The organism is Amycolatopsis jejuensis (assembly GCF_000717335.1).
In the GTDB taxonomy this organism is placed as follows: Bacteria; Actinomycetota; Actinomycetes; order Mycobacteriales; family Pseudonocardiaceae; genus Amycolatopsis; species Amycolatopsis jejuensis.
Genome location: NZ_JNYZ01000017.1, coordinates 57,672 through 164,413, shown reverse-complemented (window position 1 = coordinate 164,413; position 106,742 = coordinate 57,672). Strand labels below are relative to the sequence as shown.

Annotated in this window: 104 protein-coding genes, 1 tRNA gene and 1 pseudogene; 47 read left to right on the top strand and 59 right to left on the bottom strand. The window is 68.4% G+C overall.

All coding sequences use genetic code 11. From position 1 onward, the window contains the following. Window positions 1–584 precede the first annotated feature (584 nt). The 4 genes from OO71_RS24255 to OO71_RS24240 all read right to left on the bottom strand — a co-directional run bounded on the left by OO71_RS24255 (window position 585) and on the right by OO71_RS24240 (window position 4,244). Window positions 585–1,307 (bottom strand): G1 family glutamic endopeptidase, encoded by a 723-nt coding sequence (locus tag OO71_RS24255; RefSeq protein ID WP_033292161.1) that lies wholly within the window; start codon window positions 1,305–1,307, stop codon window positions 585–587. 202 nt (window positions 1,308–1,509) lie between these two features. Further along, entirely contained in the window at window positions 1,510–2,565 is a 1,056-nt protein-coding gene (locus OO71_RS24250; protein WP_033292160.1) for an ABC transporter substrate-binding protein, read from the bottom strand. A gap of 1 nt (window position 2,566) precedes the next feature. After that, entirely contained in the window at window positions 2,567–3,451 is an 885-nt protein-coding gene (locus OO71_RS24245; protein ID WP_033292159.1) for an ABC transporter permease, read from the bottom strand. Continuing rightward, on the bottom strand, window positions 3,441–4,244 hold the full coding sequence (locus OO71_RS24240) for an ABC transporter ATP-binding protein (RefSeq protein ID WP_033292158.1): 804 nt from the start codon (window positions 4,242–4,244) through the stop codon (window positions 3,441–3,443). The genes OO71_RS24245 and OO71_RS24240 overlap by 11 nt, the downstream gene beginning before the upstream one ends. A 190-nt stretch (window positions 4,245–4,434) precedes the next feature. Between OO71_RS24240 and OO71_RS24235 the strand changes: the two genes are divergently transcribed. Together OO71_RS24235 and OO71_RS24230 are read left to right on the top strand one after the other, a co-directional pair. After that, the gene (locus OO71_RS24235; protein ID WP_033292189.1) at window positions 4,435–6,027 is read left to right on the top strand and encodes a sensor histidine kinase; all 1,593 of its coding nucleotides are present in this window, start codon (window positions 4,435–4,437) and stop codon (window positions 6,025–6,027) included. After that, window positions 6,024–6,680: a response regulator gene (locus OO71_RS24230; RefSeq protein WP_033292157.1), complete on the top strand. Its 657-nt coding sequence runs from the start codon at window positions 6,024–6,026 to the stop codon at window positions 6,678–6,680. The genes OO71_RS24235 and OO71_RS24230 overlap by 4 nt, the downstream gene beginning before the upstream one ends. A 1-nt stretch (window position 6,681) precedes the next feature. On the opposite strand, the gene OO71_RS24225 is transcribed toward OO71_RS24230, so the two are convergent. Together OO71_RS24225 and OO71_RS24220 are read right to left on the bottom strand one after the other, a co-directional pair. Beyond that, window positions 6,682–7,329, bottom strand: coding sequence for a hypothetical protein (locus OO71_RS24225; protein ID WP_033292156.1), 648 nt, complete (start codon window positions 7,327–7,329; stop codon window positions 6,682–6,684). A 122-nt stretch (window positions 7,330–7,451) separates the two neighbouring features. After that, window positions 7,452–8,282 carry an SDR family NAD(P)-dependent oxidoreductase gene (locus OO71_RS24220; protein WP_033292155.1) on the bottom strand — a complete coding sequence of 277 codons (831 nt, stop codon included), beginning with the start codon at window positions 8,280–8,282 and terminating at the stop codon, window positions 7,452–7,454. 67 nt (window positions 8,283–8,349) lie between these two features. Between OO71_RS24220 and OO71_RS24215 the strand changes: the two genes are divergently transcribed. Beyond that, complete coding sequence (locus OO71_RS24215) at window positions 8,350–9,099, top strand: trypsin-like serine peptidase (protein WP_033292154.1); 750 nt, start codon at window positions 8,350–8,352, stop codon at window positions 9,097–9,099. A gap of 12 nt (window positions 9,100–9,111) precedes the next feature. Further along, window positions 9,112–9,330: an RNA-binding S4 domain-containing protein gene (locus OO71_RS49140; RefSeq protein WP_084145239.1), complete on the top strand. Its 219-nt coding sequence runs from the start codon at window positions 9,112–9,114 to the stop codon at window positions 9,328–9,330. Between the two features lie 189 nt (window positions 9,331–9,519). Here OO71_RS49140 and OO71_RS24210 read toward each other — a convergent pair whose 3' ends face one another. Then, entirely contained in the window at window positions 9,520–10,461 is a 942-nt protein-coding gene (locus tag OO71_RS24210; RefSeq protein ID WP_033292153.1) for an Ldh family oxidoreductase, read from the bottom strand. A gap of 92 nt (window positions 10,462–10,553) precedes the next feature. On the opposite strand from OO71_RS24210, the gene OO71_RS24205 reads away from it, so the two are divergent. Further along, the gene (locus tag OO71_RS24205; RefSeq protein ID WP_033292152.1) at window positions 10,554–10,835 is read left to right on the top strand and encodes a DUF2277 domain-containing protein; all 282 of its coding nucleotides are present in this window, start codon (window positions 10,554–10,556) and stop codon (window positions 10,833–10,835) included. 7 nt (window positions 10,836–10,842) lie between these two features. On the opposite strand, the gene OO71_RS24200 is transcribed toward OO71_RS24205, so the two are convergent. From OO71_RS24200 to OO71_RS47650, 3 genes are all read right to left on the bottom strand, one after another. Continuing rightward, window positions 10,843–11,028 carry a KTSC domain-containing protein gene (locus OO71_RS24200; RefSeq protein WP_211260592.1) on the bottom strand — a complete coding sequence of 62 codons (186 nt, stop codon included), beginning with the start codon at window positions 11,026–11,028 and terminating at the stop codon, window positions 10,843–10,845. Between the two features lie 102 nt (window positions 11,029–11,130). Then, window positions 11,131–11,215 (bottom strand) — tRNA-Ser (locus OO71_RS24195). Beyond that, window positions 11,179–11,709, bottom strand: a complete 531-nt coding sequence (locus tag OO71_RS47650) for a MarR family winged helix-turn-helix transcriptional regulator (RefSeq protein ID WP_051792037.1) — start codon at window positions 11,707–11,709, stop codon at window positions 11,179–11,181. The genes OO71_RS24195 and OO71_RS47650 overlap by 37 nt, the downstream gene beginning before the upstream one ends. 521 nt (window positions 11,710–12,230) lie before the next feature. Between OO71_RS47650 and ypfJ the strand changes: the two genes are divergently transcribed. Both ypfJ and OO71_RS24180 read left to right on the top strand, forming a co-directional pair. Beyond that, window positions 12,231–13,157, top strand: a complete 927-nt coding sequence (gene ypfJ, locus OO71_RS24185; RefSeq protein WP_033292149.1) for a KPN_02809 family neutral zinc metallopeptidase — start codon at window positions 12,231–12,233, stop codon at window positions 13,155–13,157. Between the two features lie 24 nt (window positions 13,158–13,181). Beyond that, complete coding sequence (locus OO71_RS24180; protein ID WP_033292148.1) at window positions 13,182–14,159, top strand: NAD(P)H-quinone oxidoreductase; 978 nt, start codon at window positions 13,182–13,184, stop codon at window positions 14,157–14,159. 76 nt (window positions 14,160–14,235) lie between these two features. Here OO71_RS24180 and OO71_RS24175 read toward each other — a convergent pair whose 3' ends face one another. Next, window positions 14,236–15,435 (bottom strand): cysteine desulfurase-like protein, encoded by a 1,200-nt coding sequence (locus tag OO71_RS24175; RefSeq protein ID WP_033292147.1) that lies wholly within the window; start codon window positions 15,433–15,435, stop codon window positions 14,236–14,238. Window positions 15,436–15,547: 112 nt separating this feature from the next. Here OO71_RS24175 and OO71_RS24170 point away from each other — a divergent pair, with 112 nt between their 5' ends. Next, window positions 15,548–16,117, top strand: a complete 570-nt coding sequence (locus OO71_RS24170; protein ID WP_033292146.1) for a bacterial proteasome activator family protein — start codon at window positions 15,548–15,550, stop codon at window positions 16,115–16,117. Window positions 16,118–16,138: 21 nt separating this feature from the next. Here OO71_RS24170 and OO71_RS24165 read toward each other — a convergent pair whose 3' ends face one another. Further along, window positions 16,139–17,284 (bottom strand): epoxide hydrolase family protein, encoded by a 1,146-nt coding sequence (locus OO71_RS24165; protein ID WP_033292145.1) that lies wholly within the window; start codon window positions 17,282–17,284, stop codon window positions 16,139–16,141. Between the two features lie 370 nt (window positions 17,285–17,654). Between OO71_RS24165 and OO71_RS24160 the strand changes: the two genes are divergently transcribed. Next, window positions 17,655–19,346, top strand: coding sequence for a WXG100 family type VII secretion target (locus tag OO71_RS24160; RefSeq protein WP_033292144.1), 1,692 nt, complete (start codon window positions 17,655–17,657; stop codon window positions 19,344–19,346). Between the two features lie 9 nt (window positions 19,347–19,355). Next, window positions 19,356–19,985: an EndoU domain-containing protein gene (locus OO71_RS24155; RefSeq protein ID WP_033292143.1), complete on the top strand. Its 630-nt coding sequence runs from the start codon at window positions 19,356–19,358 to the stop codon at window positions 19,983–19,985. A 180-nt stretch (window positions 19,986–20,165) separates the two neighbouring features. Here OO71_RS24155 and OO71_RS24150 read toward each other — a convergent pair whose 3' ends face one another. Next, window positions 20,166–21,416 (bottom strand): polysaccharide pyruvyl transferase family protein, encoded by a 1,251-nt coding sequence (locus tag OO71_RS24150; protein WP_051792033.1) that lies wholly within the window; start codon window positions 21,414–21,416, stop codon window positions 20,166–20,168. Between the two features lie 103 nt (window positions 21,417–21,519). On the opposite strand from OO71_RS24150, the gene wzm reads away from it, so the two are divergent. Genes wzm through glfT1 form a run of 3 tightly spaced genes read left to right on the top strand, consistent with a single transcriptional unit; the run spans window position 21,520 to window position 24,203 of the window. Beyond that, window positions 21,520–22,473, top strand: coding sequence for a galactan export ABC transporter permease subunit Wzm/RfbD (wzm, locus tag OO71_RS24145; RefSeq protein ID WP_033292142.1), 954 nt, complete (start codon window positions 21,520–21,522; stop codon window positions 22,471–22,473). Window positions 22,474–22,476: 3 nt separating this feature from the next. Further along, entirely contained in the window at window positions 22,477–23,295 is an 819-nt protein-coding gene (gene wzt, locus OO71_RS24140) for a galactan export ABC transporter ATP-binding subunit Wzt/RfbE (RefSeq protein ID WP_033292141.1), read from the top strand. After that, on the top strand, window positions 23,295–24,203 hold the full coding sequence (gene glfT1 / locus OO71_RS24135; protein WP_033292140.1) for a galactofuranosyltransferase GlfT1: 909 nt from the start codon (window positions 23,295–23,297) through the stop codon (window positions 24,201–24,203). The genes wzt and glfT1 overlap by 1 nt, the downstream gene beginning before the upstream one ends. A 55-nt stretch (window positions 24,204–24,258) precedes the next feature. Here glfT1 and OO71_RS24130 read toward each other — a convergent pair whose 3' ends face one another. Genes OO71_RS24130 through OO71_RS24120 form a run of 3 tightly spaced genes read right to left on the bottom strand, consistent with a single transcriptional unit; the run spans window position 24,259 to window position 26,599 of the window. Then, window positions 24,259–25,383, bottom strand: a complete 1,125-nt coding sequence (locus tag OO71_RS24130; RefSeq protein WP_033292139.1) for a hypothetical protein — start codon at window positions 25,381–25,383, stop codon at window positions 24,259–24,261. Beyond that, entirely contained in the window at window positions 25,380–25,799 is a 420-nt protein-coding gene (locus OO71_RS24125) for a hypothetical protein (RefSeq protein WP_033292138.1), read from the bottom strand. Before OO71_RS24125 ends, OO71_RS24130 begins: the two co-directional genes overlap by 4 nt. Before the next feature lie 32 nt (window positions 25,800–25,831). Further along, on the bottom strand, window positions 25,832–26,599 hold the full coding sequence (locus OO71_RS24120) for an ESX secretion-associated protein EspG (protein WP_033292137.1): 768 nt from the start codon (window positions 26,597–26,599) through the stop codon (window positions 25,832–25,834). 123 nt (window positions 26,600–26,722) lie between these two features. On the opposite strand from OO71_RS24120, the gene OO71_RS24115 reads away from it, so the two are divergent. Next, window positions 26,723–26,965, top strand: coding sequence for a hypothetical protein (locus OO71_RS24115; protein WP_033292136.1), 243 nt, complete (start codon window positions 26,723–26,725; stop codon window positions 26,963–26,965). Between the two features lie 106 nt (window positions 26,966–27,071). Here the strand turns inward: OO71_RS24115 and OO71_RS24110 are convergent, their stop codons facing one another. Both OO71_RS24110 and OO71_RS24105 read right to left on the bottom strand, forming a co-directional pair. Then, window positions 27,072–28,982, bottom strand: a complete 1,911-nt coding sequence (locus tag OO71_RS24110) for a glycosyltransferase (RefSeq protein WP_033292135.1) — start codon at window positions 28,980–28,982, stop codon at window positions 27,072–27,074. 5 nt (window positions 28,983–28,987) lie between these two features. Further along, complete coding sequence (locus OO71_RS24105; RefSeq protein ID WP_033292134.1) at window positions 28,988–29,446, bottom strand: GtrA family protein; 459 nt, start codon at window positions 29,444–29,446, stop codon at window positions 28,988–28,990. Window positions 29,447–29,644: 198 nt separating this feature from the next. Here OO71_RS24105 and dprE1 point away from each other — a divergent pair, with 198 nt between their 5' ends. From dprE1 to OO71_RS24090, 3 genes are all read left to right on the top strand, one after another. Further along, entirely contained in the window at window positions 29,645–31,018 is a 1,374-nt protein-coding gene (dprE1, locus tag OO71_RS24100; protein WP_033292133.1) for a decaprenylphosphoryl-beta-D-ribose oxidase, read from the top strand. Continuing rightward, on the top strand, window positions 31,015–31,770 hold the full coding sequence (gene dprE2 / locus OO71_RS24095; RefSeq protein ID WP_033292132.1) for a decaprenylphospho-beta-D-erythro-pentofuranosid-2-ulose 2-reductase: 756 nt from the start codon (window positions 31,015–31,017) through the stop codon (window positions 31,768–31,770). Before dprE1 ends, dprE2 begins: the two co-directional genes overlap by 4 nt. A 79-nt stretch (window positions 31,771–31,849) precedes the next feature. Then, window positions 31,850–32,485 carry a VC0807 family protein gene (locus OO71_RS24090; protein ID WP_033292131.1) on the top strand — a complete coding sequence of 212 codons (636 nt, stop codon included), beginning with the start codon at window positions 31,850–31,852 and terminating at the stop codon, window positions 32,483–32,485. Here the strand turns inward: OO71_RS24090 and OO71_RS24085 are convergent. After that, window positions 32,460–32,708, bottom strand: a complete 249-nt coding sequence (locus tag OO71_RS24085; RefSeq protein ID WP_033292130.1) for a helix-turn-helix domain-containing protein — start codon at window positions 32,706–32,708, stop codon at window positions 32,460–32,462. The genes OO71_RS24090 and OO71_RS24085 overlap by 26 nt on opposite strands. Window positions 32,709–32,830: 122 nt before the next feature. On the opposite strand from OO71_RS24085, the gene OO71_RS24080 reads away from it, so the two are divergent. From OO71_RS24080 to OO71_RS24065, 4 genes are read left to right on the top strand one after another with little or no spacing between them, the layout of a single operon-like run. Beyond that, window positions 32,831–33,289 (top strand): hypothetical protein, encoded by a 459-nt coding sequence (locus OO71_RS24080; RefSeq protein WP_245633763.1) that lies wholly within the window; start codon window positions 32,831–32,833, stop codon window positions 33,287–33,289. Next, entirely contained in the window at window positions 33,286–33,900 is a 615-nt protein-coding gene (locus OO71_RS24075) for a DUF3558 domain-containing protein (RefSeq protein WP_051792031.1), read from the top strand. Before OO71_RS24080 ends, OO71_RS24075 begins: the two co-directional genes overlap by 4 nt. Then, entirely contained in the window at window positions 33,897–35,138 is a 1,242-nt protein-coding gene (locus tag OO71_RS24070; RefSeq protein WP_033292128.1) for a WXG100 family type VII secretion target, read from the top strand. Before OO71_RS24075 ends, OO71_RS24070 begins: the two co-directional genes overlap by 4 nt. Beyond that, window positions 35,135–35,836: an ESX secretion-associated protein EspG gene (locus OO71_RS24065; protein ID WP_033292127.1), complete on the top strand. Its 702-nt coding sequence runs from the start codon at window positions 35,135–35,137 to the stop codon at window positions 35,834–35,836. Before OO71_RS24070 ends, OO71_RS24065 begins: the two co-directional genes overlap by 4 nt. On the opposite strand, the gene OO71_RS24060 is transcribed toward OO71_RS24065, so the two are convergent. Next, window positions 35,811–36,212 carry a MerR family transcriptional regulator gene (locus tag OO71_RS24060; protein ID WP_051792028.1) on the bottom strand — a complete coding sequence of 134 codons (402 nt, stop codon included), beginning with the start codon at window positions 36,210–36,212 and terminating at the stop codon, window positions 35,811–35,813. The two genes, OO71_RS24065 and OO71_RS24060, sit on opposite strands and share 26 nt — an antisense overlap. A gap of 105 nt (window positions 36,213–36,317) precedes the next feature. On the opposite strand from OO71_RS24060, the gene OO71_RS24055 reads away from it, so the two are divergent. Beyond that, on the top strand, window positions 36,318–37,010 hold the full coding sequence (locus OO71_RS24055; protein WP_033292126.1) for an SDR family oxidoreductase: 693 nt from the start codon (window positions 36,318–36,320) through the stop codon (window positions 37,008–37,010). Window positions 37,011–37,036: 26 nt separating this feature from the next. Here OO71_RS24055 and OO71_RS51700 read toward each other — a convergent pair whose 3' ends face one another. After that, window positions 37,037–37,399, bottom strand: a complete 363-nt coding sequence (locus OO71_RS51700) for a hypothetical protein (protein WP_063740104.1) — start codon at window positions 37,397–37,399, stop codon at window positions 37,037–37,039. 60 nt (window positions 37,400–37,459) lie between these two features. On the opposite strand from OO71_RS51700, the gene OO71_RS51695 reads away from it, so the two are divergent. Beyond that, window positions 37,460–37,663, top strand: coding sequence for a hypothetical protein (locus tag OO71_RS51695; protein ID WP_063740103.1), 204 nt, complete (start codon window positions 37,460–37,462; stop codon window positions 37,661–37,663). Between the two features lie 352 nt (window positions 37,664–38,015). Here OO71_RS51695 and OO71_RS24045 read toward each other — a convergent pair whose 3' ends face one another. The 3 genes from OO71_RS24045 to glf are packed head-to-tail and all read right to left on the bottom strand — an operon-like array spanning window position 38,016 to window position 40,808. Then, a complete protein-coding gene (locus OO71_RS24045; RefSeq protein ID WP_033292125.1) occupies window positions 38,016–39,074 on the bottom strand; it encodes a decaprenyl-phosphate phosphoribosyltransferase in 1,059 nt (352 codons plus the stop codon). Beyond that, window positions 39,071–39,589 (bottom strand): phosphatase PAP2 family protein, encoded by a 519-nt coding sequence (locus OO71_RS24040; RefSeq protein WP_033292124.1) that lies wholly within the window; start codon window positions 39,587–39,589, stop codon window positions 39,071–39,073. Before OO71_RS24040 ends, OO71_RS24045 begins: the two co-directional genes overlap by 4 nt. Further along, window positions 39,582–40,808 carry a UDP-galactopyranose mutase gene (gene glf / locus OO71_RS24035; RefSeq protein WP_033292123.1) on the bottom strand — a complete coding sequence of 409 codons (1,227 nt, stop codon included), beginning with the start codon at window positions 40,806–40,808 and terminating at the stop codon, window positions 39,582–39,584. The genes OO71_RS24040 and glf overlap by 8 nt, the downstream gene beginning before the upstream one ends. Window positions 40,809–40,898: 90 nt before the next feature. On the opposite strand from glf, the gene OO71_RS24030 reads away from it, so the two are divergent. After that, window positions 40,899–42,911: a DUF6541 family protein gene (locus tag OO71_RS24030; protein WP_033292122.1), complete on the top strand. Its 2,013-nt coding sequence runs from the start codon at window positions 40,899–40,901 to the stop codon at window positions 42,909–42,911. A gap of 191 nt (window positions 42,912–43,102) precedes the next feature. On the opposite strand, the gene OO71_RS24025 is transcribed toward OO71_RS24030, so the two are convergent. After that, window positions 43,103–43,999 carry an LLM class flavin-dependent oxidoreductase gene (locus tag OO71_RS24025; protein ID WP_033292184.1) on the bottom strand — a complete coding sequence of 299 codons (897 nt, stop codon included), beginning with the start codon at window positions 43,997–43,999 and terminating at the stop codon, window positions 43,103–43,105. 57 nt (window positions 44,000–44,056) lie between these two features. Between OO71_RS24025 and OO71_RS24020 the strand changes: the two genes are divergently transcribed. Beyond that, the gene (locus OO71_RS24020; protein WP_211260591.1) at window positions 44,057–44,881 is read left to right on the top strand and encodes an HAD family hydrolase; all 825 of its coding nucleotides are present in this window, start codon (window positions 44,057–44,059) and stop codon (window positions 44,879–44,881) included. Window positions 44,882–45,007: 126 nt separating this feature from the next. Here the strand turns inward: OO71_RS24020 and OO71_RS24015 are convergent, their stop codons facing one another. After that, entirely contained in the window at window positions 45,008–45,733 is a 726-nt protein-coding gene (locus tag OO71_RS24015) for a lysophospholipid acyltransferase family protein (RefSeq protein ID WP_033292182.1), read from the bottom strand. Window positions 45,734–46,279: 546 nt separating this feature from the next. Beyond that, window positions 46,280–47,809 carry a hypothetical protein gene (locus OO71_RS24010; protein WP_033292121.1) on the bottom strand — a complete coding sequence of 510 codons (1,530 nt, stop codon included), beginning with the start codon at window positions 47,807–47,809 and terminating at the stop codon, window positions 46,280–46,282. A 196-nt stretch (window positions 47,810–48,005) separates the two neighbouring features. On the opposite strand from OO71_RS24010, the gene OO71_RS24005 reads away from it, so the two are divergent. Next, window positions 48,006–49,925, top strand: a complete 1,920-nt coding sequence (locus OO71_RS24005) for a DUF6541 family protein (RefSeq protein ID WP_033292120.1) — start codon at window positions 48,006–48,008, stop codon at window positions 49,923–49,925. A gap of 95 nt (window positions 49,926–50,020) precedes the next feature. Here OO71_RS24005 and OO71_RS24000 read toward each other — a convergent pair whose 3' ends face one another. The 3 genes and pseudogenes from OO71_RS24000 to OO71_RS53380 form a co-directional block, all read right to left on the bottom strand. Then, complete coding sequence (locus OO71_RS24000) at window positions 50,021–50,482, bottom strand: hypothetical protein (protein ID WP_033292119.1); 462 nt, start codon at window positions 50,480–50,482, stop codon at window positions 50,021–50,023. A 64-nt stretch (window positions 50,483–50,546) separates the two neighbouring features. Then, entirely contained in the window at window positions 50,547–54,200 is a 3,654-nt protein-coding gene (locus OO71_RS23995) for a nucleic acid/nucleotide deaminase domain-containing protein (protein WP_245633762.1), read from the bottom strand. A gap of 63 nt (window positions 54,201–54,263) precedes the next feature. Continuing rightward, a pseudogene (locus tag OO71_RS53380) lies at window positions 54,264–54,422 on the bottom strand (hypothetical protein); the annotation flags it as partial. A gap of 281 nt (window positions 54,423–54,703) precedes the next feature. Here OO71_RS53380 and OO71_RS23990 point away from each other — a divergent pair. After that, window positions 54,704–55,231: a hypothetical protein gene (locus OO71_RS23990; RefSeq protein WP_051792024.1), complete on the top strand. Its 528-nt coding sequence runs from the start codon at window positions 54,704–54,706 to the stop codon at window positions 55,229–55,231. Window positions 55,232–55,248: 17 nt separating this feature from the next. Beyond that, window positions 55,249–56,742, top strand: coding sequence for a tachylectin-related carbohydrate-binding protein (locus OO71_RS23985; protein WP_051792022.1), 1,494 nt, complete (start codon window positions 55,249–55,251; stop codon window positions 56,740–56,742). A gap of 56 nt (window positions 56,743–56,798) precedes the next feature. Here the strand turns inward: OO71_RS23985 and OO71_RS23980 are convergent, their stop codons facing one another. Genes OO71_RS23980 through OO71_RS23950 form a run of 7 tightly spaced genes read right to left on the bottom strand, consistent with a single transcriptional unit; the run spans window position 56,799 to window position 63,268 of the window. Beyond that, window positions 56,799–57,803, bottom strand: coding sequence for a lysylphosphatidylglycerol synthase transmembrane domain-containing protein (locus tag OO71_RS23980; protein WP_033292117.1), 1,005 nt, complete (start codon window positions 57,801–57,803; stop codon window positions 56,799–56,801). 14 nt (window positions 57,804–57,817) lie between these two features. Further along, window positions 57,818–59,062: an acyl-CoA reductase gene (locus OO71_RS23975; RefSeq protein ID WP_033292116.1), complete on the bottom strand. Its 1,245-nt coding sequence runs from the start codon at window positions 59,060–59,062 to the stop codon at window positions 57,818–57,820. After that, complete coding sequence (locus OO71_RS23970; RefSeq protein WP_033292115.1) at window positions 59,059–60,111, bottom strand: LuxE/PaaK family acyltransferase; 1,053 nt, start codon at window positions 60,109–60,111, stop codon at window positions 59,059–59,061. Before OO71_RS23970 ends, OO71_RS23975 begins: the two co-directional genes overlap by 4 nt. Further along, window positions 60,108–61,514 (bottom strand): AMP-binding protein, encoded by a 1,407-nt coding sequence (locus OO71_RS23965; protein WP_033292114.1) that lies wholly within the window; start codon window positions 61,512–61,514, stop codon window positions 60,108–60,110. The genes OO71_RS23970 and OO71_RS23965 overlap by 4 nt, the downstream gene beginning before the upstream one ends. A 28-nt stretch (window positions 61,515–61,542) precedes the next feature. Beyond that, the gene (locus OO71_RS23960; RefSeq protein WP_033292113.1) at window positions 61,543–62,274 is read right to left on the bottom strand and encodes an SDR family NAD(P)-dependent oxidoreductase; all 732 of its coding nucleotides are present in this window, start codon (window positions 62,272–62,274) and stop codon (window positions 61,543–61,545) included. Beyond that, complete coding sequence (locus tag OO71_RS23955) at window positions 62,267–62,512, bottom strand: acyl carrier protein (protein WP_033292112.1); 246 nt, start codon at window positions 62,510–62,512, stop codon at window positions 62,267–62,269. The genes OO71_RS23960 and OO71_RS23955 overlap by 8 nt, the downstream gene beginning before the upstream one ends. Window positions 62,513–62,524: 12 nt before the next feature. Next, complete coding sequence (locus OO71_RS23950; RefSeq protein WP_033292111.1) at window positions 62,525–63,268, bottom strand: acyl-ACP--UDP-N-acetylglucosamine O-acyltransferase family protein; 744 nt, start codon at window positions 63,266–63,268, stop codon at window positions 62,525–62,527. A gap of 191 nt (window positions 63,269–63,459) precedes the next feature. On the opposite strand from OO71_RS23950, the gene OO71_RS23945 reads away from it, so the two are divergent. Next, the gene (locus tag OO71_RS23945) at window positions 63,460–64,566 is read left to right on the top strand and encodes a DegT/DnrJ/EryC1/StrS family aminotransferase (protein WP_033292110.1); all 1,107 of its coding nucleotides are present in this window, start codon (window positions 63,460–63,462) and stop codon (window positions 64,564–64,566) included. Then, the gene (locus OO71_RS23940; protein WP_033292109.1) at window positions 64,563–65,513 is read left to right on the top strand and encodes a Gfo/Idh/MocA family protein; all 951 of its coding nucleotides are present in this window, start codon (window positions 64,563–64,565) and stop codon (window positions 65,511–65,513) included. The genes OO71_RS23945 and OO71_RS23940 overlap by 4 nt, the downstream gene beginning before the upstream one ends. 2 nt (window positions 65,514–65,515) lie before the next feature. Here OO71_RS23940 and OO71_RS23935 read toward each other — a convergent pair whose 3' ends face one another. The 7 genes from OO71_RS23935 to OO71_RS23905 all read right to left on the bottom strand — a co-directional run bounded on the left by OO71_RS23935 (window position 65,516) and on the right by OO71_RS23905 (window position 71,434). Next, window positions 65,516–66,256 carry a hypothetical protein gene (locus tag OO71_RS23935; protein ID WP_033292108.1) on the bottom strand — a complete coding sequence of 247 codons (741 nt, stop codon included), beginning with the start codon at window positions 66,254–66,256 and terminating at the stop codon, window positions 65,516–65,518. 4 nt (window positions 66,257–66,260) lie between these two features. Further along, window positions 66,261–66,752: a SigE family RNA polymerase sigma factor gene (locus OO71_RS23930; protein ID WP_033292179.1), complete on the bottom strand. Its 492-nt coding sequence runs from the start codon at window positions 66,750–66,752 to the stop codon at window positions 66,261–66,263. A gap of 49 nt (window positions 66,753–66,801) precedes the next feature. Next, window positions 66,802–67,374 carry a Uma2 family endonuclease gene (locus OO71_RS23925; RefSeq protein ID WP_033292107.1) on the bottom strand — a complete coding sequence of 191 codons (573 nt, stop codon included), beginning with the start codon at window positions 67,372–67,374 and terminating at the stop codon, window positions 66,802–66,804. A gap of 83 nt (window positions 67,375–67,457) precedes the next feature. After that, on the bottom strand, window positions 67,458–68,075 hold the full coding sequence (locus OO71_RS23920; protein ID WP_033292106.1) for an acyltransferase: 618 nt from the start codon (window positions 68,073–68,075) through the stop codon (window positions 67,458–67,460). Beyond that, window positions 68,062–69,258, bottom strand: coding sequence for a glycosyltransferase family 4 protein (locus OO71_RS23915; protein WP_033292105.1), 1,197 nt, complete (start codon window positions 69,256–69,258; stop codon window positions 68,062–68,064). The genes OO71_RS23920 and OO71_RS23915 overlap by 14 nt, the downstream gene beginning before the upstream one ends. A 58-nt stretch (window positions 69,259–69,316) precedes the next feature. Continuing rightward, the gene (locus OO71_RS23910) at window positions 69,317–70,246 is read right to left on the bottom strand and encodes an NAD-dependent epimerase/dehydratase family protein (RefSeq protein WP_033292104.1); all 930 of its coding nucleotides are present in this window, start codon (window positions 70,244–70,246) and stop codon (window positions 69,317–69,319) included. Window positions 70,247–70,270: 24 nt separating this feature from the next. Next, a complete protein-coding gene (locus tag OO71_RS23905; protein WP_245633761.1) occupies window positions 70,271–71,434 on the bottom strand; it encodes a DegT/DnrJ/EryC1/StrS family aminotransferase in 1,164 nt (387 codons plus the stop codon). A gap of 99 nt (window positions 71,435–71,533) precedes the next feature. On the opposite strand from OO71_RS23905, the gene OO71_RS23900 reads away from it, so the two are divergent. After that, entirely contained in the window at window positions 71,534–74,599 is a 3,066-nt protein-coding gene (locus OO71_RS23900; protein WP_033292102.1) for an AfsR/SARP family transcriptional regulator, read from the top strand. 61 nt (window positions 74,600–74,660) lie between these two features. Further along, complete coding sequence (gene lhgO / locus OO71_RS23895; protein ID WP_033292101.1) at window positions 74,661–75,845, top strand: L-2-hydroxyglutarate oxidase; 1,185 nt, start codon at window positions 74,661–74,663, stop codon at window positions 75,843–75,845. On the opposite strand, the gene OO71_RS23890 is transcribed toward lhgO, so the two are convergent. The 3 genes from OO71_RS23890 to serS all read right to left on the bottom strand — a co-directional run bounded on the left by OO71_RS23890 (window position 75,842) and on the right by serS (window position 78,614). Beyond that, window positions 75,842–76,837: a DUF3558 family protein gene (locus OO71_RS23890; RefSeq protein ID WP_033292100.1), complete on the bottom strand. Its 996-nt coding sequence runs from the start codon at window positions 76,835–76,837 to the stop codon at window positions 75,842–75,844. The two genes, lhgO and OO71_RS23890, sit on opposite strands and share 4 nt — an antisense overlap. 45 nt (window positions 76,838–76,882) lie before the next feature. Further along, a complete protein-coding gene (locus OO71_RS23885; RefSeq protein ID WP_033292099.1) occupies window positions 76,883–77,278 on the bottom strand; it encodes a hypothetical protein in 396 nt (131 codons plus the stop codon). Between the two features lie 67 nt (window positions 77,279–77,345). After that, entirely contained in the window at window positions 77,346–78,614 is a 1,269-nt protein-coding gene (gene serS, locus OO71_RS23880; protein WP_084145231.1) for a serine--tRNA ligase, read from the bottom strand. Between the two features lie 152 nt (window positions 78,615–78,766). On the opposite strand from serS, the gene OO71_RS23875 reads away from it, so the two are divergent. Further along, a complete protein-coding gene (locus tag OO71_RS23875; RefSeq protein ID WP_033292098.1) occupies window positions 78,767–80,047 on the top strand; it encodes an aspartate aminotransferase family protein in 1,281 nt (426 codons plus the stop codon). A 70-nt stretch (window positions 80,048–80,117) separates the two neighbouring features. Here the strand turns inward: OO71_RS23875 and OO71_RS23870 are convergent, their stop codons facing one another. From OO71_RS23870 to OO71_RS23855, 4 genes are read right to left on the bottom strand one after another with little or no spacing between them, the layout of a single operon-like run. Then, window positions 80,118–81,032, bottom strand: a complete 915-nt coding sequence (locus tag OO71_RS23870; RefSeq protein WP_033292097.1) for a haloalkane dehalogenase — start codon at window positions 81,030–81,032, stop codon at window positions 80,118–80,120. Window positions 81,033–81,068: 36 nt separating this feature from the next. Continuing rightward, window positions 81,069–81,524, bottom strand: a complete 456-nt coding sequence (locus tag OO71_RS23865) for a DUF350 domain-containing protein (protein WP_033292096.1) — start codon at window positions 81,522–81,524, stop codon at window positions 81,069–81,071. 46 nt (window positions 81,525–81,570) lie between these two features. After that, on the bottom strand, window positions 81,571–82,737 hold the full coding sequence (locus OO71_RS23860; RefSeq protein WP_033292095.1) for a glutathionylspermidine synthase family protein: 1,167 nt from the start codon (window positions 82,735–82,737) through the stop codon (window positions 81,571–81,573). Then, entirely contained in the window at window positions 82,738–83,358 is a 621-nt protein-coding gene (locus OO71_RS23855; protein WP_245633760.1) for a hypothetical protein, read from the bottom strand. A 95-nt stretch (window positions 83,359–83,453) separates the two neighbouring features. Between OO71_RS23855 and OO71_RS23850 the strand changes: the two genes are divergently transcribed. From OO71_RS23850 to OO71_RS23835, 4 genes are all read left to right on the top strand, one after another. Then, a complete protein-coding gene (locus tag OO71_RS23850) occupies window positions 83,454–84,407 on the top strand; it encodes a septum formation family protein (protein ID WP_033292094.1) in 954 nt (317 codons plus the stop codon). Between the two features lie 2 nt (window positions 84,408–84,409). Beyond that, window positions 84,410–84,760, top strand: a complete 351-nt coding sequence (locus tag OO71_RS23845) for a metallopeptidase family protein (RefSeq protein ID WP_033292093.1) — start codon at window positions 84,410–84,412, stop codon at window positions 84,758–84,760. 166 nt (window positions 84,761–84,926) lie between these two features. After that, window positions 84,927–86,168, top strand: coding sequence for an MFS transporter (locus OO71_RS23840; RefSeq protein WP_033292092.1), 1,242 nt, complete (start codon window positions 84,927–84,929; stop codon window positions 86,166–86,168). Window positions 86,169–86,225: 57 nt separating this feature from the next. Then, on the top strand, window positions 86,226–86,678 hold the full coding sequence (locus OO71_RS23835; RefSeq protein WP_033292091.1) for a hypothetical protein: 453 nt from the start codon (window positions 86,226–86,228) through the stop codon (window positions 86,676–86,678). A 3-nt stretch (window positions 86,679–86,681) separates the two neighbouring features. Here OO71_RS23835 and OO71_RS23830 read toward each other — a convergent pair whose 3' ends face one another. Together OO71_RS23830 and OO71_RS23825 are read right to left on the bottom strand one after the other, a co-directional pair. After that, window positions 86,682–87,314, bottom strand: coding sequence for a DUF4232 domain-containing protein (locus tag OO71_RS23830; protein WP_051792018.1), 633 nt, complete (start codon window positions 87,312–87,314; stop codon window positions 86,682–86,684). A gap of 146 nt (window positions 87,315–87,460) precedes the next feature. Next, window positions 87,461–87,916, bottom strand: coding sequence for a MarR family winged helix-turn-helix transcriptional regulator (locus OO71_RS23825; protein WP_033292090.1), 456 nt, complete (start codon window positions 87,914–87,916; stop codon window positions 87,461–87,463). Window positions 87,917–88,027: 111 nt separating this feature from the next. Here OO71_RS23825 and OO71_RS23820 point away from each other — a divergent pair, with 111 nt between their 5' ends. Next, complete coding sequence (locus OO71_RS23820; protein ID WP_033292089.1) at window positions 88,028–89,254, top strand: amidohydrolase family protein; 1,227 nt, start codon at window positions 88,028–88,030, stop codon at window positions 89,252–89,254. Between the two features lie 3 nt (window positions 89,255–89,257). Here the strand turns inward: OO71_RS23820 and OO71_RS23815 are convergent, their stop codons facing one another. Together OO71_RS23815 and pheA are read right to left on the bottom strand one after the other, a co-directional pair. Further along, entirely contained in the window at window positions 89,258–89,875 is a 618-nt protein-coding gene (locus OO71_RS23815) for a histidine phosphatase family protein (RefSeq protein ID WP_033292088.1), read from the bottom strand. Next, on the bottom strand, window positions 89,872–90,777 hold the full coding sequence (gene pheA / locus OO71_RS23810; protein WP_033292087.1) for a prephenate dehydratase: 906 nt from the start codon (window positions 90,775–90,777) through the stop codon (window positions 89,872–89,874). Before pheA ends, OO71_RS23815 begins: the two co-directional genes overlap by 4 nt. 87 nt (window positions 90,778–90,864) lie before the next feature. On the opposite strand from pheA, the gene OO71_RS23805 reads away from it, so the two are divergent. The 4 genes from OO71_RS23805 to OO71_RS23795 all read left to right on the top strand — a co-directional run bounded on the left by OO71_RS23805 (window position 90,865) and on the right by OO71_RS23795 (window position 94,489). After that, a complete protein-coding gene (locus OO71_RS23805) occupies window positions 90,865–91,488 on the top strand; it encodes a macro domain-containing protein (protein ID WP_033292086.1) in 624 nt (207 codons plus the stop codon). A gap of 122 nt (window positions 91,489–91,610) precedes the next feature. Further along, complete coding sequence (coaA, locus tag OO71_RS23800; RefSeq protein ID WP_033292085.1) at window positions 91,611–92,546, top strand: type I pantothenate kinase; 936 nt, start codon at window positions 91,611–91,613, stop codon at window positions 92,544–92,546. A gap of 162 nt (window positions 92,547–92,708) precedes the next feature. Beyond that, complete coding sequence (locus tag OO71_RS51315) at window positions 92,709–92,870, top strand: hypothetical protein (RefSeq protein ID WP_169776562.1); 162 nt, start codon at window positions 92,709–92,711, stop codon at window positions 92,868–92,870. A 56-nt stretch (window positions 92,871–92,926) separates the two neighbouring features. Beyond that, window positions 92,927–94,489: a hypothetical protein gene (locus OO71_RS23795; protein WP_033292175.1), complete on the top strand. Its 1,563-nt coding sequence runs from the start codon at window positions 92,927–92,929 to the stop codon at window positions 94,487–94,489. Here OO71_RS23795 and OO71_RS23790 read toward each other — a convergent pair. After that, window positions 94,486–95,739, bottom strand: a complete 1,254-nt coding sequence (locus tag OO71_RS23790; protein WP_245633759.1) for a hypothetical protein — start codon at window positions 95,737–95,739, stop codon at window positions 94,486–94,488. The genes OO71_RS23795 and OO71_RS23790 overlap by 4 nt on opposite strands. A 93-nt stretch (window positions 95,740–95,832) precedes the next feature. Between OO71_RS23790 and OO71_RS23785 the strand changes: the two genes are divergently transcribed. Further along, window positions 95,833–96,162 carry a nucleotide pyrophosphohydrolase gene (locus OO71_RS23785; protein ID WP_033292084.1) on the top strand — a complete coding sequence of 110 codons (330 nt, stop codon included), beginning with the start codon at window positions 95,833–95,835 and terminating at the stop codon, window positions 96,160–96,162. Here the strand turns inward: OO71_RS23785 and OO71_RS23780 are convergent. Further along, a complete protein-coding gene (locus OO71_RS23780; protein ID WP_156096508.1) occupies window positions 96,148–97,578 on the bottom strand; it encodes a 3'-5' exonuclease in 1,431 nt (476 codons plus the stop codon). The genes OO71_RS23785 and OO71_RS23780 overlap by 15 nt on opposite strands. Window positions 97,579–97,760: 182 nt before the next feature. Between OO71_RS23780 and OO71_RS23775 the strand changes: the two genes are divergently transcribed. The 4 genes from OO71_RS23775 (at window position 97,761) to OO71_RS47645 (ending at window position 102,648) form a co-directional block, all read left to right on the top strand. Next, a complete protein-coding gene (locus OO71_RS23775; protein WP_033292083.1) occupies window positions 97,761–98,555 on the top strand; it encodes a thermonuclease family protein in 795 nt (264 codons plus the stop codon). A 116-nt stretch (window positions 98,556–98,671) separates the two neighbouring features. Next, complete coding sequence (locus OO71_RS23770; protein ID WP_033292172.1) at window positions 98,672–100,150, top strand: APC family permease; 1,479 nt, start codon at window positions 98,672–98,674, stop codon at window positions 100,148–100,150. Between the two features lie 9 nt (window positions 100,151–100,159). Beyond that, window positions 100,160–100,786, top strand: coding sequence for a response regulator (locus OO71_RS23765; RefSeq protein ID WP_033292082.1), 627 nt, complete (start codon window positions 100,160–100,162; stop codon window positions 100,784–100,786). An 83-nt stretch (window positions 100,787–100,869) separates the two neighbouring features. Next, a complete protein-coding gene (locus OO71_RS47645; RefSeq protein ID WP_156096507.1) occupies window positions 100,870–102,648 on the top strand; it encodes a hypothetical protein in 1,779 nt (592 codons plus the stop codon). A 170-nt stretch (window positions 102,649–102,818) separates the two neighbouring features. Here OO71_RS47645 and OO71_RS23755 read toward each other — a convergent pair whose 3' ends face one another. Both OO71_RS23755 and OO71_RS23750 read right to left on the bottom strand, forming a co-directional pair. Continuing rightward, complete coding sequence (locus tag OO71_RS23755) at window positions 102,819–104,972, bottom strand: hypothetical protein (protein ID WP_033292081.1); 2,154 nt, start codon at window positions 104,970–104,972, stop codon at window positions 102,819–102,821. Window positions 104,973–105,328: 356 nt separating this feature from the next. Then, on the bottom strand, window positions 105,329–106,477 hold the full coding sequence (locus tag OO71_RS23750; protein ID WP_425388700.1) for a GAF domain-containing sensor histidine kinase: 1,149 nt from the start codon (window positions 106,475–106,477) through the stop codon (window positions 105,329–105,331). Window positions 106,478–106,742: the final 265 nt, after the last annotated feature.

Sequence of the window (106,742 nt, the reverse complement as noted above, 5' to 3'; positions counted from 1 at the left end):
TGGCGCAACCGGCACTGCCACCCGAAGCGCCACTTCGCAGCCGGCTCGAAGATCCGCCGCCCAGATTACCTACCCAACGTTGCGTGACGCGGCACTAGCACTGATGGTGTTCGCCTGGGCGGTCAACGGCCTGCAGGGCTGAATTCCGCTGGCTCGCCGCGCTCCACCGGTATACCTCCGCGCATTGGAGCTCCCCGAACCGCCTTACAACGCCGTAATCTTCACATCCCGGCGCACCGAAGCCCGCCACCAAGACCGTGCCGAGTGAACACCGAATTCGACATGCACATTTCGCGCGTCGAACGCGCCTACCGCTTCGCCCGTCCGTGAAGGGAACCATCACAGCCCTTCACAGCCCTTCACACCGACCCCACCACCCACTCACCGCAGCCCGCGCACCCCACGAGACCCAGCAGCCCAGACCCGGCCCTGCACCCCGATACGAAGCCAAAACACGGTCTGGGGGGCTTGTCAAGGCATCTTTCCCGCCTTGACAAGCCCCCCAGACCGTAGTCACAATCACGGCTTCGGGGTGCCCCACGCAACAATTCCCTAAAGCGGAACCTCCACGAACCTCGAACAGCTCAATGCCGGGCCATAGTAAAACTCTGCCCATCCGACCCAATCGGCCCCGGGCTAAACGTCGCACTACCATTATCGTCAGCATCGAGCCCCTGCGGACCGGTGTCGGCAAGATTCCGACCATCAAACGTCACCCCATCGAACGAAACCCCGCCATTGATCGACGGGTACGAATCGGTCGGCGACTCGATGATCGCCTCCGCCGACGAGTGCTGCGCATTCAACGACTGCGTCGTCGTTTTCGTCCAACCCTGGGTCGTGTCGGTGAGGTCGAGCCGGTAACTGGACCCGCTGCGGGTCACCGTCGCCGTAAGGTGGTCACCGGCCTGCACCGGCGCTTCCGACGACGAGTAATACACCGGCGCGGCCGGGTACATTTCGTACCACGCCTGGTATTCCGGGCTTCCGCTGGAGCAGTCCGTCGCGACGCCGGTTTGCTCCACTGTGGACGAACCGTCGCCGTCGATGCCCACCCAGGGCGCGAAGAGGTCGTTGCTCGAATTGCACGTCACCGACGGCTCGGTCCAGCTTGCGGTCGCGGTGGTGAAACTGCCGAAACTGACATAACCGCCCCAGTTTCCGCCGGAATAGTGCTGGCCGTGGAAGTGCCTGCCGAACGAAACCGGACCGGCACCCGCACCGGCGGCGAGCGCCGCTGCCGTGAGCACGCCGACCGCAGAGACCGCCACCAGCCGCAACGGGCGCAAGGAAAGTCGTGAATACATGGGCATCCAATCTGGTCACGGGACTCGGAGTGCCTGCGGTACCAGTGTTGGATTCGGCTGCCCAGGTGGGTAGCTACTTTCGAAGGGTCTTCACATTCGGGCAATTGTTCACGTAATGTCCCGAATTTCCGGTGTGCACACGGAAGTCCGTGCACGGCCCGATGGGGAAGGCAACGGGCCATGCACGGACCTCGCGAGTGGACTACTGCGCTGAGGGCGGGCGCGCAGCGTCCACGAACCGGGTGGTGTAGGTCTGGCTCAAATCGATCTTGTCCTTCTTCGGTTTCACATTGCTGGACGAAGCACCCAGCACGTTCAGCACGTTCTGCGCTCCGGCCGCGTCCATTCGCCCGTCCTCGGTGAACATCGGCAGGCTGTCCTTGAGCGATTTCACGTACAGCGCCTTGTCGCCACCGGCAAACGACGGCGGCATCACATCGGCTACCTGTTCCGCGGTGTGCGAAGAAAGCCAGCGCAGCGAACTCACATACGCGTTCGCCAGTTTCTGCACGATGTCCGGATATCGTTTCACGATCTCACAACCCATGTACAGCGAGCTCGCCGGGTAAAGCCCACCCAGCGCGGCGCGGGTTCCCTCCGGCGTGCGCATGTCGTACAGCACCTTGGCCTGTCCGGTATTGGTGAGCTGCGCAATCGTCGGATCGGTCGTCATCCCGGCGTCGATCGAACCCTGTTGCATTGCCGAGATGAACGTCTGCCCGGCGCCGACCTTCACAGGCGTGTAATCCTTGCTGCCGACACCACCGCGGCTCGCGAGTGCCTTGGTGAGAAAGTCGGTGGACGAGCCCAGCGACGTCACCCCGAGGTTTTTCCCGCGGAAATCCGCGCCGGACCTGATCTGCCCGGCTTTCGAGGTGGCCACCATTTCCGCTTCGCCGGGCACATTCGCGAACTGCACCACGCTGGTGATGCATTGGTCCTTTGCCTGCAAATCGATGGCGTGGTCGTAGAACCCGATCACGCCCTGCACTTCCCCGGCCAGCAGCGACGTTTCCGCATTCGCCCCCGAGGGCTGGTCGAACAGTTCGACGTCGAGTCCCTGCTTCTGGTACTCGCCGAGCTGCTGCGCGAGCTGGCCGGGCAGATAGATCACTTTGGACAGTCCGCCCACCATGATCTTCACGTGCGGCCGCCCGCTGCTGCCGAGGTCGATCTGCCGGGAGTCGCGGCATGCGGTCACCCCGGCCACCGTCACCAGCGCGGCCGCCGCGACCGCGACTGTCCTTTTCAGCCGCATGTCAGATCCCCTGGCTCGCCTGGGCCGACGCCTGCGGACGCCAGCGCAGCAGCCGTCGTTCCGCCGTGCTGATCAGCCATTCGGCGAACAACGCCACGACCATGATGATGATCATTCCGGCGTACACCCCGGCGGTGTCGAAAGTGCCCTGGGAATTCGCAATCAGGAAGCCCATTCCTGCCTTGGCCCCGGTGTATTCCCCGACCACGGCGCCGATCAACGCGAATCCGAAAGCGACGTGCAGTGAGGAGAGAATCCACGACGTCGCGCTCGGCAGCACGATCGACTGCAGCACCTGCCACCGCGTCGCGCCGAGAATGCGGGCATTGTCGATCAAGTTGCGATCCACTTCGCGCGCGCCGGTGAAAGCGTTGAAGAACACCGCGAAAAACACCAGCACGAACACCGTCGCGACCTTCGACGACAACCCGAGACCGAACCAGATCACGAACAACGCGGCGAGCACGATTCGCGGCATTGCGTTGGCTGCCTTGATGAACGGGGCCATCACTTCGGCGAGGTACGCACTACGGCCGAGCACCACGCCGAAGATCACCCCGGCGACCGCACCGAGCACGAAACCGAGGAAGGCTTCCTCGATCGTCACCAGGATCTGATACCAGATGGACCCGAAATCGGTCCCGGCGGTGAACCATTCCACCAGCCGCTGCCAGATTTTCGACGGCATCGAATAGAAGAACGGGTCGATCCAGAACCGGCCGGCCAGCTCCCACAGCCCCAGCCACACCACGAGAATTCCCAGCCGCAGCAACCAGACGTTGCGTTTGCGGGCCGAACTGCGCTTCTTCTGCCGGGCGATGATGCTCGCCTCGTCCTCGATACCCGGATTCGAATTGGACGGCGGGACGATCAGATCAAGCGACACTGGTCGCTCCCTTCCGGCGAGCCTTGTCGACCTCGCCGCGCAGCGATTCCCAGATGTCGGAGTAGAGCTTCCGGAATTCTTCGGTGAGCCGCAGGTCCTCGACCTTGCGCGGACGGGAAAGTGGAATTTCGAAGACGTCCTTGACCGTCGCCGGGCTCGTGGTGAGCACGACCACCTTGTCCGCCAACGCAATTGCCTCGTCGAGATCGTGCGTCACGAAGATCACCGCGGCGCCGGAGCCGGACCACAGCCGCAGCAGCTCGTCCTGCATCAACGCGCGCGTTTGCACGTCCAGCGCGGAGAACGGTTCGTCCATCAGCAGGATTTTCGGGCTGGTGACCAGCGTTTGCGCCAATGCGACGCGCTTGCGCATGCCGCCGGAAAGCTGGTGCGGGTAGTACTTCTCGAATCCGGCGAGCCCGACGCGGCCGATCCAGTCCGCCGCCTTCTTCCGGGCGTCCTCTTTGGACTCCCCACGAAACCTCGGCCCGGACGCGACATTGTCCAGCACCGAACGCCACGGCATCACCGCGTCGGTCTGGAACATGTAGCCGACGCCGTCCGGAATGGACTTCACCTCGTTCCCGTGCACGAGCACGCGCCCGGCCGAGGCGGGCTGCAACCCGGAGACGAGCGAAAGGGTGGTCGACTTGCCGCAGCCGGTCGGGCCGACGACGGCGACGAACTCCCCCGGTTCGACGGTCATGGTCAGGTCGCGGACGGCGGTGTGGACGGAACCGGAACCGGTGGGGAACCTTTTGGTGGCTCCGATCAGTTCGATCAGTGGGGCCATCGAGGTGACTCCTTCGTCACGGGGAGGTGGGGACGCGCTGCCAGGGAGGTTAAGAGCGCGTCAGGCGAGGGAGAAGCTTGTCGACGTTCTGCGTGCGCTCTGCGCGTTCTCCACGTTTTGCTCATTTAGCGCGCTGCCCTGAGCTGGGGGTATGTTCCCTGGCATGCCGAAGTGGGCGCTCTTTCCGCGGATGCGGTTCACCCGTCAGGTGCTGCTGTTGCAGATCGGCGTGGTGGTCCTCGTCGTGGGCCTCGGCGTCGCGCTGGTCAGCTCGCTCCTGCGCACCACGCTGTCCGAACAGTACGGCGAGCGGGCGCTGGCGATCGCGAGATCGGTGGCCGCCGACCCGGTGGTGGTCGCGGGCGCGGCCGCGCGGCAGCAGGGCGGACCGCTCGAGGAACGCGTGCAGGCGGTCACCCGGAGCACGTCGGCGTTGTTCGTGGTGATCACCGACGACCACGAGATCCGGCTTGCGCATCCGACGCCGAGCCAAATCGGCAAACGAGTGAGCACGTCGGCGCAGGAAGCGCTGGCGGGCAACGACGTCGTGAGCGCCGTACAGCACGGCACGCTGGGGTTGTCGGTGCGCAGCAAAACACCGATCCGGCAAGGAGATCGGGTGGTCGGCGAGGTCAGCGTGGGCTTCGACATCGACGAGCTCACCGGCGATTTCAACCGCTGGCTCGCGCTCACGCTGGTCTTCGGCGGCGGCGCGCTGCTGCTCGGCGCGGGCGCGTCCGCGCTGCTCAACCGCAGGTTGCGGCGGGTCACGCACGGCCTTGAACCACACGAGCTGACCGAGCTGCTGTACGAACGCGAGGCGGTGCTGCACGGGATCGGCGAGGGCGTGCTGGCGGTGGACGCGCAGCAACGCGTGACCGTCCGCAACGACGAAGCCGAACGGTTGCTTGGTACGCCGCTGCCGGTCGGTGCGCCATTGCCGGAGCTGGACCTGTCGCCGCGAGTCCACAAGGCAGTCGCCGAGGGGTTGCCGGTGGACAATCTCCTTGCGGTGGCAGGAAATCGAGTGCTGGTGATCAACTCCCGAGCGGTGAAGCGAGACGAACGCTCGCTGGGTACCGTACTGACCTTCCGCGACCGCACCGACCTCGACAGCCTCACCCGCGAACTCGACGGCATTCGCTCCCTGTCCGACGGGTTACGCGCGCAGCGGCACGAATTCGCGAACCGGCTGCACACGCTGTCCGGGCTGCTCCAGCTCGGGCACCACGCCGAAGCCGAGGAGTACCTGCAGACGCTCACCGACACCACCGCGTCCCGCGCCGAACCGCTCGGCGACCAGGTCGCGGATCCGTACCTGCAGGCACTGCTAGTTGCGAAAACCGAGCAGGCGCACGAAAAAGGCATGGAGTTGCGGCTTGCCGACGATTCGTGGGTACCGGCCACCCTCACCGACCCGATCGCGGCCGGCACGGTGATCGGCAACCTGGTGGACAACGCCCTCCACGCGGCGAGAATGGGCGCGCGGCGGCCGGCGTGGGTCGAGGTCGGGCTGCTGGCCGACGGGTCCGCGTTACACGTGTCCGTTGTGGATAGTGGGTCCGGTATCCCTTCTTCGCTGCAGAAAACACTGTTCGACGAAGGAGTGTCCACAAAGCTCAGTCCGGGACACGGCCTCGGACTGGCACTGGCCCGGCAAGCCGCCCGGGCCCACGACGGCGACGTATGGCTCGCCGACCCCGGCGGGACCACCACCGGAGCGCTGTTCGTCGCCAAACTGCCCGGCCTGCTGGCCGACCGACCCGAGGAGGCCGACGCGTGATCCGCACGCTGATCGTGGACGACGATTTCCGCGTCGCCGGGGTACACGCGGGATTCGTGGCGGAAGTCCCTGGCTTCACCGTCGCCGGGGTCGCGCACACCGCCGCCGAGGCGCGCGCTCGCGTGCGGGAACTGGCGCCGGACCTGGTGCTCCTCGACGTCTATCTCCCCGACGAGCCCGGCCTGTCCGTATTGCCGGACTTGAAGACGGACACGATCGTGCTGTCCGCCGCGACCGACGGCGGGTCGATCTCCGCGGCCATCCGCGCGGGGGCGCTGAACTACCTGATCAAGCCGTTCACCACGCGGCAGCTGGCCGAGCGGCTCACGGCGTACGCGCGCTACCGCGGCATGGTGACGACGGAACGCCCGCTGACCCAGGACGACGTGGACCGCGCCTTCCGCACGCTGCACGACCAGGACCGAGCCGCGACGCCCAAGGGCCAGTCGAGCGCGACGGCCCGGCTGGTGTCGGAACGTTTGCGCAGTTCACCGACGCCGTTGTCGGCCGCCGAAGTGGCCCGCGAGCTCGGCATGGCGCGCGCGACGGCCCAGCGTTACCTGACCGCGCTGGCGGAATCGGGTGCGGTGGAGATGCGGCTGCGGTACGGCGCGACCGGACGCCCGGAGCACGAGTACGGGTGGATCGGATGAATCAGCGACCGCCGGACATGCGCCGGGCCGCGTCGAACCACGGTTTCCAGTCCAGATAGTCGTCGACACTGCTCTTTTGCTTGTTCCCTGGGGAATCCGGGCCGAGATCCGCACGCGGATCGGCCGTCTTCGACGGCGCTGGAGCGGAGGTTTCACGCGGGGTGGTGGGACGGACCGGGTTGCTGCGCCGCGTCGGAGTTTCGTGGGCAGGCACCGGGACGTACACGGTGACCGGCGCCGCGGTCTCGGTGACCGGCGGCGGGGCGGGCGCGGGAGCCTGCTGCACGGTGACCGGCACGCGCTGGTCGGTCTGCGCGGCGGCGTCGTCGGTGGGGTGGCCCAGGAATCCGCCGGTGAAGAGCCCACCGGCAAGCCAGCCGAGGCCGACCAGGATCACGGCCGCGCTGCCGCCGACCCACGCGCGGGCCCGGCGCCGGACGGCCACCGCGCGCGGCCGTTCCTTGGCGGGCGCGCACCCGGCGACGATCGGGATCGGCTGGGTGGATTCGCAGCTCGTCTCCCGGACCGCGAGATCCTCGGGGCTGCGCCGCCCGCGCGGCAGGCTCGCGGCGATGATGCCCGTGCGGTCGACCAGCTCGCCCGCAGCACGATCGGACGCGGTCGGCCGGCGCTCGGCAAGGCGCAGCATCAGTGGCTACCTCCGGGGTGCGGACACACGGGTGGACTGGGTGCATTCTGCTGCATTTTCGGCCTGATCAGGAGAAATGCAACTCCATCGGGTGATCATGGCTTTCAGCTGTAACTGCCGGGTTATCGGCCCATCCGTTTGCGCCCTCGCCGGGCCAATGCGGCAAGTGGCCGCTGGTAGGCGGAACCGAGAACGCGCGGTATCGCGTCGATCACGTACGCATCGGGTCCGATGAGGATCCGCGCGGACCGCCGCTGCACGCCGCGCAGGATCGTCTCGGCTGCTTTCTTCGGTGTGGTGAGGGCGATTTTGTCGAATCCGGCCGCCGCGGCCGCTTGATCACCGCCGCTGCCGCCGCGCGCGTTCCGGGCGATGTTCGTCTTGATTCCACCCGGATGGACGCAGCTGACCCCCACCGGATACCGCGCGGCCAGCATTTCTCCGCGCAACGACTCGGTGAATCCGCGAACGGCGAACTTCGCCGCGTTGTACGCGCTCTGCGTGGGCACTCCGACGAATCCGAACACACTCGACATATTCACGAGGTATCCGTCCCCGGAAGCGATGAGGTGCGGCAGGAATGCCTTTGTCCCGTTCACGACGCCGCCGAGGTTGATGCCGAGGAGCCAGTCGAAGTCGTCGAACGTCATGTCCTCGACGGTCGCGCCGAGCGCCACCCCGGCATTGTTGACGACGAGGTTCACCCGGCCGTGCTCGCTCGCCACCTCGTCGGCATGCGCGAGCACCGCGGCCCGGTCCGCCACGTCGAGCGCGTGCCCCCGCACCTCGGCGCCGCGCTCGCGGACCTCGCGCACGGTGCCGTCGAGCCCCTCGGCGTCGACGTCGGAAATTTCGAGCCGGGCCCCGTACAGCGCCAGCTCGAGGGCGAGCGCCCGGCCGATGCCCGAACCGGCTCCGGTGATCACCGCGACCTTGCCGCCGAAGTCTTTCATCAGTTCCCCACCTCGTTCTCACCGCCGGTTCGGATACTAGTGACGGAGAATGTCTACGGGAGGTGGCATGCGACGCACGGTGATCGGGCTGTTCGCGCTGTTGAGTGCGAGCGGGACCATCGTGGCGTGCACGGTTGACGGGGCACAGCAGACGGTCAGCGCATTGGCCACGGGGGTGCCCCCGCAACCGGCCATCGGCGCACTGTTCGTCGACGGCACGCACTACTGCACGGCCAGCGTCGTGCACAGTCCGCAAGGAAACGAGCTGGTCACCGCCGCCCACTGCATCCACGACGGCCAGGGCGGCGGATACGTCACCGGCGTCACGTTCGCCCCGGGCTTCCACGACGGCGTTGCGCCATTCGGGTATTGGGAGGTCGCCGACCAGCTGGTCGCGCAGGCTTGGATCGACACGTCCGACCCGAACCTCGACGTCGGCTTCGCCACCGCACGGCAAACCGGTTCCCCGGTCCCCCTCGAATCGGTGACCGGCGCAAACCAGCTGGCCACGAACGGCCCGTTCGCCCGCCCGGTGACGGTGACGGGGTACCCGGACGGCATCGACGAGGTGGCCACCTGCGACGCCGAAACCCAGCAGGAAGACCCCCACCAGGTCCGCATCGACTGCCCCGGCTTCGCCACCGGCACGAGCGGCAGCCCACTGGTCGCAGACCCGGCGCCGGACACCAAGCTCGGCACGGTAGTAGGCGTGATCGGCGGATACGAAGCAGGCGGCTACACGGACGACGTCTCATACTCGAGCTACTTCGACGACGAGGTCCGCACTCTCTACCAGCAAGCCACCGCAACCCCGTGACATCATCGACGCATGAACGTGCGCGACGTCCCCATCACCGGCGAGCCCATCAGACTGGGCCAGTTCCTGAAACTGGCCGGATTGGCCGACAATGGCGCACACGCAAAAGACCTCATCGACGCCGAAGAAGTAAAAGTAAACGGCGAAACAGAAACCCGCAGAGGCCGCCAACTAAAAACCGGCGACATCATCTCACTCGGCCACGAACAAGCCCGAGTAGCCACCAACTAACCAAGCCGCACCTGCGCACCCACGAGACCCAGCAGCCCAGCCCCCACCCTGCACCCCGATACGAAGCCCAAAACACGGTCTGAGGGGCTTGTCAAGGCATCTTTCCCGCCTTGACAAGCCCCTCAGACCGTAGTCACAATTCCGGCTTCGGGGTGCCCCCACGCAACAATTCTTTAAACAGAAACACAATCACCCAACAGTAGTCAACGGCGGCCTCCCCACCGAAGCCGCCAACAAATCCAGCCCCCGACGCACCGAAGCCGACAACGGCACCCCCAACGCCCGGCACTGCTCCAAATACTGCGCCTCCCGCCACCCCGGATACCGCACCGGCGACCCCCCTTCCCACCCCAGCATGCTCCCGAACACCGCACTGGCCGCCCGATAGAACCCATCCGCACTCCGCAGAGTCGTCGGCGCAATAGCCAGCACCAGCAACCCGGTGTCATGCTCATGATCGGCCACCCCGGACAACACCCCGGCCAGCACATCCACCATCAACGCGAACCCGGCAAACTGCGGATCCCGCGCCGTATCGGCCAGATCGACGTCGAGCACGAACTCCGGATACGCCCCCGCAGGCGCCGCCATCCCCAGCGGATGAACCGGCTGGTCACCGAACCCCCCGGCAGCCATCACGATCCCGATCATCCCGTGCGGCAACGCCCGCGCCGCATGATGACCGACGCGCCCGAACGGCCCGACCCCGCGCAACGACACGAGCCCGACCCCGAACCGCCCGGCCCGCTGTACCGCACGGTCCATCGCATCACCGACCGCCCACAACCCGGACGCCCGCCGATAATCGATCAACGCCGCCGCACCACGGTCCGCAATCAGCAACGGCTGCGCACCCGGGCTGACGAACCCGCCTTCCACCGCAGGGAGATGAACGCGCGTCAGCTCCGCGACACCGGTATCGGGAGCCCCGGTGAGATCGCCGTGGCACAACGCTTCCGCGGCCATCGGCGCGCGGTCTTCCGGAAAACCGTGCGCCATCAGGACGACGGAGACGAGCGTGACCAGTTCGTCGGCGGGGACGCGCTGCCAGGCCTGCTCGGGAATCGGGGTGTCGGCGGGAACTTCGGGGGCGGGACGGGCAGGGCGGAGGGAGCGCGGTCTGAGGGACACTTCATCGAGATTGCCGCGCGCGCTCCGGCGGCGTCAACGAGGATGGCCCGAGAGTGTGATGAGGGCTTCCGCAGACACGTACCCTGAAGCGCATGTGCCGAAACATCACCACGCTCCGCGGCCTGCAGCCCGCGGCCACCACGGAAGAGATCGAAGCCGCGGCACGCCAGTACGTGCGCAAGGTGACCGGCGTGCAGTCCATTTCCGACGCCACGCGCGATCCGTTCGAGGCGGCCGTCGCCGAGATCGCGACGATCACCGCGCGGCTGCTGGACGAACTGCCGCAACGCCGTCAGCCGCCCACCACCGTGCCGCCGCTGCGCCGCCCCGAGGTCCGCGCGCGGATGGCCCTGCGCGAGCTGAAGAAGCCCTGACCCGCAATCACTCCACGGCCTGCGCCGGAAACCGCGGCTTGATCTCCTGGTTGAGGTACCGCCCGGGACTGTCCGAGGCCATCAGCTCGCGGTACACCCGCGCGGGCACGAGGTGGTAGCGATACACGGTGCCGTTGCGGAACCCGACTTCCAGCACGGAACTGGCGGCGTCGTACCCGACGTCGCTGATCACGGAGGACTCCACGGAAACCCGGCGCACAGCACCGGTGAGCCGACCTGCGCAAGGCGGCCCCGGCCTCCCGCGCGGACGCGGAACCCGGGGCCGGACGCCCAGCGGAAGCGGAGGGATTTGAACCCCCGGTAGGTTTCCCTACGGACGCTTTCAAGGCGTCTGCATTCGGCCGCTCTGCCACGCTTCCATCCCCGTCAGCGTATCGCGCCGTCCTTCCACGTCGTCCAGGTGTTCGAGGACGCGCATGAACGCGGTGCTGACCGTCGTCTGTTCCTCCGGGGTCAGCAGGTCGATCAGGTGCTCCCGGGCGCCGCGGACGTGTGTTGGCGCCGCGGCGGCCAGCACCTGGTACCCCGCGTCGGTGAGGGCCGTGATCACGCCGCGCTTGTCGTCGGGGTCCGGGCGGCGTTCGACCAGGCCCGCTGTCTCCAGCTTGCCGATCTGGTGCGACAACCTGCTCTTCGTGGAGCCGAGCAGGCCCGCCAGCTCCGACATCCTGGTGCGCCGGTCCGGCGCTGCGTCCAGGGCCACCAGCACCTCGTAGTCGGCGAGCGAAACGCCATGCCCCTCGGTCAGCTCGCGGTGCAGCCGTTGCCGCAGCCGTAGCGACGCCACGATGTACGCCCGCCAGGCGTGCTGTTCGGCCGCGTTCAGCCAACGCACGCCCAGGTCGTCGGTCATGTACGCAGCGTAGAAGGCTCCCATCCGGCCCGGCGTTTCGGCCCGGCGTGAAAATTCCGCGGCGAAACTTCGCCCGAAGGAGGGTCACGAAAAGGTTGAGAGTCGACGCGTCGAGGCGCATGCTCGATGGGAAGCGGAGGATTGCCGGGACACCGAGCGCGCCGCGGGGCACGCTGGCCCGGTTTTCCCACGCGGGAAGGCCAGGTGGTGGCATGGCAGGTGATCCCGCGGTTGACCGCCCGCTGCGTCCCCGCGGCCGGCACGGCCCCGTTCCGGTTCGGTCGCGATTGTGAACAGCACGAGCGGGCAAGCACCGGTGCGCTCGGCATCGGCCTCGCGCACCCGGCGTCGTTCTGGCGCTGCTTCTCTTCGCGGCCTCGGCACCGCGAAGGCACCGCCGGACGCCGGCCCGGCCGGTGGCCAACCGCCGTAATCGAAACCTCGGTAGTTACCTGGGTGCGGTCCCCAGCGCAGGGGCCGCACCCAGGCCCGTCTCCGGGTCGGCAGCTACGCTTTCGGCCGTGCGATTCGACGATGACGCGGGACTGGACGCCTCCGAGGTCCAGGACATGCGAGGCAGCGGCGGCGGCGGTGGCGGGATCGGCGGCCGCGTGGCACTGGGCGGCGGCGGGCTCGGCGTGGTCGGCCTGCTCATCTACTTCCTCATGTCCCAGTTCGGCGGCACCGGGCCGAGCCCCGCGGCAGGCGGCATCGGCCTCGGCGACGTCAGCTCCGGGCAGCAGCTCGACGCCACCACGCTCGCGCAGAAGTGCCGTACCGGCGCCGACGCGAACCGGGACCACGACTGCGCGGTAGTCGCCGTCGTCAACTCCATCCAGGACTACTGGACCCAGGAGTTCTCGCGTTCCGGCCAGACCTACCGCAAGGCGACCACGCGCTTCTTCTCCGGCGGTGTGCGCACCGGCTGCGGCAGCGCGACGTCCGACACCGGGCCGTTCTACTGCCCCGCCGACTCGCACGTGTACATCGACCTGACGTTCTTCAACGAGCTCAAGACCCGTTTCGGCGCACAGGGCGGGCTGTTCACCGAGGCGTACGTGCTGGCCCACGAGTACGGCCACCACGTGCAGAACCTCACCGGTACGTCCAAGCGCGGCACCGGCAGCGGTCCCACGTCCGGTTCGGTCCGGCTCGAACTGCAGGCCGACTGCTACGCCGGGGTCTGGGCCAACCATGCCACCACCACGCCGACCGAATCCGGGAAACCGCTGGTCCAAGACGTCACGAAGGACGACATCGCCCGCGCGCTCGACACCGCGGCCCGCATCGGCGACGACTACATCCAGTCGAAGCTCGGCGGCGGCGACGTCGACGAGTCGAAGTTCTCGCACGGCACGTCGAAGCAGCGCGAGAAGTGGTTCACCACCGGGTTCCAGACCGGCCAGCCCGCACGCTGCAACACCTTCAGCACCAACGACCTGGGTTGAGCCGGGCGGGCTACAGTCGGGCCCATGCACGCGATCACGATCCGCGAACCCGGTGCCCCCGAAGTGCTCGAGTGGACCGAAGTCCCCGACCCCGAGCCCGGCCCCGGCGAGGTGCTGGTGGATGTCGTGGCCAGTGCGGTCAACCGCGCCGACCTGCTGCAGCGGCAGGGGAACTACCCGCCGCCGCCAGGGGCGAGCGACATTCTCGGCCTCGAATGCTCCGGCGTGATCGCCGAGCTCAGCGAGGGCGTCGAGGGCTGGCAGGTCGGTGACGAGGTCTGCGCGCTGCTCGCCGGCGGCGGGTACGCCGAGCGGGTGGCGATCCCGGCCGGGCAGCTGCTGCCGGTACCCGCGGAGGTCGAGACGGTCGCCGCGGCCGCGCTGCCCGAGGTCGCCTGCACGGTGTGGGCGAACGTCGTGATGCACGCCGGGCTCGCCGAGGGCCAGGTCCTGCTGGTACACGGCGGCGCTGGCGGCATCGGCACGCACGCGATCCAGGTCGGCAAGGCATTGGGCGCGACGGTCGTGGTCACCGCGGGTTCGCCCGAGCGGCTCGACAGCTGCCGCCAGCTGGGCGCCGACCTCGCGATCAACTACCGCGAGGACGACTTCGCCGAGGTACTGCGTGCCGAAACCGGAGGCGCCGACGTCATCCTCGACAACATGGGCGCGAAGTACCTCGACCGCAACATCGACGCGCTCGCGACCGACGGCAGGCTCGTCATCATCGGCATGCAGGGCGGGATCAAGGGCGAGCTGAACCTCGGCAAGCTGATGGGCAAACGCGCGAGCGTGTACGCGGCCGGGCTGCGGGGGCGGCCGCTGGACCAGAAGGCGGAAATCGTCGCCGACGTGCGCAACCGGCTGTGGCCGCTGGTCGAGCAGGGTTCGGTGCTGCCGGTGGTCGGGCAGGTCGTGCCGATGGCCGAAGCCGCTTCGGCGCACCGGATGCTGGAAGAGGGCTCGGTGTTCGGGAAAGTCCTGCTGGCCGCGAAGTCCTGAAGTCCTGAAGTCCGTGAAGGGAACCATGAGGGAATCAGATTCCGTGATGGTTCCCTTCACGGAACGTCAGCGCAGTTCAGCGTAGTTCTTCGAGGACCCGCACCAGCTGGTTGATCTCGAAAACGTTGGAGTAGTGCGCCAACCCGATCCGCACCGCGCCACCCACCTCGCCGACGCCCAGCGACGCAAAGACACCGCTGCTGCCGTCGTCGGCGAAGGCGCACAAGCCTTGCGACGCAAGGTATTCGGCGATTTCGGACGATTTCTCCCCGGCGACCGTGAACGCCAGCGCCGGGATCCGCCGCATCGCATCGCCGAGCACCATCACGTGCCGCAGCGAGCGCAGTTCCGTGGAGAGCTGCGCGAGCAGGCCCGCGTGGTACGACTTGGCCGAGCCGAGCGACGTCACCAGGCGTTCACGGCGGGAGCCGGACGCGGCGTCGTCCAGACCGGCGAGGTAGTCGATGGATGCGACGAGACCGGCCAGCAGCGGGTACGCGTGCGGGCCCAGTTCGAGCCGCGCCGGGCCGCGCGCGGCCGGGTCGAGCGACACCGACGAGACCCGCTCCAGCAGCTCCGGGTCGCGGAAAACCAGCGCGCCGACCGCCGGGCCACCCCACGCCGGGGCCGACACCACCAGCACGTCGGCGCCGAGTTCCTGCAGATCAAGGGGCACGAACGGGGCGGCGTACGTCGCGTCGACCACCACCAGCGCACCGACGCGCTTGGCGAACTCGATCACCGTCGGCACGTCCGGCCGGGTCCCGACCGACCCCGACGCCAGCGTCACCGACACCGCCTTCGTGCGCGCCGACACGAGGTTCTCGTACTGCCAAGCGGGCAGCTCGCACGTCTCGATGTCGATCTCGCTCCAGCGCACCACGGCGCCGACGCGTTTCGCCGCCCGCCGCCACGGCGCGATGTTCGCTTCCTCGTCGAGCCGGGAGACCACGACCTCGTCGCCGATCGTCCAGCGCTCGGCCAGCGCGTCGACCAGGCGGCGCAGCAGGACCGGCGCACTCGGCCCGAGCACGACAGCGCCCGGTTCGGCCCCGGTCAGATCGGCCACGGCCCGCCGCGCCGCGGTGACGATGCTCTCCGCCCGCTGCGACGCCGGGAAGGCTCCGCCCGGCCCGGACACCGGCGCCCGCATGGCCGTCGACACGGCCGAAGCGACCTGTTCGGGGACCAACATTCCGGCGGCGCCGTCGAAGTGAATCCAGCCATCCCCCAGCGCGGGGAACAGCCCACGGATACGAGCGACGTCGAACGCCATGGGGGACACCGTACGGACGTGCGGTTTCGCGGTTGCCGCGGGGTTGGGCAGAACGCACCCCGGGTACCCGGTTGCGGCTACCCTCGGACCCGCAACACAGTCAGCAACGGGGATGGAGCACATGAGCGAGCCGAACTTCCGGGGATCGGGTGAACCGGGCGGCGATTCCGTGCCGCACGTGGTCGTGGTCGGGCCGGACGGCGTCCCGGTCGGCACCGCACCGATGTCACCCGACGGCGACGACCACGAATCGGTCGGCGACCTGGTCGAAGAACCGGCCAAGGTGATGCGCATCGGGACGATGATCAAGCAGCTGCTGGAGGAGGTCCGCGCCGCGCCGCTCGATGACGCGAGCCGCAACCGGGTACGCGAGATCCACCAGACGTCCGTGCGCGAGCTGGAGCAAGCGCTTGCGCCCGAGCTGCGCGAGGAGCTCGAGCGCCTGGTACGGCCGTTCACCGACGAGCAGACGCCGTCGGACGCCGAGCTGCGGATTGCGCAGGCCCAGCTGGTCGGCTGGCTGGAAGGGCTGTTCCACGGCATCCAAACGGCGCTCTTCGCACAGCAGATGGCCGCGCGTGTCCAACTGGAGCAGATGCGCCGCGGGCTGCCCGCCGGGTCGTCCGGCCGTCCCGGCGAGGGTCCTGCGCCGGGGATCAGCGGGACCGGCCAGTACCTGTGACCCCTTCGTGAGTGTCGGTTCCTAAGCGGAGCCGACACTCACGAAGAAGGCCCGCAGGTCGCCGATCAGCAGATCGGGCTCCTCCAGCGCCGGGAAATGGCCGCCCCGCGGGAATTCCGTCCAGCGGACGATCCGGTCGGTCCGCTCGGCGAGGTGCCGCAGCGGCAGCCCCATGTCGCCGGGAAACACCGCAACCCCGGTCGGCACCGTCGAAACCGGCGGCGGCGCACCCCACTGCCCGTCCTGGTCGGCGTAGATCCGCGCGGACGAGGCAGCGGTGCGGGTGAACCAGTAGATCGAGACGTCGGCGAGCAGGTCGTCGCGGTCGATCAGGTCATGGTCGGTGTTCGAGAACGCCCGGAACTTCTCGGCAATCCAGGCCAGCTGGCCGGCCGGGGAGTCGGTCAGCCCGTACGCAAGCGTTTGCGGCTTGGTGGACTGGATCATCGCGTACCCGAGCCCGCTGCGTTCGAGGGCCCGCGATTTGGCCAGTGACCGCTCCCCCTTGCCCGGCTCGGCACCCGCGAGGTCCGCCTCGGTACGCGCCACCGCGGACGGCAGCATCGTCAGGTGCACCCCGATCATTCGCTCGGGAAACTGGATACCGAGCTCGCGGGAGATGAGCGCGCCCCAGTCGCCGCCGTGCGCCCCGAACTTCTCGTACCCGAGCCGGGTCATCAGCTCGGCCCACGCCCGCGCCGTCCGCGCCTGCCCCCAGCCGCGCTCCCGGGCCGGCCCGGAGAAGGCGAACCCGGGCACCGAAGGGACGACGACGTGGAAAGCGGTGGCCGGGTCCCCGCCGTACGCCCGAGGGTCCGCCAGCGGTCCGATGAGGTCGAGGAACTCGACGATCGAACCGGGCCAGCCATGCGTGAGCAGGAGCGGAATTGCGGTCGGCTCGGGTGAGCGGAGGTGCAGGAAGTGCACGGTGGCGTTGTCGATGGTGGTACGGAATTGGGGAAAGCCGTTGATGCGTTCTTCCTGCGCCCGCCAGTCGAATCCGCGGCGCCAGTAGTCGGCGAGATCCCGGACTTCTTCGACCGGAATGCCGAGGTCCCATTGCGGGTCGGCGAACGGGTCGGGCCAGCGGGTGGCGGCGAGGCGGCGGTGGAGGTCGTCGAGGTCGGACTGCGGGATGTCGATCCGGAACGGGGTCAAGTCGGTCATGGGAGGACGCTAGAAGCGATTGCGGACAGTTCCGGTCCTTGACTCAGAACTCGGCTGGTACCACCACGCACCCAGCCGATCCCGTAATGGTCCACGAAGACTGCGTCGAAACCGGAAGCCAAGTCAGGTAAGGAAGAACCTGGCAAGCGCGGCACGGACAACTCGTCGAACCGGGCCGCGAGCCACGGCGGAGAGCACTTCCAAATCCTCCGCGGGATCGATGCGGTGCGCGGTTTCTTCGCCTCCTGATCTCTGCCCTTTCGACACGTCGTCCGGGATCTTCCGGGTCGACCTTCCGTTCGCGCTCCCGGTCCTCGCATCGCGACCGGGCAGCGGCATTTACCGTGGCCGCAGCGAGAGGGGGAGTGTGATGAGCAACCCATTGGTGTCCGCCCCGGTCAGCAGTACGACAGCCATTTCCGGAATCCCGCTGCTGGAAGACGCGAAGGCGGTCAAGACCAGTATCGAGAGCGGCGACTGGTCCTCGGCCGTGCTCGGCGCCGCCGGAACCGCGCTGGACGCGCTCGGCACGATCGCCGACCCGTTCGGTGCAATCCTCTCGGCAGGCGTCGGCTGGCTGATGGAGCACGTCGGGCCGCTCAAGGATGCACTCGACACACTCGCCGGCAACCCGGACCAAATCACCTCGTATTCGACGACCTGGCAGAACGTCGCAAAGGAACTCAAGTCGATCGGCGAAGACGTCGGCCAGCAGGTGCAGGCCGACCTTCAGGGCTGGTCGGGCGAGGCGGCGGACGCGTACCGGCAGCGTGCTTCCGACCTGGCCGCACTGATGTCCGCGTCCAGCGAGATGAGCGACGGCGCGGCAAAGGGAGTGCAGACCGCAGGCGAGGTCGTCGCCGCCGTGCGGTCCCTGGTCCGCGACACGATCGCCCAGGTGGTCGGCCACCTGATCTCGTGGGCACTGCAGGTGCTGCTGACTCTCGGCATCGGACTGGCCTGGGTCGTGCCGCAGGTTGTCAGCCTCGTCGCGAAGACCGCGGCCAAGATCACCGGCCTGGTCCAGCGGCTGGTCAAGGCGCTGAAGGCGCTCGGCCAGCTGCTGGGGAAGGCACGCAGTGTGTTCGAGCGGGCCGGTGACGCGATGAAGGGCGTCAAGACGGGCAAAACCGGCAAGCCCGGTTCAGTGCCGCCGCTGGACAAGACACCGAAGCTGCCCACCGACCGCCCCCGCTCGGGCCCGGGTGGCGGCTCCGGACACCACCCCTCCGGGCACGGCAGTGGATCCACCGGTCCCAGCGGTTCGCACGGATCGACCGGCCCCAGCCGGGCACTTGGCCCCGACAAGTACGACGGTGACCACAACCTCACGTCGCCGGGTGCGCCGACCCAGCACCCACACGGCGGCGGTTCGATCCCCCAGCACACCCACGACCACGTCAACCAAGGCAACCTCAAGCCGCCGAGACCGCATGCGAACCCGAAGAAGTCGAAGCCCGCGTCGTTCACCGGTGGGCACGTGCTCAGCAACCAACTCCCGCCCGGCACGAAGCCGAGCGCCACCCTCGGCAGCGGAATCCACGGCGGAACGCCCGTGCCCGGGCCGGCCAAACCGAACGGCGTCTACAACATCCAGGGGCCTTACACCCAGAACTCGGCAGGCAACCTGGTCCCCAAGCTGACCGCGTCGGGCAAGCCCGGGCAGAGCACGATGTTCCCGCCCAACACGAATTCGGGCCTGACCGGGAACGTGGCCAACCAGGCGTGGAACGGCGGCAAGCCACACGGCGGCTTCGCTCCGGCAGGACACCAGACCACTTCGCAGGGACATCCCAGCAGCTACACCTGGAACGGCCACGGCCAGATCCCCTACACCCCGATCTGGGATCCGGCAAACCCCGGCAAACACGGCGCCGCCCCGCCCAAACACGACAATCCGCACGCCGGCCAGATCATCAACGTGACCGGGTACGCCAACCCGCACTACCCGGCGGGCAAGCCGGTACCACCTCCCAACGCGGCACCCGGACACCCCGATCCCTCGAAGCCCGCCCCGCCACCGCTGGACGTCAACCCCTCCACCTACTTCCCAAGTCACTGACGGCACCCGATGACTTCGCTGTTCGAAGCCGGCGACGCACTGTCCCTGTCGTTCGACGAACACCGCAGGCTGCGGGTCAAGGCCCCGCAGGAGTCCTTCGCGCTCGCCGCGTGGCTCTATGCCGACGCACAGCCGAATCTCGCCGCGCTCGATCGGCTGGGGCAGCTGCTCGAGCAGTGCCGCCACGAACAGGCGACGCTGGTCGGCAACAGCTGCCTGATCGACTTCGTCAACAACGTGGTGGTGCTGGAAAGCCGGTACGAGCTCTGGCCCCGGACGGTGTTGCCGCAGACGGATTTCTGGACGCTGCTCAACGGTTTTCGCGGCTACCTGGCCGGCACCGCGGATCAGCCGCGGCTCGCCCGGCCCGCGGACTACCCGATCGCGCTGCGGCAGGTCGTCCGCCACGTCCCGGAGAACAGCTCCAAGCAGTACCTGGTGGACCAGACCTACTTCCCGCCCTCTTGGTCACCTGAGGAAGTTGCGGCCGCCGGAGACGGCGCGTGGACCTCACCGCAGGTGGTCCGGGACGAGCAGACCGGGGTGTGGTCGGGAATGTGGGGCGCGCTGGAGATCGCGGGCTGCTACGACGCGGACACCGGGGAAGTGCTGACCTACTTCCCGGTCCTCTCGCCCTGACCGGGGCAGCGCAGGAGTCCGCGACCGCTCGATCAAGTCCCGGGTGAGAGCCGTCCCCCTCGCGGCGTCCACCCGAGCACCTGCGTGATCTGCCCCAGAGCCAACCCGCCCGCCGGGCGCCTCACGCATCCGCTCCTCGATGCGGAATTCGAATCGAGTTGTCGACTGTGGGCATACCGTTCAGCCCCAGATCCGCCGGGTCCACCGGCGCCGCGGGATCGACGGCTCCACGTCCATCGGCTCCGGCTGCGGCTCCTCCACGACCGGACGGATCACCGGTGCGTAAACCTGCTCGGCGAGCTGCCGCTTGCTTTCCCGGAAGCGGGTCAGCGACTCGCCGGCGTAACCGCCTGCGGTCGGGCGGACCGGGATCTGGGAAAGATCCTCGAGCAGGGTCCAGTTGGATCCCAGCCCGACGAGAGCGCGGTGTTTCGTGGCGTAGTAATCGGGGTGGATGCTCACCGCGACGCCGGACGCTCCGGCCGCGGCAGCCAGCATGTGGACGTGGAACCGGGTGGAAATCCAGGTCTGGTGCGCGGCAGCAGGAAGGCCGTGGGTCCAGATGTGTGAAAACGGATAAAACCGCGCGCCGGGCAGTTCCCGCTCGATCAACGCGAACACCTCGCGGTCGACCCGGGGTACGCCTTCCACTACCCCGATCTTCGCCGGGTCCACTTTCCACGCCCGCAGCATCGACAGCACGGTGCCGGCCAGCTTGCCGATGCCGACCTCGACCAGGTCGGACTGCAGGCAGAGCATCACCTCGGGCAAGTCCTCCGGCTGGTCGTACCGGCCGGGCCCGATGGTGAGAAACGCGTCGTCGAGACCGGCCGACCGGCCGAGCAGCTCGGCCGACGCGTCGTCCCTGAGCTCGACGACCTCGAACCGGTCGGCCAGCGCCTCCAGAAGCGGTACCGAATCCTCGCAAACCGGAAGAAAACCCTGTCCGGTCATGGCCGCGCGCCCACCGGAACGTTCCGCCGCCGCGGCCGCGCCCGCGAGCAAACCGATCTGCTTCGGCCACAGTTTGTTGATGTACCCGCCACCGACGACGTGCACCACATCGGCCTTCGCCAGCAGTTCGACGCCGTGGTGCAGCCGGGGCATGATGCCGGGGTGGTGTACGGCTTCCCGCACCCAAGCGGCGCTGCGCCACGGGTCTTCCTCCGGCGCTTCCCAGCAAAGCCGCCACAGGGTGTCGGTGAACTTCGCCCGCGGGTGGATGCCGTCGAGGAGCACGCTTGCGGGCCCTGGCGAATGAGTGTCCACCCACACATCGGCGTCCGGTGCGGTCTCCGCGAGGTACTCCAGCCAGCCTGCCGTGATGAGCTCATCACCGTAATTGGGGTGACCCACCGGCGCTACGAGGTAGTACAGCGCACGCGATGAAACAGACTTCGACGCCGAAGTTCTGATTTCGGGGACCGACATTGCCACATCTTAACGTCGCACACACAGCGTCACTGAGCGTGGGCGGCCACCGGGCCGACGGGTCGGCCCTCACCCCGGGCACGCCATCGGTACCCTCGTCCACGTGCATGCCACCAGCACGGTTCACGTAGCCGAACCCGAGATCTCCACGCCGGTGCCACCGTCGTCGGACAGCAAGACCTTCTCGCGCGCGATAGCCGACATCAAGGACGGTTTTGCGAATCGCGAGCTGTGGACGCATCTCGGCTGGCAGGACATCAAGCAGCGGTACCGCCGGTCGGTCATCGGGCCGTTCTGGATCACCATCAGCCAGGGCGTCATCGCGCTCGGGCTCGGTCTGCTGTACTCGCAGCTCTTCCGCACGCCGATCGACGTCTTCCTGCCGTATCTCTCCACCGGGTTCATCATCTGGGGCTTCATCCAGGGGTGCCTCACCGAAGGCATGGAGACGTTCATCGCGAACGAGGGGATGATCAAGCAGCTCCCCGCGCCGCTCAGCGTGTACGTGCTCCGCACCATCTGGCGGCAGACGCTCCTGCTGGCGCACAACCTGATCGTCTACGTCGTGCTACTGGTCATTTTCTTCTCGGCGCTGGATGCCCCGTATTCACTGGGATCCCAGGACGGCGTGTGCGTTCCCGGCAAGTACTGCCATCCGGGACTGAGCTGGAACATCCTCCTCGCCATCCCCGGCTTCGTGCTGCTCGCGCTCACCGCCGGGTGGGCGGCGCTGCTGCTCGGCATCATCTCGACCCGCTTCCGCGACATCCCGCAGGTCATCAACTCCCTGATCCAGCTGATGTTCTACGCAACGCCGATCGTGTGGCCGGTCGACCAGCTGCTGTCCGGCGGGCCGCGGGACGGTGCGTCGTGGGCGCTGCCGTTCATCAAGGCCAACCCGCTGTATCACTACATGCAGGTGGTGCGGTCGCCGCTCATCGGGCAGGCGGTGAGCTGGACCAGCTGGGTCGTGGTCGGCGCCATCACCGTGGTCGGGTGGGCGCTCGCCCTCATCGCCATGCGCAATTACCGGTCCCGCGTCTCGTATTGGGTGTGACAGATGGTCAGCATTGACGTCCACAACGCGTACGTGGACTTCCCGATTTTCGACGCGAAGACGCGGTCGATGAAAAAGCGCGTGCTCGGCAAGGTCGGCGGCAAGATCGGCACCGAGCAGAAGGTGCCGATCATCGAGGCGCTGCACGACGTGTCGATCAAACTGCGCGAGGGCGACCGGGTCGGCCTGGTCGGCCACAACGGTGCCGGGAAGTCCACGCTGCTGCGGCTTTTGGCCGGAATTTACGAGCCGACCCGCGGATCGTCGCGGATCACCGGCCGGATTGCGCCGGTTTTCGACCTCGGCGTCGGCATGGACCCGGAAATTTCGGGCGAGGAGAACATTCTCATCCGCGGGTTGTTCCTCGGCATGAGCGCCAAGGAAATGCAGAAGCGGGTCGACGACATCGCGGAGTTCACCGAACTCGGCGACTACCTGCAAATGCCGCTGCGCACGTATTCCACGGGTATGCGGGTGCGGCTCGCACTGGGCGTGGTGACCTCGATCGACCCGGAGATCCTCATTCTCGACGAGGGCATCGGCGCGGTCGACGCGGCATTCCTGAACAAGGCCCGTGACCGGCTCAAGGATCTGGTGAAACGGTCCGGCATCCTGGTGTTCGCGAACCACTCCGACGAATTCCTCATGGAACTGTGCGACACCGCGATCTGGATGGACGAGGGACACGTCAAACAGCAGGGTTCGCTGCGTGACGTGCTCACCGCGTACAAGGGCCGCGATCCGTTCGAAAACATGAGCAAGGAAGGTCTCGAACGCCTCGGCATCGAGCCCGCGACAGTCCTGCAGAACGGCGGCGAATGATGAGCGGCGAGACGCGAGAGCTGCCCGCGGGCGCCGTCGTCGGCGTGGTGGTCACGCGGCACCGGCGCGACCTGCTCGCGGACTCGCTGAAGATCATCGCCTCGCAGACGCGCCCGGTGGACCACCTGGTGGTGGTGGACAACGGCCCGGACAAGCCGGCGCGCGAGGTCGTGGAGGCGTACCCGCTGCCGTACACGTACCTGCCGTCACACCGCAACCTCGGCGGCGCGGGCGGGTTCGCACTCGGCATGCTGCACGCGCTCGCCTTGGGTGCGGAATGGGTCTGGCTCGCCGACGACGACGGCCGCCCGGCAGACGAGCACGTCCTCGAGATTCTGTTGGAGGAAGCCGAAAAACGCGGCCTTGCCGAGGTGTCGCCGGTGGTGGCGAACATCGATTCCCCGGCACAGCTGGCTTTCCCGCTGCGCCGCGGCCTCACGTGGAAGCGCTCGTCGGCAGAACTGGGTACGGACTTCCTGCCGGGGATTGCGTCCCTGATGAACGGCGCGTTGTTCCGAGCGTCCACTTTGGACGTAACCGGAGTACCGGACCTCCGCCTGTTCTTCCGCGGCGACGAGGTGGAACTGCACCGCAGGTTGGTCCGGTCCGGCCTGCCATTCGGCACGTCGCTGCGGACGACGTACCTGCACCCCGACGGCTCGGACGAGTTCAAACCCATGCTGGGCGGCAAGTTCCACGCACAGGACCCGGAGAACGAGGTCAAACGGTATTACACGTACCGCAATCGCGGGTATTTGCTGTCACAGCCGGGAATGCGCAAGATCGGGGCACTGGAGGTGCTGCGGTTCGGGCTGTATTTCGTGGGAGTGAAACGGGACCCGAAGGCCTTTGTGCAGTGGCTGAAACTGGTACGGCAGGGACGGGCGGAGAAGTTTTACCGGTACTGAGCCGGTTCCGTTGTGGACGGTGGACGGTCTTGCCCACCGTCCACAACGGACGCTGCTACTCCCCGATCACCGGTGGTGCGGCGCGGTGGCCGGTGCCGAATACTTCGTCCTCTTCGGACTCCAGCTCCATCAGGAACGCCGGCTGGTCGCCCTCGTCGTCGTAGGGGCGGGCGCCGAAGCCCATGCCTGGGCGGGCCGGGGCGCCGCCCATGCCGCCTGCGGCTGCTTCGGCTGCGCCGGGGGCCGCGCCTTGGCCGGGGCCGAAGCCACCGCCGCCGCGGCCTACCTTGGTTTCGTGTTCCTCGTCGGCGCCGAAGCCGCCGCCCATGCCCATTCCGCCCATTGGCATGGCGCCCATGCCCATTCCGGCCGACGCGCCTGCGCCGCCAGGGGCCTGGTGTCCGGCCTGCGGGACGTAACCGGCCGCGGTGGTCGCGCTGTCCGGGAGTTGCTGGTGTACTGCGCCGCTGAAGTTGCTCGGGGCGCCCACCGACGGCGCGGAAACCTGAGCAGCTGGGTCGCCACCGGCTGCCGCGCCGCCGCCACCGCCCGAAGCCGCACCGGCTGAACCACCGGGAGTGTCACCCGACGGCAACGCCACGGAAGCCCCACCACCCGACGCGACGCCGAACTTCGGCGGGTGCGCGAATTCCGGCTGTTTCGAAGCCGCCGAATACAGCGAAGCGTCGTATTTCGACATCGTCTCCGCAGCCTGCTCGTGCGCGCCACGGCTGTCCTGCTGTTTCTTCAACGTCGAATCGATCGCATCCGCCATTTCCAACGGGCTCGCGTGCGACCATTTGTCGAATTCCTCGGACCAGTCGAACGGGACCGCGTCCGGCATCGAATTCTTCGCGACGTGCGCCGCGGTTCCCTGCTCCTCCACGGTCTGCGCGGCCAGCCGGGCGTTCTGCGCATTCGCTTCGGCCCATTCACCCAGGCTCACGAAATACGCCTGCGCGCCCGTCGCCGCCTCGCCCGTCCACGCGCCCGCGGCCTTTTTCACGGCCTCACCCAGCTGCGTCGCGAATTCCTCGAACGCTTTCTGCAATTCGGTGTACGCCTGGGAGACCGCGGAAACCTGCTGCACGTCGAGATTGGTGTCGAGATAGTTCTTGAGCTGCTGGTGGTCGTGCCCGAGGTAGTCGGCGTCCGACGGCGCGAGCTGCGGCGTGCTCATTCGGTGTCCTTCACGGTGCGGTGAGAATCGATGGCCTGGTTCTCGTTCTCCGTGTACACGCCACCCGCGCGGGCGAGTGCCTCGTCGGCCTCCTGCAGGATCCGGCCGAACTGGTCGAGCACGTCGGTGGCGGAGCCGGGCGCGTCGGCGCCGGTCTTGCGGTCGTGTTCGGCCACGGTGTGCCCGTACGGGTGGCTGCCGAGCTGCGGCGCGGACGCGAGCACCTGCGTCTGCGGCTTCAGCCGCTCGAGGCGGGTGACCATGTCGGTGAGCGCTTTGCGCAGGTCACCGATCGCGTCGCCGTCGATGGTGAAGCCACCGGACTTCGCGGCGCCGGCCAGCTTGTGCGTTTCGGCCGCGGCCTCGGCGATGCCCTTGGCGTTCAGCCCGCCGGCCGCCAGCGGATCAGTGCTCATGGGCCGCAGTCTATCGACGACGGCCGCTCCGGTCAGGCGTTTGCCGAATACCCTTCGAGCTGGGTGAACAGCTGCTGGGCCAGCCGGGCATTGTCGGCCGGGGCGTAGGTGAGCCAGCGGTTGCCGTCGCCGGAATCGCGGGTGCTGAGCAGGTAGCGGCCGACCTCGGTGTCGAACCACGCGAGCGACGGCAGCGCGGCCTCGCGACCGGACCCGTCGCGCACGTACGGCGTGAACTCCCCGACCGCCATCCGAGGCTTCTCGAAGATCCGCTGTACCGCCCTGAGCTGGGGATTGTGCGTACGCGGACCGCTGACCCCGGCGAACGGGTCATACGCGTCGCCACGAACCGCCCGCTTCGCCGGCCGCGCGACGGTGACCGACTGGCCAGGCGCGGCGGGCGTGAGCGGCAGCAGGTCGACGATCGCCGGGACGATGCCGGTCGGCCGGACCTCCTCGAACGAGAACATGCCGTCGACGTGCCGGACGAGCACCGCGTACTGGCCGTTGGACGCCACGCGCGCGAACAGCGGCGCATCCCCCACCCGGGCGGCAGCGGACACGGCGAGAAACGGCCGCGCGAACGTGGCGAGCGCCAGCTGGACGTCGTCGTCGAGGGTGCCGCGCCGCAGCAGGCCACGCCCGTCGAGGTCACGCAGCACGGCATCGCGCACGGCCCGGCGCTCGTCGCCGGTGATGCCCACGTGCGGCACGACGAACGGAACCGGCGCCGGACCCAGTCCGAGCTCGGCCAGCAGGAGATCCACCGCCGCAGGCGACAGCGTGAACGAATACGGCACGACCCACCCCTAAATCCGGTCTCCCCGGCAGAACCGTAGACCACTCCACGCCACCATGGGCAACCGCTCCGCTGTGAGCGGAACCGCTTGCCGCCGGTGATCGTGAGCTGCTGCGATGGAGCGATGGCAGACCCGAAACCAGCGCTGGTCCTGCACCTCGCGGCAGGCGGAGAGCCCCTGATCTTCCCGCTCACCGCCGCGGAGTCCGCACCGGTCCAGGAAAAGCTCCCAGACCTCCTGAAACACGGCGGCGTCCACTCGGTGCACACCCGCGACGACAACCTCGTGTCGGTGAACTTCGCCCACGTGGCAGCCGCCTACGTGGACGACCTGAGCAGAAAGGGAAAGTTCGGCCTCTCCGTCTAGCTGGGCAGACAGGCTGAGAAGGCCGTGAAGGGAACCTTCACGGAATCAGATTCCCTGATGGTTCCCTTCACGGACTTGAACGGACCGGGACCGGACCCGGACGGCGTCAGAGCTCGTACAATCGCTTCCAGTTGTCCCGCGAAGTGAGTTCCGGCATGGCGCGCTTGTACTGCTCCTGCACGCCCGCCCCTTCCTTACGCAGCCGGTTGATCACCTTCGCGCCGCGCTTGGCCAGGTCGAACATCTTCACCTTGTCGTACGTCCGGACCCGCACGCCTTCCTGCGAAGCGTCCGTCACCACGGCGGTCTCGAACAACGCGATGTGCCACCAGTGCGCCTCGTCGATGGGCACCGCGCCAAGACCGAACCGGCTACGGCCGAGCACCCGGTCCAGCACCCGCTTGATCAGCACCAGCCGCTGCATGCTCGGCCGCGGTGCGCTGTTGATGATGCCGATGTCGTTGGACGCGATCCCCGGCACGTCGGTGGCCCGGTGCCGCTTGGTCTCCGGGTACTGGTCGCGGATGCGGCGGATCTCCTTCATCGCCGCGACGCCGCCGTCACGCAGGACCTCCGGGCCCTCCAGGAAGTCCTCGACGGCCTTGATCAGCGTCGCCGACAGGCCGTACTGCATGCCGAGCAGGTACCGCACCAGCTGGGCCAGCAGCACCCGCGACAGCAGATTCAGGTTGAACGGCGAGTGCAGGGCCGCGGTGATGATCGAGTTGCGCAGGTTGAAGTACCGGTGCCACTCGTCCCAGTCCTTCCAGTGGAAGTCCGCGTGCCACACGCCGGCACCCGGCAGGGTCACCGTGGGGAAGCCGTACTCGCGGGCCCGGTAGGAGTACTCCGCGTCGTCCCACTGGAAGAAGAACGGCAGCGGGTACCCGATGGCCTTGACGACCTCGTACGGGATCAGGCACGACCACCAGCCGTTGTACCCGGCGTCGAGGCGGCGTTCCTGGCGGTTGGGGGCCCCGGTCTCCTCGTCGACGCCCAGCAGGTCCGCCGTGGACAGCGAGTGCTGCACCGGCTGGCCCGGCTCCAGCGTGTTGAGCCGCGCGTACTCGGCCCCGACGTGCAGCTGGTTCGGGTGCAGCAGGTTGAGCATCTGGCCGCCGACGATGACCGGGTCGGCCGAGCGGTTGGAGAACGCCGTCATGCGCACGACGAGGTCCGGCTCGAGCAGCACGTCGTCGTCCATGAAGAGCACGTTCGCGTGTTCGGTGGCGGTGTGCCCGGCCACCTCGTACAGGCCGCGGGTGAAGCCGCCCGCGCCGCCGAGGTTCGGCTGCTTGATGTAGTGCAGCTTGTCGCCGAGGTCCTTCGCGACCTGCTCGAAGCCTTCGCGCGACTCGACGAGGTCGGTGCCCTGGTCGGCGACGTAAATGGCGTCCAGCGTGTCGAGCGAGGACACGTCCGCGGCGAGCGCCTGGAGGTTCTTCAGGCAGTCGTCGGCGCGGTTCATGGTGCAGATGGTGACCGCGGTGGGACGGATCTTCTCCGGCGCGTCGACAGTCCAGCGGACCTGCTCGACCCGCAGCGACTGGCCACCCTCGGTCTCCAGGTCGAGCCACAGCGCGCCGCCGTCGTAGAACTTGTCCAGCACCCCGGTGAGCACGACCTTGCGGCCCTTGGCGCCCGCGACGGCCTCGGCGTCGACCACCCGCGCGTCGCCGAGCACGTCGGACGCGCCCATCGACAGCAGCCCGTCCCCGCTCACGACCGCCTCGACCTGCACCTGCGCCGCCGTGGTCCAGCGCTGCCAGTAGCTCGCCGGGAACCGGCCGAAGTAGGTGTTGCCGGTGACCTTGGCGGACGGCTCGAGCGAGACGCTGCCCCGTTCGCGCAGCGCATTGCCCTGCACGATCTCGGCGTAGAGGTCCTTGCTGACGATCGGCGCCGGCCCGGCGTACAGCCCGCGCTGGGCCGTGAGCCTGCCTTCCGGGGCGTGTTCGGCGAACCGGGTCTCGCCTGCGGGGGCCGCCTCCGCGACCGGGGCTGCTTTACCGGGCATCGAACTCAGTTCTCCTTTACCGGCCGTACTCGGAAGACGACCCACTTGAGCATCACGAAATTGATCATGGTCGAGGTCGCCTGGGACACGACCCAGGCGAGAGTGGCCTGCCACCCCGACTCCGGCAGCACGTGCAGCATGAGCTGGTTCACGCCGACGGCCACGAAGAACGTGACGCCGTACAGCAGAACGAAGCTGCCGACCTGGGCGTTCCCGTCCCGTCTCCCGGCGGCGAAGGTGAATCGCCGGTTCAGGAAGAACGCCGTGGTCGTACCCACGATGAAGCTGATCGCACGCGCGAAGTCCACCCACGGGACGTCGTCCATGCCGACCGCTCGCAACAGCGTGTACGTGCCGAGGTCGAGCAGCGCGCAGAAGCCGCCGATCACCCCGAACCGGACCAGCTGACCCAGCAGCCCGGGGCCGGCCTGTGCCATGTCACTCTGCGGTTCTGTCGCCACCACTGGAATACCTTCTCGGCCTATTGCGTCAGTGTCCGTAATACCCACTTCGACGCTCGGACGCTTGTGCCTTGATGCGCAAAGTGTAGAAGCGGTGACTTCAGGGGCACGTTCCGGGCGGTACTCGGCGTGGCTACTCCGGCCCTTGACCCCACCACCACCCTCATCGGAGGCGCTTCACGCCGCTGTTTTAATGGGCGGGTGACCCATACTCCCGAGACACAGCGCCGCACGCTCACCGGATGGGGCCGCACCGCCGGGACCGTCGCCGACGTCCTGAGCACGCGCGACGTCGAGGCCATCGCCCGCGCCGTCGCGTCCGCCGGACCGCGCGGGGTCATCGCTCGCGGGCTCGGCCGGTCCTACGGTGACCCGGCGCAGAACGCGGGCGGCCTTGTCGTCGACGTCACGGTGCTCGACCGCATCCACTCGATCGACCCGGACTCGGCACTGGTCGACCTCGACGCCGGCGTCAGCCTGGACAAGCTGATGCGCGAGGCGCTGCCGTACGGCCTGTGGGTGCCGGTGCTGCCGGGCACCCGGCAGGTCACGATCGGCGGCGCGATCGCCAACGACATCCACGGCAAGAACCACCATTCGGCGGGCAGCTTCGGCAACCATGTGGTGTCGATGGATCTGCTCACCGCCGACGGAAACGTGCGCACGCTCACGCCGGACGGCCCGGAATCGGAGCTGTTCTGGGCGACGGTGGCGGGAATCGGACTCACCGGCATCGTCCTGCGGGCCACGATCCGGATGAAGAAGACGGAAACGGCGTATTTTTACGTGGACGCCGACCGCACGTCGAGCCTCGACGAGACGCTCGGGCTCTTCACCGATGGTTCAGACCTCACGTACGACTACTCGATGTCGGTGCCGGACCTGATCTCGTCCGACAGCAGGCTCGGCCGCGCCACCTTCTCCCGCGGCTCGCTCGCGAAGGTCGACCAGCTGCCGCCGAAACTGCGCAGCGACCCGCTGAAGTTCGACGCGCCGCAGCTGCTCACACTGCCGGACGTGTTCCCGAACGGCCTCGGCAACAAGTTCACCTTCGGGCTGATCAGCGAGCTGTGGCAGAAGACCGTGCCCAAGAAGGGCGCCCGCGGCAAGATCCAGAACCTCACGCAGTTCTACCACCCGCTGGACATGCTGAGCGAGTGGAACCGCGCGTACGGCAGCAAGGGTTTCCTGCAGTACCAGTTCTCGGTGCCGTTCGGCGCGGAGGACCAGCTCAAGGGCATCTGCCGGGCGATCGCGCGGTCCGGGCACTACTCGTTCCTGAACGTGTTCAAGCGGATGGGCGAGGCGAACGCGGCACCGATGTCGTGGCCGTCGCCCGGCTGGATGCTCAGCGTGGACTTCCCGGTAAAGCACGGGCTCAGCCGGCTCTGCCTCGACCTGGACGAGATGGTGCTGGCCGCGGGCGGCAGGCTGTACACCGCGAAGGACTCGCGGACGTCGGCCGAGACGTTCGCGAAGATGTACCCGCGGCTGGAGGAATGGCGCAAAGTCCGCGCTTCCGTTGACCCCGAAGGCGTTTTCGCCTCTGACATGAGCCGGAGGCTCGCACTGTGATCGACGCGGTCGGTAACCCCCAGTCCCTGCTGCTGCTCGGCGGCACGTCCGACATCGCACTGGCGATCGCGGAGAAGTACCTCGCGGAGAAGCCGCTGCGGGTCGTACTGGCCGCGCGTCCGTCGCCGCGGCTGGACGCCGCAGCGCAGCGGTTGAAGGACCTCGGCGCCGAAGTGTCCACTGTGGACTTCGACGCGAAGGATCCCGCGTCCCACCCGAAGGTGCTGGACCAGGCCTTCGCGAGCGGGGACATCGACGTCGCGGTGGTCGCCTTCGGCCTGCTCGGCGACGCCGAAGAGCTGTGGCAGGACCACGCGAAGGCGGTCGAACTGGCGACGGTGAACTACACGGCCGCGGTGTCGGTCGGGGTGGCGCTGTCGGAGAAGCTGAAGGCGCAGGGCCACGGCACGATCATCGCGCTGTCGTCGGTTGCGGGTGAGCGCGTGCGGCGGTCGAACTTCGTGTACGGCTCGAGCAAGGCCGGTTTCGACGGCTTCTACCTGTGCCTCGGCGAAGCGCTCGCGTCGCACGGGGTGAAGGTGTCCGTGGTCCGGCCGGGGCACGTGAAGACGAAGATGACCGCCGGGATGAAGGACGCTCCGCTCGCGCAGACCGCGGAGCAGGTCGCCGACATCGCCGTCGACGCCGCACGCCGGGGCAAGGACCTGGTATGGGCGCCCTCGACGTTCCGCTACGTGATGTCCGCTTTGCGGCACGTGCCGCGGCCGGTGTTCCGGAAGCTGCCGATCTGACGCATCCACTGATCGGTGGATACGAGCCTGACCGGCTCGACGATGCCCCCGGGTACCCGGAAATCCGAGACTCGGGGGTATGGGGAACGAATTCCGCGCCTCACTGACGGCGCTGGTGGTCGACCTGGTCGCGCCGGTCGGGGGTTACTACCTGCTGCGCGCCTGCGGGGTCCCGCCGGTATGGGCGCTGCTGCTGAGCGGCCTGCCACCTGTGCTGCGGGTGCTGTACACGGCTCGGCGCCGCGTTGACGCCATGGGCCTGTTCGTCCTGGCGTTTCTCGCGCTCGGCCTGGTGACCACCCTCATGACCGGCGACGCCCGGCTGATGCTGGTGCGCACCGCGTGGTTCAGCATCTTGGCCGGAGGATGGCTTTTGGCGGGCTTGTTCGTCGGCCGGCGCCCGTTGACCTACACCGCCGCGCGCGCCCTCCTCCCCGGCCGCGGCTCACGGCTGGACGCAGCCTGGGCGGAGCGCCCTTCCTTCCGCCGGGTGTGGCGGACGCTGGCCGGGGTGTGGGGCGTCGGCAGTTTGGTCCACAGTGGGCTGAGCATCGCAATGGCGTACACCCTGCCGGTCGACGAGGTACCCGCACTGGACACGGGGTTGTCGATCGGGTTTTTCGTGGTGCTGCAGGTGATCACCCAGGTGCTGCTACTCCGCGAAGGCACGCTGCGGCAGGTGCTGGGTGCTACTCGCCGTCCTTCGGGGACCTGAGCCCGTCGACGAGCCGAGCCGGGTTGACGCCGAGGCCGTCGGCGAACTTGAGCAGGTTGTGCAGGTTGAAGTTCCGCAGCCCACGCTCGACCTGGCTCACGAACGTCCAGTGGACGCCAGCCAGCTCGGCCAGCTTCTCCTGACTGAGCCCCGCCTCGTGCCGGCATTCACGCACCCGCTCGCCGACAATGCGTGCCGCGGTGGAAATCGGAGGTTTGGCCATCGTGGTCTAAGCACACCTGACTACGGCGGCGGAAACCAGAGCAGAAATGATTAGAGCAATTGTATCTATAGCATTCATATCTAGGTCCCGGCCGCTTTTCGGAATCACCCCACGAAGAGTGAATGATCGGCTACGGTGCTAGCTGTATCCATTTGCAGACGCCAGGGGCCGAGGGGGCGAATGTGTGGGAGGACGTCGCATTCACCGTCTACGGAGGAAGGGATCGCCCGGGGGCGGCGGAGGGCTTCGTCCTTGAGCCGGAAGAGGCAAAACGGCTGCTCAACAAGCTGGAAGCGGTGCACGATCAGCTCACGAACATGCGCCGGATTTCGAACAACCTGTGCGGAATGAAGGCACCGTCGCAAGATCCCGCCACGCTCGCGATGCATACGGCACTGATAGGTGACGGCCGAGGAACGCCCGGGGCGTTCTCCCGCGGAAATGACCACGTCAGCTTCCAGCTCGACTACGTCAGCGAATTCATCCTCCGGATCAGGAGGGCGCTCGGCATGACAGAATCGAGTGATCAACACCAAGCCGGTCTCATCGACAACGTCGGCGCTCGAGGAAAAACGGGATGAAACTCCGCGCACCATTCGCTGTACTCGCTTCGGCGATGCTCGTTGCTGCGTGTTCGAGCACAACCGCAGGCAGCCCGACACCGGCTCCTGCCACCAGTTCACTGCCGGGCAATGAGACCCCGCCGTACGCGGGTGCCCCCAAGGTCGCGCATCCACTGCCCGATTCCGCGCTTTCCGGCAGCCCGTGCGAGGCACTGAGCCCTCAGCAGGTCACTGCCGACGCCGGTCCAGGCATCACCGGCAAGCAGGAGGACGGCGCACTCGGCCCGCGGTGCAGCTGGACCAACCACTCTGGTGGGTCGCTGCTGGTCATCTTCTTCACGACCCGGCAGAAGGAGGGGCTGAGCATCATCTACAAGCAGGTCAAACCGCAGATGAAGCGCTTCGACGAGCTCCCCCCGATCCAAGGCTTCCCCGCGGTTTCCTACGACGACCACCCTGGGCCGGTCAATCCGTCCTGCACTGTCGCGATCGGGCTCTCGGACACCCTCGAGTTCGAGGTCGGACTCGAACTCGGCACCTCGAACCGCGGCCAAACCGACGCCTGTCAGATCGCCGCCACCGTTGCCGATCATGCCGTCACCACGTTGAGGCAGAAGGTGGGCCAGTGAGTGATCACCTCGGGGAAATCGCGCGGCAGTACTTCGAGAAGTACCGGCAGTCGATGGTCCCGATCGACCAGATCGTGAGCCAGCTGCGCGCCGGTGATCCGGCCGGCTGGCATCAAGGGGTCGGCGATGCGCGGCAGATGGCGACCCAGCAGGAAGCCGTCAGCCAGGACCTCACGCAGATCATCGGCGACCTCGAATCCGTCTGGAGTGGCGGTGCTGCGGACAAGGCTTCCGGGCGGCTGCAGCAGGTCCGCGCGTCGATGATCGATGCGCACCAAGCCTTTCTCGACAACAGCGGCACCCACACCACCGGCGTCGCGATGTTCGAGAACCTTCGCAACCAGCTCAGCCCGATGCCCGCCAAACCGGACCTCGCGCCGGGCAGCCGGACCAACTGGTACGAGTACGACCACCTGTGGCAGCTCGTCGAGTACAGCGACGCGGCGAACAAGAATCTCCAGCTGTACCAGGATTTCTCCACGCAAACCCAGGCCAATTCCGGACGGCTGAAGTACGACTACGGTGCGATCGGCGCGTACGACGGCGGCGACGTCACCATCGATCGCCAGCCGGAGGCCTCGCGGATTTCGGGCGGGGAACCCGTTGCGGGGCATTCTGCTGGCGTGGGGCCAGGACATTCGCCGGGGACTGTCCAGCCGGGACCCGGTGGAGCCGGGTATTCGAGCGGGACCATCGGGCCGGGACCGACTGGTACAGACCATACTTCCGCGGCCGGGTACCCGGGCAGCACCTCGAACCGAGCGCCGGGTAGCGGTGGATTCCCTGGTGTCACGGGGAATTCCGGTGGCCAGGGTCCTGGCGCCAGCGGTTACCTGCCGGGTGCCGGGTTCAGTGGTGATGACGGGGGCGCCGCAACTTCCGGCCCAGGCAACGCGAATCGCGGCTCAGGCAACGCAACGCGAGTCCCAGGCAGCGCGAATCGAGTTCCAGGCAGCGCGAATCGCGGCCCGGGCAACGTGACCCGAGGTCCCGGCGGCGAAACCGGTACCCGCACCGGAGGACCCGAGCGCGGCGGACGGGTGACCGCAGGCACCCGGACCGCAGGCGAACGTGGTCTCCCCGGCGTTGGCACAGCGGGCGGACGCGGCGGCAAAAAGGAGGAAGACGAGGAGCACGAGCGCAAGTACGTGCTCGACGTCGACCTCTTCGCCGACGACGAACCGGCCGTCGACCCCGAGACCGGGCTGCGTCCGGCGCCGCCGACGCTCGGGGCATGACGGTCACCCTGCCCACCGCGGCGTTCCGGACTGCCTGGGAGATGCTTGACCTCGGCGAACCGCATCCGATCGTCGGGGCGCCGCACGTCTGGGCCGACGTCGAGGCCCGGCGCGAGCTGCACGTCGCGACCATGGACCTGCTCACCGACCTCGGCCTCGCGCACAACCGGCTGCCGTCGCCGCGGTGGCGCGCCACTCTGCAGGTCATCGGGCAGGCCGAACGCGAGTACTACGCGTGGTCCGGGCTGCGCGAAGGGACCCGTCGCGCAGCCTTGGTCGCCCAGCGCGAACAGGACGCCGTCCTGGTCCGGGTCCTCGATGACGGCACGACGGAAATCCGGCCGGTACCACCGGCTCGGCTGGCCACCACGCTTTTCGACACACTGCCGGACGCCCCGGCGGCAGCGATCAAGGCAGTGTCCGTGCCACCGCCGTCCGACGACGCACCGGACCCGTTCGCCGAAGAAGGCCAGGAACAGTTGACCGCGGTGCTGAGCCGTCCGCAGGAAGCCGTACACCAGCTGTACGTCGCGCGGCGGGAAGGCGGGCGCCGTACGAGCGGCGGGCCGATCACGGCCGTCGACCTCGATCTCGGCCGGGTGCTGACTTACGTGACCGTCGACGGCAGCGTCGAACTCGTCCCCGGCAGCCCGCGTGCGGTGGTGAAAATTCTCAACGACACTTGGGCTGCGCTGTGACCTCCGGGTCGGCGAGCACGACCGGACAGTGCGGATTCGGCGTCTCGGCGAGTTCGATCATTGCCTCGAGCCGCTCGCGAGTGCGTTCGAGACCGGTGATGTAGTCGTCGAGACGGGCTTTCTCGGACCGCAGCCGGGCGCGTGACTCCGGCGTGCTGACGCCCGTGTGCAGGCTCGGCATCAGGTCACGGATGGTCGCGCTGGACAGGCCCGCCGCGTAGAACTGCTGGATCAGCGACACCCACGAGACCGCGCCGGCGGAGTACCGCCGTTGCCCGCCGGACGTGCGCGTGGCCTCGATCAGCCCCTGCTGCTCGTAGTAGCGCAGCGAGCGCACGCTGACGCCGGCGCGCTCCGCCACCTCACCGATCCGCATGGCCCCTCCCGACGTGATCCGCCCCACAAACACGAGAACCTGACATCCACGTCAGGGTCGAGGATAGCAGTGTTCCCGTAAGACGGTTTTTCAAGGAGACTCACCATGCAGATCGCAGGTTCGACCGCCCTGGTGACCGGCGCCGGGCGCGGGCTCGGCCGGTACTTCGTCGAGGCGCTGCTCGCCCGCGGCGCCGCGAAGGTCTACGCCACCGCGCGCCGCCCGGTCGAGATCGAGGGTGCGACGCCGCTGATCCTGGACGTCACCGATCCCGCGTCGATCACCGCCGCCGCGGCCGCCGCGCCCGACGTCAACCTGATCATCAACAACGCCGGCCTCACGTCGTTCACCAACCTGGTCACCAGCGACCTGGACGTGGTCCGGCGCGAAATGGAGACCAACTTCTTCGGCCCGCTGCAGATGATCCGGGCATTCGCGCCGGGGCTGGCGGATGGCGCGGTGCTGAACGTGCTGTCGACGCTGTCATGGGTGACTTTCCAGGGATCGGCCGGATACGCGGCGTCGAAAGCGGCACTGTGGAGCATGACCAACTCGGTGCGCCTCGAACTGCTGGGGCAACGCACGCTGGTCAGCGGCCTGGTGATGGCCAGCACGGACACCGACATGATGGCAAGCTTCGACATCCCGAAAAACGACCCGGTCGAGGTCATCCGCACTGCACTGGACGGCTTGGAGCGAGCGGAAATCGAGATACTGGCCGACGCGGACAGCGTCACGGCGAAGGCCGCATTGGCCCAGCATCCGACGGCGCAGTACCCGGCGTTGTCGGCCGGGTGAGACAGGGTTCCGGTCGCGCGACTCGGTCAGTTGCCGGAACCGGAGTCGGTGCCGTACGCGGAACCGTTGCCGGAACCGGAGTCGGTGCCGTACGCGGTCCCGGAACCGGAGTCGGTGCCGTTTGCGGTCCCGGAACCGTTGCCGCCGCCGGGACGCTGGCCGTCGGGACCGCGGAAGCGCGGGCCGGGACCTCCGTCGCGGAAGTGGTGGTCACCGCCACCCCGGAACTGGCTGGTGCCCGGGTGGTGGGAGTGGTTCGTGGCCGCCATGACCCCACCGACCACCCCACCACCGACGACGAGCCCCAGCACTCCCACGGCGACCAGCTGAGTCGCCCGATGCCCGACGAACCGCCGGAAACCTCCCTGCGGCCGCGGCGGCAACGCCATTCCCCACTGACCTGGCTGCCCCGGCTGAGCCGGTTGGCCCGGTTGCCCTGGCTGAGCTGATTGGGCGAATTGCCCCGGTTGACCTGCTCCGGCTTGGTCCGGCTGACCGGCTTGTCCTGGCTGAGCGGCTCCGGCTTGGCCCGGTTGACCGGCTTGCCCCGGTTGACCGGCTTGGCCCGGCTGACCTGCTCCGGCTTGACCGGGCTGACCGGCCTGCCCGCCCGCCTGGCCCTGGTCGGCGCCGTGCCCTGGCTGACCGGGTAGCCCTGATTGCCCCGGCTGGGCCCCCGCCCCCGCCGCACCGGAGGAACCGGCGGATTCACTCGAATGAACCGCCTCCGCCTGCTCAGCCGACGCAGATTCACCCGGCTGAGCACCCGCCCCCGCGGAACCCTGCCCCGCTCCGGCAACCCCGGCACCCCCGGCGCCAGGCTGCTCGGCCGCACCCTCAGGTCGGCCCAAATTCGCGGTCGGCTCGTCACCCGGCGAGTCGCGGCGCTCGTTGTCGTTCATCTCGGTCCTCCGGCTATCGGCAGCGGGCGTGCTGCCCACCCCCGAGGGTGACCGCCGAAACTGTGGAGAACCTGATACCCAGCTGTCTAAATCCGGGCGTCGTTCACAGGTAGAACGACAGGAACAGGGTCACGACCCAGGTCGCGCCGAGGACCTGCAGCACGCGGTCCCGCAGTGCGATCTCGTCCGGGGCGCCTGCGTTGCCGCCGTCGACGTCGACCGCGTAGCGGAGCACTGCGATCACGAACGGGACCATCGACACGACGGCCCACACCGAGTTGTGCTCCACCTGCCGGATCTCGAACGCCCACAGGCAGTACGACATGATCAGGATCGCCGCCGACGTCGCCCACACGAAGCGCAGGTAGCTCGCCGAGTACTTCTTCAGCGACGAGCGGATCTTCGCCCCGGTGCGCTCGAACAGCATGATCTCCGCGTACCGCTTGCCCGCCACCATGAACAGCGAGCCGAACGCCGTGACCAGCAGGAACCACTGTGACATCGCGATCCCGGCGGCAACACCGCCGGCCACCGACCGCATCAGGAAGCCCGAGCCGACGATCGCCAGGTCCACCACCGGCTGGTGCTTCAGCCCGAAGCAGTAGCCGAGCTGCACCGCCTCGTACACCGCCAGTACGACGGCCAGCCGCCAGTCCGTGGTGAACGACACCGCGAGCCCGGCAAGGAAGAACACCACCGCCGCGCCGTACGCCACCGGGACCGGCACGATCCCCGCCGCGATCGGACGGTTGCGTTTCGTCGGGTGGGCCCGGTCGGCCTCGACGTCCACCGCGTCGTTGATCAAATACACCGACGAGGCGGTGAGCGAGAACGCCACGAACGCGATGAGCGCGTCGATGACCAGCTCGGTCCGGTTCGTCGCCTTCGAGAACGCGAAGAACGGCGCGGCGAACACCAGTACGTTCTTCACCCACTGCTTCGGCCGCGCCGTCTTGATCACGCCGAGCAGCAGCCCGACCGGGCTCGGCTTGGCGGCACCAGCAGCAGCGGCCGGAGCAGCCGGGGCCGCCTCGGCAGCCGAAGCCGCCGGAGCCTCGTCCACCACAGCCGTGTCCTCCGAAGCCGCACCGGCGTCAGTAGCCGCGGCAGCTTCGTCCGTCCCGGCTGCGTTCTCGGTTCGCTCGTCGGTCGTTTCGCTCATCGCTTCTTGGTCAGCTTCCGTCTGATCAGACCGCCGAGGACGCCTCCCAGGGCGGCTCCGGCCAGGACGTCTGTCGGATAGTGAACGCCGAGCAGCAGCCGCGAGGCGAGCATCGGCGGTACCAGGGCGGGGACCAGGTTACGCCCGGTCAGTCCGGAGTAGATCACCGCCGCCGCGGTTGTCGACGTCGCGTGCGACGACGGGAAGCTCAACCGGCTCGGGGTGCCGACCAGAACTTCCACGCTCGGGTGGTCCGGACGACGCCGGCGCACCACGCGTTTCACGGCAATCGACGCGGCGTGCGCGCCCACCACTCCGGCCGACGCGACCAGCCAGTCCTTGCGCCGCTCGCGGTCCACCGCCGCCCCGAGCAAGCCCAGCGCGAACCATCCCGCGCTGTGCTCGCCGAACAGCGACATCCCGCGCGCGACCTGCACCGTGCCGGGCTTCTTCAGCACCTTCTGGGTACGCGAAAGCACCGCTACTTCACCACGGGGCGTGTCCTTCTCAAGCATCGATCGACCCGTCCAGCGGCGCACCGTCGGTGAGATGCGGGGCGATCTTGTTGTCGAACACCGAGAGCGCCGACCCGATCGCCATGTGCATGTCGAGGTACTTGTACGTGCCGAGCCGTCCGCCGAACAGCACGTTCCGCTCGCGTGCCTCGATCTTCGCCAGCTCGCGGTACTGCTCGAGCTTCTCGCGGTTCTCCGGCGTGTTGATCGGGTAGTACGGCTCGTCGTCCTCCTTCGCGAAACGGGAGAACTCGCGGAAGATGACCGTTTTGTCCTTCGGATAGTAATCCCGCTCGGGGTGGAAGTGCCGGAATTCGATGATCCGGGTGTACGGGACTTCCTGGTCGTTGTAGTTGACGACCGAGGTGCCCTGGAAATCACCGGTCTCCGCGACCTCGGACTCGAAATCGACCGTACGCCAGGTGAACCGGCCCGCCGAGTAGTCGAAGTAGCGGTCGAGCGGCCCGGTGTACACGGTCGGGGTGCCCGCCGGAATCTGCTCGCGCACGTCGAAGTAGTCGACGTTCAGCCGGATCTCGATGTTCTCGTGCGCCGCCATTTTCTCGAGCCACGCGGTGTACCCGTCGACCGGGAGACCCTCGTAGGTGTCGTTGAAGTAGCGGTTGTCGAACGTGTAGCGCACCGGCAGCCGCGTGATGATGTTGGCGCCGAGCTCCTTGGGGTCGTTCTCCCACTGCTTGGCGGTGTACCCGCGGATGAATGCCTCGTACAGCGGGCGGCCGATGAGCGAGATGGCCTTCTCTTCGAGGTTCTGCGCGTCCTCGGTGCGGAACTCCGCCGACTGCTTCGCGATGAGCTCGCGGGCCTCGTCCGGCGTGTGCGACTTGCCGAAGAACTGGTTGATCAGGCCGAGGTTCATCGGGAACGAGTAGACCTGGTCCTTGGCCTTGGCGAAGACCCGGTGCTGGTAGTTCGTGAAGGAGGTGAAGCGGTTGACGTAGTCCCACACCCGCTTGTTCGACGTGTGGAACAGGTGCGCACCGTATTTGTGCACCTCGATGCCGGTTTCCGGGTCCGGCTCGGAGTAGGCGTTGCCCCCGAGGTGACTGCGGCGTTCGAGCACCAGCACCTTCTTGCCGAGCTCGGCCGCGGCCCGCTCGGCGACGGTCAGGCCGAAGAAACCGGACCCGACGACGACGAGGTCGTAACGCCCGAAGTCGCCTTCAGTAATCTCTGAGGGGTTCGTGTGCTCGCTCACGGGCGCCCAGGGTACGCAGTCCTGCGACTGAGGCCCGAACCGACCTCGGCATCCCGCCGGGCTTTACCCGCACTACACACGTGAAGAAGCATGCCTGCACCGGACACCTTCTGGAACTACCTCGGCGCGGTCGCCACCTACCTGGCCGTGCTGGCGGTACCGGGCGGCCTCATCGGCCGGGCCGCCGGAGTGCGCGGATGGGCCCTCGCGGGCCTCGCGCCGCTGCTCAGCTATGCCGTCACCGGCTTGGCCGGGCCATGGCTGTCAACCATCGGACTGCCGTACAACGTCCTCACTGCCGCTGTCTGCACCCTGGCGCTGGCTGCTGCCGCGTACGGCGTCCGACGGCTCTTCATCGCACGCGGCTGGCTCAGGCCGGGCGCGGAGGAGCCACCGGTCGTCTGGACCACGCGCGCGCAGTGGGCGGTCGCTGCCTGCGTCGTAGTGGCGACAGTGCTGTCGATGGCCGTAGTGCTTTCCGCGCGCGGCGGAACGACAGCGGTGTTCCAGCGTTGGGACACCGTCTTCCACGCGAACGGCATCCGCTACATCGCCGACACCGGCGACGGCTCCCTCACCGGCATGGGCACCATCAACTGGTACCCCAACGGCTCCTTCTACCCCAACGGCTACCACCTGGTCGGCGCGCTGGTGTACGAGATCTCCGGGACGAGCGTCCCGGTCACGCTCAACGCCGTCACGATGCCGGTCGCGGGGATCTTCGCGCTGTCGATGGTCGCGCTGGTCCGCCAGCTCGGCGGCCGCGCGGTGTACGCGGGCTGCACGGCTCTCATCGCCGCTGCAGCCACCACGGGCGCGTACGAGTCGGTGTCGAGCGGGCTGCTGCCGTACGCGCTGGGCATCGTCCTTACGCCGCTCACGGTGGTCGCGCTGCAACGCTTCCTCGTACGTCCGGGCGTCGACACCGGGCTGATCTTCGCGCTCGCAGCGGACGGTCTGCTCACCGCGCACTCGAGCGCACTGTTCGGCGGCATCCTCTTCGCGGCGCCGCTGATCCTGCAGCGCTGGTACCGGTCGGTACGGCGGCTTCCGGTCGACGGTGTGCCCGAAGGACGCAACGCAGCGCGCGTGATCGGCAGCGACATCCTGTACACGCTGCCGGTCATGGCCCTCGCCGGTCTGCTGGCGGCGCCGCAGATCCTGGGCGCGATCAGCTTCACGTCCGGCGCGTACCCGTACCAGGCTTGGAATTCCGACCTGCCGGTCGAGGAGTCGGTGCGGCTGCTGATCTTCTTCCAGCAGGTGCTGGCCACGCCGCAGCTCTGGCTCACCGCGCTGCTCATCGTCGGCGTACTGGCCTTCCGCACGCTCGGCCGGATGCGCTGGCTGGTGCTGTCCGCGATCGGGCTGTCCGGGTTCTTCGTGCTGGTGACGTCGTACGGCTATGTGCCAGCGGTGATCTCCCTGTCGCGGCCCTGGTGGAACGACCGCTACCGGCTGATGGCGCTCGCCGCGATCCCGCTGTGCCTGCTCGCCGGGCACGGCATGGCGGAGCTGCAGCGGTGGATCGCGCACCTGGCCCGGAGCGGCTCGTGGGCCCGCTCGCGACCGCAGGTGCTGACGCGGCTCGGTGCCGGCGCGGCGGTGATCGTGGTCGTCACGATGGCAGTGCTGACCGGCGGGTTCTACCGCACGGCGAACGCCACCGCGGTGTCGTTCCTGTACTACAACGGCCCGGAGGGCGAGGTCACGCCGCCGGTGAGCGCGGACGAGATCGAGGCCATGAACTACCTCGGCAAGATGGGCATTCCGGCGCAGGAGAAGGTGCTGAACGACCGGCTGGACGGCACCGCGTGGATGTACGCGCTGAGCGGCGTGCACCCGGTGGCGGGCCACTACGACGGCGGCGGGCCCATCTCGCCGGACGCGGAGTACCTGGCGCTGCACTTCCGCGACTACGCCGTTGACCCGGAGGTACGCGCCGCGGTCGCCCGGCTGGACGTACGGCACGTGCTGGTGGGCAGCGGCTCGATCCGCCGGGACGCCGACATCGCCCCCGGCCTGCGGCACCTCGACGGACTGGCGTTCCTGCGGCTGGTCTACCGCAACCCGGGTGCCCAGATCTACGCGATCGTGCGCTGAGACGGATCCTCGTGACCGCGGCCGCCCCCGCCGCGGTCACGAGGACCTCCCCGTCCCCGGCACCCCGGAGGGTGCCCACTGCTCGAGAAGACGACCTCCCCGCCGGGCCGTTCCCCCTCTTCTCACCTGCCCAGACGCCTGGTCCCCCGGTCTGGTTTCCCGGCGGGTTCGAGGCCACCCGAATGGAGTAGTTATTCGGCCTGTTCGGCCTTGAGACCCGGCAAAACCTCGTCGACGACCTTCTCCAGCACCGACTCGTGCCCCTCGTACGGCCCGCTCGAACGCGGCCAGTGGGTGATGACGTCGGTGAATCCGAGCTCACGTGCCCGATCGGTGGCTTCGCGGAACGCGGCGACGCTGCTGAGCGAGAACACCGGGGCGGCGTCGAGGCTGAGGTAGCGCTGGATGCTCGCCGGTTCCCGCCCCGCCTCGGCCAGGCGCTGGTCGAAGGTGCGGACGAGTTCGGCAATGCCGGTCCACCATTCGTCGGTGCTGGCGCCGCCGCGGCCGGTGGTGACCCAGCCGGCGCCGAACCGCGCGGCCAGCGTCATGGTGCGCGGTCCGTTCGCGGCAACTACGAACGGCAGCCGCGGCCGCTGCACGGTGCCGGGCAGGTTCCGCGCACCGCGGGCGGTGTAGTACTCGCCGGAGAAGTCGAATCCGTCGGTCATCAGCAGCCCGTCGAGGGCCTCGACGAACTCGGTGAACCGGTCTGCGCGCTGCCGCGGCGTGAGGTCGGGCGCAGCGACAACCTTCGCGTCGTAATTCGAGCTGTCGACGCCGGCGCCGACGCCGAGCACGAACCGGCCGTCGGACACGTCGTCGAGAGTGATCAGCTCGCGCGCGAACGGCACCGGATGCCGCGCGACCGGCGACGCCACGAAGGTGCCGAGGCGGATGGTGGACGTGACCATGGCGGCCGCGGTGAGCGTGGGCACGGCGGAGAACCACGGGCCGTCGACCAGTGACCGCCAGCCGAGGTGGTCGTAGGTCCACGCGTGGTCGAAGCCGTATTCCTCGGCCGCCCGCCACTTGGGTTCGGCCGCCCACCAACGATCTTCGGGAAGGATCACGATGCCTGCTCGCACGAGGCCGACGGTAGCGCCCGCCACAGACATTCGCTCGAACGGGCAGCGCCCGGGAGAATGGGGCACGTGGAGAAACCCCGGTTGGTCGCATCCGATGTCGACGGCACCCTGCTCGGTCCCAGCGAGGCGGTGACCCCGCGCACGGTCGCGGTGGTCCGGCGCGTCATCGACGACGACGTCCCGTTCGTGCTGTGCACCGGCCGCCCGCCGCGCTGGATCGCGCCGATCGCCGGTCCACTGCGTCTGACGGGTTACGCGGTGTGCGCAAACGGTGCGGTGCTGCTCGACATCGGCAAGGATTCGGTGGTCGCAGTGCACGGCGAACTCGACCCGAAGCTGCTGCACGACCTGGCCGGCGCCCTCGAGAAGGCGCTGCCCGGATGCCGGTTGGCCGCCGAGCGGATCGGCACCGGAGCGGTCGACCATGACCTGCGCAATTTCGTGATCGAGCCGGAGTACCACAACCCGTGGGGAGACGGCGAGGGCCGCACCGCGATGCGCGCCGAGGTGCTGGGTAAAACGGCGATCAAGCTGCTCATCAGCCGCCGTGGCATGACGTCGGAGGAAATGGCGGAGGCGGCGCGCGCGGTCCTCGACGGTGCGGTGGACATCACGTACTCGTCTTCGGGCGGCCTGATCGAACTGGCCGCACCCGGCATCACGAAGGCGACCGGCCTCGCCGACGTCGCCGCCCGCTTCTCCGTGCCGGCGGAATCGGTGATCGCCTTCGGCGACATGCCGAACGACGTCGAGATGCTCCAGTGGGCGGGCCACGGCGTCGCAATGGCCAACGGACACCGGGCCGCGTTGGCGGTAGCGGACGAGGTGACGGGACCGGCGTCGGAGGACGGGGTGGCGCAGGTATTGGAGCGCTGGTTCTGACCCGCGCCCGTCAGAGCCCAAACCACCCCAATGCCACATTGGTTGCATCTGACGCACCCAATGCCACATTGGTTGCGTCAGATGCACCCAATGCCACATTGGGGTGGTTTTGGGCCGGGGGACTGCTCAGGGGCGGTCCAGTGCGGCGGCTTCCTCCGGGGTAGGCGCGGTGCCGCCGAGGTGAGCGGGCAGCCACCAGCGCTCGTCGTCGGCGGGCGTCTCGGGGTACTCGGCCTGCGCTTGGTCGAGCAGCGCGGACATGCGGGCACGGAGGTCCTTGGTGCGGACCTCACAGGCGTCGTCCGGGCCGGGTGTCATCGGCTCGCCGAGCACGACGGAAATGGGCACATGCCTGCGGGTGAGGTCCTTGGGACGGCCTTTCGTCCACAGCCGCTGCGTACCCCACAACGCCATCGGGACCACCGGCACGCCCGCCTCGGCAGCCATCCGGACCGCCCCGGTCTTGATCTCTTTCACGGTGAACGACCGGCTGATCGTCGCCTCCGGGAAGACGCCCACCACCTCGCCCGCACGCAGACGGTCCACGGCCTGGTCGTAGGAGGCTTGCCCAGCGGAGCGGTCCACCGGGATGTGATGCATGCCACGCATCAACGGACCGGCGATGCGGTTGCCGAAGATCTCGTGCTTGGCCATGAACCGCACGAGCCGCTTCGACGGCCGCGCACCGAGGCCGCAGTAGATGAAGTCCAGGTAGCTGACGTGCGTGCAGGCAAGCACCGCACCACCACTCTCCGGCACGTACTCCGCCCCGGAAATCCGGATGCGATTGCCGAGCAACCGGAACATCAGCTGTGCAGCAACCAGCACGGGCGGGTACACGAGGTCAGCCATGCAGTCCAGGTTACGGAACCGTAGGTTCTCGCCGCCGTGATCGACGCGTCGGATGGGCCACAGTTGCCGCGGTGGGGCTGCTGAGCTGCGGTTGCTCCGCGCTCCGGTCACGCCAGCCCAGCCTTGCTCGGGCAGCATCGCCCCGGCGTCGACGGCGGTCCGGCTGGACCACGGTCGCTGTTGCACCGCCGCTCGCGTCGGCTCGGCCATGGTTCGACCGCTCGGCCACGACCGCAGCCTCGACAGCCCCGCCCCAGACGCATCGACTCAGCCACCGTCGCAACAGCCTCAGCCACCACCACACCGCAGCCGCGACGCTCTCACCCCAGACGCATCGGCTCAGCCACCATCGCGACAGCGTCAGCCACCACCACACCGCAGCCGCGACGCTCCCGCCCCAGACGCATCGCCGTCACCGATCCGTCGGGCTCCCGCCCGGTTGCGCCGGTCCGCAACACTCTTCGGCATCCGTTGCCTCTCCCGGCAACCACCTTCCCTCCAGAAGTCCCCTTCCGGCGCCACCCAGCTCCCCCGCAGGTCAGCGACTCACGGGCACGACACGTACCGGAAGTCCGGCGCCCGGTCCAGCTCCTCGACCAACCGGCTCGCGTCCTCGGCCCTCGGGTACACCGAGATCCAGTACGGCGTGCCCGCGCGCTGGAATGTCGCTACGCGGTACCACGCCGGCTGGTCGTCGGTGCAGTCCTGGTGCTGGACGTAGCCCGACCGGCCGGGGACGGCCAGCGTCGACCGTTCCGCGTCCGGGCCGACCACCAGCACCTGCGTCCCGGCGCGGCTCGCGAGCAGCCCCGGCGAACCGGCGCTCACGACCGAGCCCGGTGGCAGGTAGCGCGCCAGCCAGTCGCCGATCTCGGCCAGCTGGGCGCCTTGCGCATTCCACCCGCGGACGCGCGCCAGCAGGTCCGGGCTCAGCACCGAGACCGCAACCGCCACGCCGGTGAGTACGGCTGCAGCGGCCGGCACCGTCCGCGAAACCGTGCGCGGCCTTGGCGAGGGACGTACGGCGGCGAGGACTCCGTACGCACCCACTGCGGCAACCGCCAACACCGGCGGCACGGGAGCGAGGAGCCGCCAAGCTGAATCCACATCTTGTTCGAACATCAGTACGAACACAGTATGACATAGCGCGAGCGCAAAGAGTAGCCAAATAGCAGACCGGGCTTCGGTCGCATGACTCCGGATGATCATCAACACCCCGGCCGCCGCGGCTGCGGGGATCAGGAAACCCAAGTGCGCCAAGGCAAAGCTGCCCAGGTACGGCCAATCCAGTCCGGGTGCGGGCGCCGTGCCGGGCAGGAAATGCTGGTAGTAGGTGGCCCGCCAGGCCGCCCACGGGACCAGGAACACGAGCGCACCCAGCGCGAACCCGACCGGCGCCCACCAGTTGTGCCGTCGCCGCATCGCAGCGGAAACCAGCCACAACCCGCCCAGGACAGCGAGCACCAGGCCTTCCGGACGCGTCATCACCGCGCCCGCCACCAGCACCCCGGCAACCAGCGGACGGCGCGCGACCAGCGCGTACACCACAGACAGGACCAGCAACGCGAACATCGGCATCTCGGTGCCCGACGGCCCGTACACGGCGAGACCGTTCGCGCCCGCGGTGAGCAGCGCGGCCGCGATCCCGACCGCCGGCCGCGGCTCGGCGCCTTCCGGCAGCGCGAGCGCGGTGATCCGGTTTGCGAGGAGGTACGCGACCACCACGCACCCCAGCACGGCGATGACCCCGAACGTGACCGCCGTCGCGGGCACCTCGGCCCCGAACGCCGCCCGCGGCAACGCGATCACCACGAGCCAGAGGAAGTTCCCGTACCCCTCGCTGCGGTCACCGGGATTGAACACCGGGCCGTTGCCGTCGGCGATGTTCTGCGCGTACCGGAAGCTGACGAACGCGTCCTCGGTTTCGGTGGCGAACATCAGCTGGTGGAGCACCGAAAAAGCCAGGACGAGCACGAGGACGCACCCGCGCCATCCGCGGTGCTGCGCGATCTGCCGCCACGTCGCGACGACCAGCGCAGCCAGCACCAGCCATCCCCCTGCGACCGCGTAGACCACGCGACCCCCTGCCTCCCGCGCCCCTCACCCGTCCGGCCGACCCCCTGGCCGACGGCTGCTCACCGGTTCCAGTCAAGCGCGCTGCGCTGCTTCCCGGACATAAGCCGTTCGAGTGTATATGCGGCCCGCTAATGTGGGCTTCGATTCCGATCCGCTACCCGGGGGCAGGCGGATCCACCACCAGCTGAGGAAGACTGTGCCGAGCGAACCCACATTGCTGTCCGTTGTGGCGAGCATCGCCTGTTGCCTGCTCGTACTCGGGATTCCCGGGCTGATCACCGGCGCCGCCGCCGGGCTGCGCGGGTGGCTGCTGGCCGGTCTCACGCCGCTGGTGAGCTACGCGATCGGCGGCCTCGCCGGGCCGTGGGCGTCCGCGGTCGGGCTGCCGTTCAACGCCTGGACGTATGCGCTGACCACGGTGATCTTCGCCGCCGTCGCGTTCGCGCTCCGGCGCTTCACGGTACGGCGGTGGCAGCCGGAACCGGAGCCGCGCGTGTGGGCTCCGCGGGCGCACTGGGCGGTAGGCGCGTGCCTTGTGCTTGCGACGGTCATCGGCTTCTACGCGGCCGTACGCGGCATGGGTCACCTCGGCGCGATCGCGCAGGGCGGCGACGCGCCGTACGCGGCCAACGGTGTCCGCTACATCGCTTCCACCGGCGACGGCAGCCTCTTCGGCACAGGCACGGTGAACTGGTACGGCGACGGCTCGCCGCCCTTCTACCCCAACGCGTACCACCTGCTGGCAGCCGTGCAGTACACGCTCAGCGGTGGCTCGATCCCGCTCATCCTCGACGTCAACACCGCGCTGCTGCCGGGACTGCTGGCGCTGTCGCTCGTGGTGATGGTGCGCGCGTTCCGCGGGCGCGCCGTGCTGGCCGGCTCGGTCGCGCTGGCGTCGGCGGCGCCGGTGATGGGCCTGTACGAGTCGATGAACCGTGGGCCGCTGTACCCGTTCCTGCTGGGCCTCGCGCTTACGCCGCTGGCCGCGGTGGTGCTTCGCCGCTACCTGGACCGCGTCGCACCCGATACGGGTTTCCTGCTGATGGTGTCGGCGGTCGGGCTGCTGTGCATCCACTCGTCGACACTGTTCGGCGCGATCCTGTTCGCCGGGCCGCTGCTGGTGCAACGCTGGGTCGAGCAGTGGCGGTCGATCGGACGGGACCTGCTGGCGCTGGTGCCGATCGCGGTGGTGTCGGTGCTCGTGGCGTCGCTGCAGCTGTTCGGCGCGCTGGGGCTGGCGAACAGCTCGCTGCCGTACCTGGGCTGGCCGAGCGAATGGCGCGCGACGAATGCGCTGGGCGCCCTGCTCGGTTTCCAGCATTTCGAGCCGCATCCGCAGATTTGGCTGTCCGCGGCGCTGCTCACCGGTTTTATCTTCTTCCGCAGGCTGGGCGCACTGCGCTGGATCGGCTTGACGGCGTTGATCAGCGGCTTGTTCTACATGGCCGTGTCGTCGTCGAATGCACCGTTGGTGATGGCGCTGGCGCGTCCGTGGTGGGACGACCCGTTCCGGTTCATTTCGATGGCGATCGTGCCGCTGTCGTTCATTGCGGGCCACGGCATTGCGTCACTGCACGCGTGGCTACGTGAACACCTTCCGTCGCGTATTCCACCTGCCGCCCTTGCTGCGGTGGTGCTGCTGGCTTTCGTGGGTGTCACGAAAGGCCTTTACGCGCGAACGAATGGTGACCGCATCGCGGACGGTTACTGGTCCCCGAATCCGCGCAACCAGAACATCACGCCCGGCGAAGAACGCGCCATGGTGGAACTGGGGAAACTGGCAAAACCCGGCCAGTGGGCGATGAACGACCGCTATGACGGAACCCCGTGGACGTATGCGCTGAGCGGGGTCCGCACTGTCGCCGCGCACGACGACGGAACGAGCCCGCCGTCGGATGCAGTGTTGCTGGCGGCGCATTTCCGTGAGTACGAAACGAATGCAGCCGTGCGGGCGGCGGTGGAGCGGTTGAACATCCACTGGGTGATCCTGGGCCGCCCGACGGACCCACCGAAGCCCGCATATGCCGGCGAGGGATTGATCGACTTGGCCGGGCAGCCTTTCCTGCATGAGGTTTATCGCAACGATGATGCGGTGATTTATCAGCTGAACCGCTGAGGTGACCAGCTGCCCCGGTGGCAGGCAAGAGACTGCCGACCACCGGGAAATCCATCCGCTACTCACCTCAGCTAGGACAATTCAACCGGCGTGGGTCACTCCAACTGCCGTGACGGTTCGGCGATGACCCGAAAGATCTGGCTCACATGCTCGCCGGTATCGACGAACATCCGGAAACCGGCTCTGGTGAGAATGTGGTAAAGGGCCTGCTCCATGACTTGACGCACTTCGACGACGTACGTCCACAATGGATCTCCGTAGTCTTGCGCCCGCAACTTCTCCCGGAACGATGGCGACCTCGTGATGGGTGGATGCCATTTGACAATCACGCCATATGGATCAATCTCGTGCACTTCGATCAACACCCCTGGCGGCTCGTCGCCCCACGGAGAATCTTTCGTTTGGATCGATGCAGGCAAGCCGATTCGGTCGAGTTCGAAGCGAACCAGTTCGGCCAACTGCATCCAGGTCTCGACGACATCAGCAGGAGCCGGGACAGGAAGACCGTGCTCATTGTCCAGTCGGCTCTTCTTGACAAACTCGAAGGGGTCGGGCACGTCACTTTCCTCGATTTCAGGTCAGCCCGTAACAGAACTCGACAGCGAACCACTTGAGGTGACCTTACCACCCTCTGACCCGCTCCAAGAGAAGGTTCTCCAGGGTCGCCGTGTCGAAATCCTTAAGATAGGTGACCGCATACTCGACTATTGTTCCGGGGCTCAATTCCGTGTTAAGCAATGCGACGCACGAGTCATCACAAGGCGAACGCTCGGTAAAGAGCCGCTCGATACGCTTCGGATCAATCCCCGCCTTATGCAGAGTGTCGATTATCACCTTTTCCGAATGGCCGGCATCGCCGCTGATGGCTCCGATGTAGCCATCCGGAAGGAAGCCGGTCGGATCTCTGTAGCCTGGCACCTTTGCCACCGCGATGTTTTTCTCCGGACTACGCAAACGCCCGATTGCGTTTCGATAATGGAACGTCAGGTTGCCGAGATCCTCGGGGTCGGCGGTAGCTCGCGCGTACAAAACCGGCCGCAAGCAGAACGACGTACCTGCGGCCGACGGAACCCTGTCTACAACCGCCGGGCGAGCCCCACATGATGCTGCGGCGTTGCGAACGAAATTCCGTGCCAGGTCGCCCAGGGTGTTGCGTACCGCGATTCCCTGAAGGAACTGCTCCGAGCTCAGCGCACCCAACCTCGACGCCAGTAGCGAATCACTCGCCACTCCCGTCAGGAGGTCTGCTCCGATGGTGATTTCCAGGCCCGCACCGGCTGCCTCGGCAAGGAATCCGGCTTCTGCTCCGGCCAGTGCGCCCACCAAAGGCGCCGTGCATACCTCAGCGCAGATGATTCCTGCGCCGACCACAATGACCCCGGCCACGATTGCGCCGGCGATCGTCCACCAGCGGTCTGAATCGGCGTCTTCGGCCTGTTGTTTTGCGTCCGCGATTGCCTTGTTGATCAGATACGTCAGTGCCGGGTTGTAGGCGCCCTTCAGGCAGTCGTTGAAAGTCTGTTCGCTGTACTGCTTTAGCTGATTGCAGACCGCGACATTCCGCTCCGACTCGCCCTTCGGGTCGTTCACCAACCGAGAAGCCCGGGCTACACAATCGTCGTGCGCGGGGCCTGCTGGTACCGCATTACAGGCATTGTTGACATCGTCGGCGAACTTCTTCTTGGCGTCGGCGATTTCCTGGTTCGCCTTCGCTATCGCCTTGTCCCGGGCGTCATTCGCGGCTGCTACCGCGTCGTTGGCGTCCTTTCCGGCGTCGATGGCGTCCTGATATGCCTGGTGTGCCGCGGTGATCGCGCTCTGTGCGTAGCGCGTCGCAATGTTGGCGGAATGTCGGGCCGAGATGGCGGATTGCGAAGCCCGGACAGCAGCTTGCGAGGCACGAGTAGCAGCATCCGCAGCCTGTGCAGCGGACTGGTTGGCTTGCCGCGCCGATTCCTGTGCGTCCGTTGCGGATTGGATTGCCTGCTTCGCTGACGTCAGGGCATCTTTGGCATACCCACGCGCGCGACCGGCGTATTCCTCGGCCTCCTGGGCGGCATGTCGCGCCGTCGCGGCGACCGATTGTGCCGTCGCTGCATTTTCGGAAGCTTTCGCCGCAATCGACGTGGTTTGCGAAACCAGACCGGCGACAACAGCGTTGTGCGCGGCGGATTCGCGGTCATGCCGGGCCGCCAGAAATTGGCCGCCGAGACGGTACTGCCGGACGATATCCGGGGAACCGGCCAACGCAGCTTGGGCCAGCATCCGCGTTTCCGGTCCGGTGACCTGATTCGCGATCAGCTGGTTCAGCGCGATCCGGTCGTCTTTCTCCCGGGCGAGGTTCTGCCCGCTGTCCAGGAATTGGTGGTACGCGGCAACGGTTCCGGCGTCGAGCGCTTTCTGCGCTTCGGAGACGACGACGGTGTCGCCGGAAGTGCGTGCGGCGGCCAGTACCTGGTCGACCTTGATCCGGAATTCGGTGTCCTCGCCGGGGTAATGCGGCGCCGCCAGGAACTGCTTGACGTCGGCATCAGTGCCCGCCAACGCCTTTTGTCCGGCCGTTTTCATGGCCGGTACCGCGTCGGCGATGAGTTCCTGCAGTGTCTCGCGGTCGTCGAGCCCGGCGGCGTGCGTGATGCCGGTGCGGACGAACTCGATGACCTCACAGTCTGCCCCGGAAAGCGCACCCTCGGCAGCCGACTTGGTCCATGGACCGCCGATCGCGAACAGCCGCAGAGCTGCCTTACGGCCATCGGTCACGGCCAGGACCGGATCGGTTCCCGGCGCGGCCGCTTCGGCGATCAGCCGGTTCGTCTCGGCATCGCGCTGGGCTTCCTGCGCCGCGTTCCACTTACGGGTAAGGCCGAGCTGGTCGTGTACGTCAAGTGCCTGGTGCGCCGCGTCGGTCGCCTGATCCGCTTGGATGGCAAGCCGATCGGCGTCGGCCTTCCGAGCGGCGTCATAGATCCGCTTCGCCTGCGCCGCCGCGTCGCCGGCGATCTTCGCTGCCGCCGTCGCCGCGTTGGCGTGGTCCGTCGCCAACTGCGCGGCGTGTTCGGCTTCACCTGCATGTTGCGCGGCATCGTCGGCCGCCGCAGCCGCCAGTGCGGCGTCGATCGCGGCTCGGCCCGCGAGATCGCGAGCCTGTACGGCTGCCGCGTCCGCCTCGTCGGCAAACGCACGGGCGGCGGCGGCCGATCTGTTCGCCCGATCCGCTTCCCTCGCCGCGGTTGCCGCCGCGACCTCCGCCTGATGCGCGTCCGCACCGGCGTTCTTCGCCCACCGGACCGCTTCCCTCGCCGCCGCAGCGGATTTATCCGCGTTCTGCCCGGCTGAAGCTGCCGCGTCAACCGCTTCGCGTGCGTGTCCCAGCGCAACCCGGGCCTGGTCGATCGCGTCTTGAGCCTTCTTCGCATCGACTGACGCTGCCGCCGCGTCCTTCGCCGCCGTCGCTGCATCCCCAGCCTTGCCGCGGTCTACCCGCGCCGCAGCAGCCGCATTCCATGCCGCAGCCGAGGCATTCCCGGCCTTGGCTGCCGCAGCGGCGGCGCGCGAAGCTGCCCGTGCGGCAATTCGCGCGGCAGTCGTCGCCGCATTGGCCGCGCCCATCGCTGCCTGCGCCGCACGGGCGGCCCGCTCGGCTGCGGTCGCTGCCCGGCTTGCGGCGTCCGCTGCCCCGGCCGCATTGTCCTTTGCCGCTTCCGCGGCTTTCTCCGCGAGCTCACTGGCTTGCCGCGCTTTATCGGCTTCTTCCAGCGCCCGGCCTGCGGAATCCTTGGCTGCCTGCGTCTTTTCCGCAGCCTGCAGACCCGCGATCCTGGCCTGGTCGAGCAGCTGCTGGATGCTGTCGGTCTCCTGGTCGCGAGCGGCCGCGACCTCCCACTCGCGATCGACGAAGAGCCGCAACGCATTCGGCGAACCGTCGTCGAGCGCGGCCTGCGCGGCGGCCTTCACCTCCTTGCCACCGGCGGCCAGGATCTGGTTGACCCGGATCCGGAGGTCGACCGCCTCGGCCTTCGGCGCCGCGGTGGTCAGGAATTCGTGCAGCGCATCCGAACTGCCGTTGTCCAGTGCGGTCTGCGCGGCCCTCCGCACCTGAGGCCCGCCGGCGGCGAGGATCTGGTCGACGCGGATGCGCAGGTCGGTGGTCGACGCGGTGTTCCAGCCGACGGTCAAGAACGCCCGCAACGCATTCGGATCGGTGTCCGCGGCATCGAGTGCCCGCTGAGCGGCACTCTTCACTGCCGGACCGCCGGATGAGAGCAGCTGGTCCACGGCAATCCGATCGTCCACTGTGGACAGCCGGTCGAGGTGGTCCTTCAGTAACGCATCGACGTCCGCATCGGACCCGGTCAGCGCCCGTTCGGCGGCCGCTTTGACCTGGGACCCGGCGTCTCGCCAGAGGACCAGGACCTTTGCCCGTGGCGTCAGCTCCGAACTGGCCGACGCTTCCTGCGGGGCCGGGGCAGCGACGGCAGGCTGGACACCGAACTGCATGGTCAGTGCCGTCACCAGAGCGGTGATCAGCGCATTGCGCCGTAATCTCCACGTTCTTCGGACCGGTTTCATGACCCTCTTCTCGTGAATGTCTTGTAGTGACAAGAAACGAGGTGAAGAGCAGTGCAAGGAAATGGTTCGACAGGCAAGATCGGCACCACGCTAGCAATGCTTTCAAACCGGAAGACATGTGACACTGATCACCTTCGATATCGGTAATATCCGGATGCTCGCGTCGATAGCCAAGCGGACGAGCTGTCGCATCAATCGAACGGATTGCCATGCACATCAAGGCTTTGGGAGCCATCGGCGCGGCCGCCGCAATTGCTTCATTCGGCCTATGGACCGCGCAAGCAGCGCCTGATAAACCGCACGCAGCCGCCGACGGCCAGGCGCCACTCGTGGAGGATTACTCCTATCCGGGTGCCGCAGAGATCCAGCAGAAATACCACGTCATCCTCACCTCGGGAGACGGCCATATTGTTTTCGCAGACTGCACTACCCCACCGGTAGGAAATGTCGGCGTACTCGAAGTCCGCTCCACGGAAAACGTAGGAAAAGACGGTCTGGTCTGTTTCAAGGTGCTGGGCTCGACCGGGCATCTCGAACTCCGCCTCCCCGCCGTCTTCGAAATCCGGGGCGACGGCCGGACCTCGGGTGCCGGACACAAGATGAAAGCCGACCTCACGACTGACGCCGGTCAGCATTCGACGGTCGATGTCGCCGGTTACGGCAGTACTCCGGTCGGCATCGGGGCCAATCCGAACAACGCACCCACCACGTTGCTTCAGCTCACCGTCGGCGCCTGACCGCAGGAGGAACCGCTGTGCACAGACGAATCCTTGCCCTGTCCGGCGTTCTGCTCACCGGCGGCGTGCTCGTCGCAAGCCCGGCACATGCCGTTTCCGGCGGGACCGCTTCGCCCGCCGGTTACCTCGCCCGGATCACCACACCCACCAAAGCCTGCTCGGCCGCGCTGATCGACCCGTCGTGGGTCATCACCGCAGCCACGTGCCTTGCCGCGACGGACACCGGCGCGCCGACCGAGAACCCAACAGTCGACAACGGGGCTGGTTTCACCACGAAGCTGACCAAGGTGATCCGCCGGAGCGACCGGGATGTCGCGCTGGCAAAGCTCGAGAAGCCCGCCAACGGCGTTGCCACGGTCCCGGTGAGCGGTACTGCGCCGAAGAACGGAGACACCCTGCAGCTGGCCGGATTCGGCCGCACCGCAACGGAATGGGTACCCGCGCGTCCGTCCGTCGCGGCGTTCACGGTCGCCTCAGTGAGCGCGACGGAAGTGTCAGTGACCGGCAGCGCGGACACCTGCCTCGGCGACGCAGGCGGCCCGGCCCTGCGCCAGGTCGGCGACCACGTCGAACTGGTGGCCATCAACAGCCGATCCTGGCAACACGGCTGCCTCGCGGTGACCGAAACGCGCGAAGGCAGCACCGACGCCAGAACCGACGATCTCACCGGCTGGATCCGGCAGAACACCGTCCCGACTCCGGTGAGCTGCCCTCAGGGCGCAGTCATCTGGGACGACATGGCAGACGGCACCCTGTGGCGGCACCTCCACCGCGACCCGGTGGGCGGCACTCCGAGCTGGACCGAACCGACCACGTCGAGCGGTACCGGCTGGTTCGGCCGCCCGATCGCAGGCAAGGACGGCGTCCTGTGGGACGTCCACCGCAAGTACGACGCGAACGATCCGTTCGGCGACGGCATCCTCAAGCGCTGGAAATGGGATGGCACACAGCTGACCGGCGGCAACCAGGTCGGCAACGGCTGGGAGCGGTACCTGACCCCGGAGTTCCGGAATCGCATCACGGTCGACCAGGCCGGACGCATCTTCATGATCAACGACCAGGCCGAGTTGCGCGTGTTCATCTGGGACGACGCGGCCGGCTGGTGGGTCAACGGGGTCGGCCAGGTGCTCGATACCGGCTGGACGAAGTTCGACTCCATCACCGCAGCAGGCGACGGGGTGCTCTTCGCTCGAACGCCGAACGGCGACCTTTACCGCTTCCAGTACGACTTCGGCACTGGGAAGTGGACGCAGCGGGACAAGCAGGTCGGCACGGGATGGCAGATGTTCAGCGGGATCTTCTCCCCCGGCGCCGACATTCTGTACGGCCGTGGCTCCACCGGCCCCAGCCCGTGGGGTGGCCAGGACGGCCCGATCCTTCGGTGGTACCGGTACTCCGCCAACACCGGCTCCTGGCTTCCAGTGGGCAGCAACGGCACCAGTGTCGGCTCCGGGTGGAACACCGATCTCCACGCAACCGCCGCGCCTGATTCCTGCCGGTTGGTGAGCTGAAGAACGAGGAGGCCGCCCCGATCCGGGCGGCCTCCTCGCCTGTCAAGAAGAAAACGTCAGGCCGTGACCGGACGGCGGGCGGTCATTCTTGCCGCCAGTGCGGCAAAACCGGCCGTGAGCAGGTCTGCCACCGTGAACATCACCCGGGACGCCACTGCGAACGCGGTGGCCTGGCCGACTGTCAAACCACTGGCCGTGAGAACTGCGACCTGTGCGACCTCGCGGACGCCGACACCGCTCGGGAGGATGAACGCGAACGTGCCGACCGTCATGGCTACGGCCATCGCCCCGACGCACAGGACGAAGCCGTTGAAACCCGGCGCACCGACCGAGTTCGCCAGCAGCCACAGGTGCACGCCCTGCAACGCCCACGCACCCGTCGAGGCACCGAAGGCCTTGATCACCACGCCCCAGCCGAGTGATTCCTCGAGCGGTGGGCGGCGGAGGATCTTCAGTACCAGCGAGGTACCCCAGGTCAGCACGCGCGGGTGCAGCAGTGCGAGGCCGACCGGGATCAGGACGAACAACCACATCGCGCGCGGGCTGTTGCTGAACACTGCGGGGGCCGCGAGCAGCGACACGACCAGCGCGGACACGACGCTCACACCGAGCTGGACCAGCGACCCGGTGAAAATCCGCGCTCTCGCCAGCCCTGCCTTGCGGCCCAGTTCCATCTGCAGCAGGTACGCCCACACCGAGCCCGGCACGTACTTGCCGAGGGAACCGACCAGGCAGATCTGCGCGCCGCGGGCGTAGCCGATCGGTTTGCCGAGGTGGTCGACCAAGACCTGCCAGCCCCAGGTGGACACGAGGATCGAGGCCACCAGCGCCACCAGGCTGAGCACCGACGACTGCCACGCGACGTCCTTCAGCGTGCGCCAGAACTCGTCCCAGTTGGATGCCAGCTGCTTTGCCGCGAAGCCGATCACCAGGAGAATGGCGACCCAGCGCACGACGCCGAGCACCCGCGCCTTGGTGGACTTGCGGGTTTTCCCGGTAGCCGGGGCGGTCTCCGCCGATGGGGCGTCGTCACCCGGCGTCGAAGTGCGTACGGTCGTCACTGCCTCTCAGCTCCTCAAGCCTGCACCGTGACCAGGCGACTGAACTCGGCGAGCAGATCGTAACCGTCCCACACGCCGGCGAACGTGAGGGCCGACCCGAACGGCACAATCCGGTCCACCCCGCGTCCGGCGAGTGCGGTCACGAATCCGGTGAGTTCTTCGCGGGTGAAACCGAATTGGCTCACTGTCTGGTCTTTGCGTTGCACAATCGGCACCAGCTCGTCGAGCGACGCCACTGCCGCGTTCGCGAACGTGCCCGCACCAAGCCATTCGCGCGGCATCACCGTGGCGTCGGCGAGCTCGAGCGTGGCCAAGGCGTTGCCGTCGAAGCGGATCGACGACACGAGCCCGTCGACCGCTGCGCCGTACGCCGACACGCGTTTCTGCACTGCCATCGCCGGTTCGGTGACGTGCTGTTTTGCCACCAGCACTTCGGCAAGCAGCTGCCGGAACTCCGCGCCTGCGGTCTGCGCGCCGCAAGCATCGCCGACCCAGAACACCGCGCGCGGTGATGAGCAGGCGGCCTGGTCGAACCAGTACGAGTCGTTGTAAAAGCCCTCGGCAGCCGTGCGGCGCTGCTCCGGCGTGGCTTCCTGCCAGCCGCGCACCGACGCGACGGCGAACGACGAGCGGTCCGGGAACGTGAGGTCACGGGCGTGCGGCGCCAGCGGGTACTTCCGCAGCGCGGCCACCGAGGTGTCGCCGCCCCAGATCACCCGCAGGTCGGCGGCCAGCGAAAGGGCACCGCTGACCTCGTCGCTGCGGTCGTAGGTGACCATGCGCTGGGTCGCGTGGATCGTGGCCGCGGTTTCCGGCGACACGTCGTCGAGCGCCGCGTTCAGCGCCTCCAGCACGGCCTCGGCCGCGCCGGCCGACCGCGACGACACGCGCACCACGTTGCTGTTGCCCGCCAACGCCGACAGCGCCCACGAGTACACGAAAATGGTGTCCACATTGGCCGGTGGCACGTGGAACACGAGCCCGCGCGGGAAGCGCAGCGCGCCGCCGGTTGTTTCCAAAGTGGACAGTGACTTGGTCAGCTCTCCCTTGCGCAGGAAGAAACCCAGTGACGTCAGCTCCGGGAACCGCCGCGCCATCGCGGGGGCGAGCAGCTTGCGGGCGAACTTGGTGACGAACTCGACCACCCGCGGGTCCCCGACCGTCAGGCGGCCGCCGGGCGGTTCCTCACGCACCTCGGCGAGCAAAGCGTCCACGGAAACCGAGGCACCGAGCGGAAATCGCTGTTCCAACGCGCTCATGCGGCGGCTCCGGTGAACGTGTCCGAGCATCCGCGGGCCTCGGCCTTCGGCAGCCGCCCGAGCACCGAAAAGTGCTTGCCGGGCCAGTCGCCGTCGTCGATTCCGTTGTACACGCCCAGATCCTCGGTGAGCAGCACGTGCCCGGGGTACGAGCGCGGCAGCGTGCTCACCACCTCGATGACACCCGGCTTGCCGACCGACTGCTCCGCCCAGGTCTCCGGGTCGCGGATCACGACGTCGGCGAAATCGGGGCAGTACAGCGAATTCCCGGACGGACCTTCGAGGAACACGGTGCCGATCTGCTCGATCATGCCGTAGTAGTTGTGGATCCGGGTGAGCCCGGTGTCGTCGGCGAACCGGCGACGGAACTCACTGTTGTCCACGGCCCGGTCGATCAGCTTCTTCCAGCCGCCGGAGTGGACGAGGATCCCGTTCGACAGGTCCAGGTTGTGCTCGCGCGCGACCTCGTACAGGTACTGCCACACCATGAATGTGAAGCCGAAGATCAGGAACGGGCGGTCGCCGTACTCGGCGAGGAACTTCTTGACCGCCTCGACGTCCGGCTGGTCGTTCTCGTCGAGCACGTACGTGTGCTTGCGGCCGAAGTTCGCCATCCCCAGCACGCCGGCGCCGCGGGCCGAGAACGACCGGCGGTTCTTGATGATCCCGATGGTGTCGACCATCAGCATCGGCAGCCGCTCGGCGCCGAGCACCTCCTGCAGCGTGGCGCCGAGCTGCTTCGTCTGCGCGCCCGCCGCGTCCTTGTCGAGGTAGATCCGCGACGCGCCCGCGCCGGTGGTGCCCGACGACGTGAGAGTTTTGAATACCTCGGCGTCCGGGATCGACTTGAGGTCGTGCGTCTTGAACATGCGCACGGGCAGCCACGGCAGGTCGGCGATCGCGCCGAACGACGCATCGGGCGCGAAACCGAGCGACGCGAGGATCCGCTCGTACCCGGCGGAGTTCGCCCGGTGGTGCGCGGTCAGCTCCGCCAGTTCGGGGAGCAGTGACGCCTCCCGTTGCGCCTGCGAGCGCGTGAACACACTCATACCCGTCCTTCCAGCGCCCGGTAGTCGATCTTTCCGCTGGCCAGCAGCGGCACCGTGTCGATCGGGCGGACGTCGAACCCGCTCGTGTGCAGGTGCAGCCGCTCCGAGAGCGCCCGCGCCGCGTCCTTGCAGATCGCCTTCGCGCCCTCGCCCTCGGGCAGCTCGGCGAACAGCACGACCTTGTCGCCGGCCGGGACCGCGGCCACCACGTCGATCCCCACCGCGGCCGACCGCACCGCCTGCTCCAGGTCGTCAAGGCTGACCCGGTTGCCGAACACCTTGCCGATCCGCTTCAGCCGCCCGGTGATGTACAGGTACCCCTCGTCGTCGAGGTACCCGAGATCCCCGGTGGCCAGCATTCCGCCGCATTCGTCGCCCGCGGTCAGCCCGGTCTCGCTCTCCGCATAGCCCATCATCACGTTGGGTCCACGGTAGAGGACCTCGCCGACAATTTTGGGATGCGTGGTCTCGGCGCCGTCGTCGCGGCGGATGGCGAACGTGCCGCCGGGCAGCGCGGGACCGGCCGTGCCGATCTTGTCCGCGAGCCGTTCCGCGGGCACCGTGGTCATGCGCGGGGAGGCCTCGGTCTGCCCGTACATGACATACATCCGGCCGCCGACGGCGAGCATTTTGTCGTTGAACTCGGCGACGAGTTCGTCCCGCAGCTTTCCACCCGCCTGGGTGAGGGTGCGCAGGGTCGGATATTTCGCCGGGTCGAACTTCAACCGGCGCAGCATTTCGTAGTGATAGGGCACGCCGGACAGCGAAGTCACGCCGTGTTCCTTGACAGCGTCCCAGAATCCGCGACCCAGCACGCCGGACGATTCGATTACCACTGTCGCACCACGGGAAAGGTGCGAATTCAGCACTGATAGACCGTAGCTGTAGTGGAGCGGAAGACAGGTCGGAGCGACCTCGCCGGCGTCGATCTGCAGCACCTGGGCGATCGCGTCGGCGTTGGCCAAGAGCCCCTGCCGCGACAGCCGCACGAGCTTCGGATTGCCGGTGGACCCGCTGGTCGGCAGCAGAACGGCGAGGTCAGGATGCGGGTCGACGCCGTCGGTTTCGCGTACCCAGTGCCCGTTCTCGGCGCGGTAGCCCTCCGGCGCGGCCGCTTCGGGGGCCGCCAGCACGGCGGCGGGCCGGAAGCGGGTGATGAGGCCGGTGAGCACGTCCGCGTCGAGCGCCGGATCGATCAGCGCGATCGCCCGGCCCGCCTCGAAGGCACCGAGGTACCGCAGCACGCTCTCCAGGTCCAGCGACATCCGCGCGAACAGCACCCCGGCGGGGAACCCCGCCAGCGCGGCCGCGGACCGCTCGATCTCCGCCGTGAGCTCGTCGCCCGCCAGCGTGCGGCCCTCGGCCACATCGACCAGCCGGGACCCTGCGGCCACCAGATTCACCGAACCTCCTCGCGCTCGCGAGTGCATTTCACAGCACCAAGCCGCCGTCCACGCCCAGCACCTGACCGGTGACGAACGACGCTTCGTCGCTCACCAGAAACCGGATCACCTTCGCCACGTCCTCGGGCGTACCCAGCCGGCCGAGCGGTGTGCGGGCCACGTTGTCCGCTTTCGCGTCTTCCGGAAGGCCCGCCGTGAGATCCGTCTCGACCACCCCGGGGGCGACCGCATTCACGCGGATCCCGGACCGGCCGAGTTCCTTCGCCGCCGAACGCGCGATGTTCGCCACCGCCGCCTTCGACGCCGCATACACCGTCTGACCTGCACTGCCGTACTCGCCGACGATGCTGGCCAGCACCACGATCGCACCGGTCTTCTTCCGCATCATCGCCCGGGCGGCCGCCTGGACGGTGTGCAGCGTGCCGGCGACGTTGGTGCTCAGCGTGGTGTCGACGACGTCCTCTTTGATCATGCCGAGGAGCGCGTCCTCCATGATCCCGGCGTTCGCCACCACGATGTCGAGCTTGCCGTGCTCCTTCGCCACGCCGCGGACCAGCGTGGACACCGCCTTGGCGTCGGTCACGTCGAGCGCGAGCCCGGACGCGGCTCCGGCAGCGGCCGCCGCTTCCTTGGCCCTGGCCTCGTCCCGGCCGGTCAGCACCACCGTGGCGCCGGCCTCGGCCAGCGCCCGCGCGGTGGCGAGACCGATCCCGCGGGTTCCGCCGGTGACGAGCGCAACGCGTCCGGACAGATCAGTCATTCTTCGACTTCAGCTCGGTGACCATGTCGACGGCGACCTTGAAGCTCGACATGTCGATGACCTGGTCGGTGTCGAACTCGACGTCGAACTCGTCCTCGATGGCGGCGACCAGGGCCATGTGCCCGACCGAGTCCCATGCCTCGAGGTCGCGGTACTTGAGGTTCTCGACGTCCACCTCTCCGTCGAGGTCAAGCGCCTCGACGAAGACCTCACGCAGCTTGGGGGACACATCCGACATAAGTCACAGCTCCTAGTGTTCCTCGCGCGGGCGGGCGTCCCACGCCTTGACCACGGTAGAGAGGTCGCCCGGGAGCCGGTCGGCCAGCCCGTCGTCCGGCAGCTCGCCCTTGCCCTTCAGCCACGGCGAGAGCGCCTCGATCATGGATTCGTCCAGACCACGGCGGGACAGCCCCACGAGGTTGACGCCGGTCACCCTGGCCGGGTTGCCCACCGCGATCGTGAAAGCGCCCACTTCGCGGCGCACCGCCGAGCTCATCCCGACCATCGCCCCTGGGCCGACCACCACGCGCTGGTGCAGTACCGCACCCATGCCGATGTTGGCGCCGTCCCAGATGTGGCAGTGCCCACCGGTGATGACGTTCGACGCAATCGTGACACCCGAGCCGACCAGGCAGTCGTGCGCGATGTGGCTGCCGCGGAGGTAATAGCCGTCGTCGCCGAGGGTGGTCGTGCGCCAGGTGCCCTGGTGCACACTCGTGTACTCCCGGATCCGGTTGCGGTCCCCGATCACCACCCCGTGGCCGTCCTGCGCCGGGTCGCCGGTCGGGGCGGTCTCCCATGCTGCCGGGTGCGGGCCGCCGCGGTCTTCGCCTGGCGTGCCGATCGTCACGTGGGGGCCGATCCAGTTGCGGTTGCCGATGCGGGCCGGGCCGAGGATGACCGTGTACGGGCCGATGATGTTGCCTTCGCCCAGCTCCACGCCTTCGCCGAGTACTGCCGTCGGGTGGATCCGGTTGGGTGCCGCAGGTGACACAGTCGGTCATCCGTTTCGTCGCGTCCGGCCTGGACGGCCTGGGGTCAAGGGCTGGCGGCGGCGCCCGGTAACGTGTGGCCCGCGTGCACGCAGGGCGTCCGGGCGCAGCACCGGCGGCTTCCGGCCTCGCGGCCGGAGCGCCTGAGCACTGTACCGGACGCATCGAACTCACCAGCCGAGAGAGACTGCCGATGATCCCCATTACCGTGGTCGACGTCCGTGACGCGGAAGACCTGGTCGTCGAGGTGCTGCGATCCGGCGCCATCGCACAGGGGCCGATGGTCAAGCGCTTCGAGGACGCCTTTGCGCACGTCGCGGGCACGAAGCACGCCATCGCCGTGAACAACGGGACGACCGCACTGGTCGCGTCGCTGCAGGCACTGGACCTGCAGCCGGGGGACGAAGTGGTCACCTCGCCGTTCACCTTCGTCGCGACGCTGAACGCGATCCTCGAAGCGGGCGCCACCGTGCGGTTCGCCGACATCCGGCGCGACGACTTCGCGCTCGACCCGGACGCTGTCGCCGCCGCGGTCACCGACCGCACGAAGGTCCTGATGCCGGTGCACCTGTACGGCCAGACGGCCGACATGGGCAAGCTCGCGCCCTTCGCGGCCGAGCGCGGGCTGCGGATCATCGAGGACTCCGCACAGGCTGTCGGCGCGTCCTTCGACGGCAAGCCGGCCGGGTCGTACGGCATCGGCTGCTTCTCGCTGTACGCGACGAAGAACGTCACCACCGCCGAAGGTGGCGTGATCACCACCGACGACGACGAGCTCGCGGACAAACTTCGCGTACTGCGCAATCAGGGCATGCGCGCCCGGTACCAGTACGAGATGGCGGGTCACAACTACCGGATGACCGACCTGCACGCCGCCGTCGGCATCCCTCAGCTGGAGAAGCTCGACCAGCTCACCGCGGCGCGGCAGGCCAACGCGAAACGGCTGTCCGAAGGGCTGTCCGGTACGCCGGGCCTCGACGTGCCGCAGGTGCTGCCCGGCCGCGAGCACGTGTGGCACCAGTACACCGTGCTCGTCGGCCCGCACGCGATGCTCTCGCGTGACGAGGTGTCCGCCGCGCTGCTGGAGAAGGGCGTCGGCAACGGGATCTACTACCCGAAGATCGTCTTCGACTACGACTGCTACCGCGGGCACCCGCTGATCCCGGACGCGCGGGTCGAGGACTTCCCGGTGGCCGGTGACGTCGCCGCGCAGGCGCTGTCGCTGCCGGTCCACCCGCATCTGAGCGAGTCCGACGTCGACCGGGTCGTCACGGCCATGCGTGAGGTGCTGGGCGCATGACACACCGCATCGCACTCGTCGGCACGGGCAACATGGGTTCGCTGCACGCCCGCGTGCTGTCGCAGAACGACCGGGTCGACCTGGTCCGCGTGATCGACCCGCGCGAGGACGCCGGTCGCGCCGTCGCCGAACGGTACGAAACGCAGTGGTCGCCGGAAATCGGCTCACTGTCCGATGTGGACGCTGTGGTGCTCGCGTCGGCCACCGAGGTGCACTACGACCTCGCGCAGGAAATTCTGGGCCAGGGCAAGGCAATGCTGGTCGAGAAGCCGGTGTGCAACAGCCTGGAGTACTCGCAGGAAATCGTTGCGCTGTCGGCGAAAAAGGACGTCCCGCTGATGTGCGGGCTGCTGGAGCGCTACAACCCGGCGGTGATGACCGCGCGGGCGCTGGTGACCGAGCCGGTACACCTGATGGCCCGGCGGCACGGCCCGTACGCGCCGCGGATCAAGACCGGCGTCGCGTGGGACCTGCTGGTGCACGACGTCGACCTGGCAATCCAGTTCTTCGGCGGCGCCACCCCGGCGCGGGTGACGTCGGGAGCCGGGTACTTCCATCCATCCTCTGTGGACGGTGCGGAGGACACGATCGAAACCGTGCTGTCGTTCCCGACCGGGCTGGCCACGGTGTCGGCTTCGCGGCTGGGACAGCGCAAGGTGCGTTCGCTCGTGGTATCCGAACTGGACCGGATGGTGGAGATCGACCTGATCCGCCGCGACGTGACGATTTACCGGCACGTGTCGCATGATTCGGTGACGCCGGACGGTCTGGGTTACCGGCAGCAGACTGTGATCGAGATCCCGGAGCTGGTCACGGCGCGAGAGCCGCTGGCGACGCAGCTGGACCGGTTCGTCGACCTGCTGGAAGGCAAAGTCGACGCGGATGCCGAACGCGCACTGATCCTGCCCTCGCACGAAGTCGTCGCGCAAGTACTGGCCGAGGCCTGACCTCACTTCGTCAGACGACGGCCGTCCGCGGAGTACGCGACCAACGGGCTCGCCCGGTCCGCGGACGGTACGTCGTCCTGGTCGAACCAGAACACGACCACCTCGGGGTCCTCGCTCCAGCTGGCGGTGTGTGCGGCGATCACGCGACCGTCCACTGTGGTCTCGATGCGGGCGGCTGGTCCGCTGAAGTAGCCGTACACCGGGATCCAGGTGTCGGCGATGGTCAGGCCGCCGGAGGTGGCGTGGAAGCCGAACGAACGGTCCGCGCCGTCGGTTTCGTTGGCGAGGTAGAGCGGGCGCAGGCTGCCGTTCGGCTCGTCCAGGCCGGCCATCACCCCGAACTGGACGGACGGCACCTTGTCCGGCTCGTCGATTTTCGCTGCGTAGAACACGAGCTGGGCGCCGTCGGAGTAGGTGCCGGTGGCGATCACCTCGCCGACCGGGACGGACTCCGCCGGAGCCGGGGCCGGGGGTTGGCCCACAGTCGCGGTTGCGGTGGACGACATCGGTGGCGCCGCGGCCGCGTGGATCGACTGTTGCGGCGGGACCCCCGGGCTGCGCAGCCAGACGGCACCGAACACGACGGCGATCACGGCCACCGCGACGCCGCCCGAGGTCAGGAGCTTGCGGCGACGGCGCATCCGGCCACCGTCGGCCATGATCCGATCCAGGTCAGGTTCGGCGAAGGGCTCCGGAGGCGGTTCACGGAGCACGGCGCGCAGCCGGTCGAGTTCGTCGCTCACGAGGTCACCTCCCCACCAGTGCGGCGCCGTCGATGCGCAGCTTCGCGAGCGCACGCGAATTCGTGCTCTTCACGGTGCCGATGGACACGCCGAGCTCGTCGGCCACCTGCTGTTCCGCCAAGTCGAAGAAATGCCGGAGGACCACCACGGCCCGCTCCCGCCCGGTGAGCCTGCCCAGCGCGTCGGTGAGCCACTCCCGATCGGTGACGACGTGCGAAATGTCCGGCACGCGTTCGCGTTCGGGCACATCCTCGGTGGCGTACTCGCGAATCGGACGGCGCCAGGTGTCGATGACGTGGTTGGCGAGCACCCGGCGGGCGTACGCGTAGGGGTTCTTGCGGCCCACCCGGGACCAGGCGGCGTACGTGCGGGTGAAAGCGGTCTGCGCGGCGTCCTCGGCCTGGTGCCGATCACCGGTGAGCAGGAATGCGGCGTGCGTGAGCCGCGCGGAACAGGACCGGACGAAGTCGGCGAACTCCTCGTCCCCGCGCATCATTCCGGCCACCCCTGTTCCCTGGTCGCCGTCGGACGACCTCGGATCCAGGCTACCGTTGCGCGCGAGGGTCGACGAGCGCGTCGAGATCGAGCTTGACCGAGGTGCCCGCGAAGTCGAGCACGACACTGCCGGAATGCTCACCGAAGTTCTCGTACTCGCCGTCGATGAGCCGGTAGGTGATCATGCTCACTGGTGGGTCGAGGTCGACGATCCAGTAGTGCTCGATTCCGGCTTCGGCGTATTCGAAATGCTTGGTGACCTGGTCGACTTGCTTGGTGCTCTCGGAAAGCACCTCGATCACCAGCAGTGCGTCGGCCGCTGCGATCCGCGCGGGATTGGCCTCCGCGACCGAGGCCGACGTGACGACGACGTCCGGAATCCGAACCGTCGGCGGGCTCTTGACCAGGACCAGCTCGGCCTCGGCTCCGGCGCTCATCGACGGGCAGAGCTGCTCGTCGAGCAAGAAGGCCAACCGCGTCACTGACCGCAGGTGGAACCACATCGGACGCGGCGACACGGACGGAACCCCTTCGACGACCTCGATCCGCGCCCTCCGGTCCACCGGAAGTGCGGTCCAGTCGTCGAAGGTCAGAAGATGCTGAGGCCACTCCAGGGCACTCATGAGATCTCCTTCACCGTCAGTGACTGGCAATAGTGTCTCATGTTACCCAGCGCGGCCGCCAGCCTTGACACTGGGTAACGAGCTCACTGCTCGCTGAAGTCACCCGCCGGGGAGCCCCATCCGGCTTCCTCGCCCGCCAAAGCGCGGCGGCGGGCGTTTTCCTCCCGAACCCGCTTGACCTCCGCCGCGATGTACTCCTCTTCGTACCGCTGGAACACCCGCGCCGGGTTCCCCGCCACCAGAGAACGCGGCGGGACGTCTTTCGCCACGACCGAGTTCGGCTGCACCGTCGCGAAGTCACCGATTGTGACGCCCGGCATGATCACCACGAGGCCGCCGATGAAGCAGCCCTTGCCGATTTTCACCGGCTTGCGTTCGATCAGATCGCTGCCCGAATGGTTCTCCAGCGCCATGTTCGCGAGCCAGCTCGAATGCGTGAACACCAGCGTGTTCAGGCCGATGCTCGTGTGCTCGCCGATCTCCAGGCCGCCGCTGGCGTCCAGGGTCGCGCCCTCGCCGATCCAGCAGTGTTCGCCGAGCGTGAGGTTTTCCGGGCTCACGATCTTGACGCGTTCGCGGACCCGGCACGATTCCGGCAGGCCGTGGAACTTGGCCCGCTCGGCATCGTTCAGGTACTGCGTGACCAGGTCGTTCAGGATCATCGGGCGCAGCCGGTTGCTGCGCTCGTCATCGAAGAACATCGTTGTCCGCCACCAGTTTCGTGAGCACCCGCAGGTGTTCCTCGGACACCACGTCGAGCCCGAAGTTACCGCGTACCATCGCGCTTTCCCGCTCGGCGATCCGCGCGCGCAGCTGCGGGTCGTCCAAAAGGGACAGCACGGTGGTGGCGACCGCGTCGGAATCGTTGGGGCGCACCAGAAGGATGTTCTCGCCGTTGCGCAGTTCGATACCCGGGTAGTTGTCCTCGGTAACCGACGCGATCGTCGCGGTACCCGACAGCATTGCCTCCAGCGACGCGGTTCCGCAACCGCCGTTGAGGTCGTGCGTGACGATGTCCGCGGCCGCGAAATACGCGGGCACGTCCGCCTTCGGTACCGCCCCGGTCACGATCAGCGCGTCGGACACGCCCAATTCCTCGGCGCGGCGCATGAATGCGTCGTGATACACCCGGCCGACGATCACCACGCGCGTTCCGGGATGCCGTTCCAGAATGGCCGGCAGCGCCTCCACCAGCGGCAGCCGGTTGCGCAGCGGGATCACGTGGCCGAGCGACACGATCAGCGGCGCGTCCCCGATTTCCAGCTCCGTGCGGACATCCTTGTCGACCGGTTTCGCGAAATGCCCGGTGTCGACGGCAATCGGGAAATACTCGGAATTGTCGTCGCTCGTGCCGTAACGGTCCACGCAGTAATCCACGCCGAGCTTGTCGAGAATGACGTAACGCGGGCGCAGGTATTTGAGCACCGGCCGCACGAGCACGGCGTCGAGCATCCGGAACACGCGCCCGTACAGCTTGTTCTCGCTGATCAGCAGCGTGTGGATGGTGAGGAGCACCGGCTTGCCGTGGCGGCGCGCGTAGATCCCGGCCATCCAGGACAGGTCGAAGAACTGCCCGTGCAGGTGCACCGCGTCCGGCTTGAACTCGTTGAGCAGCTTCCACATCCGCCGCCAGTTGCCCGGCCGCAGCGACGCGAACGTCATGTCGAAATCGATCGACAGGCCCAGCTGCGGCATCTTCGTCGCAGGCAGCCGCACGACGCGGTAACCGTCGCGTTCCCCTTCGGCAGGCGCGTCACCGTACGCGGCGGTGATCGCCAGCACCTCGTTCCCGGCGGCCGCGTACTCGGCAGCCAGCGAGGCGGACATGTGCGCGCTCCCGCCCACCCGGGGTGGGAAGAAGTTGTTCACCACCACAATGCGCATGGGCTTTCCTTCTGCCGGGCCAGCCGAGCTCATGCCGTCTCCTTTGCCGGAGAAATCGTCACGCAGAATCCCGTACGAGCGCCCGCATGCCTTCCTCTACCGTGATCCGCGGTTCCCAGCCCAGCACCTCGCGGGCCCGGGTGATGTCCGCGGCCCGGCGGGAAACCAGGACCTCGCGCTCGTTGAACACCGGTTCGACGTCGACGCCGACCGCCTCGATCAGGATCTTCGCCAGCGTCGCGATCGACGTGTCGACCCCGGTGCCGATGTTGATCGGCAGGTTCGCCTGCTCCGACTCCAGCGCGGCGACGACGCCCCGCGCGAGGTCGTGCACGTGCACGAAGTCCATCGACTGGTCGCCGCGGCCGTCGATCACCGGCGGCTGACCGGCGCGCAGGCGCTGGATGAAGTGGTTGATCACCGAGGTGTAGTACGCCTCGATCTTCTGGCCGGGCCCGTACACGTTGAAGAACCGCAACGCGTTCCAGGACAGGCCCTTCTGCCGCTCGTAGAAGCCGAGCAGGTCCTCGCCCGCGCGCTTCGAGATGCAGTACGGCGTGAGCGGGGTGAGCTTGTCGTCCTCGTGCATCGGCAGCTTTTCCGGCTCGCCGTACACCGACGCGCTGGACGCGAACACCAGCCGCTGCACGCCCTCGTCGGCCGCGGCCGCGAAGACGTTGTGGTTGCCGACCATGTTGATGTCGATCGACTCGGCCGGGTCGGCGATCGACTTGTTGATCGACACCGTGGCGAAGTGGATGACGTGCGTGCAGCCGCGAATGGCCTCACGCACCGCACCGCCGTACCGGACGTCCTGCTCGACCAGCTCGACCTTGCCGGTGGCGACGAACTCGTTGACACGCGCGCGGTCGCCGCGGGTCATGTTGTCGAAGATCCGCACCGTGTAGCCGCCTTCGAGCAGCAGCGGGATCACGTGCGCGGCGATGAACCCGCCGGCGCCGGTGAAGAAGACTTTCTTCTCGGACATTGTTCTCCTCGAAAGGTACGGCGGTCAGGAAACGGTACGGAGGGCTTCGCGCACGGTGGTGACCACGCGCTCGACTTCGCTGTCGGTGAGTTCGGCGTGCATCGGGATCGCCAGCTGGCGGCGGAACGCGTCAGCGGACACCGGCAGCGGCTGCTGCTCGCCGTACACCGGTTGCAGGTGGGAGGCGTACGTGCCGAAGTTGCACTGCACGCCCTGCTCACGGATGCGCAGCGCCAGCGCGTCACGGCTGATCTCCGGAGCCACCGTGAGCAGGTACGCCTGCCACGGGTGCTCGCGATCGGGTGCCTCGACCGGCACGGTGAGCGCGTCGACGTCCTCGAACGCTTCGTGGTAGCGCTTGGCCACCGAGCGGCGGGCGGCGAGCAGGTCGGGCAGCCGGTCGAGCTGGACGCCCATGATCGCGGCCTGGATGTCCGACAGCCGAAAGTTCCAGCCCAGCTCGTGGAACGACGGGATCGGCAGCGCGTCGGAACCCTCGCGGCTGATCGCCGGTTCGATCCCGTACGTGTGGATCTTGCGGGCGTGGGCGATGAGGTCTTCGCGGTCGGACACCAGCGCGCCGCCCTCGCCCGCGGTGATGCCCTTGCGGCCGTGGAAGGAGAACGCGGCCAGGTCGGCGAGGCTGCCTGCCGGGCGGTTGCGGTACGTCGCGCCCGCGGAGCAGGCGGCGTCCTCGAACAGCCAGAGGCCGTGCTTGTCGGCGATGGCGCGGTACTCGTCGAAGTCACCCGGCTGACCGGCGACGTCGACGGCGAGGATGCCGACCGTGCGCGGCGTGATCAAGGCCTCGATCGCGGCCGGGTCGGCGCTGAAGAGGTCCGGGCGGATGTCGGCGAACACCGGGGTGGCGCCGGCCTGCAGCACGGCGTGCCCGGTGGCCGGGAAGGTGTAGTCCCCGACGATCACCTCGTCACCCGGCTTCACGCCCAGCACCCGGAGGCCGAGGAAGAGGGCGGAGCCGCAGTTGCTGGTGCTCAGTGCGTGCGCGGTGCCGGTGACCTGCGCGAACCGCTCCTCGAAGCGGCGGCACGCCGGACCGGCCCCGGCCAGCCAGCCGGAACGGAACACTTCGGCGACGGCAGCCAGCTCTTCCTCGCCGACGGTCGGCCGCCCGAGCAGGACGGGTTCGCCCACGGTAGGTCTCCTGTGCTTCGGGAAGTCCCGCATTGCGCGGGGTCGTCCGAGAGTGTAGAGAAGACGCGCTTACCCTCGGTTTCGGGGACGGAACCCGCCGGTCGGAGGCCGATCAGCGCCTAGGCTCTGCCCATGCGGATCGGGGTGCTGGGGGCCGTCGTGGCGTGGGACGGCGCAGGTGGGCCGGTTGCCGTGGGCGGACCACGCGGCCGAGCACTGCTCGCCCTGCTCGCGGCGGACGCCGGGCGGTTCGTCTCGCCCGAGCGGCTCATCGACGGCCTCTACGGCGAGGACCCGCCGGAAGGGGCGGCGAACGCACTGCAATCGCAGGTCTCGCGGCTGCGCAGTGCGCTGAAACTGCCGATCGAACTCACCTCCGCGGGGTACTGCCTCCGGGTTGAACCGGACGAAGTGGACATGCATCGGTTCGAGCGGCTGGCCGCTGCGGGCCGTCGTGAACTGGCCGCGGGCGACCCGACGCGGGCGAGCGATCTGCTCGGCGAAGCGCTGGCGTTGTGGCGTGGCCCGGCTGCGGCCACGCAGGCCACGCGGCTGGACGAGCTGCGGGCCGAAGCCGCCGCCGACCGGGTCGACGCCGAGATCTCCCTCGGCCGCGCCGCCGACGTCCTCGACGAGCTGCGGGCCGCCATCGCCGACCATCCGGTCCGCGAACGGCCGCACGCACAGCTCGTGCGGGCGCTACACGCAGTCGGCCGGACCGCCGAGGCCCTCACTGCCTTCGAGGACGCCCGCCGCACCCTCGCCGACGAGCTCGGCGCCGACCCTGGTCCAGACCTCACCGAGGCCCACCTGGCCGCCCTCCGCGACGAACCCGCCAATGCCGCGATGCCGTTACCCGCGCAGCTCACCAGTTTCGTCGGCCGCGACCGCGAGCTCCGCCAGGTCGCGGATCTCCTGCAGCACGCCCGGCTCGTCACGCTGCTCGGCCCCGGCGGTACCGGGAAGACGCGGCTGGCCGTGGAAGCTGCGGCGAACGCGGGTCCGTGCGTGTTCGCGGAGCTGGCTCCGCACGTCGCCGACGACGTTCCGCAAGCCGTCCTCACCGCGCTCGGCCTGCGCGAAACGGCGTTGCGCGGGCCAGGTCGGCAGGACCCGGCGGAGCGGCTCGTGTCGGCCTTGCGGGACCAGAAGACGTTGCTGGTACTGGACAATTGCGAACACGTCGTGGCAGCGGCGGCGCAGTTGGTCGCACGGCTGCTACCCGCGTGTCCCGGTCTGCGGGTGCTGGCGACCAGCCGGGAGCCCCTCGGGATCACCGGCGAACAGCTCGCGCCGGTACCCCGTCTTGCCGTGCCACCCAGCGGTACTCGGGACGCCGGAACCTACCCGGCGGTCCGGCTCTTCCTCGACCGCGCCCGCGCGAGCGACCCGGCGTTCCGGATGACCGACGAGACAACAGCGGACATCGTGCGGATCTGCACTGCCCTCGACGGTCTGCCGCTCGCGCTGGAACTCGCCGCGGCCCGCGTCCGCACGCTGCCGATCGCCGACATCGCCGCGCGACTCGACGATCGGTTCCGGCTCCTGGCCCGCGGTAGCCGTACCGCAGATGCCCGGCATCGGTCGTTGCGCGGGGTCGTCGAGTGGAGCTGGGACCTTCTCGACGACGACGAACGTCGTCTCGCACGCCGGCTCACCGTCTTTCGCGGCGGCGCAACGCTCGCGTACGCCGAGGAGGTGTGCGACGCCCCGGTCGACCTGCTGCCGGAACTCGCGGACAAATCGCTGGTGGAATCGTCCGGCGGGCGCTTTCGCATGCTGGAGACCATTCGCGCGTTCTGTGCGGAGAAACTCGACGGCGCGGGCGAGACCGAGCAGCTCCGGAACGCGCATGCGCAAGCGTTCCTGCGCCTGGCCGAGGAAGCCGACCCGAAACTCCGTACCGCGGAACAGCTGGACTGGCTGCAGAAACTGGACGCCGAATACGACAACCTGGTCGCCGCACTCCGCTGGTCGGCGACCGCGGATTCTCCGACGGCCGTGCGGATCACGGCTTCCCTGGTGATGTATTGGTGGCTACGCGGCCGGCGTTACGAAGGAGCCGTGCTGTCGCGAGAAGTGGTCCGGCACTGCGAAACCGCGCCACCGGGCTGTCTTGAGCAATTTCTCATGTGCCTGCTGACCGCGATGGCCGGCGCGCCAGAGGACGACGAGACGGCGGCATACCGGTCGGCCGCGGAGCAGTACCTCGTGGACCGGGGCTGGTCGCCGGAACACCCGATGGTGCTGATGTTGTCCGGCGTGGTGCTCGGACCGCCGGAGGAGGGCGACGCCCGGCTCGCGCAGTCCCTCCTTGCGGAGCATCCCGATCCGTGGCTCAACGCGCTCATCCCGATGGGCGACGGCCTGCGCGCAATGCTCGGCGGTGAGCTGGACGACGCCGAACGCGGCCTGCGGGAAGGCGCGGCGAGGTACCGCGCGCTCGGCGAACGCTGGGGATTGTCGATGGCGCTGGACAATCTGTCGCAGCTGCTGGTGCTACGCGGCCGCCACGACGAGGCGCTCGAAACCATGACCGAGTCCATGACGCTCATGCAGTTGCTCGGCGCCACCGACGACTACGCCGACCTGCTGTGCCGCCGCGGCGACAGCCGTGCCTTGCGCGGAGACCTCGACGGCGCCCGCGCGGACTACGAGCAGACCGTCGAACTGGCGCGCCGCACCGGTATGCCCGAGACGCGCGCCAGCGGGCACCTCGGGCTCTCCGGCCTCGCCCGTCGCGCCGGTGACCTGCCACGCGCACGGGCACTGGCCGAGCAAGCGTTTGCGGAGAGCTCGACGGATTCGTTCTCGGCCGCCATCACGCGAGCGTCCGCGTCGGTTGCACTGGGCTGGGTCGCCGTCGCCGAGCACCGGCCGGAGGAAGCCCGGCAGCGGATGCAGGCGGCGGTCGAGACGGCGCACCGGTGGCACGACCACGGCTCGCTGGCCACCGCGCTCGAAGGCGTCGCCGGGGTCTGCGCCGAGGAGGGCCGGTTCGCTGACGCCGCGGCCTTGCTCGGAGCCGCCGTCGCAGTACGTGGGACAGCGATCCCAGGACAGCCGGATGTCGCGCAGGTCACCGTGGTCGCCCGGGAGGCACTCGGCGAGGACACGTTCGCCGCCGCACACGCTGCCGGACAGCAGCTCGGACCCGCCGAGCGGCTGGCGTTGGCCGGATTGTCCCCGGTCCGGTGAACCGCTGCCACGCCGTCGGGGGGTAGGAAGCAGGCCACCGGAGCGCGTAGCCTTCCCTGCCGTGGCGAACGTCGTGGTGATCGGTGGGGGAATCGTCGGGCTGTCGGTCGCGTGGGAGCTGTCCCAGCGTGGTCAGGACGTCACGGTGCTCGAGAAAGAGGACCGCTGGGCAGTGCACCAGACGGGACACAACTCGAACGTCGTGCATGCCGGCCTGTACTACAAACCGGGCTCGTTCAAGGCGCGGATGTCGGTGGCGGGCAACCGGTCCATTGTGGATTTCGCCCGGCAGTACGGCGTCCCGGTGGACGTGTGCGGCAAGCTCGTGGTGGCCACCCGCGAGGAGCAGGTCCCGGCGCTGGACACGCTGGCCGACCGGGCCGAGGCCAACGGCGTACCGGCCAAGCGCATCACGCCCGCGGAGGCCCGCGAGTACGAGCCCGAGGTGGCCTGTGTCGCGGCGCTGCGCGTCGAGTCCACCGGGATCATCGACTTCCCCGCGGTGTGTGCGGCGCTCGTCCGGCTGCTCGACGAGGCCGACGCCGACCTGCGGCTCGGCACCGCGGTGCGCGGCATCCGCGCGGCCCGCGGCGGCGGGGTCGAGGTGGCCACCGGGTCCGAGGTGCTTCGGGCGGACGCGCTGGTGAACTGCGCCGGGCTGCACGCCGACCGGGTCGCGAAGCTGGCCGGGGTCACGCCGAGCGCGCGCATCGTGCCGTTCCGCGGCGAGTACTACGAGCTCAAGCCCGAACGCCGCGACCTCGTCCGCGGCCTGATCTACCCGGTGCCGGACCCGACGCTGCCCTTCCTCGGCGTACACCTCACGCGGATGCTCGACGGCAGCGTGCACGCGGGTCCGAACGCCGTGCTGGCGTTGCGCCGCGAGGGTTACCGCTGGGCCGACGTGTCGGTGAAGGACATCGCGGACGTCGCCCGTTTCTCCGGGACCTGGCGGCTGGCGCGGAAGTACGCGTACCCGACCGGGCTCGAGGAGGTGCTGCGGTCGTTCTCGAAGAAGCGCTTCGCGGCGAGCCTCGCCGAGCTGGTACCCGCGGTGACCGAGGACGACATCGTGCGGCACGGCTCGGGTGTCCGGGCGCAGGCGCTGCGGCCGGACGGGTCGCTGGTGGACGATTTCCTCATCGAGTCCACAAAGGACCAGGTACACGTGCTCAATGCACCGAGCCCGGCGGCGACGAGTGCGTTGGAAATCGCGAAGCACATCGCCGACCAGGTATCCGCCTAGCTCGGCAGATTCCCGGTCACCAGCGGGATTCCGGCCTTGATCGCGGCGCACGCCTGATCGGGATTGTCGAGCTGCCCGGTCACGATCTGGATCGACGACGTTTCCGTCACCGCGAGCCCGGCCGCACAGTTCACGCCGGAATCGTTGAAGTTGGGGAACAGCGCCCACTTCCGGCCGCCGACGTCGATCTGCTCGACGGGCGCGACCGACATGCCGGGCCAGCGTTTCATCGGCACGTCCGGCCCGATCCAGACCTCGAACGGCTTCTGCCCGCGATCGCCGTCGGTGTCCTTCCACAGGCAGTAGGTCACGTTCGGGCTGACGACCTTCGAATGGTCAAGCTCGCCCTGCGGTGCCATTTTCAGCTGCTGCGCCTGCTCCGGCTTCAGCAACGAGCACGCGTCGAGCGTGGCGAGCGGCCCGGACGGCGGCGTCCCCGGCGGCGTGGTGGTGGGCGTGATCGACGGCGCCGGCTGCCCGCCCGGCAAATGCGCGGCGACCTGCGGGATGGCAAGTTTGGCTCGGTCACAGGCTTTCGCATCGTCCGGATAGGACACACTCACGAAGGCGAACGACTTCGGGCCGAGCGTGGTGTAGAGGTCACAGCTGCCGCCGAGGAATGCGCCGTACCGCGTCCAGTCGAGCCCACCGAGCTTCACCGGAGGTGCCTTGACGACGGCGCCCTGGAGGTAGTTGTCGAGCGTCTGGTCCACGGCCCAGCCGACGGAGAGGATCACCGTGTGCTCGTCGTCAGTCCCACTCCAGAGACACAACGCGGGCGTACGTTGCGCTTTGCTGGCAGGCGAAAGCCGGCCCTTGCCTTTGTACCCGAGCGCGTCGAGCTGCCGCGCATCGAGCAACGTGCACGGATCGACGACCTGCGTGACCGGCCCTTGCCCCGGCACCGGCGACGCAACGCCCGGAACCCGTTGCGTACACCCGGTGAGCAACACCGCAACCACGGCGGTGACCAGCGCTAGCCTGAACCCCATCCCCGCACCTTACTGACCAGCGCGGTTCCGCACCTGCGGAACGGATCACTCCTTGGGAACGGCCCGGAGCACGATGCCCGCGGTGACCCCCGCGCAAGTCGCCATCGCCACGGCAATAGCGATGGCCAGCGTGCCCGCGGACACCGGCGTCCGGCCCAGTGCATTCGGCACCACCAGCAGGAACCCGGTACCGCAGACGGCAATTGCCAGCGCGAACAGCCACCCCCGCCGGATGCCCCGGCGGACAACGGCGCGGAACTCCCGGTCCACGGACGGGAACGACGACATCCGCTCCTTCGCCTGCGAAACGATGATTCCGCAGAACAGCAGGCAGATCGCCGGTCCGCCGACGAAGATCAGCCCGAACTGGAACGACGGATGAGTTCCCCGCGGGGCCGAACAGCCCAGCCAGACCACGGCCGTGAGCGCGATGACGCTCAACGCGAAGTCGAGCGCGATCAGCGGCCCGTCTTCTGCAGCGCCGGGATCACGCGGGCGATTTCCCTGCTCAGCGCTTCACCGGCTCCAGCACCTCGAGCCCACCCAGGAACGGCCGCAGCGCCACCGGTACCCGCACCGAACCGTCGGCCTGCTGGTGGTTCTCCACGATCGCCACGATCCAGCGGGTGGTCGCCAGGGTGCCGTTGAGCGTGGCGGCCGTCTGCGGCTTGCCGTTCTCGTCGCGGTAGCGCACCTGCAGGCGGCGGGCCTGGAACGTGGTGCAGTTGGACGTGGACGTGAGCTCGCGGTACGTCTCCTGCGTCGGGACCCACGCCTCGCAGTCGTACTTGCGGAACGCGGACGTGCCGAGGTCGCCGGTCGCGGTGTCGATGATCCGGTACGGGACCTCGATCGCGGCGAGCATGTCCTCTTCCCAGCCCAGCAGGCGTTCGTGCTCGGCTTCGGCGTCCTCCGGCTTCGCGAAGACGAACATCTCGACCTTGTCGAACTGGTGTACCCGGATGATGCCGCGGGTGTCCTTGCCGTACGAGCCCGCCTCGCGCCGGTAGCACGACGACCAGCCCGCGTACCGGCGCGGTCCGGCGCCGAGGTCGAGGATCTCGTCCTTGTGGAAGCCCGCCAGCGGGACCTCGGACGTGCCCACGAGGTACAGGTCGTCCTCGCGCAGGCGGTACACCTCCGACGAATGCGCGCCGAGGAAACCGGTGCCGCCCATGATTTCCGGGCGGACCAGCGACGGCGTGATCATCGGGGTGAAGCCGTTCGCCACCGACCGCGCGACCGCCATGTTCAGCAGCGCCAGCTGCAGCTGCGCGCCGATGCCGGTGAGGAAGTAGAACCGCGAGCCGGACACCTTCGCGCCGCGCTCCATGTCCACCGCGGCGAGGCCTTCGAGCAGCTCGAGGTGGTCGCGCGGGGTGAAGTCGAACGACGGCACGTCGCCGGCCGTCTTGAGCACCGCGTAGTCGTCCTCGCCGCCGATCGGCGCGTCCGGGTGGACCAGGTTCGGCAGGACACGGAACAGCTGGTCGAACTCCTCCGACGCCTCGTTCTGCTCCGTCTCGGCGGCCTTGACCTGCGCCGACAGGTCCTTCGCGCGGGCGAGCAGCTGCGGCCTCTCCTCGGCCGAGGCCTTCGGGACCTGCTTGGACACGGACTTCGCCTCGGCCCGCAGCTTGTCGGCGTTGGCGATCGCGGAGCGGCGGCGCGTGTCGAGGTCGAGCAGCTTGTCGACCACGCCCTCGTCCTCACCACGGGCACGCTGCGACGCGCGCACGGCTTCCGGGTCTTCGCGCAGAGTCCTGGGGTCAATCACGGAATGAAGGGTAGCCGCAGGCCAGCGACGGGTTCGACGCGGTTTCCCGTACACACTGTGCGGGCGCCCCCGGACAACCCGACAGTCTGATCGTTGTCGCCCGTTTCCCGCGCTCCGCATACTCGCAGGAACCCGGAGCGGAGGGAACCACCATGACCGACGACCTGCTCGCGCGCCATCGCGCCGTGCTCCCGTCCTGGATGTCCCTGCTGTACGACGAGCCGATCGAGATCGTGCACGCGCAGGATCGGCGGCTCACCGATGCCGACGGGCGGACGTATCTCGACTTCTTCGCCGGGGTGCTCACCAACGCAATGGGCTACGACGTCGCGGCGATCAGCGACGCTGTCCGCAAGCAGCTCGACACCGGGGTGCTGCACACGTCCACGCTGTACCTGATCCGCTCTCAGGTGGAGCTGGCCGAACGGATCGCGGCGCGGTCCGGGATTCCGGATGCGAAAGTGTTCTTCACCAATTCCGGAAGTGAGGCCAACGACACCGCGTTGATGCTCGCCACTCAGTATCGACGCAGCAATCAGGTGCTGGCGATGCGGAATTCGTACCACGGCCGGTCATTCGGCACGGTCGCGATCACGGGCAATCGTGGGTGGTCGGCTTCGTCGCTGAGTCCGGTGAAGGTCAGTTACGTGCACGGCAGTTATCGGTATCGGAGCCCGTTCCGCGATCTGTCCGACTCGGCTTACATCGACGCCTGTGTAGCAGATCTTGTCGAGGTGCTGGACACCGCTACGTCTGGTGATGTCGCTTGTCTTGTTGCGGAGCCGATCCAGGGTGTCGGCGGTTTCAGTTCGCCGCCGGACGGATTGTTCAAAGCCATGAAGGAAGTTCTTGACCAGTACGGGATTCTTTTCGTTTCGGACGAGGTGCAAACCGGCTGGGGCCGCACCGGCGAACATTATTGGGGAATCCAGGCGCACGACGTCGTACCGGACATGATGACCTTCGCCAAGGGCCTGGGAAACGGCCTGGCAGTGGGCGGAGTGGTCGCCCGAGGCGACGTACTCGACTGTTTCCAAGCCGAATCGTTCTCCACCTTCGGCGGCAACCCGGTATCGATGCAGGGCGCACTGGCGGTGCTCGACTACATCGATGATCACGATCTTCAGGCCAATTGCGCTGCCCGCGGAGAACAGTTGATTTCAGGCCTACGCGCAGCGGGAAGTCCGTTCGTCGGCGAGGTCCGCGGAAAGGGCCTGATGATCGGCGTCGAACTGATCGAACCGGGCACCACGACACCGAATGTGCGCGCCGCCAAGCAAATGCTGGAGGAAACGAAGCAGCGTGGTCTGCTGATCGGCAAAGGCGGGTTGCACAAGAATGTCTTGCGCATCGGCCCGCCGATGACCCTCACCGAGTCCGAAGCCGACGAAGGCCTGCACATCCTGCTGGACTCCCTCGCTGCACTCCGCTGACCCGCGCCGCCTGCCGAAGATCGCCCCAATGTGGCATTGGGCGGTTGGGGCGGGAGAGCGCGGGAGAGGATCAGCGGCGGGCGAAGCGGGCGACGTGTTCAGCCAGTGTTTCGCCTGCGTCTTCCTGGAGGAAGTGGCCTGCGTTTTCGATGGTCGGATGGGTCAGGCCGGTCGCGCCCTTCATGCTTCGCTGCAGGATCGGGCCCATCGCTCCGGTGATGGGGTCACCGTCGGAAAACGCGCACAAGAACGGGATGTCCAGGGTGGTCAGCGTCGCCCACGCGGCCCGGTTGGCATCCGACGCCGGGTCGTCCGGCCGCGTCGGTACCAGACCCGGCATCGCACGCGGCCCCGCCTTGTACATCTCGTTCGGGAACGGCGCGTCGTAACCCGCCCGCACGTCCTCCGGCAGCGGCGTCCGGCACCCCGACTGCACCGAGCGGCCGACGTCGAGGATTTGCGCGTTCTCCACCGTCTCGCGGAACTTGTGCCACACCGGCGGCATGTCGACATCACCAGTGGGCAGCCCGGTATTCGCCGCAACCACCCCGGCGAAGCGGTTCGGGTTTTCCGCCACCAGCCGCAGTCCGATCAGGCCACCCCAGTCCTGGCCGACCAGGGTTACCTCGTGCAGGCCCAGTACGTCGAAGGCGAACCGGCGCATCCACTCCACGTGCCGGGCATAACTGTGGTCCGCGATGTCCGCCGGCTTGTCCGACCGGCCGAACCCGATGAGGTCCGGGGCGATCGCGCGTAGGCCGGCGTCCGCCAGTACCGGCAGCATTTTCCGGTACAGGAACGACCAGCTCGGCTCGCCGTGCAGCAGGAGCACCGGCGGGCCGTCCGCGGGACCTGCCTCGACGTAGCCGACTCTGATCAAGCCGCCGTGTGGGTCGGACAGGTCGGTGTACCGCGGTTCGAAGGCGAAGTCGGGCAGGTCGGCAAACCGGTCTTCCGGCGTCCTGAGCAGTCGCACGGTTCCCACGTTAGTGGGAATTGCCCTGCCTGGCAGTGCCGTGAGCTACGAAATCGCGACCGCGACGACCAAACCGAGACCGATGTGCGCAGCGGCGACCACGATGCTCGCCGGGGCGAACTTCTCGCTCTCGATCGTGGAGCCGACGTCGATCCGGGTCGCCCACTCCAGCAGGCGCACCGCGATCACCTGCACGATCACGCCGAGCAGGCCGTAGACCAGCGACGTGGTGAGGCCCTCGGTGAGGTCGCTCGCCGAGTTGAAGATGGCCACCACCACGATGAACGCCATTGACAGCAGCCCGGACGCGGTCACGATCACCGCGTTCGGCAGGCCGCGCGTGACGAGCTTCGAGAGCTTGCCGGGCGTGGTGAAGTCGATGGCGTAGAAGCCGGCGAACATCAGCAGCAGCCCGATGACGCCGTACAGCAGGATCGCGCCGATGCCGCGCACGAGTTCGGAGCCGAACGTGGCGGACAGCGCAAGAGTCGACGAGGTCACGGGGTCTCCCAGAACGAACCGGACGGATCAGGCAGGCAGGGTTGTATCACGACTGCGGGATGCGGTGGGGGACGAACGCCGCACCGTCATCGGTGACGAGGCCGCTCGTTTCCCGGATGCCGAGGCCGGCCGACGAGTCGCCGACGATCCACGCGCCCAGCGCGGGCCGGTATCCGTCGAACTCCGGCAGCGGGTCGAACGCCTGGTAGACATACCCTTCGGCGCCGTAGACCCCGTCGGTCTGGGTCTCGTACCCGGTGGCCACGATCTGCACGTTCGCGCCCTCGCGCCCGAGCTTCGGCTTGCGCACGTACTCCGTAAGCATTCCGGGATCGTCGGCGAACGCGGGCAGCAGGTTCGGGTGCCCGGGGTAGTTCTCCCACAGGACGGCGAGCAGCGTCTTGTTCGACAGCAGCATCTTCCACAGCGGTTCGACCCACAGCGTGCGCGGCATCGTGTCCACCGCGTAGTGGCCGAACTCCTCGTCGACCACCCATTCCCACGGGTACAGCTTCACGACCGTGGCCATCTGCGCTTCTTCGAGGTCGACGAACCGCTTGAGCACCGGGTCCCAGCCGATCTCCTCGATCGCCAGCCCGACCGTGTCGAGCCCGGCCTCGGCCGCGGTCTCCTGCAGGTACGCCGTGGTGACGTGGTCCTCGCCGCTCGGATCGGCCGAGGACCAGGTGAAGTGCAGTTCGTTCGACGGAAGTTTGTCGCCGATCTCGCCCCAGCGCTCCACCAGCTTCTCGTGGATGGAGTTCCACTGGTCGTCCTCGGGGAAGACGTCGGTCTTCCAGTGCCACTGCAGCAGCGACGCCTCGAGCAGCGTCGTCGGCGTGTCCGCGTTGTACTCGAGCAGCTTGGCCGGCGACTTGCCGTCGTAGCGCAGGTCGAAGCGGCCGTACACGTGCGGGTCCTGCCGCTTCCACGATTCGGCGATGTGCGGCCACACCCACTCCGGGATGCCGAAGCGCTGGTACTGCTCCGTGGTCACCACGTTGTCGACGGCTTCGAGGCACATCGAGTGCAGCAGTTCCACGTCCGCCTCGAGCGAGAGCACCTCGTCCATGTCGAAGACGTAGTGCACCGACTCGTCCCAGTACGGCCGTGGCTTGCCGGTGCCGTCGCGCGCCGGGGTGCCGTAGACCAGCCCTTGCTCCTCGACGATCCGCTGCCAGTCGCGGCGCGGCTCCCGCCGGTCCCGATACACCTACGAGCCTCCGCTCTTGCCGGTGCCGCCCGTGCTGCCGGACGTACCGCTCTTGCCGCTGATGCCGAACCCGCCGCGCTGGACGCTCGTGCCCGATTTGGTGGAGACGTTCGTGTTGCCCGACGGCGCGGTGAAGCTGCCGCCGGAGACCCGCTGGCCGATGGTGCCGGTGCCGCCGTAGTTGTAGCGGTACTGGGTGAACCCGCCACCGGGAATCGGGATGAACCAAAACCCGCCGCTGTAGTGCCCGCCGTGGCTCGCCGCGTACGCCGGATCGCAGTTCTGGTCGTCCCTGATCACGCCGCTGTTGTCGGTGCAGACCGCGGTGGTCTCCGACGGCCTGGCGACGGTGTAGAAGGTGGCGACCAGCCCGACGAGGCCGACCGTGACCCCGCTGCCGATCAGGATCTTGCGTTTGGTGGCCGCCTTCGCGTCGGCCGCGCGTTGCGCCTGGAGCGCTTCCTGCTCCTCGCGTTCCCGGTCGGCCATCGCCTGGCGGCGTGCCCGCTGCTCGGCGACCGACGGCTCCCGCCGTTGCGTATTCGCGTCCTGGAAACGCATCGAACCCGGCTTCGCGGGTTGTTCTGGCGGCTGCTCCCCGCTGTTGTCGTCCTGCGTCATATGCGCTCCGTAATCCCCCGGCACGGCAAACCCTCCTCCACCCTAATCGACCCGGCACACGCACTGCTCACGCGGCGCGGGCATCATGGGTATCGATGTCCAGAGGCGCCGAGCGGTTCCCGCACATGAAGACCCTGACCACCCGCGTGGTGATGGCCGGGGTGTTCCTTGGCGCCGTCATCGCGCTCGCGCTGAGCGTCGCGTTCTCCTGGACCGGCACGCTCGCCAACGGCGGCGCCGGCGGTGGCGAGGGCAAGCTGACCGAGGCCGCCGAGAAGGCGTTCCACTCCCCGCCCGGCACCTGCCTTGCCTGGGCGGCGCAGGACGCGGCGGACGCGCACCAGGTGCCGTGTGGCCAGCCGCACCTCTTCGAGGTCACCACGATGGTCGACATCGGGGCGCAGTTCCCCGCGCAGGCGCCGTTCCCCGGCCTCGACCAGTGGCAGGACCTCGCGCAGCAGAAGTGCAACAGCGACGTCCGGCCGTACCTCGGCCACGCGCTCGACCCGTACGGCAAGCTCACCACCAACCTGCTGCGGCCGACGGCGGCGCAGTGGGCCGACGGTGACCGTCAGCTGCGCTGCGGCCTGCAGTGGGCCGGGCCGGGTGGCGGCCTGCAGCCCACCACGGGCGCGGCGCGCGACCAGGACCAGTCGCTGGTGTGGGCGCCGGGTACCTGCCTCGCGCTGGCGGGCAAGGGGGTCGGCGACCCGGTCGACTGCAGCAAGCCGCACTCGTACGAGATCATCGCCACCCTCGACCTCGCCTCGAACTTCAAGGACGGCTACCCCAAGCTGGACGACCAGAAGGCGTGGCTCGACACCGAATGCAACAAGGCCGCGAAGGACTACACCGGCGGCGCGGACCTCGGCCAGAAGAAGCTCATGCTGGGCTGGGACTCGCGCGAGCAGGAAAGCTGGAGCGCCGGGTCCACCAAGGTCAACTGCAAGGTCGCGGCCACCTTGGCGGACGGCAGCGGGTTCCAGGCGGTCACCGGCAGTGTCAAGGATCAGGCGGCGAGCACGCCGCCGACGTCCGGGGGCAACTGAGCGTGCCGGTCGAGATGAGCCTTGCCCGGTTCGAGGAGCTGGTGGCCGAGGCGCTGGACCAGGTCCCGGAGGAGTTCGCCGCGGCCATGGACAACGTCGTGGTGCTGGTCGAGGAGTTCAACGACGAGGCACCGGACATCCTCGGGCTCTACCACGGCATCGCGCTCACCGAGCGCACGAGCCAGTACGGCGGCGTCCTCCCGGACCGGATTTCGATTTACCGGCAACCGATCCTCGGCATGTGCGACACCGAGGACGACGTGGTCGAGGAGGTGCTCATCACCGTGATGCACGAACTGGGACACCACTTCGGCATCGACGACGAACGGCTGCACGAACTCGGCTGGGGCTGAGCTTCCCCCGCGGAATTCCGTGTGCGCATAGATCCACACTGCAGTTCCGCCCGGAACGACACTCCCTGACTGCGGAAATCACCGGAAGTCACCAAACGGTCACGGAATGCGCCATGCCGACCTAGACTGGTCACCGGCAGTCAGCACTCGATCTCGCGAGGTACTCGTGGCGCGCAGGAAGACGGATGGCCGGCTGCGCTGGCTGCTCGCCTCCAGCGCCACCGCCAACCTGGCCGACGGCATTGCCAAGGTCGCGTTTCCGCTGCTCGCCACCACTCTCACCCGTGACCCGGTGCAGATCGCCGCGCTGTCGGCCATGCAGTTCGTGCCGTGGCTGCTCTTCGCGGTGCTCGCCGGAACGCTCGTGGACCGCGTCGACCGCAAGAAGGCGATGATCATCGCCAACGCGGCGCGGGCGCTCGTGGTCGCCGGGGTCACCGCACTGGTCGCATTCGACGCCGTCGACATGTGGACGATCTACCTCGCGGCGCTGCTCGTGGGCACGGCGGAGACGGTGGCCGACAGCGCGGCGAACGTCCTGCCGCCCGCGCTCGTCGGAGCAGACCGGCTGGAGGGCGCCAACAGCAAGCTGCAGGCGTCCGAAATCGTCGGCCAGACGTTCCTCGGCGGGCCGGTCGGCAGTGCCACCTTCGCCTTGTTCGCGGCGTTTCCGTTCCTGCTCACGTCCGCCGGGTTCGCCATCGCCGCCGTCGTGCTCTTCGGGATGGCCGGCCGGTACCGGCCGCGCACAGAGAACCAAGTGCACGTCCGCGCGGATTTCGTGGACGGGTTCCGCTGGCTGCGCCGGCATTCCCTGCTGCTGCGGCTGCTGGCGATCGCCGGGCTGCTGAGCCTGGTCAGCGAGCTGGCCCAGGCGCAGCTGGTGTTGTACGCGCTCGAAGACCTGCACCTGTCCGACGCGACCTTCGGCGCCTTCGCGTTCGTCGGCGGGATCGGCGGCCTGGTCGGCGCGGGCGTGACGCCACGGCTCGTGCGAGGGAGCGGACGGCGGACGGTGCTGGTCGGCGGAGTGCTGTGCTGCGCGCTGGGATTCGGCGGCATGGGCCTGGTACGGCATCCGTGGTTGTCGGCGGTGCTGTTCGGCGTGTTCGCGGCGGCGGTGGTGGCGGTGAACGTGGTACTAGCGACCGCGCGGCACACGCTCGTACCCAGTGAGCTGCTCGGCCGCGTGCTCGGGGTGTGGCGCACCGTGGTGTGGGGCTCGATTCCGGTCGGTGCGCTGCTCGGCGGGCTGGTCACGAAGCTGCTCGGCTCGGCGGGTGACACGTTCACCGCGTCCGGCGTCCTGCTGCTGTTGGTGACCGGATATGCACTGTTCGCACTCCGCAGGCACGCCCTCGATGACAAATCGGCCTCGACCGGGGATGCCGCCCGTCCGCAGCAGTGATCCGGCGCGGTTTTGGTGCTGAAATAGCAGCTCACCCCGGCTGCCGGGAGGTACGCCATGACCGCGCTCGACACCCCGCCGCTGCCGGACGATGACGAGAGCACCGAGACCGAGGCCCCGAAATCACGCCGCCCGCTGGTCCTCGCCGCCGTTGCCGGGTTCGTGCTCGGTACCTGCGTGGTGGGGCTGCTCTGGGGGCTTTCCGGTCAGCGCGCGGGGGCGAACGTGGATGCCGCCGCCGCGTGCGAGTCGTTCTCCCGCGCCGGGCGGATCCCGGACACGACCGGCGGGTACGACCCGACGCAGTTCACCCGGATGTCCGACGATTCCGTGCATCGGATCACCGCTGCCCTGGAGCTGGCCAGGGCGGCGGCGACCTTCGACGGCGGGTACCAGCCGCTCGCGCAGAGCCTCGACGGCGTGAACCGCATGGTGCTCAGCAGCCGTTTCGACAATCCGGAACGGCAGGCCGACGTCGTGCGGGTGCAGCAGCTCTGCGCGCGGGGCTGACCGTCAGGCGGCGTGCACGGTCTTCACCGCGAGCTGGTTGCCGGGCAGCTTCTCCCCCGCGCATCCGGTGCCCGGGTCGGCCACGAACTTCGACGCCGTCTCCTGCGGCAGGTACACCCGAAGGCCCTTGACGTCGGTCGGCTTGCAGACTGCCGGGTCGAAGTTGCGGACCTGCACGAACTGGAGGTCCGCCGCGGCCGACTGACCCGGCGCCAGCTTCACCACGGCACCCTTCTCCCCTTCGCGGAACGCGGCCGGGCCGATCTGGTGCCCGTCCGCGCCGCCGACGTACGACACGCCGGGGAACCCCTGGATGGTGCACGGCGTGTTGCTGGTGTTCTTGATCAGCAGCGGCCGGTAGACCGAACCCGCGCCGGCGTCGCCCTTGCCGATCGACAACGTGACGTCGGCTGCCTTGCAGAGCCCGTTGTCCACCGGCGGCTTCGCGGACGACGAACTGCCCGAAGGGGACGGTGCCGAACTGGGTGCCGACGAACTGGACGACGGGGCTTCGGAACTCGACGGCCCGCTCGCGGCCGGGGCACCCTGGCCGCACGCGGACAGCAGCAGGGCCCCCGACGCGCCCAGTGCGGACAGGAAGACCAGGGAAAACCACGGTTTCTTCGTGTTTGCCATCTCACTCGCCTCGCTGTGCTGGTGAACGCGGTACCGGGGAGGAACCTTTCGCCCGGAGGACGTGCCAGGTCCGGACCGGGTTGCCCCGCATCCGGTTGGTTCCCCACGTCGGGGGTGTTCACGCGACGTTCCCCAGCACGAGTGATCTACCCCTGGCGCTGCCGGGCCGACCAGGCACTGGCGTCCTGGCCGTAGCGGATCAGGAACCGGGCGAACTGCAGGCGCTCACTCGGCAGCCAAGCCGCCGTGATCTGCTCGAAGGTCGCGCGCTGCTCGGCCGCGAAACGATTCCGCTCGGCGGCCCCGGCCTCGGTGAGCTCCAGGACGGTGCGCCGCCCGTCCGCTTGCGACGCGGCCCGCCGCAGGAGCCCGTCCGCGATGCAGGTGGTGATGGTACGGCTGGCCACCGGCTGGGTGACCCCCAGTTCGGCGGCGATGCCACCGACGGTCATCTCCCCCGACGCGTCCGCGACCACGTTCAGGACGAAGTTGCGGGTGAGGTCTCCGCGTCCGTTCGAGGTACGGCGCCGCAGCCGCGACAACGCCGGGCCGACCTCCTCGAGCACGGCATCTCGTCCCGGGTGCGGGGAAGGGGTGGCCATCGCTCGATCCTACAAAGTTCGCCACCGGTCTGCATATTCATAGCAGCAAGCAACTACATATCTTTTGATATGCTTTTCGGCAGCAGGACTCTCCCAGGATCGAGGTAGGACATGTCCATCACCGCCATCACCGGCGCACAGGTTTTCGACGGCGAGAAGGCCATCGGGGTGCGCACCGTAATCGTCGAGGACGGGCGGATCACCCAGGTCGGCGGCGAGGTCCCCGGCGGGGCCGAGGTCGTCGACGGCAGCGGAGCCACCCTCCTGCCCGGCCTGATCGACGCCCACGTGCACACCGGCCCCGGGACGCTCGCCATGGCACTGCGGTTCGGCGTGACCACCGAACTCGAAATGCAAGGCACCAACACCCGCGGCAACAGAGCGCACCTCAGCGCCGACGACACGGTCGCCGACATCCGGTCGTCCGGTTTCGGCCTCACCCCGCCGGGCGGGCACCCCAGCGAGCTGTTCCCCGAAGGCTTCCGCCCTGGCCCGCCTCCCGGCGCGAAGCCCGCCGGACCGCCGCCGGTCACCGCACACGTCACCACGCCGGAGGAGGCCGTCGCGGTCATTCCCCGGCTGGTCGAAAACGGCGCGGACTACATCAAGTTCATGGTCGACGACGGCAGCGTCGAAGGGCATCCCGGCCTTCCGATGCTCGACCAGGCCACCCTGGACGCGGGCGTCGCCGAGGCCAAGCGGCACGGCATGCTCACCCTCGCCCACACGCTGACCGTGGACGCCACCCGGATGGCCGTCGAGGCCGGGATCGACGGTCTCGCCCACCTGTTCATGGACCGGCCGCACACCGGCGAGATCGTCAGCCTGATCAAGGCCGCCGACGTGTTCGTCGTCCCGTGCGTCGTCCTGAACGCGTCGATGATGGGAATCACCGGCGAGGAACTGGCCGACGACCCCCGGGTCGCCCGCCGCCTCGACGCCGACTGGGAAAAGACCCTCCGCGGATCCTTCGGCCACTACCCGCAGGGCCAGATCAACGACGTGCTGGCCACCGTGAAAGCCCTCCACGACGCCGGGGTCGACCTGCTGGCCGGCACCGATGTTTCCCTGCCGCTGCCCTTCCTCAGCGGCCTCGCCCACGGCGCGAGCCTGCACCACGAACTGCAGTACCTCGTCCGCGCGGGCCTCACGCCTGCCCAAGCGCTCCGGGCGGCCACGGCCACCACCGCCCGCCGCTTCGCCCTCGACGACCGGGGCCGCATCGCCGAAGGACTGCGCGCCGACCTCCTCCTGGTCGACGGCGATCCCACCACCACGATCTCCGACACGCTCAACACGCGGGCGATCTGGCGCCGGGGTACGCGCGTCACGGCCTGAGGCCTAAAGCGGCGTATCGACCCAGCTCAGGCACTTCCAGCCGCCGCCGGGGAGGGTGACCAGCTCGACGAAGGCCGTGTTCGGGATCAGCGAGCTGTTGGCCACGTCGGCGGGCACGTTCGTGGTGAGCCACTCCCCGGCGAGCCGGATCGAGCCGCCGTGGCTGACCAGCACCACGACGCCGTCCGGCGACGTCTCCTCGTGCTTCGCGCGCAGCTCACCGGCCGCCCGGCGCATCCGGTCCTGGACCTGCGCGCCGGTTTCCCCGCCAGGGATCCCGACGTGCAGCTCGCCTTCCGTCCACGCCCGCACCGCGCGCATGTATACCGCGATCGACTCCTGGTCGGTGTTCCCTTCGAGGTCACCGGCGTCGACCTCCTTGACGCCCTCGATCACCTGCACCTCGAGGCCGAACGTCTCCGCCAGCGGCGCCGCGGTCTGCTGCGCGCGCACCGCCTCTGACGCGTACACGGCCACGATCGGCTCAGGCGCCAGCCGCTGCGCGAGCGCGACGGCCTGCTCGCGGCCGAGTTCGGTGAGCGGCGGCCCGGGCAACGCGGTGTCCAGCGCACGGCGGACGTTGCCCTCGGTCTGCCCGTGCCGCACCAGCAGCAGTCTCATGCGCCCTCCCCCTTCAAGACCGCGTCGACCCACGCCTGCGCGTCGACGAAGTCCTGGTTACCCGCGCCCGTCTCGATCGTGGCCGCGACCTCGTCCGCGCGCGGGTGCGAACCGAGGAACCGCAGGTGACAACGGCGGCGAAGGGCGGTCATCGCGTCGATGATCCGGGGTTCGGCGACGTGTCCCTCGAAATCGATGAAGAACCGGTACTCGCCGAAGTTGCTGCGCGTCGGCCGCGCGTCGAGGCGGGTCAGGTTGATCCCGCGGCTCGCCAGTTCGGCGAGCAGCTCGGCCAGCGTTCCGGTGCGGTTGACCGCGGCCGCGACGATCGACGTGCGATCGGCGCCGGTGGGCGCGGGCAGCACGCCGGGACGGCGGACCATCAGGAACCGGGTCTGCGCGTCCCGGACGTCGGCGACGCCGGTGGCCAGCGCCTCCAGCGGGTAGTGCTCGATCGCGACCGGCGCGGACACGGCGGCGTCGAAGCTGCCGTCGACCACGCCGACCGCAGCCGCCGCGGTGGACGACGCGGCGACCGGGGTGGCGTCCGGCAGGTTCGCCTCGAGCCAGTCGCGGACCTGGGCCAGCGCGTGCGGATGACTTGCCACGGTACGGATTTCGCCGCCACCGGGCCGGGTCAGCACGCTGAAGTGGATGGGCAGGATCGTCTCCGCGACGGCGACGAGCGGGTCGCCGTCGCTGAGCCCGTCGAGCGTCGTCGGGACCACGCCTTCGACGGAGTTCTCGATGGGTACGCACGCGGCGTCCGCGGCGTTGTCCCGCACGGCTTGCAACGCCAGCCGCACGGTCTCGTAGGGGGTGAGGTCCTCTCCCGGCGCGAGCGCGCGGGCGGCCTGCTCGGTAAATGTGCCCTGAGGGCCGAAGTACGCGATCCGCAACACGACTGCCAGGCTACTGACCTCGCACGTGGCGGTTTTCACTCGGACAGCCCGGTTACGCCGGGTGGTGTTTTTTGCGATGCTGGAACGGTGACCGCCGAATCGGGCACGCACGCCGGGCGCGGGGACGCCGTTTCACCGGATTCGCCCCCCGCGCCGGAGTTGGTGCTGTGTGCCGTCGATGAACCACTTGCCGCGGCGTGGACGTCCGTCGTGGCGGATTTCGGCGGCCCGGTACGGGTACACCGCGGTTCGGTGCTCGACATCGCCGCGCAGGCGGTGGTCAGCCCGGCGAATTCGTACGGCTGGATGCGCGGCGGGATCGATGCCGTGTACTCGCGGGCGTTTCCCGACGTGGAGCAGTACGTCCGCAGCGCGGTGCTGGCGGCCTATGGCGGTGAGCTGCCGATCGGCGAGTCGGTGATCGTGCCGACGGGCGAGGACGAACCGGCGTGGCTGATCAGCGCGCCGACGATGCGTGAGCCGGGCGAACGGCTGCCTGCCGACACCGTGCACCCGTACCTCGCCGCGCGCGCGGTTTTCCTGCAGTGGCGGCAAGGTCAGCTCGAATCCGGCCCGGTCCGCGACGCGGTCCGGACCATCGCGATGCCCGGTCTCGGCACCGGGGTCGGGGGCGTGGCGCCGGCCACGTGCGCCCGGCAGGTCGCCGCCGCGTGGCAGGAAGTCTTCGGCGCCAACGGTCACGTTAGGTGACGATTCCTTCGTCAGTGCAACACATCACAGCGCGTTCACGCGCGGTAAGCCCTAACGTTAGAACGGCGTTACGCGAGTAGCGCTGTACGGAGCCAGCGCAGGCGACGGCCGAGGAGTGTGCGATGCCACCACGGGTCCGTGAACTCAGCCCTTACGTGGAGCTGCACCGGGAACAGTGGCGGGAGCTGCGGAGTTCCACCCCGCTGCCGTTGACCGCGGACGAGCTGGTCCGGCTGCGCGGGCTCGGGGAGCAGATCGATCTCGCCGAGGTCGCCGACGTCTACCTGCCGCTGTCCCGGCTGATCAACCTCCAGGTGAAGGCCCGCCAGCAGCTGTACGAAGCGACCACGACCTTCCTCGGCGAGGACTGTCGCAGCACCAAAGTCCCGTACGTGATCGGCATCGCGGGAAGCGTCGCGGTCGGCAAGTCGACCACCGCCCGGATCCTGCGCACGCTGCTCGCCCGCTGGCCCGACCACCCGCGCGTCGACCTCGTCACCACCGACGGCTTCCTGTACCCGCGGGACGAGCTGACCCGGCGAGGCATCATGCACCGCAAGGGTTTCCCGGAAAGCTACGACCGGCGTGCGCTGCTGCGGTTCGTCACCGAGGTGAAGTCCGGCGCCGACCGGGTGTCCGCGCCGGTGTACTCGCACCTGGCCTACGACATCCTGCCCGGCGAGGAGCAGGTCGTGGAGCGGCCGGACATCCTGATCGTCGAGGGACTGAACGTGCTGCAGCCCGGCCCGCGGCTGACGGTGTCGGACCTGTTCGACTTCTCGATCTACGTGGACGCGCACACCGGCGACATCGAGCGCTGGTACGTCGAGCGGTTCCTGAAGCTGCGGCACACCGCCTTCGCCGACCCGGCGTCGCACTTCCACCACTTCGCCGGCCTCGACGACGACGAGGCCCGCGAAGAGGCGCGGCACCTGTGGAGCACGATCAACGAGCCGAACCTGATGGAGAACATCAAGCCGACGCGCCCGCGCGCGACGCTCGTGCTTCGCAAGGACGCCGACCACACCATCAACCGGGTACGCCTGCGCAAGCTCTGATTCACCCACAGGCACCTCTCGCGTCCCGATCCTCACTCCGCCAGGACGTTCTCCACCGATCGGCCAGTGTGTTCGTAACCACTTGGCCGATACCCCCGCCCCCGGTCCCGGGCGACCCTGAAGACAGCAGGAAGTCGCTCCCGACCTGCGGAGGAGGCCACGATGTTGACGATCGTCCTGACCTGGGTCGGCTCGGTACTCGGTTTGACGCTCCTGGTGGCGATGGCCGCCGGAGGCTTCGTCTACGACGTCGACGAGGCGTTGCGCGAACGTCGCGTGAAGGCGCGCCGCCACGTCGGTGACCCGTCCGGACCCACCGGCTGAGCCGATCGCCGGAGCCGCCGTCGGTGCCGCGCACGGCATGGACCACGATGTCCGGCATGAGTCCGGTGAGTCGCGCCCGCAAGAAGAGTTCCCTACCGTCAGCCCCGAGCATCAACGGCCTGTTCAAGGACGTGCTGCGGGACTTCTCCGCCGTTGCGGCCGAACCCGGCCCGTTCGACGTCGACCTGCTCGGCTCCGAGGTCGTCGGGCAATGGCGTGAGGTCGTGGTGGAGGACGAGCCCGACACGGATCTCGGGCTCGAGCTGATCGCGTTCGCCCAGCGCAAGATCACGCCCGGCGCGGCGGCTTTGCTGGCCGCGCTGCAGGTACTGGCCGAGACCGAGGAGGAGCGCTCGGCGGCGGCCGAGGCGCTCGCGGTCGTGCTGGGCCGGGGGATCCCGGAGCCGGAGTGGGCGGCGGAGATCGGGCAGGTCAGCGTCGGCGAATGCTGGCGGACCGGCGATGTGTACGGCGACGAGTCGTCGCTGCTGTGCGTGTTCTCCCGCGGCGACGCGACGCTGGGTCTGCTCGCGCTGCTGGACTTCACCGAGGGCGGCCGGGTCCGCGACCTCGTGGTGATCGAGGAACCGCACGAAGTCCTCGCCGAGATGCGCACGCAGGCCGCGGAGGACGGCGACCTGGTCGTGCTGGACAAGGTCGAGCCCGCCGACGCACACCGGCTGCTCCTGGCCGGGATCGCGGCCACGGACGCCCTCGACGAGCCGGACGTCGGCGAGGACTACTCGCGGTTCCACGCGATCGCGCTCGTCTGGGCGCGGTCGCTGCCGGAGCCTTCCGTGGCGCCGCCGGTCGTTGCGTGGACCGCCGAACAGCGCGCGGAAGCGGTGGCGCAGTTCCTCGCCGAGACGGCGCTGCCGGACGCCGAAGCCGGACGGGAAATCGCCGCGCTGCTGGTGGAGCACGGCTGCCGCACCGAGCCGGCGAACCCGCTGCGCGTCGGTCCGGAGAAGCTCGCGCGCTTCCTCGAATCGTTGCTGGACGGCGAATACGAGCTGGAGGACGAAGACGCCGTGGCGCCGGTCGTGCTCGCGTGGTCCGCGTGGGGCGCGCGCCGGGCCGAGCTGTCCGACGTCGCGACGGCCGCGCTCGTCGAGGAGGTCACCGAGTACCTCGGCGAGTATCTGTCCGACGAAGACGAGGACGACGATCTCAGCGCATATCTCGACGGCACCGAGTCCGCTGACGAGGTGCTCGCCGTGGTGGCCCGCCGCCGGTTCGCGGTGCCGGAGCTGGAAACCGTGATCGGCGACGAGGAGTTCACCGACCTGGACCCGGGTGACCCGGAACAGCGGCGGCTGCTGGTGATCGGCGCGCACCCGGAGTACCACGAATCCCTTGCCGCGGACGAGTTCGACGGCACCGACGGGCTCCGGCTGGCGCTGGAGACGTCGGTCGTGGACCAGCTGTGGGACGACGACCCGGCCGAGCTGTGGCCTGCCGCGCAACGGCTTCTGGAGCAGGGACTGTCGCGAGTGGACGTCGTCGACCGGCTGGTGACGGTGCTGGAGGAGCAGCTGGTCGAGCCTGAAGAGGACGCTGTGGAGGACGAGCTGGACTTCGACCTCGACACGTACCAGGCGGCGTTGCGCGAGATCTAGCCTTTCGGGAGCGCAATCCGGGCCGCGCGGAATTCCGCGATCAACCGGGTCTTGCGGCGGTGGACGTTCACCAGCTCGGCGACGTAGCCGGTGAACTCCTCCGCCGCGTCCGCGCGTTTGTGCAGCGTGCGCAGCTTTTTCAGGTACTTCGCCGCTTCCTGGTACGCCTTGGGGTCCTTCAGCTCGATCAGCTGCTCGAGATGGGTCCGGTACACCGGGATCACCTCGGCCGGATGCGTCGTCTCCCGTTCGACAGCCAGCTCCAGCCGCGTTTCCAGTGAGGCGTCGAACCGCACGGCGGCGCGCCAGGCCTCGTCCGGACGCTCATCCCTTTGCAGCGCACCGACGATTTCTTCCGCGTTTCCACGCTCACGCAGCCGCACGAGAGCCGACGTGCGCTGCGCGGTCCACACTCCGGCGTCGAGCGCCGCGGTGCGCAGGGCAGCGTACGTGACGACGCTGGGTTCCTCGTCGAACTCCTTGCGGCGCAACGTGAGTTCTTCGCCCTCTGTCTGATGTGGAGTGAGCGCGCGGGCGGCGTACGCGATGGCCTCGCCGTGCCGTCCGGCAGCCCGCAGCACGCGGACGATCTTCAGGCTCACGTCGACCCGCGGCGGTTTGGCGGACAGGATCGCGACGAGCCCGTCGACGTCCCCGCGGACCTCCGCCACCTCCTCCTGTAGCCGTTCCGCGACCGCCAGCCGATGCCCAGCCGGCTGTCCGGCGAGTACTTCGTCCACAGTGGACTTGATTCGATCTACGCCTCGTTCGCCGAGCGCCTGCGCGAAATCGGCGAGCGCGATGGCGCGGCCGTCGAAGGCGGCGTCGAGGATCCAGTCGGCGAGCGGCTCCGGCGCGGGTGGCCGCGCGGCGCACGCGCGGGCGTAGAGCTCGACCGCGCGGTCGAGCCGTTCGCCCAGGTCACCGGCGGGATGCCGGTCGAGCATCTCGGCGATGTCGTCGACCGCCCGGCGGGCAAGCGGGGCGAGGTCGGCGCGGCTGCCTGCGTCGAGCAGTCGCCGCACGGTGTCGAGGACGGCGCCGATCTTGGCGGTGTAGTCGAGGTTGCCGTCGGACACCGCCGTGTCCAGCAGCCGGTGCGCCTCGGTGACGTCGCCGGCGTGGGTGGCCGCGCGCAGCTCGAGGGAGTGCCACAGCTCGGGGTCGCGCTCGGCCTGTGCGTGCAGCAGGTCGGCGAGCGTGGCCACGTCCAAGCTGCGCAGGTAGGGACGCAGGTCGGGCACGCTCACGCGGACAGTCTGCCGTATCGCCCGTCACGCGCGTGTGGGCCAACGGCGTACTCTTTTCGGCCCAGTGACCACCGCGCGTGATAGGCAGGTCCGGTGACCCTCGACGACCTCACCCAGCGGCTGCGCGACTTCGCCGCGGCCCGTGACTGGGAACCGTTCCACACGCCGAAAAACCTGACCATGGCGCTGTCCGGCGAAGTGGGCGAGCTGACGGCGCTGTTCCAGTGGCTGACCCCGGACGAATCGGCGGACTGGCGCGCCGACCCGGCGCGGGAGTTCAACGTACGGGACGAAATCGCCGACGTGACGCTGTACCTGGTCCGGCTGGCCGACGTGCTGGGGATCGACCTGCTGGAGGCGGCGAACGCGAAGGTGGACCGGAACGAGAAGAGGTTTCCGGCGCCGGTGTCAGACGGCCGGTAACCGGTTGGTTTCGTTGAGATACCAACCGCCGACCAGCGCACCTACGCCGAACACCGCCATCACGATCCCAGCCCCGAGCCCCGCGCCGGTGAACAACGCGACGATGGTCAGGATCATCATGAGCAGCCCGGTGCCCATCAGCATGACGCCGACGAACCGTTTGGTGGTCGGGGCGGTTTGGGGCTCCTTGATCTCCTGCGGCTCGGTTTCGAAACCGAGCTGGACGGGGGCTTCGTCGAGGCCGAGGGTGCGGGCGCCGAGTTCGAGGGCGCGGGTGAGGCGCGGTTCGGTGTCGCGGACGGTCGAGTCGTAGACCAGGTGCGTGACCGAACCGGTGAGCTTCTGCGCGAGCTGCACGCCTTCCGCGAGCACGCGCGCCCGCAGCTGGTCCGCGCCGGCCGACGTGCCGAGCACCAGCACCCGCGTGGCCTTGCGGCCCGAGGCAGTGACCCGCAGGTCGGCGACCGCTTGCGGGACCCCGAGCGCGTCCGCGACCTGACGGAGTTCCCGGCCTTCGCCCGCGGTGACCACGCCGTCGGATTCCGCGACCGTACGCAGCGCGGCGACGAAATCCGCGTGCATACGGCGTACTTCGGCTTCAGGGAGCCCGGCTTCGGCGGCGAGCCCGGCCAGCGACCAGACCTCGTCGTCGGAGAGGAACTCGTCGCCGACCGCTTCGGCCAGCAGGTCGAGGTACGCCTGCGCGGCCGGCGCGCCACCGCCGGTCGCCGGGACCCGGTCGACGACCTCGGCCATCCAGCCTTTCTCCGCGCCGGTTTCGGAACGCCGGACCACGGCGGCGCCTGCCTCGTACAGCGGCAGTTCCGGAAGCCGCGGCCGTCCGGCGAGGCGCAGACCGTGTACCCCGACCAGGGCGATGACTGCCCGCGCGCAGGCACGGGCGGACGCTGCCGCGAGGTAGCCGGGGAAGTCGGCGATGCCGAACGCGCGGGCGACGGTGGCGAGGCGGTAGTTGGGCAGGCGGAGCGTCGCCTGCGCGGTGTCGCGGAGGGAGATGCCGGGCATCCGGGGCAGCTGGATGCCGAGGCGGCGGACCTCGGCGGCGAGGACACTGTCAACCAGCGTGAGGTCGTCGGCCACGACGATGGCGTCCTGGCACAGGTCGAGCAGCGGGCCGAGGAGGTCGGCGAAATCCGGGGCGCCGGCGAGTTCCGCGGCGGCGATGCGGTGCGGGTTGCGGGGTGCGCGTTGCGCCCGGTCCTTGCGGCCGGGTGACACGACGCTGGCGAACTCGCCGAGGAACGTCCCGTCGCCGCGGAACCGGATCGCGGCGAGTTCGACGATCCGGCCGGTCCGCAAACCGGTCGCCTTCACGTCGATCGCGGTGAATTCGACGTCCCCGGCGGGCATCTGCCCGGCCGCGGACAAGGACAACCGGTCGATCAGCTCGGCCATTGTGGGTGCGCTTTCTCCTTGACGATTCCGAGAAACCCATCGTCGGAAACCGGCACCCTGTCACACCTGCCGGAGAAACGGCGGACTTTGTGACGTGTCCGTGACTTTCCGGCTTTGCGTAACACCGGCGGGCACTTCCGCGAACACCATTCGGCACCCGCCTCAGGAACGAGGAATTCCGAATGGACTCCACCCCCGCAGCGTCGTCCGGTACCCGGCCGAAGTTCCCGATGTGGCTGACGGTCACGCTCAGCGGTTTCGCGGTTCTTTTCGTGCTGGGCGCAGTTCTCGGAAAATCGGAACCGCCTGCGCCGCAACCGGTCGCCGCACCGGTGACTGCAGCCACGACGTCGACCACCGCCACGTCCTCGACCACTGCGGCGCCGACGACGTACACCGTGGAGAAAGTCACCGACGGCGCCACCGTCGACCTCGCCGGTTCCGACGGCAGCCACCGCACCGTGCACCTTCTCGGAATCGTCGTGGCGACGGGGAACAACTGTTTTGCACCGGAAACGATGACCTGGGCCAGTACGAAACTCGCCGGGGTGGCGGTGTCGATCACATCCGAAACCGCCGATGGAGTTGCGCTGTCTTTGGCGGACGGAAATGACTACGCCACCGCCGCATTGGAAAATGGTTACGCGCAATTGGCGTCGACGGCATCGGACGCATTGCGGACGGCGGCTGATAGTGCGCAGAAAGCGGCGGTGGGATTGTGGGCGCCTCCATGCAAAGGGGTGATCAATGCACCTACGCCTACCACCCCGACGCCGCCGCCCCCGCCGAAAACGTCCACGCATGTCGACCCGCCACCGGTGAAGACCGAAGAACCGGAAACGAAGAAGCCGAGCGCTGTGTATTACAAGAATTGCGCAGCAGCACGGGCCGCGGGTGCGGCCCCACTCCACGTCTGGGACCCGGGTTACCGACCCGCCTTGGACCGCAACCGAGACGGAGTCGCTTGCGAAGAGTAGCCGCGGGCAGGGCTGTTGCCCTGCCGGACCGGATTCGTCGATCATGAACCGCTGAGCGGTATTTTGACGAAAAGTCCGGTTCCGCCGGATCGAGGGCTCCGGTGAAAGGCACCCGCATGGCTACGATCTCCCCGCCGGATACGACATTTCTCCCCCGGACCCTGCGCCGTTTCGACATCGTGGCAATGAGCGTCGCCGCCGTGATTTCGTTCGACACCTTCGGGCAGATCGCGTCCGGCGGCGGCGAAGCGCTCACCTGGAGCATCGCCATTGTCATCCTGTTCCTGGTCCCGTATTCGATGCTTTTCGCCGAAACCGGAGCCGCGTTTCCGCAAGAAGGCGGGCCGTATGTGTGGGTCAAGCTCGCCTTCGGCAAGGCCGTCGCGGCGGTGACGACGCTGTTCTATTGGGTCACCAATCCGATCTGGCTCGGCGGCACGCTGTCGTTCATTGCCGCCGCCACGTGGGACGGTTTCCTCTCGCCGCTGGGTACCGGCACGGTCGCCGACTACCTGTTCAAGCTCGCGTTCATCTGGGTCGCGATCCTGATTGCCATCATCTCGCTGCGCCACGGGAAATGGGTCGTCACCGCCGGTGCGGTGGCGAAGGTCTTCACCATCACCGTCTTCACCGGAACCGCGCTCGGATACGGCATTTCCCACGGTTTCGCCGGGCTTTCCGCCGCGCATTTCAGCCCGACCGTCGCCGGTTTCCTCGCGCTCGTACCGGTTTTGCTGTTCGCGTACGTCGGATTCGAAGCCCCGAATGCGGCCGGAGCGGAAATGCACGACCCGCAACGCGACGTCGCACCGGCGCTCGGGCGGGCCACCACCGTCGCCGCGCTCTGTTACGTACTGCCGGTGCTGGCGATCCTCGCGGTCGTGCCGCCGGACCGGATCACCGGAATCGGCGGCTTCATGGAAGCGGCGCGGCTCGTGTTCGGCGTCTACGGCGGCGCGGGCGGGCCGATCCTGGTCCTCACCGCGGTGTTGTTCGTGTTTTCGCTGGTCACCCAGGGCAGCGCGTGGATGGTCGTCAGCGACCGGATGCAAGCGATCGCCGCCGCGGACGGCGGTTTCTTCTCGCGCGGACTCGGCGCGTTCCACCCGCGGCTGGGCACGCCGGTGCGCACGAACCTGCTGTCCGGCGTGATCGCGACGGTGTTCATGTTCGCCGCGATGGCAGTTGCCGGTGGCGACGCGGCGGCGCTGTTCAAGGTCGTGCTCACGGTTGCGATCACCACGCTGCTGATGTCGTACCTCGTGATCATCCCGGCACTCGTGGCACTCCGGCGCATCGATGTTCCGCGCCCATACCGCGTACCAGGCGGACGCGCAGGTTTCCTCGTCTGCGCGGGCCTGGTCTACGCGTGGATCGTCATCGGCTCGTGGTCGGCGCTGTTCCCGGGAGCGCTCGAACCGCTGCTGGGCGTGGACTACGACTTCGAGGGCAAGTGGCAAGTCTCGCGGCTGACGTTCGAGGTCTTCACCCTCGGCACGGTGGCGGTGCTGATCCTGGTCGCCGTGCTCGGGCGTTACGTCGGCCACCGGTGGTCTGCGGCACCACGGGCGGACGAACCGGCGCATGCACCGTAACCTGGACAGATGCCGATCCAGGTACTGCTAGTCGACGATCACGAACTCGTCCGGCGGGGCCTGCGCGACCTGCTGAGCGACGAGTCAGACCTCGAGGTCGTCGCCGAGGCCGGGAGCGTCGAGGAGGCGCTCGCGGTGGCGATGCACGTCGAACCGGACGTCGCAGTGGTCGACGTACGCCTCGGCGACGGCGACGGCATCACCCTGTGCCGCGAGCTGCGGTCCAAGCCGAACCCCCCGGCCTGCCTCATGCTCACCGCGTTCGACGACGAGGAAGCCATGGTCGGCGCAATCATGGCGGGCGCGTCGGGCTATCTGCTGAAGCAGGTCCGCGGTCAGGACGTGGTGAACGCGGTCCGCGAGGTAGCCGCCGGCCGGTCCCTGCTGGACCCGGTGAGCACCGCCCGTGTACTCGACAAGCTGCGCCACCCGCCGACGGACGAACTGTCCACTCTGACCGACCGCGAGCGCGACGTACTGGAGCTCATCGGGCAGGGCCTGTCCAACCGCGAAATCGCCGAACGGCTCTTCCTGGCGGAGAAAACGGTGAAGAATTACGTGACGTCGGTGCTCGCCAAGCTGGGCATGCAACGCCGTACCCAAGCCGCCGCCTGGATCGCCCGCCGCGGCAAGTGATGGCCGAAAAGCCCACCCCCCCCCCGTCGTTTTGGCGGAAAGTCCCGGTTGATCCGGCGTACGACCACTGGCTCACCTACCCCGTGCAACGACGGGTCCTGATCGTCGCCCGCACGGTCACCACGCTCACCCGCTTGCTGGACATCCGGTCGCTCCTCGATGACGACCACCGCGTGCAGATCGTCTTCACTTGGAACGAGCACGACCGGGCCCTGTTCAGCGCAGGTGTGGAGGAATTCCTGGCGAGCCTCGACGCACTCGTACTGCCGTGGCAGCAAGCCGTGCAAACGCAGTTCGACCTGGCGATCGCCGCCAGTGAGAACGACGCACTGGACGAGCTTTCCTGCCCGGTCCTGCTGGTGGCACACGGCATCGGCCACCAGAAGTACTACCCGCGCAGTGAGACGGTGTCCGGCCTCAACCCGAAACGGCTCCGCGGTCGCCACCTCCGGATCGGCCTGTCGCATTCCTCCCAGCTGTCCCACCTGGAACCGGCCACCGCCGCCCGCGCAGTCGTGATCGGCGACCCCTGCCACGACCGGATGCTGGCCAGCACCCACCGGATCCCGCACTTCCGCCGCCTGCTCAACTCGGACCGGTGCACCCACGTGGTACTTGCTTCGACTTGGGGCCCGCAGTCGCTACTGGGGTCAGATCCGCTTCTGCCCCAGCGCTTCCTGGCCGAACTCCCCCTCGACGACTACCGCGTGAGCCTGGTCCTGCACCCCGGCATCTGGTCCGCGCACAGCCCACACCAGGTCCGCGCGAACCTCGCCACCGCCCTCCGAGCAGGCCTGACCGTCATCCCACCCCAACGCGGCTGGCAAGCCACGATCCTGTCCGCAGACGTCGTCGTCAGCGACTGCGGTTCCATGCCCTTGTACGCCGCCGCGGCACAGATCCCGGTGCTGTTCGCCAGCCCGGCTGCGGACACCGTCGTACCGGACTCCCCACTCGCCAACCTCATCGCCACCGCACCCCACCTGGACGACGCACCACTGCGCACCCAGCTCGCGACCGCCATCGCCACCGGCCCAATGGGTTCGGCCGCGACGGAAGCCGTGGAATACGGCGGCAAGTGTGCGGAAATCCTCCGCCCGCTGTTGTATGAGCTGCTGGATCTCGCCGCGCCGTCCTGGCCCGCAGTATTCCCGCCGGTCGCGGACCCGACGCCGGAACACCAGGAGGTGACGGCATTCCGCGTCAGCGTCGACGGTTTGGCCACTACTGGCCACCTCCGCGACGATGTTTCGACGGTTCTTCCCTCTGCGGACTACCTTCCGGGCCGTGTTTCCCCGGATCCTCCCGCCGCTCACTACGTTCCGGGCGATGTTTCCCCGGATCCTCTCACCCACCCGCTCCCCGGCGCTGCTTCCGTGGATCTTCCCGTCCACCCGCTCCCCGGCGCTGCTTCCGTGGATCTTCCCGCCCACCAACTCCCCGACGCTGTTTCCCCGGTTGTTCCCTCCGCCCACCAACTCTCCGGCACCGTTCCCACGAATCCTCCCACCACCGACCTCCTCCGAGCCGTATCCCGTTACCCTGCTGCTGTTCCCGGACCGCCACTCCCCGGCCAGCACATCGTCGCCCACGCCGAAATGGCCACCCTCTCCGAACTGGAGGGCGCAGCCATCATCTACCGCGACGCCGGGCCGGACTTCCCCACCTGGGCCGCCGCAACCACCCGCACCCGGCCGAACGCCCGCCTCGTCGCCGAAACCGAGCCCGGCCACTGTCGCATCTGGACGGCCGGACAGACGACCGAGCTACCCGCCCCTCCCGGCGTCGACCCGTTGATCATGGCCTCGATCGCCTACTGGCGCCTGGTCCGCGGCCTTCCACTCACCGAGGTAGCTCAGTAGCGCAGCCGGGGCGCGCCGTCCATTCACCGACGCCGCGGAAACCCGCCGCACAGCCCCGCACCCACCGCGGCTACCCGTCCGGCAGCCCGCCAACGCAGCTCAACCTCCGCAACACCGCTGACACCCGGCCTCACCTGAGCAAACCCTGCCGCACAATGGCCTCGGCTTCCTCAAACCCCCTGACACTGCTTGCGATACAGCCGCTCCCTACGCGGATGCCTTGCAGCCTCATACCGCTGCCACACCCCGAACCAGTGCTGCCGCGCAAGATCGACCCCTCCGGCCCGCCAAGCCGCGTCACCCAGGGCCTCGCCGATCTCGAGGTCGTACTGGTCGCTCCGAGCCCGCACCGCCAGCTGCCACACCTCGGGCACCAGCGCGAGCGCCTCCTCCGCCCGGCCGGTCGCCGTAAGCACCTTCGCCTGCACGAGCCGGACCTGAGCGAGATCACGATGCCGCGCGGGATCAGTGTTCTGCTCAGCCTCTCGGAGGAGGTCCAGCGCGTCTTTCGGCCGATTGAGGACGACGAGCACGTTGGCCAGCATCCGCGCGTGCAGCCCACGCCCCCGGTGCGGAGTCCCGGGCACACTGAGCCGGCGCGAGATATCAAGCGCCGCTTGGTAGTAACCGGCGGCCAGGTCGAACTGCTGTTGCTCCCGGTGGAACAGTCCCTGGAACTCGAGCACTGACGCAGCCAGCTGTTGATGCCGATCCGTGCCGGGGTCCGGAATCCGCCGCAACTCCGCCTCGGCGCGAGTGAAGGCCTCCGCCGCGCGGCCGAACTCCCCGAGCAATGACAGAAGCCGCCCGTGCTGGCTCGTCAACCGTGCCAGCAACGCCGGGTCGTCGGCGTCCTCGATGCAGTGCCGGAGGATCTCCTCGAAGTCGCGATGGGCGTTGCGGTGCAGGGGAACGATCTCGAGCGCTCCGCCGAACTGCGCGAGCTCACGATGAAAACCCCATTCCCGCGCGACCGCGGCCAACGCCCGGTAGACCGGCATCTCGGCGGCGAGCCAGTCGACCGGATCGTCGGCGAACGGCCTGCCCTGCGACCGTCCTGGATAGAGCCGAAGCCGTTGCTCACCGGACTTCTGCCAATCCGCGTCGACCGCGCGCGCGGCGTAGTACTGCAGCAGCCGCGCTCGCGCCTCGTTGATCCCACGGGTGTCCCCGGCGCGCCGGACCGCCTGCCGGGCCTGACTGGCGAGCCGAAGCCGCCCGTCCGCTTCGACCGTGACGAACACCTTGGACTGCAACTCGACCAACGCACTGGTCGACGATTCCCGTTTCCCGGCAAGGACGTCCACGACCTCGGCAGTAAAACTCGGCCCGGGGAACGCGGTGAGCAACCGGCAGAGCTCCGCCGCCTCGCTCGACAATCCGGCCAGCATCTCGTCGTACGCCAGGCTCACGACGGGCAGCGAACCGCCGGAACGCAGCTCCTCCGCGACAGCGCCGAACGGCCGCGGCGACAGACTTTCCCGCTGCCGCACCAGATGCGCCGCGACGACGAGCACCTGCGGAACCCGGTCGCACTGGGTGAGAAGCGCTTCGAAACCCTCCGGATCCCGAGCCGCCAGACCGGGCGGGCACAGCCCTTCCAGCAGTTGCCCGTCCGCACCTTCCTCCAGCGGCCCGAGGACGATCGGCGACCCGAACTCCAGCAGAAAGTCGTCTTCCGGCGCGGAAGTAAGCGCGAGCACGAGACTCATCGGCGCAGGCGGCACGAGCCGATGCAGCTCCTGCGCGCTCTCGACGTTGTCGAAGATGAGCAGCACTTGCAGCGGCGCGAGCACGTCGTCGTACTGCGCGGCCAGCTCGCTGTCGTTCTCGCTGATCGTTTCGACACCGAGCCGAGCCAGCACGTACGCCTTGATCCGGTTGCGCCCCAACGGCATCCCCGGCCCGTCCCGATATTCGGCACAATCCACCAGTATCGCGCCACCCGGGTACCCACCGCTCGCCCCGACGTGCCGGGCCAGCTCGCTCTTCCCGATCCCGGGTGGACCGGAAAGCACTGCAGTTCCAGTGCGCCCGTGCAGTTGCCGCTGCGGATGGTGCCGATCGACCAGGCGCGCGGCGTGCGTCGCAACCCTCGGCAGGGCACGACCGACCGGCAATTCGGCCTGCATCAACGCATGCAGCTCGCGCGCCGCATCCGGATCCCGCGCAATCAGCGTGCGGACAGCACGTTCGACCGCCGCCGCGTCCTTCGGTACCCGGTCGGTAAGCCGTTTCCACAGGTATTCAGCGGCTTTCCCGGTTGTCGTAAAGGCGAAGGCGATGGCCTGCTTGACCATCTCCGTCTGCCAGTCCTCACTCACTTGCTCCCCCTCGGTGTCACAGTCCACGGTAGCAGCGCGCGGAGGTCGCGTCACTGTCTGTGAACAGGGAGTGCGGAATCAACCGGGTGGCCGATCGACAGCCTGGCACCGTCACGGGCCGTTCGGCAGGAGCCTTTCAGATTCACCCCATCGATAGTCGAATGGGTGTTCGATTTGCCGATACCATCGAAAGCGGGCAGGAGAAGGGAGAGTGTCCGATGACCCGAGAAGGTTGATCTTTTACGTTGCGCAGCAAGCGTTGCGCCCGCTCGACACGCGGCACGGTTCTCGCACACACCATCTGGGCCGTAGGTCTCAGACCAACCTGCCACTCACCCGAGCGACAACCCGGATGCTCATCCGAGCGGCAGGTCAAAGGCGACGAGCGTGCCCAAGCTCGGCGAGGAGTTGATGAAGAACCGCCCGCCGGCAGCGTCCGCGCGTTCGGCGAGATGGCGGAGTCCCCGGGTCGCAACCCCTTGCGGCACACCGGATCCGTTGTCGCGCACGCGGAGCTTCACGCCCTCGGCATCGCGGGTCAGCGTCACGCGGGTTTCGCTCGCGCCGGAGTGTCGGACCACATTGGACAGTGCCTCGCGCATGGCAGCGCGGATGTGGTCGGCGCGCTCAGCCGGAATGTCGGCGAATTCGCCGGACAGCTCGAGTGTAGGCGGATAGCCGAGCAGTTCACCGGCAATGCGCACCTCCCCACGCGCGGATTCGGCGAGGTCGGTCGGAGTACCGGGATCGTGACGAGGTTCGGGAGAACGCAGCGCGCGCACGGTGCCGCGGATCTCCTCAATGGTCTGGTCCAACTGATCGATCGCGTCGGACAGCCGTGCCCCATCGGCCTGCGCAAACCGTTTCCGCATGTTGCGCCGCACGCGGTCAAGCTGCATCCCGGTGCCGTAGAGCCGTTGCACGATCACGTCGTGCAACTCGCGGGCAATCCGCTCACGCTCTTGGTACAGCGTCACGCGATGCCGCGCATTCGCGCCCTCCGCAAGCGCAAGCACCACGCCTGCCTGCGCCGCGAACGCTGCCAGCATCTCGACCGTCCCCGCGGAAAAAGGCTCCCGCCCCTGCCGCCGGTACACGGTGAGCGCACCAAGCACGCGCCCACCAGACCCGAACGGCGCCGCCGCGAAAGGTCCATACCCCCGCAACTCGTCCGGGACGTGCGGCGCAGTCCGCGGGTCCACGATAAAGTCGTCCGCCGCCACAGGCTCACCGCCACGCGCAACCCGCCCGGCCGCCGAGTCCGCCCCCAGGGTCAACCCCCGCAACTCCCCGACCGGCCCTCCACGCGCAACCCGCCCGGCCGTCGAATCCGCCCCCAAGGTCGACCCCCGCAACTCCCCGGCTAGCCCCCCGCTCTGGCCCGCCGTCGAAGCCCCACCCGCAACGACCGCCCGATGCCCTCCCGTCCCCGCGACTCCACCAGCTGCCTCCTCACCCGGCACTCCCGACTCTGCGACTCCACCCGCCTGGTCCTCACACGGCACTCCCGACTCTGCGACTCCGCCCGCCGCAACCGCACCACGCCCTCCCGATCCCGCGACTCCACCGGCCGCGACCGCACCACGCCCTCCCGATCCCGCAACCGCGACTCCACCAGCCGAGCCATCGCGGCCCACTTCCCGTTCCCCATCCCCCGCCACGTCGGCTTCATCCCACGAACCCTGCGCGGAAGCACCCCCGGCGCCACGTCCCGGCCCAGCCGCACTAGCACCAGCCTCACCACGCACCACCGCGCCGCGCCGACCGCGC

Bases quoted from the DNA above. Each gene is read 5' to 3' on its own strand.
- OO71_RS24255 (WP_033292161.1), bottom strand. From the start codon at position 1,307: ATGTATTCACGACTTTCCTTGCGCCCGTTGCGGCTGGTGGCGGTCTCT.
- OO71_RS24250 (WP_033292160.1), bottom strand. From the start codon at position 2,565: ATGCGGCTGAAAAGGACAGTCGCGGTCGCGGCGGCCGCGCTGGTGACG.
- OO71_RS24240 (WP_033292158.1), bottom strand. From the start codon at position 4,244: ATGGCCCCACTGATCGAACTGATCGGAGCCACCAAAAGGTTCCCCACC.
- OO71_RS24235 (WP_033292189.1), top strand. From the start codon at position 4,435: ATGCGGTTCACCCGTCAGGTGCTGCTGTTGCAGATCGGCGTGGTGGTC.
- OO71_RS24225 (WP_033292156.1), bottom strand. From the start codon at position 7,329: ATGCTGCGCCTTGCCGAGCGCCGGCCGACCGCGTCCGATCGTGCTGCG.
- OO71_RS24220 (WP_033292155.1), bottom strand. From the start codon at position 8,282: ATGAAAGACTTCGGCGGCAAGGTCGCGGTGATCACCGGAGCCGGTTCG.
- OO71_RS24215 (WP_033292154.1), top strand. From the start codon at position 8,350: ATGCGACGCACGGTGATCGGGCTGTTCGCGCTGTTGAGTGCGAGCGGG.
- OO71_RS49140 (WP_084145239.1), top strand. From the start codon at position 9,112: ATGAACGTGCGCGACGTCCCCATCACCGGCGAGCCCATCAGACTGGGC.
- OO71_RS24205 (WP_033292152.1), top strand. From the start codon at position 10,554: ATGTGCCGAAACATCACCACGCTCCGCGGCCTGCAGCCCGCGGCCACC.
- OO71_RS47650 (WP_051792037.1), bottom strand. From the start codon at position 11,709: ATGACCGACGACCTGGGCGTGCGTTGGCTGAACGCGGCCGAACAGCAC.
- OO71_RS24180 (WP_033292148.1), top strand. From the start codon at position 13,182: ATGCACGCGATCACGATCCGCGAACCCGGTGCCCCCGAAGTGCTCGAG.
- OO71_RS24175 (WP_033292147.1), bottom strand. From the start codon at position 15,435: ATGGCGTTCGACGTCGCTCGTATCCGTGGGCTGTTCCCCGCGCTGGGG.
- OO71_RS24170 (WP_033292146.1), top strand. From the start codon at position 15,548: ATGGAGCACATGAGCGAGCCGAACTTCCGGGGATCGGGTGAACCGGGC.
- OO71_RS24165 (WP_033292145.1), bottom strand. From the start codon at position 17,284: ATGACCGACTTGACCCCGTTCCGGATCGACATCCCGCAGTCCGACCTC.
- OO71_RS24160 (WP_033292144.1), top strand. From the start codon at position 17,655: ATGAGCAACCCATTGGTGTCCGCCCCGGTCAGCAGTACGACAGCCATT.
- OO71_RS24155 (WP_033292143.1), top strand. From the start codon at position 19,356: ATGACTTCGCTGTTCGAAGCCGGCGACGCACTGTCCCTGTCGTTCGAC.
- OO71_RS24150 (WP_051792033.1), bottom strand. From the start codon at position 21,416: ATGTCGGTCCCCGAAATCAGAACTTCGGCGTCGAAGTCTGTTTCATCG.
- wzt (WP_033292141.1), top strand. From the start codon at position 22,477: ATGGTCAGCATTGACGTCCACAACGCGTACGTGGACTTCCCGATTTTC.
- glfT1 (WP_033292140.1), top strand. From the start codon at position 23,295: ATGAGCGGCGAGACGCGAGAGCTGCCCGCGGGCGCCGTCGTCGGCGTG.
- OO71_RS24130 (WP_033292139.1), bottom strand. From the start codon at position 25,383: ATGAGCACGCCGCAGCTCGCGCCGTCGGACGCCGACTACCTCGGGCAC.
- OO71_RS24125 (WP_033292138.1), bottom strand. From the start codon at position 25,799: ATGAGCACTGATCCGCTGGCGGCCGGCGGGCTGAACGCCAAGGGCATC.
- OO71_RS24115 (WP_033292136.1), top strand. From the start codon at position 26,723: ATGGCAGACCCGAAACCAGCGCTGGTCCTGCACCTCGCGGCAGGCGGA.
- OO71_RS24110 (WP_033292135.1), bottom strand. From the start codon at position 28,982: ATGCCCGGTAAAGCAGCCCCGGTCGCGGAGGCGGCCCCCGCAGGCGAG.
- OO71_RS24090 (WP_033292131.1), top strand. From the start codon at position 31,850: ATGGGGAACGAATTCCGCGCCTCACTGACGGCGCTGGTGGTCGACCTG.
- OO71_RS24085 (WP_033292130.1), bottom strand. From the start codon at position 32,708: ATGGCCAAACCTCCGATTTCCACCGCGGCACGCATTGTCGGCGAGCGG.
- OO71_RS24080 (WP_245633763.1), top strand. From the start codon at position 32,831: ATGATCGGCTACGGTGCTAGCTGTATCCATTTGCAGACGCCAGGGGCC.
- OO71_RS24075 (WP_051792031.1), top strand. From the start codon at position 33,286: ATGAAACTCCGCGCACCATTCGCTGTACTCGCTTCGGCGATGCTCGTT.
- OO71_RS24065 (WP_033292127.1), top strand. From the start codon at position 35,135: ATGACGGTCACCCTGCCCACCGCGGCGTTCCGGACTGCCTGGGAGATG.
- OO71_RS24060 (WP_051792028.1), bottom strand. From the start codon at position 36,212: ATGCGGATCGGTGAGGTGGCGGAGCGCGCCGGCGTCAGCGTGCGCTCG.
- OO71_RS24055 (WP_033292126.1), top strand. From the start codon at position 36,318: ATGCAGATCGCAGGTTCGACCGCCCTGGTGACCGGCGCCGGGCGCGGG.
- OO71_RS51700 (WP_063740104.1), bottom strand. From the start codon at position 37,399: ATGGCGTTGCCGCCGCGGCCGCAGGGAGGTTTCCGGCGGTTCGTCGGG.
- OO71_RS24045 (WP_033292125.1), bottom strand. From the start codon at position 39,074: ATGAGCGAAACGACCGACGAGCGAACCGAGAACGCAGCCGGGACGGAC.
- OO71_RS24040 (WP_033292124.1), bottom strand. From the start codon at position 39,589: ATGCTTGAGAAGGACACGCCCCGTGGTGAAGTAGCGGTGCTTTCGCGT.
- OO71_RS24030 (WP_033292122.1), top strand. From the start codon at position 40,899: ATGCCTGCACCGGACACCTTCTGGAACTACCTCGGCGCGGTCGCCACC.
- OO71_RS24020 (WP_211260591.1), top strand. From the start codon at position 44,057: ATGGGGCACGTGGAGAAACCCCGGTTGGTCGCATCCGATGTCGACGGC.
- OO71_RS24015 (WP_033292182.1), bottom strand. From the start codon at position 45,733: ATGGCTGACCTCGTGTACCCGCCCGTGCTGGTTGCTGCACAGCTGATG.
- OO71_RS23990 (WP_051792024.1), top strand. From the start codon at position 54,704: ATGCACATCAAGGCTTTGGGAGCCATCGGCGCGGCCGCCGCAATTGCT.
- OO71_RS23975 (WP_033292116.1), bottom strand. From the start codon at position 59,062: ATGAGCGCGTTGGAACAGCGATTTCCGCTCGGTGCCTCGGTTTCCGTG.
- OO71_RS23970 (WP_033292115.1), bottom strand. From the start codon at position 60,111: ATGAGTGTGTTCACGCGCTCGCAGGCGCAACGGGAGGCGTCACTGCTC.
- OO71_RS23960 (WP_033292113.1), bottom strand. From the start codon at position 62,274: ATGACTGATCTGTCCGGACGCGTTGCGCTCGTCACCGGCGGAACCCGC.
- OO71_RS23955 (WP_033292112.1), bottom strand. From the start codon at position 62,512: ATGTCGGATGTGTCCCCCAAGCTGCGTGAGGTCTTCGTCGAGGCGCTT.
- OO71_RS23945 (WP_033292110.1), top strand. From the start codon at position 63,460: ATGATCCCCATTACCGTGGTCGACGTCCGTGACGCGGAAGACCTGGTC.
- OO71_RS23940 (WP_033292109.1), top strand. From the start codon at position 64,563: ATGACACACCGCATCGCACTCGTCGGCACGGGCAACATGGGTTCGCTG.
- OO71_RS23930 (WP_033292179.1), bottom strand. From the start codon at position 66,752: ATGATGCGCGGGGACGAGGAGTTCGCCGACTTCGTCCGGTCCTGTTCC.
- OO71_RS23925 (WP_033292107.1), bottom strand. From the start codon at position 67,374: ATGAGTGCCCTGGAGTGGCCTCAGCATCTTCTGACCTTCGACGACTGG.
- OO71_RS23920 (WP_033292106.1), bottom strand. From the start codon at position 68,075: ATGTTCTTCGATGACGAGCGCAGCAACCGGCTGCGCCCGATGATCCTG.
- OO71_RS23915 (WP_033292105.1), bottom strand. From the start codon at position 69,258: ATGCGCATTGTGGTGGTGAACAACTTCTTCCCACCCCGGGTGGGCGGG.
- OO71_RS23910 (WP_033292104.1), bottom strand. From the start codon at position 70,246: ATGTCCGAGAAGAAAGTCTTCTTCACCGGCGCCGGCGGGTTCATCGCC.
- OO71_RS23905 (WP_245633761.1), bottom strand. From the start codon at position 71,434: ATGCGGGACTTCCCGAAGCACAGGAGACCTACCGTGGGCGAACCCGTC.
- OO71_RS23900 (WP_033292102.1), top strand. From the start codon at position 71,534: ATGCGGATCGGGGTGCTGGGGGCCGTCGTGGCGTGGGACGGCGCAGGT.
- OO71_RS23890 (WP_033292100.1), bottom strand. From the start codon at position 76,837: ATGGGGTTCAGGCTAGCGCTGGTCACCGCCGTGGTTGCGGTGTTGCTC.
- OO71_RS23875 (WP_033292098.1), top strand. From the start codon at position 78,767: ATGACCGACGACCTGCTCGCGCGCCATCGCGCCGTGCTCCCGTCCTGG.
- OO71_RS23855 (WP_245633760.1), bottom strand. From the start codon at position 83,358: ATGACGCAGGACGACAACAGCGGGGAGCAGCCGCCAGAACAACCCGCG.
- OO71_RS23850 (WP_033292094.1), top strand. From the start codon at position 83,454: ATGTCCAGAGGCGCCGAGCGGTTCCCGCACATGAAGACCCTGACCACC.
- OO71_RS23835 (WP_033292091.1), top strand. From the start codon at position 86,226: ATGACCGCGCTCGACACCCCGCCGCTGCCGGACGATGACGAGAGCACC.
- OO71_RS23830 (WP_051792018.1), bottom strand. From the start codon at position 87,314: ATGGCAAACACGAAGAAACCGTGGTTTTCCCTGGTCTTCCTGTCCGCA.
- OO71_RS23825 (WP_033292090.1), bottom strand. From the start codon at position 87,916: ATGGCCACCCCTTCCCCGCACCCGGGACGAGATGCCGTGCTCGAGGAG.
- OO71_RS23820 (WP_033292089.1), top strand. From the start codon at position 88,028: ATGTCCATCACCGCCATCACCGGCGCACAGGTTTTCGACGGCGAGAAG.
- OO71_RS23815 (WP_033292088.1), bottom strand. From the start codon at position 89,875: ATGAGACTGCTGCTGGTGCGGCACGGGCAGACCGAGGGCAACGTCCGC.
- coaA (WP_033292085.1), top strand. From the start codon at position 91,611: ATGCCACCACGGGTCCGTGAACTCAGCCCTTACGTGGAGCTGCACCGG.
- OO71_RS51315 (WP_169776562.1), top strand. From the start codon at position 92,709: ATGTTGACGATCGTCCTGACCTGGGTCGGCTCGGTACTCGGTTTGACG.
- OO71_RS23795 (WP_033292175.1), top strand. From the start codon at position 92,927: ATGAGTCCGGTGAGTCGCGCCCGCAAGAAGAGTTCCCTACCGTCAGCC.
- OO71_RS23780 (WP_156096508.1), bottom strand. From the start codon at position 97,578: ATGGCCGAGCTGATCGACCGGTTGTCCTTGTCCGCGGCCGGGCAGATG.
- OO71_RS23775 (WP_033292083.1), top strand. From the start codon at position 97,761: ATGGACTCCACCCCCGCAGCGTCGTCCGGTACCCGGCCGAAGTTCCCG.
- OO71_RS23770 (WP_033292172.1), top strand. From the start codon at position 98,672: ATGGCTACGATCTCCCCGCCGGATACGACATTTCTCCCCCGGACCCTG.
- OO71_RS23765 (WP_033292082.1), top strand. From the start codon at position 100,160: ATGCCGATCCAGGTACTGCTAGTCGACGATCACGAACTCGTCCGGCGG.